The sequence below is a fragment of the Burkholderia sola genome, from assembly GCF_905400185.1.
Classification (GTDB): Bacteria; Pseudomonadota; Gammaproteobacteria; order Burkholderiales; family Burkholderiaceae; genus Burkholderia; species Burkholderia sola.
Genome location: NZ_FR989676.1, coordinates 170,555 through 285,897, shown reverse-complemented (window position 1 = coordinate 285,897; position 115,343 = coordinate 170,555). Strand labels below are relative to the sequence as shown.

Below are 115,343 nucleotides of genomic sequence, written 5' to 3'. Positions count from 1 at the left end.
GCTCGAACGACGCGGGGTCGCGCGGATCGGCGAAGCGCGTGGTGATCCCGTACTGCGGCAGCGTGTGCGCGAACAGATTGTAGGTGCCGCCGTACAGCGAACTCGCGGATACGATGTTGTCGCCGGCTTCGGCGATCGTCTGGATCGCGTAAGTGACGGCGGACTGCCCCGACGCGAGCGCGAGCGCGCCGATGCCGCCCTCGAGCGCGGCGATCCGCTGCTCGAGCACGTCCGTCGTCGGATTCATGATCCGCGTGTAGATGTTGCCCTGGACCTTCAGGTCGAACAGGTCGGCGCCGTGCTGCGTGTCGTCGAATGCGTACGCAACGGTCTGGTAGATCGGGACGGCGACCGCGCGCGTGGTCGGGTCGGGACGATAGCCGCCGTGCACGGCGATGGTTTCGAGACGCCAGTTCGAATGGGCCTGATCGGTCATGGTTGCTCCGTTTGTTGTTGTGAAGGTCGAGGGGGCCTGCCGTCCGGCGATTATAGGAGCACGTGTGCGGCTGCCCTTAGAACGAATCGTTGGTTGCTTATGGGGACGCGCCGCATAGAATGCGTTTTTCCGCAGACGATCGTCGGCACCGCGTGACGCGACGCCGGTACGCCCTCGCGGGCGCACCGCGCACTAGCTCTTGTCGGGATTCGAGTCGCTGCACTGGTCGGGATCGTCGCGCAACAGGATGCGGCGGATGCGGCCATTGTCGTAGAACGGCACGTCCGGGCAGAACTTCGTGCCGGCGCGCGTTGACGTACGTTTCCAAGCGACCTTTTCGGTACGCACGAGCGTCGGGGCGCTGCCCGGCGCACCCGGTTTCCAGATGTCGATATACACGCGCGACATCTGCGGCGAATCACCCACTTCGCAGTCCTTCAGCGCACCCAGCGTCGAGCGCAGCCCGGTATCGGCCTGCTCGATGCGTTGCGGATACTCGATATGGCCGTTGTCGTAGCCGGGCACGACGTAGCAATAGCGGCGCGTGTTCCCGTCGAGCACCGGCAGCAAGTAGCTGCTGGCGGAATCGACCTCCTTCACGTCGTTGCCCTGCCAGCGGTAGGTCGTCACGCCATGCTCGCAGCAGCTCGCGCGCCAGCCCGTCCAGATGATCCGGTGAACCGGATCGAAATCCGGCGACGTGATGTCTTGCAGTCCCTGCGGCGCATCGACGAAGCGCCGCGTCTTCGGGTTGAAGATCCACGTCTGATACGGAATGTTCGGGCCGGCCCCCATCGACTGTGCGAGCATCAGGTCGGGCCAGCCATCGAAGTTCACGTCGGCGAAATCCGGTGTGAACAGGTTGCAGGTGCCTCGCGAATCGGTCTTGAGCGTCTGCACGAGACGGTCGTGATCGTACAAGCGGATCGCGGTGACCTGCGGCGTGTCGTTGCACGAACCGCCATCGTCCGGCAGATGGTCGGCGACGAGGCGGATGTCGTAGGGGAATGGTCTGCCTACGCGCTTCTGCGCGAGCGAGACAGGGAATGTGCGCTTGCCGTCCGGGGCGGTCCATGTGCCGGTGACCGCATTGTCGAACGAAGCGGCGCGCCACGTGCCCGTCACGCGATCGGCATTCGTCTTCGCGCCGCTGTCGCGTTCCGACAGCGTCGTGCCGTGCGGATCGAGCGAACCCTTCAACGCAAGCCGATAGCGCTTGTCGGACGCGCATGGCGCGTAGCAGTACCAGCCGGATATCGTATCGGCGACGCGCGACAAAGACACTTCGACATGGCGATTGCCGATCGTGCCGGTCCAGTCGCGCGACCAGAACGGGATCTCGACCGACTCGTCGGCGTCTGCCGCGCGCGCCGGTGTCGACACGAATGCGGTGATGGCGATCAGCGCGAACGCAAGCGCGCTGCGCCAGCCGCGCGTGCCCCGCGGCGCGGCCGTGTGGCCCGACGCGGCGATGAATGGGTGATGCATGGTTCGGCCCCTCGTTTTGTTATGGGTTATCTCTGCAGGCGTGTTTCGGTGCGATACGTGCGTCAGCGGCTTCCGGCCGCATCGGCCCGTCGATACAGGCGTGGCCACTGATCGTCGAACAGGCCGTTGCATGCGCCGTGCGTCGCGATATCGCCGAGCATGAAGCGCCGGCCGTCGAAGATCCACGATGCGGTCGAGCCGCAATCGCCGGCACTGCGCAGCCTCACCTTGCTCGACAGCGTCACGCTGGCGGGATCGTAGCCGGCGTCGGTCAATTCGTTTGCGAACGACGCTGAATCGAGGCCCGCGTTCGCGTTCTCGCCGAAGTTCATCGCGGCCGGCGCGTACGGCGCAGTTCGCCGCACGCGATACCACAGATCGGTGTGGTTATACATGCTGCTGGTCTGGCACGGGATCGCGACGAGCGCCTCGTCGGACGAAATCGCGACGGCTCGCGATGCTTTCCTGCGGTCGCTCGCCGACATTTCGTCTTCGACGTCGGCCGCACATTGCTTCACGTCGGCACCGAATTTCGCGAGTACCGCATCGACGAGCGGACGCTGTTCGGCGGCCGACAGGGCCGAGGCGGCCGGCGGCGCGGGCGTGACGGCGTGTGGCAACGCGGGCGCGGCCGGCACCGACGATGCCGGCCGGGTGCCGGGGCGCAGCAGTGCCGTGACCGTACCGACGCGGCCCTGCGTGTCGTCGATCAGCAGCAGCGCGGCATTCAATCCCGACAACGGCGTGCGTGCGGTGGACGTCGTGGCCGGATCGCCGACGCTCAGCAGTTGCGCATTACGCGCCGCGGCCAGCCACGCGGCCACCGTTGCTGGATCGCTGGTCCGGATCCGGAGCGGGCGGGCGTCGTCGTCGCTCTTGTCGCCGAACGCATGCCATTGCGCCGGCATCGCATCGAACGGCCGGCCATCCACGCGTGCGGTGCGCAAGTCGATCGGCGCCGACGCGTAGAGGTCGAGCGAGGCTTGCGCGTCCGGGCCGGCATCGCGCGTCACGCGGAGGATCAGGCCGGTGCGTGCGTCGTCGATATCGTCGGCGTGGCTTTCCGCGATACAGCGGTTGCCGTTGTCGCAGACGACCGACCAGTTCTTGAAGTCGCGTTCGACCGGCGGCCGCGCGAGCGGGCGAGCCTCGGCAACGAACGGGGAAACGGCGAGGAGGGCGGCGATGGCGAGCGAAAGGCGGTGCGACATGACGGTTCGTATCGACTGTGGATGGGCGGGCGGAAGACGTCGGACTGCAAGCGCATCGTCAGCAAGCGGGGCAGGTCGAAGGCTGCGGCGCATGCAGCGGCGCGCATTGGCGAACGGCATCGAGTATACCGCCGCCATGCGCTGCGATCGTGACGACGACACGTAGTATGCGGGCACGGACGTTGCTGCCTGGCCTGCATAGATCGGACGAGTGCCGATGCAAAAACGGCGCGATCCCCGGAGGCATCGCGCCGTTCACGTTTCATCGGCCGTCGACCACGTCGCGCAGGAACGCGTCGAGCATCGCCACGTCGCCCCACGGCCGCTTGTATTCGCGGTCGTGTTCGGCATCGGCGAGCATCGTCTCGACCAGCGCGTGGATCGCCGGTCGGCGCGGCCCGTATTCGCTTTCGTTCGCGCTCATCTTCAGCGCGAGCAACGCATCGAGCTCCGCGCGCACAGCCGGCTCATGCACGGTGCCGTCGACGAGATCCGCGAAACGCATCGGCGGCATGCCGAGCCCCATGTCGATCCAGCGCACCGCGAGCAGCGGCCGCAGCACGTACAGGTACTTCTTGTAACGCACCGTGTCGCCTTGCAGATAGCCACGAAAATTCTTCTTCGCCATCGCGAGGTAGTGATGACGCCCTCGTACCGGCGAGAAGAACGCCGATGCCAGCGACCTGAGCCGCGGCGCCCAGCGCGCGTCTTCGCGATACACGACGGGCGAGTCGAGCCATTCGAGCAGCGTCGGATTCGAGCGTCGCAGCAGTTGCAGCGCCTTGCGCAATTCCCAGCCGCTGACGTCGAGCTCGTCGTCGAGCGGCCGTTCGATCACGTCGCGTTGCGGTTCGACGCTCAGGTACCAGTCGCGCCGGTGTGCGTACACGAAGCGTACGTCGTAATCGCTGTCCGGCGACGCGAATCCCCAGCCGCGGCTGCCCGATTCGCACGCGAACAGCACGCTTACATCGTGGCGGCGCTCGACTTCCGCGAGCTCCGCCATCACGCGCGCCCGCACCGCCGGGTCGACCGGATGCGCGCTGCGTACGGTCGTCATCGTCTTGTCGGTTTTCATCGTTGTCGTTTTCCTTTCGTTGTGCGCGGCCGCCGGCCATCGGCCGCATACCGCACTATCCCTTCACGCACACCACCTGGCGCAGCGTATGCATCACTTCGACGAGGCTGCGCTGGGCCGCCATCACCGCGTCGATGTCCTTGTAGGCCATCGGGATTTCATCGACGACGCCCGCGTCCTTCCGGCATTCGACGCCCTGCGTCGCCTTCGCCTGATCGTCGGCCGTGAAGCGGCGCTTCGCTTCGGTGCGGCTCATCGTCCGGCCCGCACCGTGGCTGCACGAGCAGAAGCTTTCCGGATTGCCCAGCCCGCGCACGATGAAGCTCTTCGCGCCCATCGAGCCCGGGATGATCCCGAGCTGCCCCTTCTGCGCGGACACCGCGCCCTTGCGCGTGACGAGCACGTCTTCGCCGAAGTGGCGTTCGCGCTGCACGTAGTTGTGGTGGCAGTTCACCGCGTGCTCGTCGACCGAGAACGGTGTGCCGATCACGCCGCGCGCCGCGCCGATCACCGCGTCCATCATTGCCTGCCGGTTGCGTCGCGCGTAGTCCTGCGCCCAGCCGACCGCCTCGACGTAATCGTCGAAGTGCCGGCTGCCTTCGGTGAAATACGCGAGGTTGCGATCCGGCAGGTTCGCGATGTGCTGGCGCATGTCGGCCTGCGCGAGTTCGATGAACAGGCTGCCGATCGCATTGCCGACGCCACGCGAGCCGCTGTGCAGCATGAACCACACGCGGTCCGCTTCGTCGATGCACACTTCGATGAAGTGGTTGCCGGTGCCGAGCGTGCCGAGATGCGCGTAGTGGTTCGTCTTTTCCAGCTTCGGATACTTGTCGACGATCCGCTGGAAACCCGGTTGCAGCGACTTCCACGCGTCGGTCACGGCGGCCGGCGTGCGATCGCCCCATGCGCCCGGATCGCGGCGGCCCGGCGCGCGGCCGTGCGGGACCGCGCGCTCGATCGCGCTGCGCAGCCCACCCAGCGAATCCGGCAGGTCGGACGCGGTCAGCGTCGTGCGCGCGGCCATCATCCCGCAGCCGATGTCGACGCCGACCGCGGCCGGAATGATCGCGCCCTTCGTCGGAATCACGCTGCCGATCGTCGAGCCCTTGCCGAGGTGAACGTCCGGCATCACCGCGACGTGGCCGAAGATGAACGGCATCTGCGCGGTGTTGCGCAGTTGCGTGCGCGCTTCCTCTTCGACGGCGACGCCTTGCGTCCACATCTTCACCGGCTTGCCGTTCGCCAGTTCCATCACCTGATATTCGATGTCATTCATCAGAATTTGCTCCGGGAAACCCCGCCATTGATGGCGGGAAGGAAAGGGGTGCTGTTGACAGGCGGCTTCTCCCACGGGTTAGGATCACCGGCATGATTCTTGTCTACCGCTACCGGGTGAAGTCGCTCAACGGACTGCTTAACAAGCAGAGCCGCGCGGTGAACTACGTCTGGAACTTTTGCAACGATACGCAGAAGCACGCGCTCAAATGGAGCAAGAAGTGGCCGACCGGCTTCGACCTGAATATGCTCACCACCGGCAGCAGCAAGGCGCTCGGTATCCACTCCGGTACGATCAACGCCACGTGCGAGCAATATGCGAAGTCGCGCAGTCAGCACCGTCGGCCCTACCTGCGCTATCGCGGCAGGAAATCGCTTGGCTGGGTGCCGCTGAAGGGGCGTGACCTGAAGCGCGAGGGCGACGCGTTTCGCTTTGCCGGCAACACCTTCCGCGTGTTTAACAGCCGCCCACTTCCCGAAGGCAAGATCAAGGACGGCACCAACTTCGCGCAGGATGCACGCGGCAACTGGTTTCTCAACATCGTGATCGAGATGCCCGATGTGCAGGCCCGCCCGGTCCGTTCCGGTGTGGGCATTGATCTCGGTCTGAAAGACTTCGCCACACTTTCGACCGGCGAGAAGCTGCCTAACGATCGGTTCGGTCGATGCGCGGCCGAGAAACTCGCGAAAGCGCAACGGGCGCGAAAGCACAAGCGGCATATCGCGAAGCTGCACGCCAAGGTCGCGAATGCCCGTGCCGATTTCCAGCATAAGCTCGCGCTCGATCTGGTGCGGCGTTTTGATTACATCGCGGTCGGCAACGTGTCGGCCGCAAAACTCGCCAGAACCAGGATGGCGAAGAGCGTCTACGACGCATCCTGGTCGTCCTTCCGAAACAAGCTCCGCTACAAAGCGATCGCGCACGGGGCCACGTTCGAGGAAGTGGGCGAAAGTGGTTCGACCCAGTCCTGTTCGTCGTGCGGATCGAAAGACAGCACGACGCGGCCGAAAGGTATCGCGGGACTGAGAATAAGAGAATGGGCCTGCAGTGACTGTGGTCTCGTGCATGATCGTGATATCAACGCTGCGCTGAACATTCTCCGATGCGGACGTGCATCGCCAGGTGTGGGAATCCTCCGCCTTTAGGTGGACGAGGACGTCAATTGCTTCACCTGATTCATTTCGGGGTCCGGCGCGATACACGTGCGCCGCGCCGGCTCCTGCATTACGCGCCCTTGATGCTGACGAGTCCGTTCAGCACCTGGTCGAGACCGCCGAACACCGAGATGCGGTCGATCCGTTCCGCGACGCGCTCGAGCGTTTCCAGCTCCTTGAGTCGCAGCGCGGTCGGGTTCTCTTCCATCACCTTCGCGGTGTTCAGCAGCGAACGCGTGGCCGCCGTTTCCTCGCGGCGGCGAATCACGTTCGCCTGCGCGGACTTCTCCGCTTCGACCACCTGCGCGAGGATCGTCTTCATGTCGCCCGGCAGCACGATATCCTTCACGCCGACGCTGCGCACGTCCACGCCTGAATCGTCGAGGCGGGCGCGTACTTGCGCAATCACGACGTCGTCGAGCGACTGCTTGTCCTCCAGTAGCGCGTCGAGCGAGCGCGTGCCGACCGCCGAACGCAGCGCGAACTGCAGTTCGCGATACAGGTGTTCGACCGGCTTCTGCAACTGGCCGAACGCGTGCAGCACGTCCGCATAGCACCACGTCGCCGACAGGTTCAGCCGCAGCGCGACCTTGTCGCGCGTCAGGATTTCCTGCCCGCCGACTTCGATCGCCTGCAAGCGCAGATCGACGAGTTCGACCGCGACGTCGCGGTTGAAGCGCCAGAACGCCGACGTACCCGCGTCCAGCACCCGCTCGATCTTGCCGTCGATCTTCAGTACACCGACGTGGTACGCCGGCACCTGAGCCAGCAGCACGCTCGTGAGCCCCGCCACGCCGCGCGCACGCAGCGACGGTTGCGCGATGCGCTTCACGAGCGCGGCGGGCAGCATGCTGTCCTGCGCGAGATCGATGCGCTCCAGCCGATGCGCGGTCAGGCCACGCCAGTACAGCCGGCGCGTGCCGGGCGCCAGGATCTCGACGAGCACGTCGTCTTCGTAGCGCAGGCCGGCTTCGTCGTCGGCGAGATCCATCGCGACGAAATGCTGCGCGAGCACATCCTGTGCGTCGTGACGCAGGTAATCGGCCAGCGCTTCGTCGGCGAGCGGCGCATCGAGACGCGCGGTCTGCACCGACAGGCGCTTGAACGGATCGAAGGCCTTGAACACACCCGGTTCGAGCACCTTCACGAAATCGCCTTCGCTCATCAGCAGCGCGCGTTCGTTCTTTTTTACGACATGTCGCATCCACATATTCTTGTCCTTTTCTTCAATGGCCGCCGGGTGACGCGCATCGGGCGGATCGCGGTGCGACGCAATCGGGCGGGCGGCACGCTGGCCGGCGTCGAAGCGCATGGCGACGCGTCCTGCATCGCGTCGTCGTGCGCATTCGCGCGGGCCGTGCGGCCGCCCGGCGCGATCGCGCGGAACCGCAACCGGTCGGACGCGCGGCGGGCCTTGCGGCCCGCACCGGCGGGTACTGCTTTCATACGAGACCGTCCTTGCGGACAGCGTTCGAGCGGGATTCGAACCCGCCACCGGCCGGCTTTCGCCGGCTGCTCCACCTGACTGAGCTTCCGAACAATGGGGCGCCCCGGGATTCGAACCCGGGCGAAGCATCCTGGCGCGCGCCCCTTTGCCTTCGTCTGTCCATGGCGGCATGCGCTGCCGCGACGAACGAGGTTCGGCGGCGGCGCACCAGCAGGGCTTGTTGAACCCTGGCTCGTGGGCCAGCGGGACATCCGGCGTCTTCTATTTAGCGAGGAGCGTGCCAGTGCGGGCGTGGGCTTTCGTGAAATTTCCCAGGCGATTGAAAATAAAGGGAATTTTTTATTTGGCGCGGCCTGCTGGCAACGCTCGTTGCACCGCGCCGCCATGAATATCCGATACAATCGGATCGCTTCTTATCCCATGAGATAAACATGCGCAAAACCGTCGCGATCGGTTTTCTCGGCACCGTACTCGACCAGGGCGGCCGCGCGCCGCGCCGTTACCGCAAATGGCGGCCGACGATTTCGCTGTGCGAGCAGCCCGGCCTGCCGATCGACCGGCTCGAACTGCTGCACTCGCTGGACTACACGCGTCTCGCCAACCAGGTGCGGGACGATCTCGCGCGCGTGTCGCCGCACACCGACGTGCGGCTCACGCCGGTCACGATCCACGATCCGTGGGATTTCGAGGAGGTCTATGCGACGCTGCACGATTACGCACGCGCGTATCCGTTCGACCTCGAGCACGAGGATTACCTGATCCACATCACGACCGGCACGCACGTCGCGCAGATCTGCTGGTTCCTGCTGGCGGAAGCGCGCTACCTGCCCGCGCGTCTCGTGCAGACGGGGCCGCCGCAGCGGACGGACGAAGGGCCGAGCGGGCCGGGCACGATCTCGGTGATCGATCTCGACCTGTCGCGCTACAACCGGATCGCGCAGCGCTTCACGCGCGAGCGCGACGAAACGGTGTCGTTCCTGAAGGCCGGCATCGCGACGCGCAACGCGCGTTTCAACGCGCTGATCGAGCAACTGGAGCGCGTGGCCGTGCGGTCGCGCGCGCCGATGCTGCTGGTCGGGCCGACGGGTGCCGGCAAGTCGTTTCTCGCGAAGCGCGTGTACGAACTGAAGCGCGGCCGGCACCGGCTCGCGGGGCCGTTCATCGAGGTCAACTGCGCGACGCTGCGCGGCGACGCGGCGATGTCGACGCTGTTCGGTCACGTGAAAGGCGCGTTCACGGGCGCGCAGTCGGCGCGCGCGGGGCTGCTGCGCGCAGCGGACGGTGGGCTGCTGTTTCTCGACGAAATCGGCGAACTCGGGCTCGACGAACAGGCGATGCTGCTGAAGGCGATCGAGGAAAAGCGCTTCCTGCCGGTGGGCGCGGACGTCGAGGCGAGCAGCGATTTCGAGCTGATCGCGGGCACGCATCGCGACCTGCGGCAGATGGTGGCTGCCGGTACGTTCCGCGAGGATCTCTACGCGCGGATCAATCTGTGGACCTACGAACTGCCGGGACTCGCCGAGCGCCGCGAGGACATCGAGCCGAACCTCGAATTCGAGCTCGACCGTTTCGGCCGCGAGCAGGGCGAGCAGGTGCGGTTCAACGTGGAGGCGAAGCGGCGCTATCTCGCGTTCGCGGCGTCGCCGCGCGCGACGTGGGCCGGCAACTTCCGCGAGCTGTCGGCCTCGGTCACGCGGATGGCGACGCTGGCCGATGCGGGGCGGATTACCGAGGCGCTCGCCGAGCAGGAAGTCGAGCGGCTGACGCGCACGTGGTCGTCGCCGGGTGGTGCGGGGGCGTCCGATGCATGCGTCGACGCGGTATTCGGTGCGCGGGCGGCGGAGCTCGACCTGTTCGACCGCGCGCAGCTCGAACGCGTGCTCGACGTGTGCCGCACGTCGGCGAGCCTGTCGGAAGCCGGGCGCACGCTGTTCGCGGTGTCGCGGAAGAGCAAGAAGCAGCCGAATGATGCGGACCGATTGCGCAAGTATCTCGCGCGGTTCGGGCTCGATTGGGACGGGGTGCGGCGCGCGCTCGACGGCGTGTGATGACGAGAGGGGCGCGTGATGTCTGCGCTGCGCCCGTTACGCGCGGCAGATCGCGATGATCTCCGCGCTGGTCGCCTCGTCGAACGGGGCACGGTCCCAATCGCCGCACCAGTCGGCCGACGCGAAGCCGGCCGCCGTCACGCGGGCCTGCAATTCGGATCGAGCGATGAAACGCAGCCGGCTCGTATTCGTCAGCACCGTATCGTCGCGACGGAAGCGGTAATGCGTGTCGAACGTCACGATCGCGCCGTCGATCGCCCGCACCGCGTGATGGAGATCGACGATGCCGAATGCGTGTGACTCGACGCTGCGTGCCGACTGCGCGGGTGTCCATGTTCGCCACGGTTCGATACGCGGGTTGCGGGTGTCGAACAGGAAGCGGCCGCCGTCGGCGAGCACGCGTCGCACGCCGCGCAGCGTCGCATCGATGTCGTCGTCGGTCAGCAGGCACTGGAACGCGTGCCCGGTCATCGCGACCGCATCGAACGGCGCGCCGGGCGGCAGGCCGTCGAGTGCGCACGCGAGCCAGCGTACCGCGTCGGCACCCGGCTGGCGCCGCGCGTAATCGATCATCGCCGGTGCGGGATCGATCGCGACGACGTCATGCCCGGCTGCCGCGAGCCGTCGCGCGAACGTGCCGGTGCCGCAGCCGAGATCGAGGATGCGTTGCCCGGCGGCGCCGATCGCGGCCGCGTAGAACGCGAAGTCCCGATCGCCCGCGTTGAACACGTCGTACACCGCGACGAGGCGCGGGTCGGTGTAGAGCAGGTCCGCGTCGGCGCGCGTCATGCGGCCGCGCACATCAGCGCTGCTGCACGGCCACGCGCAGCCCGAGCGCGATGAAGATCGAGCCGATGATCTTGCCCTGCCAGCGCGTGAGCCACGTGAGCCGCTTCACGATGCGGCCGAGCGGGCGGATCGAGCACGCGATCAGTGTCGTGTAGAGCGAGCTGAGCACGACGAAGATCAGCCCGAGCACCGCGAACTGCACGAACGTCGAACCGCGCTCCGGATGCACGAACTGCGGCATGAACGCGAGAAAGAACAGCGCGGTTTTCGGATTCAGCACTTCGGCGGGAATCGCCTGCAAGTACGCCCTGAGCGGCGTGACGGGCGACACCTGCGGCAGCGACGGGTCGGCCGCCTTCTCGAGCAGCGCGCGCACGCCGAGGTAGATCAGGTACGCGGCGCCGGCCAGCTTCACGACGTTGAACGCGAGTGCCGACGTCATCAGCAGCGCGGACAGCCCCACGGCCGCGAACAGCGTATGCACGAAGTCGCCGCTCGCGACGCCGAGGCCGGTCAGGATGCCGGTCTTGCGGCCGCCCTGCACGGTGCGGCTCAGCACGAGCAGCACGGCGGGACCGGGAATCAGGAACAGGCCCAGAACGACGGCCGTGAAGGTGGTCAGCGTGGTCAGGTCGAACATGGCGGCTCCGGCAGGTTGGCGCAGCGGCAGGGGATCGGCGCATTGTATTCGGTTCGGCGCGCGGCCGCAGACGGCCGTTTTCAAACGGCGCGGCCGCGCCGGCGCCTTTCTGGTATAAGCACGACAGGGCGCGCCGGCGTCCGGCCTTCTTTACAGCCCGTCGTTCCATGCGCGACCTTCCACCGATCACCGATCCCGCCGCGGACGCCGACGTCTATCACGTGCCGCGTCCGCTCGTCGTGTTCGGCGGCTCGGTCGTCGAGCCCGAATGGCGGCTCGAGCGGCACAGCCATCGTCAGGCGCAACTGCTCTACACGTTGAGCGGCGTCGTCTATTGCGAGATCGACGGCGGCGTGTGGACTGCGCCGCCGCAATGCACGGTCTGGATTCCGGGCGATGTCCCGCATGCGGCGCGCGGCTCGGCCGGCGCGACTTTCTACGCGGTACTGGTCGAACCCGACGCGGCGCTCGAGCTGCCCACGCGCTGCTGCACGCTGGCCATGTCGCCGCTGTTGCGCGAACTGCTGCTGAAGGCGGCCAGCTTCCCGAACCTGTACGACGTCGACGGGCCGCAGGGGCGGCTGGTGGCGACGCTGCTCGACGAACTCGTCGCGGCGCCGATCGAGGATCTGTACCTGCCGATGCCGGCCGACCGCCGGCTGCGCAAGCTGATCGACCATCTGCTCGACGATCCGGCCGACAAGTCGCCGCTGGCCGAACTCGCGCGGCGCGCGGGCATCAGCGAGCGCAGCCTCACGCGGCTCGCGACGAAGGAACTCGGCATGAGCCTGGGCGACTGGCGCCGTCGGCTGCACGTCGCGCTGTCGTTGCGGATGCTGACGACCGGCCGCCGCGTGCATCAGATCGCAATCGATCTCGGCTACGAGAGCGCGAGCAGTTTCGTCACGATGTTCCGCAAGGCGACCGGCAAGTCGCCGACGCAATACCTGACCGACCGGCAACGCTGAACGCCTACGCTGCGCGCTCGCACACGTTTGGCCGGATTGAAAAAGCAGTTGGCCGGGATGAGAAATGACGCATCGGGTCTCGATCCATAAGATGAGAATCGTTCTCATCTGGAGGTCGACATGCAAATCGTCACGACTGAATTCCCGTTTGTCTGGCTGCGTTACAGCGGCTCGACCCACACCGATCCCGCCCGCCTGATTGCCGAACTCGACGCGCTGCTCGCGCGCCGCGAACGCTTCGTCTTGCTGACCGACGATGCCCCGTCCGGCGACGATCGCGCGGACAACGATCACGAGATGCGCAAACAGCTCGCGAAGTGGAGCAAGGCCAACCGTGCGCTGTCGCGCGAACGGATCCCCGGGATGATCGCGATCGAGCCCAACGCGGCGCGGCGTGTGGCGCTCAATGCCTTTTCGGGCGCCTTCGAGAAGGTCTGGGGCTATCCGCTGAACGCGGCGGCGAGCCGCGACGACGCACTGGCGCTCGCGCAACGGCTGCTCGCCGAACCGGCGCCCGGCGTCGCGGCGGCGAACGCCTGACCCGACGGCCGCGCGGGTCGCGCGGCTTGCGTCGACATCGACGTCGATATTGACACGCACGCACGGTGCGCGAACGCGCGCCGCGGCATATCGCAACCACGCAGAGGTGTTGGGTGGACAATCCGATCCGCGCGATGCGCATCTTCACGCGCATCGTCGAAATGAACAGCTTCACGCGCGCGGCGCAGGCGCTCGGCATTTCGCGCGCCACCGCGACGCGCACCGTGCAGGAACTCGAAGCGGCGCTCGGCATGCCGCTGCTGGTGCGCACGACGCGCGCGTTGCGGGCGACGCCCGAAGGTGATGCGTATTACCGGCGCTGCGTCAGCATCACCGCGGACGTCGACGAGCTCGAAGCGAGCATCCGCGGCGCCGCGCTGCATCCGAGCGGGCCGTTGCGCGTCGAATTGCCGGCGTCGGTGGCGGGCGCGATCGTATTGGCCGCGCTCGGCGAATTTCATGCACGACATCCCGATCTCGAACTGATGCTCGCCATGGCCGGGCGCGCGGGCGATCGCATCGGCGACGCGATCGACTGCAGCGTCCGGCTCGGTGCGCTGCCCGATTCGTCGCTCGTTGCACGCCGGCTCGGCTCGCTCGAGCGCGTGACGTGCGCGAGCCCCGCGTATCTCGAGCGCTTCGGCGTGCCGCGCACGCCCGACGATCTGGACGCGCATCGCGCGGTAGCCGGGTCGCACGTGTTCGGCCAGCGTCCGGCCGAGCTCGAATTCGTGATGGACGACGCGGTGCGCAAGGTGCAACTCGACGGCATCGTCAGCGTGGACGACGAGCAGGCGTATCTCGCCTGCGGCGTGCACGGCCTCGGGCTGATCCAGCCGACGCGCGTCGCCGCGCAGCCGCTGATCGACGCGGGGCGGTTGCGGGAAGTGCTGCCGCGCTGGCAACCCGATGCGCTCGCGGTGTCGGCCGTCTATGTGAAGCGCCCGCATGTGTCGCCCGGCGTGCGGGCGTTCGTCGACTGGATCGCGGAGCGCTTCGTGCAGGCCGGGTATGAGCAGGCGGGACTGGCGGCGGCGGGGGCGGTGGGGTGGCGGCCGGCGCTGCCGGGTGCAGTCGCTGCCGGCGATCGCTACAGCGGGCTCGTAGCGGTGGCTTGACGGCGGTATGCGGACGGAAGGTCCTCAAGCGGTTGCGAGGTGGCAGGCGCTGGCCTTTGATCCGTATCGGAGGATGTAAATATTTTGGCGATTTGGCACGAAATTCGCCGGAATATTTACATCGTATGCTGCGGGGCCAGCAGTGCAGCGGCATGCGGAGAGGCGCAGGCGTGCGCATGCCCGCAGCACCGACAGTCGACCCGCATGGGGTGCGGAATACCCGCCTTACACCACCCTAAACCGCCGCAAATCCTCCGCCACGAAATCGACGAACGCGCGAATCCGCGTGGACATCTGGTGACGCTGCGCATACACCGCGTAGATGTCGGCGCTCGGCGTTTCGTGCTCGGGCAGCACGACGACCAGCCTGCCGTCGGCGAGATAGTCGCGCAGATCCCATTCCGCGCGCATCAGGATCCCGTGTCCGTCGAGCGCCCACTTCACCGCGATCTCGCCGTCGTTCGTCGTCAGGTTGCCGTTGATCCGCACGGCTTCCGTGTGGCGGGCCGCACCGCGTCCGCTCGTCAGGCGCCACACGCCGTAACCTTCGTCGCCCTGCCGGATGCCGATGCAGTTGTGCCGCGTCAGGTCGTGCGGCGTGCCGGGCGTCCCGTGCCGCGCGAGATACGCGGGCGCCGCGCACAGCAGCCGGCGGTTCGGCGCGAGCCGCCGCGCGACGACGCGCGTATCGGGCGGTTCGCCGAAGCGGATGCACACGTCGAACGCGTCGTCCGTGAGCGGCGGCGGCATCACCGACAACTGCAGCTGCACCGATACCTCCGGATAGCGCGCGACAAAGCGCGAGATCGCCGGGCCGACGTGGCTGCGCCCGAAACCGAGCGTCGCGTTCACGCGCAGCAGGCCTTTCGGCCGCTGCTTCGCGCTGCCGAGCAGTTCGCCGAGCTCGTCCATCTGATCGAGGATCCGGCGCGCATAGTCGAGGTACACGTCGCCTTCCGGCGTCAGCATCATCCGCCGCGTCGTGCGATTGACGAGCGTCACGCCCGCGCGCCGCTCCATCTGCGTGAGCCGCTTGCTGACGGCCGCCGCGGTCAGCCCGAGTTCGCGCGCGGCCGCGCTCAGGCTGCCGGATGCGGCCAGCGTCGAAAAGAAGCCGAGATCGGCCGGCTGGACGGTATCCGCCATGACGGGATTCGTGAATTGCAGTTAAAGATGCTTTAAGTATAGCCCCGGTTTCTGTACTTCCAGTTCGATAAAGTGCGTTCACGCTCACGATCAATGGAGGATGTCCGCGTGAAGACCTACCGTATCGCAACGATTCCCGGCGACGGCATCGGCAAGGAAGTGGTGCCTGCCGGCAAGCAGTTGCTGGAAGCGCTGGCCCGCGGCAGCGACCGCTTTGCGTTCGCGTTCGAGGATTTCGACTGGGGCGCCGATTACTACCGTCGGCACGGCGCGATGATGCCGGCCGACGGTCTCGACGCGCTGCGCGGCAAGGACGCGATCCTGTTCGGCTCCGCGGGCGACCCGGACGTACCCGACCACGTGACGTTGTGGGGCCTGCGCCTGAAGATCTGCCAGGGCTTCGACCAGTACGCGAACGTGCGCCCGACGCGCATCCTGCCGGGCATCGACGCGCCGCTGAAACGCTGCGGGCCGGACGACCTGAACTGGGTGATCGTCCGCGAGAACTCCGAAGGCGAATACGCGGGCGTTGGCGGCCGCGTGCACCAGGGCCATCCGATCGAGGCCGCGACCGACGTGTCGATCCTCACGCGCGCCGGCGTCGAACGCATCATGCGTTTCGCGTTCCGGCTCGCGCAGTCGCGGCCGCGCAAGCTGCTGACCGTGATCACGAAGAGCAACGCGCAGCGGCATGCGATGGTGATGTGGGACGAGATCGCGAAGCAGATCGCACAGGAATTCCCCGACGTGACGTGGGACAAGGAACTCGTCGACGCGGCGACCGCGCGCATGGTCAACCGCCCGGCGTCGCTCGACACGATCGTCGCGACCAACCTGCACGCGGACATCCTCAGCGATCTCGCCGCCGCGCTCGCGGGCAGCCTCGGCATCGCGCCCACCGGCAACATCGATCCCGAGCGCCGCTATCCGTCGATGTTCGAGCCGATCCACGGCTCCGCGTTCGACATCATGGGCAAGGGGCTCGCGAATCCGGTCGGCACGTTCTGGTCGGTCGTGATGCTGCTCGAACATCTCGGCGAGGCGGATGCCGCCGCGCGCGTGATGCACGCGATCGAGGCCGTGACGGCCGACCCGTCGCTGCACACGCGCGACCTCGGCGGCAGCGCGACGACCGCGCAGGTGACGGCGGCCGTCTGCGAGCGCGTCGCGAACGCGGCGGTCGCGGCCTGACGGCAGCGACGCGGTGACGGCCGCGCGTGCGCGCAGCCGAGCGCCGCCCGCTCGCTCCACTCACGCATTTTCAGCCCGCGACTCGCGCATGCGACGCGAGCCGGGCGCCGGCCGGCGCTCGAGGTCCATCGACCGACGGCGCACGGCCCGACCTCGAAGGAGGAGACACATGCAAGCGGATCTGGAAACCCGCGTCGCGCGGAAACTGATGTGGCGCATCATTCCGTTCGTGATGCTGCTTTACTTCGTCAGCTTTCTCGATCGCGTCAACGTCGGCTTCGCGGCGATGACGATGAACAAGGCGATCGGCCTGTCGCCGACCGCATTCGGGTTCGGCGGCGGCCTGTTCTTCATCGGCTACTTTCTGTTCGAAGTGCCAAGCAACCTGATTCTCCATCGCGTCGGCGCGCGCATCTGGATCGCACGCGTGATGATCACGTGGGGAATCGTGTCGGCGGTGTCCGCGTTCGCGGCCGGACCGACGAGCTTCTACGTGCTGCGCTTTCTGCTCGGCATCGCGGAAGCCGGCTTCTTCCCCGGCATCATCCTGTACCTGAGCCTGTGGTTTCCCGCGAAGCAGCGTGCGGTGGCCGCCGCGTGGTTCATGGCGGCCGCGCCGATCTCGACCGCGATCGGTTCGCCGCTGTCGGGCGCGATCATGCAGATGCCGCCGATGTTCGGGCTGGCCGACTGGCAGATGCTGTACATCGTCGAAGCGCTGCCGGCGGTCGTGCTCGGCTTCGTCGTGCTGAAGCGCCTGACCGATGCGCCGTCGCAGGCCGCGTGGCTGCGCGCCGACGAACGCGACTGGCTGATCGCGAAGCTGAAGGCGGAAGCGGACGCGCGCCACACGCATGCCGGGCATACGGCCGGTGCGTGGCAGGCGCTGCGCGACCCGCGTGTGCTGGCGCTCGCGCTGATCTACTTCGGCACGTCGGCGGGGCTCTATACGCTCGGCCTGTGGGCGCCGCTGATGGTCAAGCAGTTCGGCTTCACCGCGTTGCAGACGGGCCTGCTGACCGGCATTCCGAGCATCGCCGCCGTGGTCGCGATGATCGGGTGGGCGCGGCATTCGGATCGCACCGCCGAGCGCACGTGGCACGTCGTGATTCCGTGCGTGCTGGCCTGCGTCGGCTTCGTGTTCGCGGGGCAGGCGAGCACGGCGTTGCTGACCGTGCTGGCGCTGGTGGTCGTCAACATCGGGATCAGTGCCGCGAAGGCGCCGCTGTGGGCGATGCCGAGCGCGTTCCTGTCGGGGGCCGGCGCGGCGGCGGGGATCGCGATGATCAATTCGATCGGCAATCTCGGCGGGTTCGTCGGGCCGTTCGCGATCGGCTGGCTCAAGCATGTGACGGGCGGGTATGCGGCGGGGTTGTATGTGGTCGCGGGGACGCTCGCGGTGTCGGCGGTGGTGACGTTGATGTTGAGCCGGAAGGGGGCGCGGGAGCAGGTCGTGTCGGGGGTGCGGCAGCATCATTGAGCGTGGTGCGCGTCCGCGGGCATGCATCCGGACGTGCATACGGTGCGCTGACGACGGCGCACGACCGAAGCAGCCGCGTCAATGCGCGGGAAGTGCCGCGAGGCGAGCGATCTCCGCCGCGCACGCGTCGGCCGACGCGTTCGACGTATCGATCACGCAATCGCTGAACGCGCGCGATGCATATCCTTCCCGATACATCTGCGCGATCCGTTGCCGCTCCCAGTCCGTCAGTGCACGTGTGCCGCGATTCGATGCCGCGACCGCTTCGGGCGGTGCCAGCGTGACGACGAACAATCGTGCATCGCGTACATCGCACGCCGCGCGCAGCCGCTCGAATTCCGCCCCGCCGATTGGATAGGCGATTACGACGTGGCGTTCGCGCGCTTGCGCGATCTGCGTGACCAGTCGCTCCAGCGCAATGGCCCATTGCACGTCGAACGGCGCATCTTCAAGCGCGTCGTGATCGTCGCCGTCGATGAAGCGCGCATCGGGCAGCACGCGTGCGAGTGCGCGGCCGATCGTCGTCTTGCCGCTGTTGATCGGTCCGTTCAGATGGATGACGGTGAGCGGTGTGTTCGTCGATGTAGAGGACATGAGGAGCGGGATTGATGGGACGCCTTCATTGTGCCTCGACGTGAAATCGATTTGTAATGTCGACTCCGAAGCGATTAGAGAAATTATTCGATAAAGCACCCTAAAGAAAGGCGTCGCCCCGCCGTTACTCTTCCTCGGTATCTCAAAAAAGTATGACGAAAGCAGTACGACCACACGACCAAAAAACCGAGGGCGCACGGCCAGCGAAGCCGTGCGCGGGATCAGAATGGGATGCACCGATTCAATGGGGCGCGCAGGCAGCGGGGGCTGGCGCGCGCTGTGCCTTTGCCTTGCCGTAACGGGACTGCTGCCGCATTGCGCCGCCGCCGCGGGGATCGTCGCGGACGGCGGCACGCCCACGAGCGTGTCGATCGGGCCGAATGGCCGGCAGCTCGTCAATCTTGCGCCTGCAGTCGCCGGCGTATCGAGCAACACGTATTCGTCGTTCAACGTGACGACGGCCGGCGCGACGCTGAACAACGCCGGCATCAACGCGCGCACGATCGTCAACCAGGTGACGAGCACGAACCGCAGCCTGATCGAAGGCGAGATCGCCGTGGCGGGGCCGCGCGCGAACGTCGTGCTTGCGAACCCGAATGGCATCACCGTCAACGGCGGATCGTTCGTCAATACCGGGCACGTCGCGCTGTCGACCGGCACCGTGAACTTCAACGACCTGCAGATCGCCCCCGGCGTGATCCAGCGCAACATCGTGCTCGATACGTCGACCGGCACGATCGTCGTCGGTCCGGGCGGCCTGGCCGGCGCGTTGATCGGGCTGGATCTGATCGCGAAGAACATCGTCGTCGACGGCGCGATCGACAACGCGTTTTCGTCGGCGACGGCCGGCGTGCGCCTGCTGGCCGGACGCAGCCGTGTCGAACTGAACACGGGGCTGTCGCCGAACGACAACGCCAACGACTGGCTCTCGCGTACCGCGACGACCCAGCCGGACACCGCATCGTCCTACGCGATCGACATCACCGCCGCAGGCAGCGTGACGAGCGGGCGCGTGCAGTTGATCGTCACGGACCGCGGCCCCGGCGTGCGCAGCGCCGGCGCGATGAATGCGTCGCTCGGGGATTTCACGTTGACGTCGAACGGCAACGTCGAGATGTCCAATACGAAGATCGACGTCGCGCGAGACCTCGACGTCACCGTGCAAGGCGGCATGACGCTGACCGACACCGACCTGAAGTCGCGCGGCGGCCACGCGAACGTGTCGGCAGCCGATGCGATCGCGTTGACGGGCAGCAGCCTGATGGCGTCGGGCAGCGTCAAGCTGAATGGCGCGGGCATCGCGCTGAATCCCGACGACGCGATGAAGGGCGCCACCGTGGCATCGTCGCAAAGCGGCGTGGTGCTCAAGAGCGCGGCGGACATCGAGAACGTCGGCTCACTGGTACAAGGGCAGACCGCGATCGACGCGGATCCGGATTCTGCGGGCGCGGTAACGCTGAACGCGGCGGGCCGCATCCTGAACCAGTCGCTGCCGCAAACGGGGATCGGCATCCTGTTCGGCGTGAAGGGCGATGTGTCGCTGACCGCGGGCACCGATATCGTCAACCGGAATGCACGGATCCTGTCGAACCAGAGCGTGTCGATCGACGCGGGCGGAGATCTGCAGAACATCGTCGACCACAGCACCGGCGTGCAGAACGGTGCGGTGGTCGGCTTCTCCGAGCAGGGCGGCCGCTTCCTGTTCTTCAAGCATCGTAGCGACGGCTTCACCGTCGACTATGGCGCGCTGGCCGACGCATCGAAACTCGCGTACATCACGGCCGATGCGGGCAACGTGACCGTGCGTGCCGCGAACGTGACGAATATCGGCGGATCGATCCTGTCGAATGGCGGCGCGATCGACATCGCCGCGCGCGAAAACATCCTCACGCAGGCCGTTTTCACCGGGCAGGCAGCGTATCGGCGCTCGTGTTTCGTGTTCTGCCGCGCGAGCGCGTCGTCGAACGTGCAGGCGTTCGGCGGCGTGATCGAGGCCAACGCCGACATCCAGCTGAAAGCCGGTACGCAGATCACGAACACGGGCGGAACCGTGCTCGCGCTCGGCGCATTGACGCTCGACGCGCCGAAGACGCTCGCGCAGGGCGTGCCGGGCTACACGGTGATCAACCGCGACCACGACCTGAAAGCGTGGTTCGGCAATCGTTGGGCGGCGATCTATGCGGCCGACACCGGTGGCGTGTTTACCGGCGGAACCGGCAAGGTGCGCCTGACCGGCGAGGCCGACATCGAAGGCGGCGCGTACAGCGCGCCCGAAGGTGTGCTCGCCGCGGGCGGCGTCGTGACGATCCGGCCGCCTCATCGCGATCTCGTGACGATCGGCAACCGCAATCACATGGGTCTCGTGTCGTGGTTCGGCCTGTGATGTCGCACAAGGATCACCGCATCGCCGCCGCGCTCGCATTGACGATCGGCGCAATGTCGCCGTGCGCGCATGCACAGCTCGCGGGCGGGCCGCCGGCCGGCGCGCTTCCAGGCCTCGGCGCGCTGCCGGCCGGGCTCGCGGTGCCGCGTGCGGAACAGGATCCCGCGCAGCGTCTGCTGCAGGAGCAGCGCGACCGGCAGCGCCGCGACGAGATCGCGCAGCCGCCGGCGCAGATCGCGGTGCCCGAGCAGCCGACGATGCCGGACCTGCCGCCGGGCGCCGACGTCGACACGCTGCCGGACGTCGCGCCGACGTTCCTGATCGAGCGGGTCGAATTCACCGGCGACGCGATCCTCGGGCAGCGCGAACTGGACCGTATCGCGGCGCCGTTCATCGGCAAGCAACTCGGGCGCAACCGGATCAACCTGCTGCTGCGCCGGCTGACGGAAGCGTTCATCTCGCGCGGCTACATCACGACGCGTGCGTACCTCGGGCCGCAGAATCTCGCGTCCGGCACGCTGAAGATCAATCTCGTTCCCGGCCGCGTGGCCGCGTTGACGCTGAACGGCAAGCCGCTGAGACCGCGCGATCCCGACGAGAAGTGGTACGAAGTGCGCGGCGGCGGGTGGCTGACCGAAGCCGGCACCGCATGGGCGTTCGCGAGCACGCCGGGCGACGTGCTGCGTCTGCCCGATCTGGAGCAGGGCGTCGATCAGATCAACCGGTTGCGGCGCAATCAGGCCGAAATCCGCATTCTCCCCGGCGAAGCGCCGGGCGATTCGATCGTCGCGATCTCGAACCGCTACGGCGACCGTCTTCATTACGATTTCGGCATCGACAACTACGGCAGCTCGCAGACCGGCAAGACACGCTATCGCGCCGGTGTCGAAGCCGACAACGTGATCGGACTGCAGGAATCGCTGTCGTTCAGCTACGTCGGGACGACCGACACGAACGCGGTCGTGTTGTCGGCGGCGGTGCCGTACGGCTATCAGACTTTCAGCTACACGGCGTCGATGTCCGAGTACCAGCAGGCGATTGGCGACGTCGCGCTGCTCGCGGGGCGCACGTTCAGCCAGATGCTCGGCTGGAACGACGTGCTGATGCGTTCGCCGCGCGGGCGCATGAGCGTCGACGTGACGCTCAACAAGCTGCGCACCGAGCGCGATCTCAACGGCATTCCGTTGTCGCCGCAGAACCTGACGGTGTTGCGTGTCGCGCTGAACGGGCTGTCCCGCTTCGTCATGCGCGATCAGGGCGCAGCCGCGACCTGGGATGTCGGCGTGTCGCAGGGTTTGCCCTGGCTGGCAGCCAACCACGATGCGTCGGACATCGGTATCGACGACGCACACAGCCAGTTCACGAAGCTCGATGCCACCGGCACGCTGCAGTTCACGCTCGGCGATTTCGCCGGTTCCATCTGGGCGTATCGCGGCACGCTTCGCGCGCAGTACAGCCGCGTCGCGCTGTTCGGCAACGAGCAGATCTTTCTGGGCGGCATGGGTTCGGTCCGCGGGTTTACCGAAGGCGGGATCGCGGGCGACAGCGGCGCATTCGTGCGCAACGAGCTGGCCTGGCAGAACGTGCCGGCATGGCACGACGCGCGCATCGAACCGTACGTGTTTCTGGACGGCGGCAAGACGCACCTGAACGCGCAGGGCGGCTGGCCGTCGCTCGTCGGCACGGGTGTCGGCACGCGTGCGCAATGGCGTTTGAAAGGCGGGACGCTGTCGACCGAAGTGCTGGTCGGGCAGGCGCTCGTGCAACCGGCCGCACTCGGCAAGAAGGCCAGCGTGTTGCTGGCAACACTCAACTGGACGGACTGATGGAGAACTTCATGGATCGCCTGTCGAACGGTCGCGAGATCGCGATGCAACCCAACCTGTCGGCGCGGATTCGCAAGATCGGCGTCGCGCTCGTCGCGGCGATGCTGTGCGGCGCTGTCGTCCCGCACGCGTACGCGGTTCCCAAGGCGGCGAAGAAACCGGCCGATGCAACCGCCGCGATGCCGGCCGATGCGATCGCGAGCGTGAACGGCGTGCCGATCCTGCAAGCGCAGGTCGACGAAGCCGTGCGTGCGTCGAAGGCGCCCGATACGCCGGCGCTGCGTGCGGCGCTGAAGAACCAGCTGATCGCGCGTGAGCTGTTTCGACAGGCGGCGCTCAAGCAGCACTACGACACGAAGCCGCAGGTCGTTGCCGCCGTCGAGCAGGCGAAGGCGCTCGCGATGACGCAGGCGTACCTGCGCGATCAGGTCAAGCCGGCGCCCGTCACGGATGCGGACGTCAAGGCGCGCTACGACGCGGTTGTCGCAACGCTCGGCGAGAACGAATACAAGCCGAGCGTGATCGCGGTCAACGATGCGGACACCGCGAAGCAGATCCTCTCGCGGCTCAAGAAAGGCGAGGACTTCGGCGGGCTCGCGCGGCAGTTCAGCAAGGGGCCGGCCGCGGCGCAAGGCGGCGCGCTGAACTGGATCTCGTTCAAGACGCCGATCGAAGCAGGCCACACGCAGAACTGGCCGCAACCGCTCGCCGAAGCGCTCGTGAAGCTTCCGCAGGGCGGACTGACGCGCGAGCCCGTGCAGGTCGGCGATACGTACTGGATCGTGCGTGCCGACGACAAGCGCCCGACGCAGGTGCCGCCGTTCGACCAGGCGAAAGACACGCTGCGGCAACAACTCGAGCAGGTCGCGATAGAGAAGGCGACCGCGCAGGTCGTGGCGGATCTGATCCGCAACGCGCGGATCCAGCAGTAGGCGGCAAGCAGCAAGCCGCCAGTAGCAGCGTCGGGCAGCCGCCCGGCGAACACGCAGGCGATGCCGGGCGGGGAAACCCGGCATCGCTCGGCGCCACGGTCCGCCGGCCGATGGCGTACGGCGCGGGGCCATGAAACGAAGCGAACAACAGAAGATGAACACGTCCAAGCGTAAGACCTTGCAGCAGCTTGCCGCCGCCGGTGCGGCGCGAATCGGTGCACGTGCGCGGTCGGCGGCAAGTGCGCCGCGGTTCTTCGCGGTCGAGCAGGTCGCGGGATCGTATCGCTGGTGGCAGCGTGCGACGAGCGCGCTTCTCGCGCTGGCGATGTTCATCGGACCGATCACGGTCACCGTCGAGCAGGGCCGCGATGCAGCCGGCGTGCTCGGCGCGGGCAATCGTCGAATCGACGACGACGCATGGCAGCGGCTGCTCGATCTCGCGTCGCTGCGCGTCCGATTCTCGATGCAGCTCGCGGCTGCCGCGCCCATCGTCGATCCCACGGCGCCGATCTCGTTTCAGCCTGCCATCACGCAGTCGACCGGCGCAGGCGGCGGCGTGCCGGTCGTCAATATCACCGCGCCGAACGCGGCCGGTATTTCGCTGAACCAGTATCAGCAATTCAACATCGATCCGGTCGGGCTGATTCTGAACAACAGCCTGATGTCGGGCACGTCGCTGACGGGCGGCAACGTGCAGGCCAACCCGAACCTGAACGGCCGCACGGCGAGCGTGATCGTCAACCAGGTCACGTCGACCGGCAATGCCTACGCGAGCTTGCTGAACGGTCCGCTCGAAGTATTCGGCGCACCCGCGGCCGTCGTGATCGCGAATCCGAACGGGATCACGACACGCGGCACCGGCTTCACCAACACGATCGGCGTGACGTTGTCGACCGGCGCGCCGCAGTTCCTCAGTGGCGTGGGCGGCAGCGCGACCGACTTCGCGAACGCGAAGGCGCTCGGCTACAACGTGACCGGCGGTCACCTGCAGATCGAAGGCAATGCCGGCGTCAACGGGCCCGGCGCGGGGATCGAGGGGACCGTGGGCACGATCGACCTGATCGGCGAGACGATCGGCATCAACGCGCCGCTCTATGCCGGCACGCGCATCAACGTGATCGCCGGGCGTCAGTTCGTGACGCCGGCCGCCGTCGATACCTACGGCACCACGTACGGCACCGCGTCGAACGGCTCGGACAACTCCGCCGCGGCGATCAATGCCGCGAACGGCGGCGCGAATCGTTCGCTCGCGATCGACGCGACCGCGTTCGGCGCGATGACGGCCGGGCAGATCCAGGTGGTCAGCACCGCGGCGGGGATGGGGGTGCGATCCGACGCGCAGCTCGCCGCGAACGCAGGCGACTTGCTGCTGTCGGCGAACGGCGACGTATCGGTCGCAGGCTCGGCCGCGCAGCAGCAGGCGGCGGTTCATAGCGCCGGCAACGTGTCGATGACCGGTACGCACATCGGGGTCGGCGGTTACGCGATCGACGCGAATGGCGACGTGACGTCGACCGGCTCGATCCAGTCCGGCGGCAAGCTCGCCGTGGCGGCAGGCGGCAACGTGAACGTCGCGAATGCACAGGCGCACGGCGACATGACGGTCGCGGGCGGCACGAACGTCACGCTCGGCGACGTACAGGGCGGCGGGGCATTGTCGGTTACCGCGCGCGGCGCCGACGGCACGGGCGACGTGAACCTGAACGGCACGTCGGTCGTGACCGGCGCGACGACCGTGCAGGCGGCCCGCGACGTCAACGTGAACGGGCAGACCAATAGCGACACGCTGCGCGCGACCGCGCAACGCGATGCGACGGTCAACGCGGCGCTGCAGACCTCCGGCGCGCTGGCGTTGACGGCGACGCAGGGCAACGTCGTCACGCATGCGACGGTGAAGAGCGGTGGCGATCTTGCGCTGACGGCCGGACAGGACACCGTCGTCGCGTCGCAGGCGACCGCGCAGAACGCGGTCAGCGTGCAGGCGGGGCGCGACCTGAGCGTGAGCGGGTCGCTCGCGAGCGGAACGACGTTCGCCGCCGATATCGCGCGCGACGCGTCGCTCGGCGGCTCGCTGATGGTCGGGACCGACGCGCGCGTGGACGCGGGGCACAACGTCGATACGTCCGGTGTCGTGATCGTCCAGCGCAACGGGTTACTGAGCGCACGCAACGACATCACCGGAAGCGGTTCGATCGCATTCGGCCAGAACGGCGCGTTGAATGCCGCGCATGACGTCGCGCTGACCGGCAAGCTGCTCGCCAATGGCCTGCAGGTCGGCGCGGGCAACAGCGCGAATCTCGCGACGGTCCAGGCGGGCGGCGCATTCGGTGTGACGGCAAACGGTAACGCCGGCGGCGGCGACGTCGTATTCAACGGCAACGCGGCGGCACTCGGCGCCGCCGACGTGCGCGCGTCACGCGACGTCGTCGTGAACGGCACGCTGGCCGGTGGCGCGCAGGTCGCGCTTGCCGCGCAGCGCAACGTGATCGTCGGCGGCAGTGGCACCGTGCAGGCCGTCGGCGATCTCGCGATCACGGCGGCCAGCGGCAGCGTCGCGTCGGCCGGCACGTTGAACGGCGCGGGTGCGCTGACGGTGCAGGGCGCGCAGGATGTCTCGCTGACCGGCGCGACGACCGTAACGGGCGACGTGACCGCCACGGCCGGTCGGGATCTCGTGATCGGCGGCGCGTTGGCCGGGCAGGGTGTCGCGACGCTCACGGCCGCGCGCGACATCGTCGCCGGCGGCACCAGCGGCTTCGCGCAGGACACGACGTTGAGCGCGGGGCGCGATATCGGCGTGACCGGTGCGTTCCAGGGGCGCGCCGTCTCGATGACGGCAGCCGGTTCGATCGCGCTGAACGACGTGCAGGCCAACGCGGGGCTTCGGCTTGCGACGCGCACGGGCGACGTTTCGATCGGCGGCAACGTGAACTCGCTGACGAACGGGACGATCGACGCGGCGCGCGACGTGATCGTCAATGGCACGCTGCGCACGGCAAGCGGCCTGGTCATCGGCGGCGGCCGCAATACGTCGATCGGCGGGACGGTCCAGTCGAACGGCGACGTCGCGCTGACGAATGCGGCCGGTTCGCTGACGAGCACCGGCAATATCCAGTCGGGCGGCAATCTGTCGGTGAACGCCGCGCAGTCGGTGGATCTGGGCACGCACTCGACGTCGTCGCTCGGCGACCTCACCGTTAACGCGGGACGCGACCTGACGATGAACGGCTCCGTCGTCGCGCAGGGCAACGGCACGCTGAACGCCGGCGGCGTGATCGACGGTGCGGCCGCCGTTGCGTTCGGGCTCGCGGCGAATGTCGGTTCCGGCGGCGATACGACTCTCACCGGCTCGCTGCGCGGCGGCAACGTGCGGACGACGGCCGGCGGCTCGGCCACGCTGCACGACGTGCAGGCTGCGTCGACGCTCGCGCTCGGCGCGGCGAACGACCTGAGCGTGACCGGTGCGGTGACGGGCGGCGCGGACGTAGTGCTGGCCGCCGCGCGCGATATCGGCATCAGCGGTTCGTTGCAGTCGGCCGGCAACACGTCGCTGCGGGCGACCGGCAGTATCGGATCGACCGGTGCGATCGCGAGCAATGGTGCGTTCGACGCGCAGGCAGGCAGCGACATCAATCTTGGCGGCAACACGACCGTGTCGCACGACACGACGCTCGCGGCCGGACGCGACGTCAACGTGAGCGGGTCGTTGGCCGGGCAGGGACAAGGCATCGTCAATGCGGCGCGCGACATCGTCGGCGCAGGCACGTTGACGTTCGGTCAGCAGGCGACGCTCGAAGCCGGGCGCGATGTCGCGCAGCGAGGGCTGATCCAGGGGCAGTCGGTCAGCGTGACGGCGGCCGGCAATGCGGCCGTGAACAACGTCGAGTCGACCGGCACGATCGCGCTGCGCGCGAACGGTACGAACACCGCAACGGGTGCGGGCGATCTGCGCATCGACGGTTCGGTCGCCGCCGCGGGCGCGATCACGGCATTCGCGCAGAACGACGTTGCGATCGGCGGCAAGGTTGCGAGCGGTTCGACGGTCGGCGTGACCGCTCAGCGGGACATCGCCGTGAGCGGCGCGATCGAGTCGGTCGGCGATACGGCGCTGGCCGCGCGGCAAGGCAGCCTCAACGCGACCGGCGGCATCAACAGCGGCGGCAAGCTCGCCATCGCGACCGGCCTCGACCTGTCGCTCGGCGCGAGCACCAGCGCGATCGGCGACGCGACGCTGACGGCCGGCCGCGATGCCACGCTGAACGGCACGATGGTCGGACAGGCGAACGGCACGGTGACGGCCGCGCGCGACATCAACGGCGGCGGCAAGCAGGCGTTTGCCGCGACCGCGAACTATGCGGCGCAGCATGACGTCGCGCTGACCGGCGGCATGCAGGCGGCCGCGATCGCGGTGACGGGCGGGAACAACGCGACGTTGCACGATGCGTCGTCGTCGACCACGTTGACGCTGACGGCGAACGGCAACGCCGGCGAAGGCGATGCGGGCATCACGGGTGCGGCGTCCGCACAGGGGGCGGCGAACGTGACGGGGGCGCGGGATGTGTCGATCGGCGGCACACTCGGCAGCGGCGATGCGCTCGCATTGACCGCGCAACGTAACGTGACGGTCAACGGCGGCGTGGAGTCGAACGGCGATCTGAAGGCAACCGCCACGAACGGTAGCGTCATGCTCACGGGGGCGACCACGACCGCGGGTGCGTTCAGCAGCCTGTCCGGGCTCGATACGCAACTCGGCGGCCAGATTGCGGTGGCGAAGTCGACGAACGTGCAGGCCGGCCGCGATATCGCGTTGACGGGGACACTGGCGGGTCAACGCGACGGCACGCTGAGCGCGGGCCGCGACATCAACGGTGCGGGCTCCGCGGCATTCGCCCAGGCGGCGACGCTCGATGCCGCGCACGACGTCGCGCTGACGGGTGCGCTGCAAGCTGCGGCCGTCAACGTGACGGGCGGCAACAATGCGGGGCTCGGCACGGTTCAGGCCGTCAACGGCAATCTCGACGTCACGGCGAAGGGCGGTGCCGGCGGCGGCGATGTGACGCTCGGCGGAGCGGCCACCGCATTCGGCGCGATGCAACTGCAAGCCGCACGAGACGTTTCCGTTGCGGGCGCAATCAATACCGGCGGCACGACGACGATCAATGCGGCGCGCAGTGTCGCGCTGTCGGCGGTCAATTCGGCGGGCGATCTCGCCGTAACCGCTTCGGGCGGCAACGCAAGTGCGACGAGCCTGACGACGCAGGGCAACCTGAACGTCGGCGCCGCACAGGACATCGCTGTGACGGGGCAGAGTGTCGCGGGCGGCAATGCTTCGCTGAACGCGGGCCGCGACATGACGCTCGCAGGCGTCGGCGCACAGCAAAACGGCACGTTGACGGCGGGTGGCTCGGTGACGGCCGACGCGATCGCGTTCGCGCACCAGGCGAGCGTCACCGCGGGCGGCAATATCGCGGTGACAGGCAACGTCGCGACCAACGGCGATCTCGCGATGACCGCCGGCAACGATTTGTCGGCCGGCTCGGTGCAGGCGGGCGGCGCGATCGGATTGCGGGCGCAGGGCCACAACGGCGCCGGCGACGTGATGGTGAACGGCGCGGTGACGTCGGGCAACGCGACGACGATCGCGGCCGCGCGCGATGCGGGTATCGGTGCGGCGTCCAGCGGCGGTGCGCTGAACGTGACGGCCGGACGCAGCCTCGGTGTCGCGGGCGCGATCAATGCGACCGGCGACGCGACGCTGACTGCGACGGCGGGCAATCTCGGCGTCGGCGGCGCGGTCGTGTCGACCGGGAGTTTGCGGGCCAATGCTGGCGGCGGACTCGCGCTGCTTTCCGGCGGGCTCGTGAACGGCGATACGACGTTGACGTCGGGTGGTGCGATGACGCTCGGCGGCGCGCTGTTCGGTCTCGGGGCCGCCAGTATCAACGCGGGCGGTGCGCTCGGCGGCGGCGCGGCACTGACGTACGGCAAGGACATCGCCGTCAATGCCGGAAACAGCATCACGCTCGGCGCGATTCAGGGTGCCGGCAAGCTGACGGCGGTGTCCGGCGGCGACATGTCGCTCGGTGCGACCACCGCGGTCGGCGACGTGTCGGCGAAGTCGACAGCCGGCAGCGTGTCGTTCGGTGGCTTGTTGCAGTCGGGCGGCAATGTCGCGGTTCAGGCCGCGCACAACGTGTCGCTCACGGGCGGTGTGGGTTCGATGGGGACGGTCGACGTCAATGGCATCGGCGGCAACGTGTCGGTCGCGGGCGTGTCGGCCAACAGCGACGCGACGGTGCATGCCGGGCAAACCGTCGCGTTGACCGGCAACAGCATCGTGGCCGGGCAACTGGGTGTGTCGGGCGGCAACGTCACGCTGAGCGGTTCGGCCGTCGGGTCGAAGAACGTGACCGTTTCCGCGCAGGGAACGGTCGATGCCGGCAATGCATCGCTCGTCGCGTCGCAGAACCTGCAGGTGAACGGCTCGAACGTGACGCTCGGCAATGCAACGGTCGGCGGCGCGCTTACCGCGCAGGCGTCGAACCAGCTCACGCTGGCGGGCGGCAAGGCGGTGAACGTCGTCGGCAACGCGACGCTGGCTTCGCAGAACGGGCTGTATAACGCCGCGAACGTGCTGGCCGGATCGCTCAACGTGTCGGCGCCGAACCTGACGAATGCGGCTGGCGCGTCGCTCGCGTCGATCGGCACGACGACGATCAATGCATCGAGCTTCGCGAACGCTGGGCTGGTGAACGGGACGACGACCAACGTCACCGTCGGGGGCGCGCTGACGAACGTGGGCGGCTCGCTGATGGCGGTGAACGCGCTCAACGTCAATACCGGGACGCTGAACAACCAGAACGGGATCGTTTTTGCCGGCAATCCGCAGGCCGCGACCGGTGCCACCGGCGACGTATCGCTGACGATCAATGGCGGCAACGGCGCGTTCTACAACGCGAGCGGACAGTTGCTCGCGCAACGGAACATGGGGATCAGTGCGGTCAACATGGCGTTCGATCCGTCGCAGGGGACGATCAGCCAGGGCGGCAATCTGTCGATCACGGCCGGGTACGTGAATGTCGGCGGCACGTGGAATTACGGCGGGCAGAGCGTTTCGCTGACGGGGCTGAACGGGATCACGAACAACGGCACGATCACCGGGACGTCGCCGTTGACGCTGACGGCAGGCGGCAGCTTCGAGAATCACGGGCAGGTCACCGGGGCGGATGTGACGTTCAACGGCACGCTGAATAATGCGGCCGGGGCGGTGATGCATGCGGATAACGCGTTGACGCTGAACGGAGATACGACGAACCGCGGGACGGTCGAGGCGGGCAGTGTGCTGACCGTGAACGGCGGGAATTATGACAACCAGGGTGCGACGACGCAGTCGAAGGGGGACGCGAATTTCAATCTCGGCGGTTCGCTGCTCAATACGGGCGGCTCGATATTCGCCGGCCGGAACATTGGCATCTCCGCGGCGCAGGTGATCAACGATCAGACTGCGCCGCAGGGGGCCGTCACGACGACCACGCAGGTCAGCGACCCGGCGCTCCTGATGTCAGGGGCGGTGGGCTGGGTGACGGCCGGCTACGAAAAGACCTCTGGCCATGAGCACACGGTATCCGCAGCTTACGAGACGTCGCCCGCGACGCTGGGTGGCCTGCTGGCGCCGACTGGCTCGACCACGAACAGCGGGTTGTTGTCGGCGTCCAACCCGGTCGCGACATCCGGCACGGTGACGTTCAATCAGTACAGCGTCCTGACCGGTATCAACGACCACGGCGTTTCGCAGTATTCGAACTACTGGTTCGTCGGAACGGGGCCCGAGGCCGGCGCACTCAAATCCGCGACGTTCACATTGCCGACGGTCTATCAGACGGCGACGAACCAGCAAGCCGGAACATCGGGTGTGATTTCCGCCGGCGGCTCAATCTCGCTGACAGCCGGCACCTTGTCGAATAAAGGCGGGCAGATCGCGGCGCAAGGCAACATCGCGCTCAACGTCCAGTCGCTGAGCAACGGCGCGGTTGCGCCGACCATGACGGTCAACAGCTCCACCTATGTCGATCAGGCCCAGTACGCGAATTTTCTGGCGCAGCTGGCGGCGCTCGGAACGATCGGGGTCCAGGGCACGGGCAACCCGACCGGCGCGTTCAATTGCGACGGGGGCAACTATTGCCAGGTGGGTCCGTCTTATCTGCCGACCGCGTTCCAGATCAACAAGGGCGCGGCTGCGCCTGCCACTACCGGCACGGTGACCTTCACGACGCCGACCGGCATGATCGCGGCGGGCAGCAACCTGACGGTCGGCGGCGGCGATCTGACCAACGAGGGTCTGCTGTATGCCGGCAACAACGTCGCCATTGCGTCCGGCACGCTCACCAACCAGGGCGGCAACCAACAGAACTACGCGAGCCAGGTCGGCTGCGCATCCGGCGTGCCGAACTCCGCCTGCGGCAACGCAGGCCAACCGCGCGGCAACAATCCGACCACGACGACGTTCGGCTACAGCCAGAACGACGCGACGATCTATGCGGGCCACGATCTCGTGATCGCGGCCGGCCAGATCAACAATACGTACGGCAACCTGCTCGCGGGCCACGACATCGTCATCGGCGGTGTCGGCACGACCGCGGGATCGACCACGCCGGCACAGAGCCTGAACAACACGTCCGGCAACATCGTCGCGGGCAACGACATCAAGCTCAACGTATCGGGCGCGATCACCAACAATCTGCCGCCACCCGTGCCGGTACACGAGAACTACGGCAAGCACGAGCAATATTCGGGCTGCATGACAGCCGGCGGCTACAAGGAAAGCTACTGCGAGGGCTATGTCGACCAGCAGTCGGGCAGCTCGTCGGTGATCAGCGCGGGCAACAACCTGCAGATCAACGCGGGCAGCCTGACGAACATCGGCAGCCTGATCGCGGCCGGCAACAACGCGACGATCGCCGTCGCAGGCCCCGTCGTGAACGAGGCGCAGGTGCTGAATGCCTACTGGCACTCGCATTGGGTGCAGGAAACCGGCATGTTCAGCAGCGACAAGCGTCACGACATCTGGGCGTGCGGCACGCCGGAGCAGTGCAAGGCGCTGTACGGGAGCGCATACACGAGCACGGGCGGTACCATCGATCCGCCGACGCCGGTCGGCAACATCGCGGCGACGATCCAGGCGCCGAACCTGTCGATCTCGTCGAGCGGACAGATCCAGAACGTCGGCAACGTGATCGGCACGTATGTGTCGTTGACGGGCCAGAAGCTCATCAACGGCATCACGACCGCGAACACCTACACGCCGCGTGTCAATGCGCCGTCGCAGGTCATTTCGCTGAGCCCGGTGGACTTGCCGGGGCTGAACCTGTCGGTGCCTCGTGCCGTCGGTACCGGCAAGCTGCCGACACCGGTCGCGGGCGCTGCGTCGTACGTCGACGCGTCGCTCGGCGGTTCCGTGCTCGGCTCGCTCGGGCCGCAGGACTTGCTGAACAATCTGCCGTCGGCGCTGCAGCCGTCGTCGACGCTGTTCTATTACAACCCGCAGGAAGAGGACCTGCTGTTGCAGCAGGCGGCGCTGAAGCAGACCGGCAAGTCGAGCTTCGTCGACGGGCTGACGTACGACAACGAGAAAAACCTGTCGGTGACGGCGCAGGAAAAGATGTACCTGTACCAGAACGCGATCGATTACTCGAAGGCGCATGACCTGCAACTGGGCGCCGCGCTGACGCAGGAGCAGATCAACACGCTCGACAAGCCGATGCTGTGGTACGTCGAGCAGACGGTGCCGGACCCGACGTGTCATGCGACGGGAGCGGCGACGTGCCCGACGATTACCGCGCTGATGCCGCAGGTGTATCTGCCGCAGGACACGCAGGCGCTGTCGGCGGGCGGCAACATCTCCGGTCAGGATGTCACGCTCAAGTTCAATCAGGACGGTAACGGCAGCATTCTCAATACGGGGAGCATCACCGCGTCGGGGACGCTGAGCGTCGACACGCACACGCTGACGAACCAGGCGAATCAGGTTGATGTCGGCGAGATCTGGCAGAAGGTCGATGGTGGGTATCTGAAGACGACCGGGACGGTGGTGCAGCCCGGTGGGTTCATGAGTGCGGCGAACATGGACCTGAACGTGCAGACGCTCAACCAGATTGGTGGAGCGCTGCAGAAGTTGAATGCAGACGGCACGGTCGATCAGGCAGGTACGCAGCAGGCACTCGCAAACCTGCAGCAGCAACTCGGCGTGAACTTTACGCAGACGTCAGTCAGTGATCACCTGCATTCGGACTTCGTGCAGGAGGGCGGCGGGCTGCCGACGTTTGCCATCGCGGCCATCGCGATTGCAGCGTCGATCATGACGGCGGGCGCCGCCGCCGCCGCCGCGGGCGTCGTGATGACGCAGCTGTCGGTCGGTTCGGTAATGATCGGCGCACTTGGCGGCATGGTTGGAAGCATTACCAGTCAAGCGTTTTCGGGGGATGGGCTGAACTTCGGGCGGATCCTCCAGGCGGGAGCGCTCGGCGCATTGACGGCCGGCGTCATGGCTGGGACGGGTCTTGCTAATCTTCAGGGTTTGCAGGATCTCGGTCGAACAATCGGAACCGGTGGAGCGGTTTCGATGGGGCAACTCGGCCAGGTGTTGGAGAAGATTGTTGAGCGCGGCGTCGTGTCGGCCGCAATCAATACGGCAGTATCCGGAGGCAGCTTCGGCAGTGCGCTTACGAACAGCATGATCAGCGATCTCGGTATGGTCGGCGCAGGTGCGATCGGTGTTGCTTCCACAGACAACACGTCAATGCTCGCAGCCGGGAGTCCTGGATACGTATTGGCCCATGCCGGATTGGGATGCGCATTGTCGGCGGCGAAGGGAACGGGGTGTGCAAGCGGGGCGATTGGCGGGGCCGTGTCGGCGATGACGGCGAATAGCATCGCCACGGCCGCGACGGGCGGACAGGGCGTCACCGATCAGGGACAGCTTGCGGCGATCGTGACGGCGACCTCGTTGCTCGGAGGCGCAGCGGCGGGCTTGCTGGGACAGAACGCGTTGGCCGCGATGACGGCGGCGCAGAACGAGACGCTGAACAATACATGTGCGGATGGCCATCACTGCGGTGAAGATCGGCAAAAACTGAACGAGCACACGTACACGCATCAGATTCTGCCGCAAGGTGGCGGGCCGATTGATGAAGAACAGGCCGGTGAAACTATTGTGGCGGGGAAGGGAACGCCGCCTGCGGGAATGCCCAGCAACACGGGCGGTGTAAACTTGGCGTCGCCTGATCGTACAAACCATATATTGAACGGCGATGCCACTGGCGGTGGGCACCTCTGGCCCGGCGCTCCCGGCAAGTCGGCATTTCCGCAGAGTTGGTCACCTACGCAAATCATGAATGACGTGTCTGACATTGCGACTGACCCGGCTATTGCGGAGACGGTTCAATCTAATGGGCGGATAGTAAAGAACGGCACGCGCGATGGCATCGATATTCGCGTCGTGATTGAACCTGTAAGCAAGGGGGGCGGCATAGTAACCGCATACCCGACTAACGTTCCGAGGAACCCGAAATGACTGTGGAGCGACCGAACTTTAACGAGATTGAGAGTTTGCTACGGAGGGCACTCGATCTAGTCGCGTCGAAAATACCGGACAGGGACAGGGGTGATGTGTCCGAGTATCTGGACCACGGCGAGTACGGAGTCGCGTACGAGCTGTTGGAATTTGTGCTCGATAAGCAGCAGGTAGCACATCCGGACTTTCTGTCAGAAGCGGCGAGAAAAATGGGGATGGCTTTGCCGACGAAGCCGAGTAAATGAAAATCCACAGTGTTGAGACGAACCCGGCCACGTGCCGGGTTTGTGCTTTATGGCGTGGCGAGCGTAAAGGCGCGGCCGCTAGAAGATCCCCCTCGCTACTTCGCGGCGCACGTCCTCGTCGAAGTGCATTTGCCGAATTCCGTCGATCGCACGCCGGAGTCGCGCATCGGCAATGATGCGATGTTGGTCGTGCTGCCGGTTGGCTGGCGCGGCTGTGGAATTGCTCAATTGGTCAATTGCTCGTTATGGATCGTCATCGAAATCTCCCCTTGAAATGGCACAGACATGACGCACGTACCAAAACCCGTGCCGCTCGGGCTGCAAGCCTTGCTGGTATTGGGTTTGAGGCGGTGCACGAAAAAGTGTAACGAGCGATGCCGGAAACTGTCGACCGGCCGGAAAGCCAAGCGGGGCAAGGCTTTCCGGTGCGGTGCAAAGTGCACCACGACATGTTCGGCGCGGAAGCGGTGCCGGGTTCGGCGCGCTGGTTCGTCCGTCGTCATGCTCGCGCACAATTCGGCCCCAATGGGGCGAGTGGGGGCGCGACGAGCGCGGTGCTGTCGCCGGCAGTGATTGACGCCATTGATCCGAGCGGAGCGCCATTGAATCAAGGGCAGATCGCTGCAATCATCGCACTGGCGACACTCGCTGGTGGCGGTCTTGCCCGTCTTGCTGGACGAAATGCGATGGCCGGGACGACGGCTGCACAGAGCGAGGCGCGGAACAACGCGATGCAGCATGTTGGGCCGAAAAATGACATGCTGTTGAAAGTGAAGCATTTTCTCGATCGACAGATTGAATTAAAGCGTGGGTTTGGGGCCTGTCAGGAATTTCGTGTTTAAGGCATAACATGCTCTCAAGGAGAGTGTATGCCTCGCAAATCGAAAGCCCAGCCGGTGGATCTGCCGGCGATTCCGGTCGAACTGCTTGAGCAGTTTGGCAACGGTCCGATGACCGCCGAAGCCATCAATGCCGCGACGCTGGCGCTCAAGAAGGCGCTGATCGAGCGAGCGCTGAGCGGTGAGATGAGTCATCATCTCGGCTACCCTGCCGGTGCGGCCAAGCCGGCCAACGCCACAAATCAGCGCAACGGCCGAGGTGCCAAGACTGTCCTGACCGAAGACGGCCCGATTCGCATCGAGGTGCCTCGCGACCGCGACGGCAGCTTCGAACCCATCCTGATACCCAAGCACGAACGGCGCTTCACCGGCTTCGACGACAAGATCGTTGCCATGTATGCCCGGGGCATGACCGTGCGCGAGATTCAGGGCTTCCTGCTGGAGCAATACGGCACGGAGGTCTCGCCCGACTTCATCAGTTCCGTGACCGACGAGGTCATGGCCGAAGTGACTGCCTGGCAGGGCCGACCGCTTGAGCCGATGTATCCGGTCGTGTTCTTCGACGCCCTTCGGGTCAAGATTCGCGAAGACGCCGTCGTGCGCAACAAGGCGGTGTACCTGGCGCTGGGCGTGCTGCCCGACGGCACCCGTGACATTCTGGGCCTCTGGATCGAGAACACCGAGGGGGCCAAGTTCTGGATGAAGGTGTTCAATGACCTGAAGACGCGCGGCGTTCACGACATCGTGATCGCTGTCACCGATGGTCTCAAGGGTATGCCCGAGGCCTTGGCGGTGGTGTTTCCGGCGACCACACTGCAAACTTGTATCGTCCATCTGATCCGCAACAGCCTCGATTACGCCAGTTGGAAAGACCGCCGAGGGTTGGCCGCCGCGATCAAACCGATCTACGCCGCGCCCAGCGCGGAAGCGGCCCAGGCCGAACTCGATGCGTTTGCCGATGGTCCGTGGGGTCAGAAATTCCCAACCGTCAGTAGCGCGTGGCGCAACGCCTGGGATCGCGTGATCCCGTTCTTTGCCTTTCCGCCGGGCGTGCGCAAGATCATCTACACGACAAACGCGATTGAAAATATCAACTCGCAGTTGCGCAAGATCATCAAGACCCGCGGGCACTTCCCGACCGACGAGGCAGCCACCAAACTCATCTGGCTGGCCCTGCGCAACATCACGGCGAATTGGGGTAGTGCAGCTCATGACTGGAAGACCGCCATGAACCAATTCGCTATCCTTTACGCAGATCGATTCGTCCGGCCTTCCGTGTAATTACTCAACCCGCCTTGAACACGGAAATCCTGACACCCCCGCCGAGCGAGAGGGCTTACGGAGCGCCGGAACAAAGCCCCTAGAAAATCCCCTCGACAAAGCCCCCTAAAGAAATCCCCCCCACCGCCGTTACCTTCTTCGGTAGCTCAAAAAAAGCATTACCAGCGCCATACAACCAAACCACACGACCAGATAACGAGGGGGCGCCCGGCCGTCGAAGCCGTGCGCAGTATCAGAAGATGGGATGCACCGATTCGATGGGGCGCGCAGGCACCGGGGGCTGCGCGCGCTGCGCTTTTTGCCTTGCCGCAGCATGCCTACTGCTGCACGGGGTTCTCACCACTGCGTGCGCGTTCCCGCACGACCACACCTCCACGCTCGTACCCGCCGTGCCGACTATCCGGCAACCGACGCCCCTCTCATCGCGCTTCCCCAACACATCACACCAAGCATCCAACATCGCTCGAGGAGGCCCCCACAAAACACCAGAAAACTAACGCGATTCGAATCTAGACCACTAAAAAAAACGCATCAAAAAAATCGAGGATTGAATTGAACAAGCATTCCCTTTGTCTGCTGGCGGCAGCCGCAATCTCGGTATTCGTCGTCGCCGGTTGCGGCGGCGGCGACGGCTCGTCGAACGCAAGCAGCGGCACGCCCGCCAACACCGGCGGCGCCAATAACGCAGCCAGCGCACCGGCCGTCGCGTCCACACCGCTCGCGGCAGCCCCCGCAAGCGCCCCCGTCGCATCGTCGCAGCCGGTGACGGTCGGCGAGGCACTGCCCAGCCTGACGACCCCGCAAACCGGTTCGACGGCCGCAACGGCAACCGGCCCGGTCGGGATCTGGTCGGCGTCCGGCAACCTCGGCTACTCGACGATCGCCTTGGTCGACCCGCACAACAACCTGAGCACGCTCAACCTGCTCGGATCGTTCGTGATGTCCGACGATTTCTCGACCCTGACCGTCAACGGTTCGACGTGGTCGCTCGCACCGGGTATCAACTTCGCGGGAACGAGCGGCATCGTCACGAAGATCGATTCGGGCTCGGGCGCATACAGCCCGAAGCAGACGTTGTCCGGCACGATCACCCGCAACGGTACGGCGTCGAATTTCACGTGGACCTACAACGCCGCGAACGCACTTGCGGTCACGCAGGACAGCGTGGTGGGCACCTGGGCGACGACCAACGCGTCGTTCGCGATTGCATCGGGCGGTACGCTGACCGGCACGCTGAGCGGTTGCAACCTGAGCGGCACGCTGCTGCTTTCCACGCCCGGCTCGAGCCAGAACATGTACGACATGACGGTGACGGCCTCCGCATCGACGGGCTGCAAGCTGCCGGCCGGCGTTCCGCTGTCGGGCAGCGCCGCGATCATGTTCGTGCCGATCACGGGAACCAACGGCTTCAAGCGCTCGATCCTCTACGTGCTGCGCGCGGCTGATTACAGCTTCATCGCATACGGTCAGGTGATCAAACAATAAACGCATGGTCGCACCGCACACGGCGCGTCGGCGCGCCGCGTGCGACGGCCCGATCAATACGTTCCGTCAACAACGAAAGCCATGCATCCAATGAAGAACTCATCCAAAGCCGCCCTGTTCGGTTGCGGCCTGCTCGTGACGCTGCTGTCCGGCTGCGCCACGGTGCCGAATACCGACATGAAACCCGAAGCGCGTCAGAACCTGCATTCGATCGCGATGCTCGACGTCATCGAGCCGAAGCGTGTCGCGGTCGTCAATTTCGGCGGCGCGGCGGGCGGGTTCGGGCTGATCGGCGCGCTCGCGCAAGGCGCCGTCAACGCAAGCCATACGAGCACCTATACGGATCACGTCGCGGCCGGCAAGATCGTGTTCGCGCCGGACATTGCAGAAGGCGTGGCGGGCCGCCTCACCGGCAACGGCTATCAGGTCGTGAAGCTGGACGGCCAGAAAGTGAAGCTCGCCGATGACGGCAAGTCGGACGACTACTCGGCGATCCAGACCGACGCGGACGCGATCATGAACGTGTGGTTCACGTCGTTCGGTTATATCTCGCCGCCCAACCAGCTCGACTACGTCCCGTGGGTCGTCATCCGCGCGCGCATTCTCGACGCGAAGACGAAGCAGGACCTCTATTACAAGACGTTCGCGTGCGGCTACGACATCAAGGCGAACAGCGTCCACGTCGACAGCGATTTTGCCTACAAGTACGGCAGCTTCAGCGATCTCGAGAAGAATTTCGACAAGTCGGTGGAAGGGATCAAGTCGTGCGAGAAGTTGGTCGCGGACCTGATCGGTCGGGATCTGGCACGTACGCCTGCGCCGGCCACTGCTGCTGCTTCGACGGCATTGACGACGACCGCGGCCACCGCGACGGCCACGGCATCGAAATAACGTTGACGCGCCTGCAGGACCGTCGCGATACGCGTGGCGAATCCGGCAGTGCTTGAAGAAAAAGCGGGAAGGGAAGGACTGCATGCAGCCGGGCGGTTGTCACACCGCCCGGCCGCTCGCGAAAGCGACGGGCTTACTTGTCGCTATCGCCCTTGATCTGCGGCAGCGCCGACGCTTCACCCGGCGTCAGCAGCCCGACTTGCGAATACACGCGCAGCTTGTCGCGCGTATCGGTGATGTCGAGATTGCGCATCGTCAGTTGGCCGATACGATCGCGCGGCGAGAACGTCGACGCCACCTTCTCCATCGACAGGCGTTCCGGCTGATACGTGAGGTTCGGCGACTTCGTGCTGAGAATCGAGTAGTCGTTGCCGCGGCGCAGTTCGATCTTCACTTCGCCGGTGATCGCGCGGGCGACCCAGCGTTGCGCGGTTTCGCGCAGCATGATCGCCTGCGGGTCGAACCAGCGGCCCTGGTACAGCAGGCGGCCGAGGCGGCGGCCGTTCTCGCGGTACTGCTCGATCGTGTCTTCGTTGTGGATGCCGGTGACGAGACGCTCGTACGCGATGTACAGCAGTGCGAGGCCCGGGGCTTCGTAGATGCCGCGGCTCTTCGCCTCGATGATGCGGTTCTCGATCTGGTCGCTCATGCCCAGGCCGTGGCGGCCGCCGATGCGGTTCGCTTCCAGCAGCAGCTCGACCTGATCCTTGAACTCGACGCCATTCAGCGCGACCGGCTGGCCGGCTTCGAAGCGCACCGTCACTTCTTCGGCGGCGATCTTCACGTCGTCGCGCCAGAACGCGACGCCCATGATCGGGTTCACGATCTTGATGCCGCTTTCGAGGCTTTCCAGATCCTTCGCTTCGTGCGTCGCGCCGAGCAGGTTCGAGTCGGTCGAATACGCCTTCTCGGCCGACATCTTGTACGCGAAGCCGGCCTGGTTCATGAATTCGGACATTTCGGCGCGGCCGCCGAGCTCGTCGATGAACGTCTGGTCGAGCCACGGCTTGTAGATCTTCAGATCCGGGTTCACGAGCAGGCCGTAGCGGTAGAAGCGCTCGATGTCGTTGCCCTTGTACGTGCTGCCGTCGCCCCAGATGTTGACGCCGTCTTCCTTCATCGCGGCGACGAGCATCGTGCCCGTCACGGCGCGGCCGATCGGCGTGGTGTTGAAGTACGTGACGCCGGCGGTCGTGATGTGGAACGCGCCGCTTTGCAGCGCCGCGATGCCTTCGGCGACGAGCTGCGCGCGGCAGTCGATCAGGCGGGCGCCGGCTGCGCCGTATTCGATCGCGCGTTTCGGGATCGCGTCGTAATCGTCTTCGTCGGGCTGGCCGAGGTTCGCCGTGTATGCGTACGGGACGGCGCCCTTCAGTTTCATCCAGTGCAGCGCGGCGCTGGTGTCCAGGCCGCCGGAGAAGGCGATACCGACCTTCTGGCCGGTCGGGAGGCTTTCGAGAATCGTGCTCATAGGAATTACCGTGGATTGAAGCCGGTGGGATCGTATTTCGCGGAATATGCGAGTATCGGCTGTCCGGGAAGTTGGGGCAAGGGCTGATTTTGCTGCGGAACCGGCCTCGCGCCTGTCGCGGCGGGCCTGACGGGCGGTTAACCGGCTGGAGAACGCAAGGCTGGACGGCGTTGCATCGCTGCCGAAACGCGTGCTGAAGGGCCGGGCTGCGGCCGAATTTCAGGGCCGGATCGGCGGTCAGGCAGGGGTCGCCGTCGTCAGTGCGCACCCCTCCACACAGAAAGGCATATGAAAGACTGGCGCACGAAACCGGAACCTCAGATATTCCACGCCTGCGCGGTATCGAGCAGCCGCTCGCGCAACTGGTCGACTTCGCCGGCCAGCTTGGCCGTGATCGACACATAGCCGGACAACTGCGGCGGCGGCGCGTCGTGCGGCGGGTCGACCGGCCGGCGGCGCGGGGCGAGCCGGCTCGGCGTGCCGAACTTCAGCGCGCGGCTCGCGCCGACCAGCGTGTCGCGGATGCGCCGGTTCACGCCCTTCATCTCGACGCGCACGTATTCGCGGGCCGCCGCGTCGTCGGCGGCCGGCAGCGCGCTCGACAGAATCTCCAGATACCCGATGCACAGGCGCAGGCTGCGCTGGATCGCCTCGAGCTGCGCCATCGACGTCTCGCATTCCTTCGACACCGACGGCATCAGCGAACGCAACTGCACGAGCAGTGCGCTCAGCGCGGCCATTTCCTTCAGGTGCGCATCGTCGCTCACGTGGCGGTCGCCCGCGAGCCGCGCATGCACAGCCGCGCACGCACGCAGCGCGTCGGCGAGCTTGTAGCGCCACGAATAGGTCGCGTACAGCGGCAACGCGAACGAGAACGCCAGCGCGATCACGATGCCGACCAGCACGTTCACAGCGCGCCACAGGCCGTCGACGATCTCGTTGTCGCCGTGCCCGGCGACGATCACCATCGTGATCGCCGACAGCAGCGCGATGTAGCCGGCCTTGCCGATCGCGTGATACGCGCAGATACCGCACCCGACGGCCATCAGCAGGTAGATCGCGAACGGCGCGTGCAGGAACGAGTAGAGGAGGATCAGCCCGAGCCCCGCCAGCGCGCCGATCGACGTGCCGAGCGCGCGCTCGGCCGCCTTCTTGCGGATGTTGCCGTGATGCTGCAGCCCGCCGACGACGATCAGCACGGTGATCGTCGACCATTCGCCATGCGGCACGTTCAGCCCCGTGGACAGCGCGATCGACACGAGAATCGCGAGCGCGACGCGCGCCGCATGGATCAGCTTCGCGTGCCGGTAGCGGCGGTACGGGTCGAGCAGCGGGCGGAGCGCGTGGCGCACGAGCGGCGGCAGTCGGGTCGGGAGCGGGGCGGTCATGACGGAGCGGGAGTGGCGGGAACGCGCACGGCGGCGTGCGCGGGCCGGCGCCGCGCCGCATGCGCAGCTGACGTAACGCTAGCCGAACGCGCGCGGGCTGTCCACGGCGAGGCCGCCGGGCCGTGGCTGGGCGGCAGGCGGCCGCTTCGTGTCACGCGGCCTGCCGGATCACATCGCGTCAAGCGTCGGCCGCACTCGATTGCGCGTCCAGCACGCGGTTGCGGCCGCCGGATTTCGCGCGGTACAGCGCTTCGTCGGCGCGTCGCAGCAGCGTCGCGGCGGTCATTCGGCCGTCGGCGGCGGTTGCGGTGCCGATGCTGGCCGTGACGCGCCCGTACGGGCTCTTTACGTGTTCGATGTCGAGCCTCGCGATCGCGCGCCGGATGCCCTCGGCGACGGTCGCCGCGCCCGGCGCGTCGGTGTCGGGCAGCGTGACGACGAACTCCTCGCCGCCGTAGCGCGCGACGTGGTCGCTGTCGCGGCGCAGGCTGCGCGTCAGCGATTGCGCGACCTGGCGCAGCACGTCGTCGCCGGCCGGGTGGCCGTAGTAGTCGTTGAACGCCTTGAAGTGGTCGACGTCGACGAACAGCACGGACAACGGGCGGCCGTTGCGCGACGCGCGCTGGGCCTCTTTCGCGAGCACCGTGTCGAACGTGCCGCGGTTGTCGAGGCCCGTCAGCGAATCGGTGTGCGCGAGCCGGTACAGCTTCGATTCGGCGTCCTGCCGGCGCTTCAGCTCGCGCGACAGCGCGAGCGAGCCCCACGCGATGAACGCCGTGAACAGGCTCATCAGCACGACGGTCCAGATCGCGCGATGGCGCCACGCCGCGTAGACGTCGATCTCGGCGGGCGCGACGTCGACGATCAGCGGCAGCCCGGCGAGATGCTTGTAAACATAGATGCGCCGCACGCCGTCGATGGCGCCGACACCGGTCAGCTCGCCGGCGCGGCCGCGCTGCGCGTCGATGAACAGCGGCGAATCGTGCAGGTCGAGGCCGACCACCCGCGTGTCGTAGGGCAGGCGCGACACGAGCGTGCCGTTGTCCTCGACGATCGCCGCGCTGCCGTGCCGGCCGACCGCGAGACCGTCGAGCAGCGCGCGGAAGTAGTCGATGCTGAGCGTGCCGACGACGATCCCGCCGAACGTGCCGTCGGGCCGGTTGATCCGGCGGCTCAGCGCGATCGTCAGCGCGCCGCCGCGCAGCCGCGACGCGTACGGCCGGCTGATGTAGAGGCCGGGGGCGAGCCGGTCGCGATGTACGGCGAAATAGTCGCGGTCGGCGAAATTGCCTTGCCGCGCGGGCGACACGCTCGAATCGATCGCGATATTGCCATGCGCATCCATCACGAAAATCGAGCCGAGATAGGCGCCGGTGGCCGCGCGGTCGAACAGCAGCCGGTGGCGCTGGCGCGGCGGCAAGGTCATCAGTTCCGGATCGGCCAGGCCGTCGACGACGTTTTGCAGCGACAAATCGTAGAGTTCGATATTGCGCGCGATATCGCGTTCGATCAGCAGCATCAGGTTGCGCGCATTTTCGACCGCATGGCCATACGCGTCGCGCCGTGCCTCGATTAATAGCGACGTGGAAAGTCCCCAACTGAACATCAGCAGGACGATGCCCGCCACGAGTACGCCGCGGGGCGACAGAATGCGTGCCACGATCGACGCGGTATGGCGGCGCAGCGTGGCGGGCAGCGGGAATGACTTCATCCTCGGGGGGCACGGGCGGCGGCTACTCGCGTCGTTGGCGGTTCCGCGCGCGGATTATTTCGAATTAAGCGTCATTATCCCGCGAATTCGTGCATTTCGCCCGCACATGCAAAACATGCATGCGGCGACGGCGATTCGAAACGGTTACGCATCATTACCTCATGGCGTGCGGGCGACTTGATTTGAATCAATTGGCAGTGTCGGCCTTTTTGTCTGATTAATCGCATAATCATCAGTCGATTTTGCCTATTGCCGCGGCATTTGGCGGATCGGGACAGGATTACAGGGTCTCCGAAGAATCGAAAATCGAATGACCCGATCGGAGTCGTGGTTTTTGCGACGTGTGGCGAAAGGGCGACGGCCGGCGCGGCCAACCCGTTGATTCCGCAAAATCTCCGGCATGGCGGTGGGCGGCGCGACCTCAGCTGTCCCCCTATCGAATCAGGTAGAATCCGCGCTTCGCCGCAGGCGCCCGCCGCGCAACGCGTATCGGGGCCGCATCGAATGCATCGCAGGACGCGCACCGCGCTCCGATTCCGCATGCGCCGGCTACGGATGCCGGCCCGCTCAACGTTCGTCTCGTTTATGTCCGCCATTCCGAATTCCGACCCACCCGGTTCGTCCGCGAACCCACCCAAGCTTCATCGCGCGCTGAAGGCGCGCCACCTGACGATGATCGCCATCGGCGGCTCGATCGGCACGGGCCTGTTCGTCGCATCCGGCGCGTCGATCTCGCAGGCTGGCCCCGGCGGCGCGATGGTCGCGTACATGCTGATCGGCCTGATGGTCTACTTCCTGATGACGAGCCTCGGCGAGATGGCCGCGTTCATGCCGGTGTCGGGTTCGTTCGCGACCTACGGCGCGAAATACGTGGACGAAGGCTTCGGCTTCGCGCTCGGCTGGAACTACTGGTACAACTGGGCGGTGACGATCGCGGTGGAGCTCGTCGCCGCGCAGCTCGTGATGCACTACTGGTTTCCGGACGTGCCGGGCGTGTGGTGGAGCGCGGCGTTCCTCGCCGTGATGTTCCTGCTCAATGCGCTCACCGTGCGCGGCTTCGGCGAGGCCGAATACTGGTTCGCGCTGATCAAGGTCGTCACGGTGGTCGCGTTCATCGGCGTTGGCCTGCTGATGATCTTCGGCATTCTGAAGGGCGCGCCGGCGAACGGCTGGGGCAACCTGACGATCGGCGACGCGCCGTTCGCGGGCGGCCTGCCGGCGCTGATGGGCGTCGCGATGATCGCGGGCTTCTCGTTCCAGGGCACCGAGCTGATCGGCGTCGCGGCCGGCGAATCGGAGCACCCGCGCACGACGATTCCGCGCGCGGTGCGCCAGGTGTTCTGGCGGATCCTGCTGTTCTACGTGTTCGCGATCTTCGTGATCGGCGTGCTGATTCCGTATACCGACCCGAACCTGCTGAAGACGGACGTAACCGACATCGGCGTGAGCCCGTTCACGCTCGTGTTCCGCCACGCCGGCCTCGCGTTCGCGGCCGGCGTGATGAACGCGGTGATCCTGACGGCCGTGCTGTCGGCCGGGAACTCGGGCATGTACGCGTCCACGCGGATGCTCTACAACCTCGCCACCGAAGGCCGCGCGCCGAAGGTGTTCGCGAAGCTGTCGCCGGGCGGCGTGCCGCGCAACGCACTGTACGCGACCACCGCCGTCGGCGCGCTGTGCTTCTTCACGTCGCTGTACGGCGACAAGACCGTGTACCTGTGGCTGCTGAACACGTCGGGGATGACGGGCTTCATCGCGTGGCTCGGCATCGCGGTCAGCCACTACCGGTTCCGCAAGGGGTACGTGAAGCAGGGTTATTCGCTCGACCAGTTGCCGTACCAGTCGAAGTGGTTCCCGTTCGGCCCGCTGTTCGCGTTCGTGCTGTGCCTCGTGATCGCGCTCGGCCAGGATTACCAGGCGTTCCTCGCGAACCGGATCGACTGGGCCGGCGTGACCGCGACCTATGTCGGCATTCCGCTGTTCGTGGTCGTGTGGCTCGGCTTCCGGCTCCTGAAGAAGAGCCGGTTCGTGCGCTACGAGGACATGGAGATCGCGCCGTGGATCGCCGCGAATCGCGGCGCGCAGCGGCAGCCGGTGGCGAACCGCGAAACCGCGGGCTGACGCCGGCGCGGCAGGCAGCCGCGCGATGGCGACGAAACGGGAAGCCGCGCGCCTTCCCGTTTTTTTTGCCCGGCTTTTGCCTGCGCGGGGTCAAAGCCGGTTATATTGCCCGACCCTACCGGGCCGCGGCCCGGCCGGCGCGACAGGCGCGGCGCGGATCGGCATCCGGCGCGCGCGGCGCGCGGCGGCCGGCGAGACGCCCGGCGTTTTCATCGCTCCAGCCGGGCCGGCATGGCCCGCGGAGCGCGCAACCCAGAGGAATTCATGAGCGCATCACCCGCCGAGCGGAAGGCCGGACCCGTTTCCATCGTGCGAATCGAAGCCGCGATCAACGCGTGGCGCGAAGTGTATCCGCCGGCGCCGGACGGCGAGGACGGCTACGCGCTCGACGCCGGCAGCAACTGCCTGGCCGAGCTGTACGGCACGATGATCTGCTATCAGTTGCCCGACGTGCCGCTCGACACGCTGAGTAACGAGCAGCGCGACGCGCTGTATGCGACCGAGGTGTGATGCGGTGCGCACGATGCCGCGGCGCGGCGTCGGTGAACGAACGGGAAGCCTCGCGGCTTCCCGTTTTGCTTTGCGCGGCCCCTGACGTCGCCGCCAGCACGACGCTGCTCGAGCCGGGATCGGCGCTGGCTGAGGTATCGTGACGGGATCGGCAAGCAGGCGATCGAGGAGGCCGGTACGGATAGCCGGCAAGGGTGAGCGGTGCGGGCGCTGCCCGCGCGGTGCCGGATGAGCGTCCGTCGCCTGTCCCGGGAGGATTCGAACATGGAGTTGAGACACCTCCGCTACTTCGTCGCGGTGGCCGAAGAGCGGAATTTCACGCGGGCGGCGGAACGGCTGCACATCGCGCAGCCGCCGCTGAGCCGGCAGATCCAGCAGCTCGAGGAAGCGCTCGGCGTGCCGCTGTTCGAGCGCACCGCGCGGCCGCTGAAGCTGACCGATGCCGGACGCTTCTTCTATTCGCACGCGGTGCAGTTGCTCGCGCAGACCACCGAACTCGAATCGATGACGAAGCGGGTCGGCAAGATCGAGCGCAGCATGTCGGTCGGTTTCGTCGGCTCGACGCTGTACGGGATGCTGCCGAAGATCATCCGGCGCTTTCGCAGCGAATATCCGGCCGTCGAATTGAGCCTGCACGAGATGTCGACGATGGACCAGATCAAGGCGCTGAAGGAAGGGCGCATCGACGTCGGGTTCGGGCGCATCCGCCACGAGGATCCGAGCGTGCGGCGCGTCGTGCTGCGCGAGGAGAGGATGATCGTCGCGCTGCCGGTCGGCCACGTGCTCGACAGCGCGAAGCCCGTGCTGTCGCTGCACGATCTCGTCAACGACACGCTGATCATCTTTCCGAAGGCGCCGCGCCCGAGCTACGCGGACCAGGTGCTCGCGGCCTTCCACGATCGCGCGCTGCAACCGCGCAGGATCTACGAGACGCGTGAACTGCAGATCGCGCTCGGCCTCGTCGCGATGGGCGAGGGCGTGTCGGTCGTGCCGCACAGCGTGTACGGGCTCAAGCGCGACGACATCAGCTACAAGCCGCTCGACGATCCGAACCTCGTGTCGCCGATCATCATGAGCATGCGGATGCTGGACGAGTCGGAGGACATTCGCGCGATGCAGGCGCTGATCTACCGGCTGTACGACGAAGCGCAGATGGAGTATCTGCCGCCGCAGCCCGAATGAACGCGCGGCCGATAGGGGCTTGCTTGACGCTGCGCGCGCCGGCAGGCCACCATGTCCGGATTCGATGCGGCCGCCGACGGGCGGCCGCTTTCATGCAGACGACCGACACATGACCGATATCGTGACCGAGGAGATGACCGTCGAGACGCCGCAAGGGCGTCTCTTTGCGAAACGCTGGGGTGCGGGGCCGGTGCGGCACGCGGCCGCGCCTGGGCCGGCCGCACCTGGGCCGGCCGCACCGATCGTGCTGCTGCACGATTCGCTCGGCTGCGTCGATCTGTGGCGCGACTTCCCCGCGCAACTCGCCGGCGCGACGCAACGCGACGTGATCGCATACGACCGTCTCGGTTTCGGCCGTTCGGATCGTCATCCCGGGGTACTCGCCACGACGTTCGTGCGCGACGAGGCCGATCATGCGTTCGTCGCGGTGCTGGATCGACTCGGCGTCGATACGTTCGTCGCGTTCGGACACAGCGTCGGCGGCGGGATGGCGGTCGGCTGTGCTGGCGCGCATCCGGTGCGTTGCCGCGCGCTCGTGACGGTCGCCGCGCAGGCGTTCGTCGAGGATCGCACGCTGGCCGGCATTCGCGACGCCGGGCGGCAGTTCGACGAGCCGGGGCAGCTCGACCGGCTCGCGCGCTATCACGGCGACAAGGCCGAATGGGTGCTGCGCGCGTGGGTCGACACGTGGTTGTCGCCGGCGTTTCGCGACTGGACTCTCGACGACGACCTGCCGCGCGTGCAGTGCGCGACGCTCGCGATTCACGGCGAGGACGACGAATACGGGTCCGACGTGCATCCGAAGCGGATCGCCGCGCGCGTCGCGGGGCCGTCGTCGTTCCTGTTGCTCGCCCGCTGCGGACACATGCCGCACCGCGAGCGGACGGACGACGTGCTGGCCGCCGTCGCGACGTTGCTGCGCGACGCGGGCGCCTGAACGCGCTCGCCATCGCCAGCGGGCGTCCGCCCGCTGGCCGTCAGAACGAAAGCTGGATCCCGAGATCGATCGCCAGCAGCACGATCGACAGGCCGATGCCGAGAATCACGTTCGGCAACCGGTGCTCGAAATCGCGATGATCCTTGCGCATCGCCGCGCCGAGCAGGAAGATCGCCTCGACGACGATCTGCAGCCCGACGAACAGCAGCATCAGCAGATACTCGTAGCCCATCTGCTTGAACGCGACGAATTGCATCCCGTGATCGCGGATCCACTGGCCGACGCGCAGCAGTTCGTAGACGAACAGCAACGCGGGGAACAGGTAACTGATGAAGTAGGTCGGCGCGGTGGCGTGCCGTAGTTCGAGGTGGAAGTGCTGATGCGTGGTGGCCATCACAACCCTCCTTGCAACGCATGATTGCGGTCGCGACGGCGGCGCGTGTCGCGTGCGAACTAGGGGATTGCCCGATGCACAGTGCGCAGCCGTACCGCATCAGCATACTGCTGCGCGGGAAATTTGGCATGCGAAGTGTGCGTTCGTTGTAACAATGTGTGCGCGATGCGCGATGCGCGACGCGTTGGCTGCGTCCCGCGTGCCCGTTGCGCTGCGTTGCATGGCGCCGCGACGTTCTTCCGGGCGTTTGTGCGTGCGTCACCGCTTCGCTTCCGCGCCTTCGATAAACAGCTTCGCGACCGACTGAAACTCCCGTTTCAGCGACAGCCCCGGCACGGTCAGCCAGCGCAGCATCGCCGCGAGATACAGATGATGGAACCAGGTCGCGAGCTGATCTGCCTGCAGCGTGCGGTCCAGTTCGCCGGCCTGCTGGCCGGCTGCGATCAGTTGCTGCCACACCAGCGCGATATCGCTGCCGTTCTCTCCCGCGCGCTCCGGTTCGGCTGCACCAATGCTCAGGAAGCGGTGCCGCAGGTACGCAAGCAGATACACCGGATGTTGTTCGCACCACGCGGCCGACGCGTCGAGCACGCAGCCGATGCGCGACGCAAAGGTCTTGCGCCGCGCGACGTCCTGCTGCAGATGCGCGAGATCGCGCGCGAGTTCGCCCTCGAGCCAGTGCGCGAGCACGGCTTCCTTCGTCGGAAAGTGGTTGTACAGCGTGCGCTTCGCGACGTCGGCCTGCGCGGCGATCTGCTCCATCGTGACGGCATCGTAGCCGTGCGCGTCGAACAGGCGCGCGCCGGTCGCGGCGAGATGCGCGAGCATCTGGATGCGTTTGCGCGCGCGGCGGCCCGGATCGTCGGTCGGAATCGTCATGGCGGGGTTGACTGAAAGTGTACGGATTGCATTAGTATACGACGTGCACTTTTTTGAATCCAACCTTTTCCGCCATGCACGGGGAGCCCGCATGAAACTCGTCATCGCCACCTACGGCACCGAAGGCGACACGCGCCCGCTCGCGGCGCTCGGTCGCGCATTGATGGATGCCGGCCATGACGTCCGGTTGCTCGCCGACGCGGCGACGCTCGGGTCGGCCGCCGCGCTCGGCGTGCCGTCGGCACCGCTGTCCGGCGACATCCGTCGCGCGATCGCGCCGGAAGGCGCGTTGGCCGGTGCGGTGCGCGGGCGCGGCGGCTTCGCCGATACGTCCAAGGCGCTCGCGGCGATCGCGAATGCGAACACGGCCGCGTGGATGCGCGAAGTGGCGGACGCGTCGGCCGGCTGCGACGCGCTGCTCGTGTCGGGACTCGCGTCGTTCGTCGGGTTGTCGGTCGCCGAATATCGCCGCATCCCGGCGATTGGCGCGGGCATGATCCCGATCACGCCGACCGCCGAATTCGCGTCGCCGTTCCTGCCGCCGGGCAAGTTGCCGCGCGGGCTGAATCGCGCGACCCATCGGTTCGTGAATGCGCTGCTGTGGCAGGCGTTCAGGAAGTCGACCAATGCCGCGCGCGCCAGCGTAGGCGGATTGCCGCCGCGCAAGCGCGTGTGGACCGATCATCCGATGCTGTATGGCGTGTCGCCCGCGCTGCTGTCCGGTCCGGCCGACTGGCCGGCGAACGTGCAAGCCTGTGGCCAGTGGCGAATCGATGCGCGTGCGTGGGCGCCGCCGCCCGAACTCGCGGCGTTTCTCGACGCGGGCGAGCCGCCCGTGTACGTCGGTTTCGGCAGCATGGCCGGCTTCGATCGTGCGGCGATGGCCGCGGCGCTGACGCATGCGCTGGCCGGCCGGCGCGCGCTGCTTTATCCGGGCTGGAGCGGCATCGATGCGTCGCTGCTGCCGGCGCACGTTCGCGTGATCGGCGACACGCCGCACGACTGGCTGTTCCCGCGCGTCGCGATGGCGATCCATCACGGCGGCTCGGGCACCACGCATTCGGCCGCACGGGCCGGTATTCCGTCGGTGGTCGTGCCGTTCGCGGGCGATCAGTTCTTCTGGGCGAACCGGCTGCAACGGCTCGGCGTCGCGGATGCGCCGGTGCCGGGCCGGCGCATGGACGCTGCGGCGCTGGCGCGGGCCATCGTGTTTGCCGAACGGGATGAGACGAAGGCGCGTGCGACGGAACTCGGTACGCTCATCGCGCAAGAAGACGGCTTGAAGCGGGCGGTCAGTGCGATCGAACGATGGGCGCAACCGCGCGCGCGGTAAGCCCGCGCGTCGGCATCAGAAATGCCCGGTGAACCGATAGCGGCTGCCCGGGTGCCACAGATTGGCGACCGACGCGACCAGCCCCTGCGACCACGTGCGCCGATGCAGCAGCAGGCACGGCTCGCGATCGTCCATCGTCAGGTGGCGGCGCGTGTCGGCATCGGGCATCGCGGCCTCGATCCGGTATTCGACGCGCTGCAGCGGCGCGACGCGCGTCAGGTACTGGTTCGGCGTCGTCGCCGTGAAGTCCTGCAACGCGTATTCGGGCGCGCAGGCCGGATTGACCCAGCGTTCCTCGAGTTGCACGGGCGTGTCGTTCTCGAAGTGCAGCACGCGCGAATGGAAGATCGGGCTGCCGGTGTCGAGTTGCAGTTCGTCGGCGAGCTTCGCATCGGCGACGGCCGCGCCGACCAGCAGCACCTGCGCGCGATAGCCGTGGCCGCGCGCGGCGACTTCGTCGGAAATGCTGCGGATCGCGACGAGCGTCGATTCGTATTTCGGCGACGCGACGTACGTGCCGGAGCCACGCGTGCGCGTGAGCACCTGTTCGGCGGTCAGCTCGCGCAGCGCGCGGTTGACGGTCATCCGAGCGACGTTGAATTCGCGCGCGAGCTCGTTCTCCGACGGCACCTGGTCGCCTTCCGCCCATTCGCCGGCATGAATGCGCGCGAGGATGAAGTCCTTGATTTCCTGATAGATCGGTGTGGTCATGGGATCACGATTCAGAGTCGGCAGCGGGCCGCCGCCGAATGCCGGTCCGGCGCGCGCCCGGCGCCGAGTGTACCGGTTTCGCGAGCGCGCCGGCCCGGATTCCCCGAATGATCCCTGTTCGGCCGGCGCGCGTCCATGCGGGATTGCACAGAGCGGCCGGCCAGTCGACGGCCCGCGCGCGGTCAGAACCGATGCCGGATGCCGATCGTTGCGACTACCTGCGTGCCGGTCGACGAAGCCGCGACCCCCGTGACGTTCGCGAACCCGAGCGTCGCGTCCGACGGCACGCCGAACTGGTGCTGGTACACGGTTTCCGCATACACGTCGGTGCGCTTGCTCAGCGCGTAGTCGGCCATCAGCGTCACCTGGTGCCACTTCGGCCGGTGGCTGCCGGTGGCGTCGTCGTAGCGGCCGTCGGTGAACGTATAGGCGCCCGCGAACGAGACGGCCGGCGTCAGCGCATAGCGCGCGTTGAGTTCGTAGTTGTCGAAGCGCAGCGCATTCAGCGCGCCGGGCAGCGACGACGCGGCCGTCTCGTCGAACATCGTATGCGTCCACAACGCGCCGATCGTCAGCCGGTCGAACGCGTAGCTGCCGCCGGCGCCCATCACGCGCTGCCGGACGGCCGGGAAGTTCGGCGCGTCGTTCGTCGACAATGCGCCGTCGGTCGTCAGGCCGCCGCGGTTGAGTTGCAGGTACGCGGCGCCGAGATTGACCGGCCCGTTCGCATACGACACGCCCGCGCTGTATGCGCGGTTGTTCGCGAAGCCGCCGGCCGCGTTGCCGAACCCGTACAGGCCGCCGAACTGCCAGCCGGCGAGCGTCGGGCTCGTGTATTTCACCGCGTTGTCGATGTAGAACGAATCGTCGAGGTTGTCGTTGTCGAACGGATGCGATGCGAGGTTGTTGCCGTCGCCGTTGTTCGCCATCGCGAGCGGGCCGAGATAGTCGACCACGGCGTCGTACTGGCGGCCGAGCGTTAGCGTGCCGTACCGGTCGCTCTGCAGGCCGACGTACGCACGGCGGCCGAATATCGTATTTCGATAGGACTGCGTGCCGTTGTTCAGGTTGAAGCCGCTTTCGAGTCGAAACAGCGCATGCAGACCGCCGCCGAGATCCTCGTTGCCGCTCAGCCCGAAGACCGTGTTCGACAGCAGCCCGCTGCCTTGCTGCCACGCGCTCTTGCCCGACTGGTTGTTCGTATAGGCGATACCGGCATCCAGCATCCCGTAGAGCGTGACGCTGCTTTGCGCATGCGCGGCGGCGCCGATGAATGCGAACGACAGGGTACCGACGACTGCTTTCTTCATTGCGTGTATTTCCTGGAAAGGCCCGTTGCGACGGGAACGGCGACCCGTCACGCGTGCCCGTGCGAACACGCGTGTGCGAATCGATGAAAGGGGAGCGCGTGACGCGTGTTCACGCGCGGCGGCGGCGAACGCCGGCTAGTGCAGCAGGCGGATCGTGCCGAACTCGGCGGCCGGCAGCGCGCGCAGGATCGACAGGATCGCGGGCGACGCCTGCGACCGCGCGACTTCGAGTTCGATGCACGCGCGCCCGGTGCGGCTGTCGATCGTGGCCGTGTAGCCGTTGAGCGCGGCGCCGACGGCCTGATGCAACTGGCGCCGCACGATCGCGAGGTTGTCCGATTCGACGCGAACTGACAGCAGCACGAGTGCGTCCGTGGGAGAGCGACGCCGCGAACGATCGGGCGGCAGATGGCGTGAAGCAGCGGAATCGGTTGTGGTCGGTTTCATGGGCTCATCCCCGGTCACAGCGGGCTCCGCATCGCGGAGATCTCGTGATGGACATGGCCCCCATTCTAGAAATCGCCGTGGCGAGACGGTGTATAGACTCGCCGCGCGCGTGCAAAGGATGCGTAAACGCGCCGTGCCGCGCCGGCCAACGGCCCAAGGCATGATGAGCGCGCGCTGGCGGAGTTATCGTTGGATGAGCGGCTCAGTCGACGAAAGTCTAGACAGCTGCCGCGGCCCGCCCGTACGCCGCGAGAGCGCCATCATTCCGCTTCGTGTAATACATAAGTAATTGAAAATTAAGGAAAATGCGGCCTAGTGCTCCTAATCCGCCGACAATTAGAGATAAACACGGATTGCTGACCTAGCCCTGAAAAGGCAAAGTTGTCTGTACAACTTGGGGCGTCGCCGGAACGAGCGATTTCCCCGGTTGGAAGGGTTCACGGCGCTCAGCTTGACAGGAACCCGCACCAGTTCGCCTCTGATAGGAACGCCATGAAGAAACTCGCGCTCAGTATTGCCCTCGCCACGCCCTTCGCGTGACGCGCCCGGCTTGATGAGCAGGCCGCATCACGTCGTGCGCAGAACTCGTTTGATACGCGCTTAATGGCTATTGACAATCCAGCCACATCGTTCTGGATCCCTAATATGATCTTCCAAGGATTTGGCCCGCTGCTGTGGGCCGGCACGGTCGAGACCGTGAAGCTCGCGGTGCTGTCGCTCGCCGCGTCGCTGATACTGGGCCTCGCCGGCGCGGCCGCGAAACTGTCGGCCAACCGCGCGCTCAAGTCGGTCGGCACGTTCTACACGACGCTGATCCGCGCGGTGCCCGACCTCGTGCTGATGCTGCTGCTGTTCTACGGGATCCAGATCCTGCTGAACGACGTGACCGACGTGCTCGGCTGGGACCAGATCGACATCGACCCGTTCGTGGCCGGCGTCGTGACGCTCGGCTTCATCTACGGCGCGTACTTCACCGAGACGTTCCGCGGTGCGTTCCTCGCGGTGCCGCGCGGCCAGCTCGAAGCGGGCTTCGCGTACGGGATGAGCGGCTGGCGCGTGTTTTACCGCATCCTGTTCCCGCAGATGATGCGCTTCGCGCTGCCGGGCATCGGCAACAACTGGCAGGTGCTCGTGAAAGCCACCGCGCTCGTGTCGATCATCGGCCTCGCCGACGTTGTGAAGGCGTCGCAGGACGCGGGCAAGAGCACGCTCGATTTCTTCTTTTTCACGCTCGCGGCAGGCGCGATCTACCTCGCGATCACGACGGTGTCCAACGTCGTGCTGCACCACCTCGAGAAGCGTTATTCCGTCGGTGTCCGGAGGCTTGCACTGTGATCGAACTCGTCGGCCAGTACTGGCAAAACTATCTCTATTCCGACGGCTACCGCTTCAGCGGCCTCGCGATCACGCTGTGGCTGCTGGTCGTGTCGATCGCGCTCGGTTTCGCGCTCGCCGTGCCGCTCGCGATCGCGCGTGCGTCGTCGAACCGCTGGATCTCCGGCCCCGTGTGGCTCTATACGTACGTGTTCCGCGGCACGCCGCTCTACGTGCAACTGCTGATGTGCTACACGGGCATCTACAGCCTGCAGGTCGTGCACGACCACGTGCTGCTCGACACGTTCTTCCGCAACGCGATGAACTGCACGCTGCTCGCGTTCGTGCTGAACGAATGCGCGTATGCGACCGAGATCTTCGCGGGCGCGATCAAGGCGACGTCGGCCGGCGAGATCGAGGCCGGGATGGCGTACGGAATGTCGCGCTTCAAGCTCTATACGCGCATCATCCTGCCGTCCGCGCTGCGCCGCTCGCTGCCGAGCTACAGCAACGAAGTGATCCTGATGCTGCACGCGACGACGCTCGCGTTCACCGCGACCGTGCCCGACATCCTGAAGGTCACGCGCGACGTCAATTCGGCGACGTACATGTCGTTCCAGGCCTACGGCATCGCGGCCGTGCTGTACGCGGTCGTCGTATTCGCGCTCATCTGGGCGTTCCGCAAGCTCGAGACGCGCTGGCTCGCGTACCTCGCGCCGCGCGGCCATTAACGCATTCGCAAGATCCGCAACGAAGGACCCCGCATGTACAAGCTTACCGTTGACAACCTGCACAAGAAATTCGGCGACAACGAGGTGTTGAAGGGCGTGTCGATGAAGGCGAAGGCCGGCGACGTGATCAGCATCATCGGCTCGAGCGGCTCCGGCAAGAGCACGTTCCTGCGCTGCATCAACTTCCTCGAGCAGCCGTGCTCGGGGCAGATCACGATCGGCAGCGAGCCGATCCAGACCCTGCGCGATCGCAACGGCTCGCTGCGCGTGGCCGACCAGAAGCAACTGCAGCGCATGCGCACGAAGCTGTCGATGGTATTCCAGCACTTCAACCTGTGGGCGCACATGACGGTGCTCGAGAACGTGATCGAGGCGCCGATGGCCGTGCTCGGCGTCGGCAAGGACGAGGCGATCGCGCGGGCGCGCCAGTATCTGGAGAAGGTCGGGCTCGCGCCGCGCGTCGAGGGCATGTATCCGTCACACCTGTCGGGCGGCCAGCAGCAGCGCGTCGCGATCGCGCGCGCGCTGGCGATGGAGCCGGAAGTGATGCTGTTCGACGAGCCGACGTCAGCGCTCGACCCGGAATTGGTGGGCGAAGTGCTGAAGGTGATGCAGAAGCTCGCCGAAGAAGGCCGGACGATGGTCGTCGTCACGCACGAGATGGGCTTCGCGCGCAACGTGTCGAACCACGTGATCTTCCTGCATCAGGGGAAGATCGAGGAAGAGGGCGATCCGCAGCAGATTCTCGTGAATCCGAAGAGCGAGCGGCTCGGGCAGTTTCTGTCGGGGCGGTTGAAGTAAGGAAGCGCACGGTTTCGCGCCGTCGCAAACTGGAACGCTTAATGCTTGTCTCGCGTGATCCTTTCGATGAAGGAGCATCGCGATGAGCACGCCGACCACCACCGCTTTTTCCCACGTGAAGCCGCAGGACACCGCCTATCAAGGCGAGGGCCTGCGCGACTTCTTCCTGTACCGCGATCTCGGTATCGCCGCCGCGACGAACGGCAAGGTCGTCGCGCAACTCGTCAGGGCCAATCATGCACCGGCGGCGGGCACCGGCTGGCACCGTCACGAGGCCGAATTCCATATCGTGATCATGCTGAAGGGTTGGGCGCGCTTCATGTACGGCGAACAGGAAACGCTGGTGGCGGCCGGTGACTGCGTGCACCAGGCGCCGGGAATCGTTCATTACCTGTTCGACTACTCGCCGGACATGGAGTATCTGGAGATCGTCGGGCCGGCCGACTTCAAATCGATCGACGTCGACGGCCCGTGTGCAGTGCCGGAGCCGACGCCGTGGGGCGAGGCCGGTGCGTAGCGTGCCGGTTGGGTGTGCGCTTTCGACGAACCGCCTGCATTCAGGCGGTTTTTTATTGGTGCGCCGACATCCGCGACTTACTTCCCGCTTCCGCCTAGCCGGCCCGGTGCGTGAGTGGTCTGCTCGCGCATCGTCCGGATACTGCAGCAAACGTCGCCCCGCCTTTCCGGCGGGGCGATTCACTGTGTCGCTACCCGCGTTCAGTGCGCATGATCCGATTGCGCTTCGGTCGCCGCATCGATCCCGGCCGTGCGCGCATCGAGCAGCGCGCGCAGCGTGACGTAATGGGTGCCGCTTGTGTCACCTTCCGCATCCGTGGTGCGATCGTACGGCTCGTTGTCGTGGATCGTCGCCCGCACGATCGGATAGATCTGCGTTTCCCAGCGGCTGCCGTTGAACACGCCGTAGTGCCCCACGCCCGTCTGGACATGGTGCGTCTTCAGGTACGACGGTAATCCCGAACACAGTTCCTGCGCGGCCACCGTCTGGCCCACCGCGCAGATATCGTCCTTCTCGCCTTCGACCGTCAACAGCGCGGTGCGATGAATCGCTGCCGGTTCGACGAGCCTGTCGCCGACCGTCAGTTCGCCGCGTGCCAGCGCGTACTGCTGGAACACCTTCTCGACCGTTTCCAGATAGAACTCCGCGGTGAGATCGGCCGTTGCGAAATATTCGTCGTAGAAATGCCGCAACGTATCGGCTTTCGCGGGGTCGCCTTTCGCGCGTTCGTAGTACAAATCGGCGAACGACGCCGCATGCCGGTCCGGGTTCATCGACATGAACGCGCCCACCTGCACGAAGCCCGGATACACGCACCGCTGCGCGCCGACGAAGCCCGTCGGCACCACGCTGATCAGGTTGTGCGCGAACCACTCGATCGGCTGGCTCGTCGCGAGTTCGTTGACCTTCGTCGGATTCACGCGGCAGTCGATCGGGCCGGCCATCAGCGTGAGGCTCGCCGGCTGAGCGGGATCGCCGCCGGCCGCCATCAGCGAGACTGCCGCGAGCGACGCGACGGTCGGCTGGCAGATCGCGAGCACGTGCGCGTCCGGGCCGATGTGGCGAATGAAGTCGATCACGTGCGTGACGTATTCGTCGAAACCGAAACGTCCGGCCGTCAGCGGGATGTCGCGCGGGTTGTGCCAGTCTGTGATGTACACGTCGTGATCAGCCAGCATCGTGCGCACCGTGCCGCGCAGCAGCGTCGCGAAGTGCCCGGACATCGGCGCGACGATCAGCACGCGCGGCTGGCGCGGGACCGGCCGCGCCTTGCGGAAATGCAGTAGCGTCGCGAACGGCGTGGCCGTGGCCGCTTCCTCGACGATCGGCACCGCTTCGCCGTCGACGACGACCGACGCGATCCCGAACGGCGGCCGCCGGTGCGAGAACGCGCAGCATTCGAGCAGTTCGCACAGCGCATCGACCATGCGGCCTGTCGGCGTCGATGTCGCCGGTGGCCACAGCGACATCGTTGCGCGCGTCGCGGCCGCCCATGCACGCGCCGGACGCAGACATTCCGCAGACCATTGATAAAACGGATAGGCAAGCAGATTCATGACCTTCGCTCGTGACGCCGCATTGCAATGAACGAGGCAAGCCGTATGCCAGCATGCGGCTGGCACGCGCGTTGCAGCGGTTCGGGAGCGTGGCGATGCGCGCGGTACGTAGTGAGCAGGGCGAAGGCGATGCGTTGCCTTGCTGGTCGGGCGCGCGACACGTGCGGCGATGCCGTGCGACGTTGCGCCAGTTCGGCGTACGGACCGCACAGGCGTGGTGCGCGGTCCGAGGGCGCGTCCGTTTACGGTGCAGGGGCACGAACGACATTCTGCAGGGGAGTGATATGGAATCCAACGCACGAACGACGCTGACCATCAGCAGTCGCAATTACTCGTCGTGGTCGATGCGCGGCTGGTTGCTCGCGAAGCTGAGCGGCCTCGCGTTCGAGACGATCAGCGTGCCGATCGATGCCACGTCGCGCGCCGAGCTGCTGCTGCTGTCGCCATCGATTCTCGTGCCGTGCCTGACGCACGACGGCAACGCGGTGTGGGACACGCTCGCGATTGCCGAATACCTGAACGAGATCCGCCCGCAGGCGCGGCTGCTGCCCGACGAGCGCCACGCACGCGCGCATTGCCGGTCGATCTGCGGCGAGATGCATTCCGGCTTCAGCGCATTGCGATCCGCGCTGCCGATGAACCTGCGCGGACATTTCCCCGGCTTCCGGATCTGGTCGCGCGCGCAGCACGACATCGAGCGGATCGTGACGATCTGGCGCGAGTGTCTGGCCGAGTATGGCGGCCCCTGGCTGTTCGGCGCGGAGATCGGCATCGCCGATGCGATGTACGCGCCGGTCGTCACGCGCTTTTTGACCTACGACGTGAAGCTCGAACCGGATGTCGCCGAGTACTGCATGCGCGTGCTTGCGCATCCGTTCGTTGGCGAGTGGATCGACGCGGCGAAGGCCGAGCACGAAGACATCGACGAACTCGACATGGAGTTCTGACGCGCGCGATCGCGGCGCGCTTTCAATTTCACTACAGGCGCACGCGACGAAACGAACGATCGATGGACGTGCGCAACTCGCAAACGTTTCACCTTGATTTCGGTTCAAAACGAGCACGAATGTCCTAAAGGGCGTTGCGCCCGATGACGTAAACAAGTCACGGGGATGACTCGCGATCGCATGCTTCAGACGTGCGACGCGCAGTCCGCAATAACCAGCGCAGCAGGGGGATCGACTTGTGAATCGTCAGCAATCGTGGACGCGTACCGCCGCGCCCGGGGAAATCATTTACTCGGAGGGCTTCGCGGGCGAGCCCGTCATCTTCCTCATTACCGACGGCAAGGTCGAGCTGTCCACGCGCTGCGACGACAAGCGCGTGATCGTCGCGACGCTCGGCCGCGGCGAGTTCTTCGGCGAATCGGCGCTGCTCGCCGCCGAACCGCGAGCGCATACCGCGAAGGCGCTGTCGTTCTGTCAGCTCACGGTCGTGCCGGCCGGCATCCTCGATGAAGAAATCGAGCGCGTGTCCGCACTGCTGCGTCATATCATGCGAACGATGATCCGCCGCGTGAAACGCAAGGATGACCAACTCGCGACCTATACGCATGCCGACTTCATGCCGGGCGTGCTGTCGTATGCGCACGTGTTGTCGCTGATGGCCGGCGCCGATGCGCGCGAATCGGGCGACACATGGGCGCGCCGGCCGATGCAGGTGCATGCGGCCGAGACCTCCGTGCCGCTCGCCGAAGTGATCCGCAAATGCCGCGCGATTGCCGGCCACTCGCGGCCGCATGTGCTCGCGATGCTGCGGCGCATGGAGAAACTCAACCTCGTCACGATCGAAGCCGCGCAGGGCGACGCTGGTGGCGCGACTGATCACGCGACGTCGTCGGATGCGCGCCAGGTCGTCACGTTCGACGCCGCACGCGTGATCGACCGCGCGCAGCAGGTCGCCGATCACGATCTCGACGTGTCGATCAACAGCGAACTCGAACTCATCGAACTGGCCGATCTCGAATCGCTGATCGGCGTCGACAAGACGCTGCTGCTCAACAAGCTGTCGAACGGCGAGATCGCGGAAGAAGTGTTCGCGTTTCGCAAATCGAAGGTGCTCAACTACGTCGAACAGAAAGGCGTTGCGTACTTCTCCCGCCGCAACGGGCGCCGCGGCGGCGACGTGCGCGCGCTCGAGGATCTCGTGTGGATCGACCAGCGCACGCTGTTCGACGTGATCAGCGCGTTCGATACGTACGACCTCGCGAAACTGATCGCGAATCTCGACGATCGCGCGGTGGCCGACAAACTGTTTTCCGTGATGACCGAGGCGCGGCGCAACGAGGTGTCGTGGGTGATGCGCCGCGAACTCAAGCTCGATCCGGTCGAGATCGAGGACATCGAACAGCGCGTGCTGGAGGCTGTACGTGCTGCGAAGGCGCCGGCGGCGGGTGCGATGTCCGTCGCGTCGACATTGTCGTCTGACGCGTGATACGGAGGCGCATATGGATCTGTTGACCCTGGTCGGTGTGGTGCTGGGCGGCGCGGCGATCGTGTTTGGGTTCGCGCTGGAAGGCGGGCATTTCTCGATGCTGTTTCAGTTCGAGGCGCTCGTGATCGTGCTCGGCGGCACGCTCGGCGCGGTGATGATCCAGAACACATGGGCGCGCTTCTTCGACGCGGTGAAGCAGCTGCGGCTCGCGTTCGTGAGGGCGCGCGAGGTCGATCGCAAGAACCTGTCCGATCTGCTCGAATGGGGCGACCGGGCGAAGCTCGACGGGCTGCTCGCGTTCGAATCGATGGACGTGAGCGGGATTCATCCGTTCGCGCGCCGCGGGCTCGAACTGCTGGCGAACGGCGTGTCGACCGCGGTGCTTGAAGATGCGTTGCAGCGCGAACTCGATGCGTACGAACGCAGCCGCTTGGCAGCCGTGCGCGTGTGGCAGCAGGCCGGCGGCTATGCGCCGACCTTCGGCATTCTCGGCTCGGTGCTCGGGCTCGTGCAGGTGACGAGTCATATTCTGGAGCCGGCGCAGCTCGGACCGGGCATCGCGATGGCGTTCGTCGCGACGCTGTACGGGCTCGCGTTCGCGAACCTCGTGTTCCTGCCGCTGTACGGCAAGCTGCGCGCGCAGATCGACAGCGAGATGCGGTTTCGCAAGCTGTATCTCGACGGCTTGCTCGCGATTTCGCGCAAGGAGTCGCCGCATACGATCGAGACGCGGTTGACCGGCGACGTGCGCGGGCGGGCGGCGGAAACGCTGGCGTGATGTTCGTGTGCTTTGTGCTTACGCCTGGGCCTGTATCTGTACCGTTTGACGAACCCGGATTCCCGACAGCATGACTGCTCGAACTGATGGCGCATCCGCTGCCGATCGCGACGATCACGAACTCGAAGGCGCGCACTCCGGGCGCTGGCTGATTTCGTACGCGGATCTGATCACGACGTTGATGGTGCTGTTTCTCGCGCTGTATGTGCTGCAGCTCGCGAAATACAACGCGCTCGATGCGCGGTATCAGACGCTTGCGCGGCAGGCCGGTGGTGCTGCGACTGCCGCGGTCGATGCCGCCAAGTCCGACCCAGCGCGGCCGTGGCTGGCGTTGCTCGATTCGTTGAAGTCGAATGGACGCATTTCGTTGGTGAAGGCGCCGCATGGCGTCGAGATCGGTATCGATGCGAAGATTTTGTTCAACGTGGGCGATGCGCGCTTGCTGCCCGATTCGTCGCCAGTGCTGAACCAGATCGCGCAGGCATTGAGTGCGCATGCAACCGGCGACATCCTCGTCGAAGGCCACACCGATAGCGTGCCGATCGCGAACGCGAAATACGAATCGAACTGGGAGCTTTCGTCGGCGCGCGCGGGGAGTGTGGTGCGCTACCTGACCGAGCGCGGTGTCGCGCCGCATCGGCTGGCGGCGATCGGGCGGGCCGATACGCAGCCGCTCGTCGCGGGGGACGATGCGGCTTCAAGGGCGCGCAATCGGCGCGTCACGATCTTCGTTGCTTACTGACCAGCGCGTTGTATTTGCGTTGTTCCGCGTGCATATAGGCGGCCGCATATGCCCGCTCTTTAACAACATAACGAATCTCGAATGATCGCTATCTGAAATCAGCGATGCGATTCTGCGCCCGCCTGCCGATAACCCGATCTGGCTCAGACCGAGCGGTTATCGAGGGTTCCCCATGCATTTCTGGCGCAAGCTTTCCATTCAGAACAAGCTGATTCTCAGCATGACGAGTTGCCTGCTCGTGTTCGTCGCGATTTCGAGCGGGCTCAGCGTTCGTTTGATCGGCAACGCGGTGCGCGATCGCGTCGTCCGCGAAGAGTTGCCGACCGCCGTGAACGGCATTCGCGCCGACGTGCAGCGCCAGATGGCCGGCCCGATCGCCGCGTCGCGCATTCTCGCGCGCGACGCGTTCCTGCTGCAATGGGAAGCCGACGGCGAACCCGATGCCGGCACGCGCAACTGGATCCAGCTCGCGAAGAACGTAAAGGACGAGCAGATGGCCGCGTCCGTGCAGTGGGTGTCGGTGAAGAGCGGCAACTACTACAACGAAGCCGGCTTGCAGCGGAAGGTGACCGACAAGGATCAGTGGCTGACCAGCTTCCTGTCGTCAGGCAAGGCGTACGACGTGAACATGGATCGCGAGGTGACCGTCGGCGGCTACATGATGTTCATCAACAGCCGCGTGGAGCTGGACGGCGTGCCGATCGGCGCGGCGAGCATGAGCCTGTCCGTCGATGCGCTCGCGAAGGGGATCTCGGCTTACCGGATCGGCGAGACCGGGTTTGCGTACCTCGTGCGCCCCGACGGCGCGATCATGATGCATCGCGATACGTCGCTGATCGACGGCAAGCATTTTCTGAAGGATGAGCCGGGGCTGCCGGGCGAGGCGTCGTCGACGCTGCTTGCGGGCAAGCCGTATGCGTACCTCAGCTACGAGGGTGATGGCGGCGCGCGGTTTATCGCGACGTCGTTCATTCCGGAGCTGAATGCGTATGTGGTCGTTCAGGTGCCGGAGGCTGAACTGCTCGGGCCGGTGACGCGTGCGATTCGCAGTGCGGCGCTGGTTGCAGCGGTGGTGGGGCTTGGGGTTGCGTTGCTCGTGATCTGGCTGGTCGGGCGCGCGATTGCTGCGCCGATTCGTCGGGCGGCGACGCTGCTGTCGGAGATCGCCAGCGGTCAGGGCGATTTGACGCGCCGCATGGCGGTCGAGAGCGAGGACGAGATCGGGCAGCTGTCGGATGCGTTCAACCGGTTCGTGTCGTCGTTGTCGACGCTGGTTCATCGGATTCGTGCGGCTTCGGCTTCGATTGCGACCGGCTCGGCGCAGATTGCTTCGGGGAATGCGGATCTGAGCGAACGCACCGAAGGGCAATCGAGCAACCTGGAGCGGACGGCTTCGTCGATGGAAGAGATCACGGCCGTGGTGCGCAACAACACCGAGACGGCGACTACCGCGGCGAAGATGATCAATGGTGCGGCGGATACGGCGGCGCGCGGTGGGCAGGTGGTGGGTGAGGTCGTGACGACGATGGAGCAGATCAGCGATGCATCGCAGCGGATCTCCGAGATCATCGTGATGATCGACAGTATCTCGTTTCAGACGAATATTTTGGCGTTGAATGCCGCGGTGGAGGCGGCGCGGGCGGGGGAGCAGGGGCGTGGGTTCGCTGTTGTCGCTTCGGAAGTGCGGAATCTGGCGCAGCGTAGTGCGCAGGCTGCGAAGGAGATTAAGTCGCTGATCGAGCATAGCGCGGGGACGGTGGGTGCGGGGTCGCGGCTCGTTAGGGAGGCGGGGAAGGTGATGAGCGACGTTGTCTCGCAGGTTCAGGGCGTTAGCGCGATGATGAGCGAGATTGCGGAGGCTAGCCTGGAGCAGAGTGCCGGGATCGATCAGATCGGGGATGCAGTGCAGTCTTTGGACCAAATGACGCAGCAGAATGCGGCTTTGGTCGAGGAAAGCGCGGCTGCGGCAGAGAGTTTGAAGCAGCAGGCGGCGGAATTGACCAAGCTGGTTTCGGCTTTTAAGGTGGATGAGTAAGGGTTAGTTTGAGGTTTGGGGTTGGGTGTTTCTAAGGGCGGCTGCCGTGGGGTCACGGCAGCCCCTTTTTGTTTGTCAGTGTGGGATTTGGTGGCATTTATAGAAATTAAACGCATTTCCAGATTGAAGGGTTGGGGCGGGACGATCGTGCTTGAAGCCGCCATTGCTGCGGTGAGAGCGAAGGTGGTTGGATCGCCGACGGATTCTTATCTTAAATGACATTGTCAATAGGAAGCACTGTTCCGATACCGGGTTGTCGGATCATTGTCCGCGTTCGGCAACAACCAAGGGCGTCGAGCAGCATCCGGGTAGGAGCAGTCAGTCGACATGTGATCAGAAATCGATAACAATTGTCCATCCAAGTTGATCGGTGTGCCAAAGTAGTACTTTGCTCAAGGAGTGCACCGCAGCTTTTATGTATTCGTTACCGGAGTCAAAATTTCGGTGGTTTTTTTGCTTGTTGTTGTCCTGAAAATCATACTAAATTAAATATATGTCTAATATTTATTTGCATGGCCTGAGGATCGCCAATTATCGCGGAGTTGGTCCTGTTTCTCAGGAAATGGCACCGTTTAGAAATTTCAATTTCTTCATTGGTGCAAACAATTCCGGAAAATCGGCGGTGCTGCAGTTTATTCATCGTTACTTGCCGATTCGCTTGGCTAGTGCATATAGAAAATCTGAAAAAGCTGCTGAACTCGATAAGTTGGAGTTGCATTCTAGTGGCGGGATGCGTGCAGCGTCTGCATCTATGGCGATTGGAATTCCACGAAAAACGTTTTCTCGATCCGTGTTGATGACTTTGATGGATCGATCTCAAGTGAAAAGTGCAGAGAAGATACTCGATATGATTGTCGAATTTCTTGCCGATGCAGATCATGTTTGGCTTTCTTCGAAGCTTCCATATGGAGAGAATTTGGATATTGAGTACGAAATCGAGGAAATCCGCCCGCTGATGAGCCACGACGCGTGGCGATGGATCTGGACGGTCGTTTGTAATAGACAGGGTGGGGCGGTCAATGTCTGGATTGATGAGCTAATTAAGCGTATTGTCTCGTTGCAGGATATTAATTTGCCTGAGATATATATAATTCCGGCGATTCGGGAGGTGCAGACCTCAGGGGCATACACTCCGGGTGAATTGGTTGATTACAGTGGGAATGGTTTGATTCAAAGATTGGCTGAAATACAAAGTCCCGATCATGATCGCCTTGATGATCGAAAGTTGTTTGATAATATCAATAGATTTTTGGCAACGGTTACGGGAGTCGACGACGCAAGAATCGATATCCCGCATACGCGAGAACATATTCTCGTGCACATGGATGGGAAGGTCCTTCCACTTTCATCCCTAGGGACCGGTATTCATGAGGTTATTATGTTGGCCTCGTTTTGCACATTAAGTCAGCGCTCAATTATTTGCATGGAGGAGCCGGAGATTCACTTGCATCCTTTGTTGCAAAGAAAGTTGATAAAATATCTTCAGGAAAATACGGACAATCAGTATTTTATTGCTACGCACTCCGCGAGTTTTATTGATACTCAGGATGCGGCTATATTTCATGTTTCTAATGTGGATGGTCAAACGGCGATTAGAGAGAGTGTTCTTGATCGTGAGAGATTTTCCATATGTGTCGATCTTGGTTATAAGGCGTCTGATCTTGTTCAGGCGAATTCGGTTGTGTGGGTGGAAGGTCCTTCAGATCGCATATATATTTCTCGATGGCTGAAGGAGGTGGCGCCGGATCTGATCGAGGGGATACATTACTCAATAATGTTCTACGGGGGGCGCCTCCTTAGCCATTTGTCGGCCGCGGACGACAAGGAGGATGAAGTGGGGGATTTCATAGCATTGCGGGCATTGAATCGCAATGTGGTACTTGTGATGGATAGCGATAAAACGGCGATCGATGATGAAATAAATTCAACAAAGAAGAGGCTGATGGTCGAATTTGAGAAAAATGGCGGGATCTCGTGGATTACGGCAGGCAGGGAGATTGAAAATTATATCCCGCATAATGAGTTGCAGGCGGCGGTGAGGGCTGTGTATGGTGCATCGTATGTTAAAGCGGAGAAGGGCGGGCGATTTGATCATGCACTCTATTATCGGAGGGTGAAAATTGATGTGGATGGTGTTGGCCGGTCTAAAGCGATTCTGAAAAAAAATGTCGATAAGGTTAGGGTGGCCAGATTGGTTTGTTCAGGTAATATAACATTGGATATTCTAGATCTACGCAATCGTATTGAGTCGCTGGCTGAGTTCATTCGAAAATCGAATTATTGAGAAATGCCCTGCGGAAACGCTCTAGAGTGGTAGCCCTTGACGATACTGGAGATGAGTTGGTTCGGTAAGTGGGGTAGGTGTGCAAGTACTTCGGTGGAATAGGTGTAAAAGGAGGACGAGATCAGTTCGGCCATGAAGAGATTTTCGCTCGAAGCGTCGCGTGGACATCCCTGTGTCGCTGCATCCCATAAACGGCCTTTGCAGGCAGCTAGCGACTTGAGCGACTCAAGGTCGAGCATGCATGCTGCCAGCCTCTCCTACCAGGCGCCCAGTCGGATCAAGCTCCTCAGATGTCGTTATGATCGTGCGCCCGGGTTCACCATCCTTCTGAAGGATGGCTGGCCCGAAGTCAATTTTTTTCAAGAAAACGGGGCATTGATTGCCGTGTGCTGTCGCCGTATCGCACTATTCTTCATCTCTCTCATACCAGTGTTTTGTAATACGCCCTTTTTGCGCCTCGAAAAGCCGCTCATATGCGAGGATGGTTAAATCTCGAACACTGCCCCAAGGTTCTTTTGCGTTTTCTTTCATTTTATCAATATTGTGAAACATTGATGTATTTTTTGTTTTGTCATCGAGGCTGCCAACAAATTTGAAAAAACGCTGAACATATTTTTGTTCATATACCTCCATTAATGAGGCTTTTGCAAGGCACTCTAGAAGCTCTCCGCCATCAGAATTCATGTAATCCCGATCCTCCTTCGTGGGAGGCTCAAAATCATCAAAATCCATCAGCATGCCGCCGTAAAGTCTAATTTGATGCCATGACTGATGTTGCAGAACTGGTGCCATATAAATATACGAAAGTGGGTCCGAAAATATTGATGATGGGATCAATGTGTAGTCACACCCGAAGGAGTCCTCCTCTTGCACATTCCTCTCGATCCACTCATAAATAGCCATGTACGCGGCGTCGGGGACAATGAGAAATGCCACATCATCCGGGGTGAATTTGAGCTTTCCTTTAATTCTCCATTCATTTTCCCATCGCATGTCGTATTTTTTTGAATAAGTTTCGACGAGGTATGGTGATGAGTAGACAATTTGCCCTATCTCTTCATCGGAGTGGTCGTTTAAGTATACAACTGGGCGCAGCCCATTTTCTTCTAGAAAGTCGTGGTAAAAAACAATACCATATTCTGATCCTCGTGCGGCGAAGTGATCGCCGACCTTTGAGTGTGGAGCAAGTGCAAAGCTGACTGACTTTATATCATCTATTTGCGAGGCAGTAAGGGAGTTGGCGTGCTTGTTGACGAAATAGCTTTTGGGGTTGCCGGTAATGCATCTTTCCGTCAAAATATTTTTAAATCGCTCTTCTGCGTTCATTTGCGTAATGTGCGGAGGAACTCTTCCGGCACCATACCCTTTCTCATAGCGACAGGTCGGCGAGCTTATTATATGGTGAAATAATGTGCCATCGATTGACTTGTAGCGATTGATAATTTCTTCGATATTGGTTGGTACGTCATCTCGCAAATGACCTATTGCCATTTGTATTTGTCCACTTGGATTTATGTTCAGCATGATTTGTTTTCCTTGTTTTGGGTGTTTTCGTCAACACGCGAGGGTGCGCTGTAAAGTAAAAAATACATTCTATAAATGAGGTAAGAACGCGGCGTACGTCTCCGCAACGTATGCGCAAAAATAACGACATCAATTGCACCGATTCTTCTCGCTGCATAGAAAGGAGAGGTGTGATTCCTGTCTGCGTACTTTCTAAATGATGTTGTTCATTGTTTCTAGATGTTCCAACACAATAATTAAGCCTATTGCCGAAGCCCGACCCAACCCCGCGGCGCTCGCAGTGCTGTTAGCTTACTACATCAGACGATACGAATAGAAACGGTGCAACGAACCGGACTCAACCTCGAGGTTGTTTTTGCAAGATCAGCACACTTCGTTGCCGTTCTGACGTCTTTTAAATCGAATGGTCATAGCAAGTTGGAAACCGCCAATGGGTTTCCGCACACGTTGAACGTGCCGCTAAGGGTTGCGGATTCAACCCGTCGATGCAACGAGCGGGCGTATTATGTGAGATCTAATCTGACGTTGACTGACCGGTTAGGTCTCGGCCTATACAGAATAGGCGTTCATGTGGCCGGGAACAGTTGAGGACGTCTAGGTCGTTTCCGCAATCAGCACCGCATAGTGATCGGGGTCCGCACGCTCCATCGCTCGCATGACGCGTGCCACCATTCCCCGTGACATCGCGGGGAAGTCCGAGAACTCCAGTAGACGAAGCGTTGAAGCGCTGTGCGACCCCTCGTCCACGTACCTTGCTACCGCTCCACGCTCCACTTCGTCGTCGAACAGAATGTCCAGCTTGGTCAGATAGGGCTTGGGCGTGGGTCTCCTAAACCCCAAGTACATTTCTAGAAACCTCCTAAGCAGGTTTGGGCAGCTCAGGTAGGCATCGATGTCCTGGTTGGTGCTCACTTGAAACTTTCGGAGACAGTAGAAGATGTGGTGGTAGTCGGACCGGAACTTCGCTAAGTGCGCTGGAAGCGCTAGCAGCTGACTGTCGCCGTCACTTTCTCGGTGAACGAGGAACGCCGCGTGCTCTTTCTTGAACTTCCCTGCGCGGTCGGCCCAGTCCTGCTTGATGGTGTTGAAGAATTCCGAGCTATGCGTCGAAATGAAGAGTTGCCGGCAGGCCTTCAGGTTCGCAATGAGTAGATAGGCCACGTCATAGATATGGTTGGCGTCTAGGCTACAGATCGGATCGTCGATGAAAATGACCTGATCCTCAAGCCGCTGCCCATTCTGCCCTAGGCTGGCGAGGAAGTACGCAAGCGAGATCGCCGTGCGCTCTCCGTCGCTCATGTTGGTTGCCGGCTGCCCCTCTCGAATGAACCGAATCCGCTTGTCCTGGGCCTGCTCGACGGAGATTCTCGGACCGAGCAGCCGCTTGAGGAGGTCATTGATCTGGCTTGCTGCCACCGAGCTACGCTGTAGTTCGGCAAGTGCTGCTTCCGATTGCGCCTTGATCTTCTGGCCGACCTTCTGCACTCGGTCCAAAAGTGCGTCCGCCTGATTGAGTGCTTCGCGCGCTTCCATTGCTCCCGGGTCGAGCAGGTAGCGGGCCGCGAATTGAGCCTTGACCTTGTCAGCCGCACTCCGGCGCGTGGCTGCCAATTCGTCACATGCTCGGTTATGTTCATCCTTCGCTTGCAGGAGGTCTGCGAGGATAGCCTGCAGCGTGGGGGCCTCGTCGTCAATCGGCTCTACAGACAACACGGCCTCCATGTTCGCCAGCTTCTCGCGAAGCAGTCGTGTCCAATAGGATCGTATTTCACTCTCTCGGACATTCCACGCTTCAAGCCGGCGAAGCGCCTCTTGGGCTTTGGCCCGTACGCCGGGCACCCACTCTTTCTCATGTGGGAAGTTTGGCAATGCCCTTGGCTGTTCCAAGCGCTCGATCGTGGCCTGGATGGCTGCATGCTGGCGGCGATACTCATCGGAAAAGTGCTTGGCGTACGCTCCCAACGCCTGCGTCGCGTCGCCTCCGCAAAAGGCACAGGTGGCGGTATGCTCATGGAACCGCAGGCCGGAGCGCACCCAGTCGCTCAGAGCAGGGGTCTCGGTCAGGCGCTTGATGGCGTTCTGCTGGGGCGCCTCCTTCAACAACTGGGCAACATTATTGATCCCGATGGGCTGGGCCAGTGTCATGACCGGAAAATTGCGAAATGGCGTAAATTCACTCTGATCACGTGCCTGAGCGACTGCTGCTTGTAGTGTGGTTTCGTCGAGTAGATGTTCGGCCGGGTTTGCTAAGCCTTGCGCCAGTCCTTTGAGATTTGGGGCCCTGAAATCTCGGATACCCAGCATCGTTCCGCAGTCACGGGCCAGATCGGTTGCCGCCTTCTCCCTGGTTCCGTTGGCGTCGCTCTGCTTCTTCTGGACGGTCCGATACATCGCGGCTAATCGTTCCCGTCGTCGCGCCAACGACGCAATACGGTTGCTCAGCCGAATGTTCTCTTGGCCAACGATGAACAGCGCCGGCGCGTGTGTGTAGTCATCTCGCTGCAGGTTGTCGTCGATGAAGTCGCGATTGAAGATCCGTACCGGGATACGACTACGGTCCTGGTCTCTCGCGCTGTCCAGGACCTCGGTCCCGACACTTACACGAACGCGGGCGCTGGACGGCAGTCGCGTACCACCAGATCCACTGAACAACCCGATGACACGAGAAAGGGTGGTCTTGCCCGATGCGTTCCAGCCATAGATCAGGTTGTAGCGCTCGAAGTCTGGCGCGGTACTCGTTCGCCCGTCGTAGCCGCTCCATACCGCCGCGCTTGCAATGGATTCAATACGTCGAAACATACTTTCCCCTTCCAGTATGGCTTTTCATCAGCGTTCATCTTCCGACAATTTACTGCAGTCCGCACTGCCTTCGCTACCACTACCAATTGCCGACTAGCAACCGCTTCGGGGCGGTAACGATCAACCGTATCTGCACCGTTCGGTTTTAGCGACTCGGCGAACATCCAACCTGACGAATTCGCAACATCCATCTTGTGTTGCGCACGCCTATACCTAACGGCCAATCCCCTCAATTCCCTAATTCTGAGATGCCAGCCCGACTACACTGGTCATGAAGCCTTGCTTCTCGCCATCGGAAGTTGACCGCAGCCCTCTCCGCCCCGATGGTCGAAAGAACGCCGTCTTGCCCAACAAGACCCAGCGAAGAGGGGGAGAAAGAAGGGGAAACCCGAGGCATCAAAGAAGCGCGGGCCGCATGGGCGGCAACCCATACGACCCGCTGACCACCACCAACTCGCCACAGGAGTCGGAAATGGCTGACGCCAATACTAAGCCACGTCGTAGAAAGAACAAACCCGTCAACATGCAGAAGACGTTTGAGCTGGTCCTTCGCAACTACCCGGACCTTCCCAAACGAGGCTGGCCGTATCTGCCGTGGATGAAGGCGATCGATATCAATTTCAAGATCTTCGGCTTCAAGCCCGGCGACCGCGTGTACTTGAGAGTCAGCGACGTCGACCGATCGATCACGATCACGCCGGACTACAGCCAGTTGGCGCTGCGAGAGCAGCCGTACCACGATCCTGACCGGGGACCGTCGCCGCTCTAACACCTGCAAGGGCCGCTTGATGCGGCTCTAGCGAGTGGAACGCAGGCGTTGCATGAACACGACTGGCCGCCGGGGCGACACCGCCCCGGCCATGGCCGCGAACGCCGCGATTCACACCTCTAGCGACCTTCAACAACTGTCACGACCGCAAGGCCAGGGAGGCCGCACCGCGCCTGCCGAAATACCAGAATGGCGTCAAATCACCGCCCGCCAGCCCGCCGCTTCACAACCGCCCCCCGCTGCAACACATACTCGACCTTCGCGCCTTCATCAGCCACGACCCCGATATCCTCAAGCGGATTCCCATCCAGCACGACGAGATCGGCGATCGCCCCAACCGCAACGACCCCAAGCTCCCCGGTCATATTCACAATCTCCGCCGCCACCGTCGTCGCCGACCTGAGCGCTTCCAAATTCCCCAGCACCTCCGCCCGAATCCGAAACTCCCCGGACTGAAACGCGTGCATTTCGCCGAGCAGGTCCGACCCGAACCCCATCTTCACGCCGGCCTTCGCATAAATCTCAAGCGACTCGCGTCCTTTCTGCTGCACGGAAGCCACCTTCGCGATGGAGTCGGCCGGCATCCCAAACTCCGCCCCATGTTTAGCCAACGCGTCATAAGTCACCAGCGTCGGCACCACGAACGCCCCCCGCTCATGCATCAGCACCGCAGCCGCTTCATCCACAAGATTCCCATGCTCGATCGTCCGCACGCCGCACCTCACAGCCCGCGCAATCGCGCGCCCCGTATACGCGTGCGCCATCACATAAGTATTCGCAGCCTCGGCCTCGTCAACAATCGCCCGAATCTCGTCCTCCGAATACTGCGTGTTCGCAATCGGATCGGTCGGCGAAGCCACGCCGCCTGACGCCATGATCTTGATCTGCGTCGCGCCTTTCTGAATCTCCTCACGCACGGCGAGCCGCACGCCTTCGACGCCATCGACCACTCGCGCAATCGCCCCCGTCCTAAAACAGCAGGAGCAGGGCTCCAGCACATCACCGCGCGGCCGGAAATCCCCATGCCCACCAGTCTGCGACAGCGCCTTCCCCGACGGAAAAATCCGCGGCCCCGGAATCAACCCTGTCTCAACGGCCTGCATCAAACTCCAATCCGCGCCCCCCGCATCCCGCACACTGGTAAACCCCCGCGACAACATCGCATCGAGAATCGGCAGCGACCGAATCGCCGCGAGAATATTCGGCTGCGTCGCATTCGCGCCGAGGTTCGCACTCGACGCCAGCACATGCACATGGCAATCGATGAACCCCGGCATCACGGTCTTGCCGCGCACGTCGATCACCTGCGCATTCGGCAAATCCACCGGCCGATCGGTGACTTCGACGATCCGCTCGCCTTCGATCACGACATGATGATGTTCGAGCAACACGCCTCGTTCGAGGTCGAGCACGTTGCCGCCTTGAAGCACGGTAATGGTCATGAGAGAAAAATCCTTATCGAGTCGTTGCGGCCGCACGCTTCGCATCCTTCACGAAGCGCGTGCCGACGAAACTGACGGCCGCCGCGAGCATCACGTAGAACGCGGGCGCCATGTTGCTGCCGGTGCGGGCGATGAGCCACGTGATCAGGAACGGCGCGAACCCGCCGAAGATCGTCACCGCGAAGTTGTACGCAACGGATAGCCCGGTCGACAGCACCTTGGTCGGAAACAGCTCCGCGAACGCCGCGAGAATGGGCCCGGTGTAAGTGGCGATCAGCACGCCGAACACGGCCTGGAACACGATCAGCGACGCGAACCCGGGCGCATGGTTGATCCACGAGAACATCGGCCACGCGAGCACGAGGATCCCAAGCGCCGAGCCGGACAGGAACACGCGCCGTCCCCACGCGTCGGCGAGTCGCCCGACGATAGGCGAGCAGCACATGATCATCAGCCCGCCGACCATGCCGGCCGTGAAGCCGGTCGATTGCGGCAGATGCAGCGTGCGCACGGAATAGGTCGGCATGTAGAACAGCAGCACGTAGGTGCAGACGGTCCACAGGATGACCATCGAGAAACTCGCGAACGTCTCGCGCGGATACGTGTGCAGCACTTCCTTCAGCGGCGAGCTTTCCTTCGCCTGCGATTCGACGGCGCTGAACGCGGGCGTCTCGTCGATATGGCTGCGAATGAAGTAGCCGACCGGCCCGACGATGATCCCGAGCAGGAACGGCAGCCGCCAGCCCCAGCTATGCAGCGCCTGCGTGTCGAGCGACGTCGTGACGAACGTGCCGGTCGCCGCTCCGAGCAGCACCGCGAAGCCGATGCTCGACTGGATCCAGCTCGAGTAATACGCGCGCTTCTCCGGCGGCGCGTATTCGGTGAGGAACGCGGTGGCGCCGCCCATCTCGCCGCCGGCAGAGAAGCCCTGCAGCAGCCGTGCGACGACGATCATCAGCGGCGCGGCGATGCCGGCCTGTTCGTAGGTCGGCGCGATGCCGATCAGCGCGGTGCCGGCCGCCATCAGCAGGATCGTGAGCGACAGCGCGGCCTTGCGTCCGACCTTGTCGGCATAGACGCCGAGCACGATGCCGCCCACCGGCCGCATGAAGAAGCCCACGCCGAATGTCGCGACGGTGAGCAGCACGGACGTCAGTTCGTTGCCGGTCGGGAAGAACAGCTTCGCGATGATCACCGCGAAGAAGCTGTAGACGGTGAAGTCGAACCATTCGAGGCCGTTGCCGATCACGGTCGCGACGATGGCGCGGCGGCGCTGTTGCACTGCCGCATCGACGGAAGGCGCGGCGCGCGGGGAAAGCGTTCCTTGCATGGTCTCTTCCTTGGTCAGAAGACGGGACGGCTGCCCCGCATGAATCCCATGCTAAGGAGAGCCGCATTTTTTTCTGAAACGAAAGATTCGCATGCCTGCATGCGCTGCACGCATGCGTCGCGCTCCGGGCATTCAGGGCGCGGTCTGCTGCTCAGCCTGTTCGAACAGCCAGCGCGTGAACAGGCGGGCGGCCTGGTTCTGCGCGCGGTCGTTCGGCGAGATCACGTAATAGCCGCCGCCGTGGCTCGCGGACGCTTCCGTCACGCGCACGAGCAGCCCGGCTTCGAGGCATGCGTCGATCATGTAGCGCCAGCCGAGCGAAACACCCTGACCGAGAATCGTCATCTGCACGATCTGCGGATACGAGTTGATCGTGATGTCCTGCGGCTGCGCCTTCTGCCGGTCGACGTCGTTCATGTCGAACCATTCGGACCACGACATCCATTGGCGCTGGCCGTCTTCGAGGCGCAGCAGCGTTTCGTTCGCGAGATCGGCCGCATCGAGCGTGCGGCCGGCCAGATAGCCCGGCGCGCAGACGGGGAACACTTCTTCGTCGAACAGGCGGCGTGCGGTGTATTCGGCCGGCGCCTGCTGGCGCACGTAGTAGACGCCGACGTCGAATTCCGCGGGCGACATCGATGCCAGGCCGTCGCGCACGATCAGGCGCAGCTTGATGTTCGGATACGCAGCGCGAAAGTCCGGTAGCCGCGGCGTGAGCCACAGCAGCGCGACGCCGGACGAGCACGCGATCGTCAGTTCGAGATCGCCGTACGGTTTCATCACGTCGTGCGTGGCTTGCGCGCATTGCGTGAGCAGGTGGTGGACTTGGGCCGCGTATTGCTCGCCGGCGATCGTCAGCCGCAGCGAACGGTGTTCGCGCACGAACAGCGAGCGGCCGAGGAATTCCTCGAGCTGCTGGATCTGGCGGCTGATCGCGCTTTGGGTCAGGTGCAGTTCGGCGGCGGCTTTCGTGAAACTCGCATGCCGCACGGCGGCTTCGAACGCGATGAGGCACTGAAGAGGCGGCAGGGGCGTGATGCGCATGGCGGGCAGGGAGTCGGGGGCGCTGCCTCCATGATACGGGTGGGCCCGGCGAAAATCGCAACCCGTGAAGGGCGCTGTGGATTCGCCGTATTCACTCATGCGAAGATTGGGCGAAACAGCACCGACACGTACCCGAGAACGACGTGAAGATCTGTGTCGAATGCATGCTTAAGGCAGCCCGGGGCGGAGCGGCCCTGGTGCCCCGTTAATCCGTAGACTTATCCATGATGACAGACCGACTTTCCCATTTCCGGCGACGTGCGATCCAGGCCGTCGCCTTTGCTGCCGTTTTTTTCCTCGGGGCATGCGATAAGCATCCTGGCGCTATGGCACAGCCGCTTGATCTGTCGAGCCTGCCGAAGCACTACGATACGCTGGGTGTTGGCGCCTCGACCCTGAACTACTCCCCTTGGTACATCCATAAGTGGGGATTTGAGGGACCGGAGGGATCGGGGGTAAGCGGTGGTGGCCCCAACGTATTACCCGTTGAAGCAGACAACAAGCCGTCCGGTGGTGGCGGTGATATGTGCTGCAGCGACATCCCCTCTGTATGGCAGCCGGACCTGAGGCTGACGGTGCGCTGGTTGGTTGACAAGAAGCAGGACGGAAAGACACCGGGGTACTGGTACAAGGCGGAAAACGTTCGGATCCCGAAATACGGAAAAATTATGGGCGGTCTATGGGCGGTCTTTTTGCCGGATGACCGGGTCCGTATCATGGTTGCCGACGGTCAGAAAGGTGACTTAAACGACCCCGGCATACGCCCTCCAGACACCGATCCGTACATTGTGCACGGGGTTTTGGATCGAGAGTGGAATCGGTTATACCGGAATGGAGGGGGCGCAAAATGAGCCTCAGATGGGCGGATCCGATGCCTCAGGGCGGGCGCATAGCGGGTAGTATCACGGCGTTGAGAAAAGGGCGCACGCTGGTGTGCGACGCTCTAATGTCTTGTCCTCAGACACTTCATATCACGCTGTTCTTTGACGGCACGAACAATAACGACGAACAGACAAATCCGTTCCGGGATTCGCTTGTTCACACACATTCCAATGTTGCGCGTCTGTATAACGCGGCACTGGACCGATCAGAAGAAGGGATATTTCGCTTCTATATTGCGGGTGTGGGTACACCGTTCAAGAGTATTGGTGAGCAGACATACTCGACTTCCGGCAAGTCAATGGCATCCGGTTTTGGAAGTCGTTGCGTGTGGGGCTACACAAGAGTACTGAATGCTATATATCGGGCTATTGCTACGGACAAGACGCGAAATCTGATTCCGGATAGCGACGTCCAAAGAGTTTGCACGGAAGTGGCCGATGGTCACAAACTCCCGCTGGTTGGCTACACCGATCGATTGGGTCTCGCTCACAAGCAGGCGATCGACGAGGGGCGATATCCCCAGACGATCAAGCAGATCTGGATCAACGTAATTGGTTTCTCGCGGGGGGCGGCATGCGCACGCGTATTCGTCAACAAGCTGATGAATGAATGGGCACGGGACGGACGGATTGGATATCAGACTGGCAAATATGCGCTGAATTACAAGGTTAACTTCGTCGGTCTTTTCGATACAGTTGCCTCCGTTGGCCCTCCCGACTCGACTCGTGCGACCGTGGACTTTGGCACGTTTGATGGGCACTTCGCGTTTGCTAACGACGGTCGGCTCGATATTCCTAAGGATGTGCGATTCTGTTACCACGCGTTCTCGGTGCACGAGCAGCGTATGAGTTTTCCGCTTGATTCAATCCGTAACGGGGACAGCTACGGCGGCGGTATCCGTGACGAGGTGGCTTATCCGGGGGTCCATTCGGACGTGGGTGGCGGCTATGCGCCGTGCGAACAGGGTAAAGGAGGAGCTGCAGCGAAAGCTGGGGACGACAGCTACAAGCTTAGTCAGATCCCGCTGCACGATATGTATTTTAAGGCCGCCTCGTATGGTGTGCCACTGATGGATAGCGATGCGATAAGTAAACGTGCCGATCTGGTCGCCGACTTTGCTCTCGACCAGTCGGTGATCGATGCATTTAACGCTTGGCGAAAGACCGTCGAGAACGTTAACACTGTGGAGGGCGCGCTGAAGGTCGGATTGGGCCAGATGTTGGCGTGGCGTATGCTGCGCGCAGACATTGGTAATCCGCAGCGCTATGTTACGGGACAGTCTTTCTTCAAACGCGCGCACGAAGACAAGATGACGCCGCACAAGGTACAGCAGGTGGTTTCAAAGGCGTCGGAAAAGGATCCGACCATGAGTAAGCTCAGGTCGCAATCTCAGTTGCTCCAGGCGAACGCCCTGTCGATGGGAGCGGGATATACGTCGTACATGAGCACGCAAAAGGGACAGGTGACGGCGCTGAACGAAGCCATGGACCGGCGCAACGAGCAGCTGTGCGGTGCGATTGCTCATCCTGGTGTCGCTAACCCGAAACCTGCCCGTCCAGGGGAGGGACCGCTCGATGTTGTGACCAACGATCAGACCGACCTTCGGCAAGGCGCGGAGGAAATGCGACTGCTTCTCGGGTACCTGTATCCGGACCAGTGTGAACGGTGGAAGGTGAAGCGCACGGATCATCGCCCAATAGTGACGCGCGGTGGCGACGTGATCAAGGTGCCACCGACATTTGTCGTCGAACATGATCAGCCCGGGAGTGATTCCCCCTGCGTGACGCTCGCGTATAGCGGAATACTGCTCAACACGGTCTGGTCGACTCTTGTGCAGAATTACCGCGTAGAGGACGATGTTATGGCTGCACCATTACCTGGCGTGGAATCATTCCTGCGCCAGCACACATCTTCCGACGCCGTGAACAAGTTGCCAGTTGGGGCCATCACTCTATTTGATGACTATATACACGATAGTCGCTGTTGGTTTCGAGTGCCGTATTTTCACGAGTACGCGCCCGGCGGGTATGGTTTCCCGCGAATCGTGTTTGTAGGAGGAGATAAGCGCAAGGCATATCTCGGCCTTGCGTCAAACGCTTCGCAGCTCGACTTGGGTAATGGCAGGACCCAAGCCGGTTGGGCCTGAGGCGGATCGGAAAACAAGCCGATAAACAGGATTGCAGATGGAACTACAAGCTATACCCTCGCAAGCGCGCCTGATGGGGCTGATCGACGCGGCGGTATGTCCACCGAAAGTGGTGCCTTTGCTGCAGCGTGCTGGCGTACCGTTTCTCTCCGTTTTCGCTGGTCTGCCTGAAGAGGAACTCGGGCCGGCTTCATTATTTTTGGTCTCGGTAGATGACACGGAGGCGGATTGGTTTGTAGAACTCGATCAGCTCGATCGTCAAAGTCCATGCCTGTCCTTGATCTCTAGCCGGGTCGAGATGGATGCGCTCGTCACGCATCTGCAAGCCTTCCTGTTTGCGGATATTGGCGACAACATGACCGCGATGGTCCGGTTCTTTGATCCGCGTAACACGACGGCGGTTTTGAACACGTGGGGAGAGCAGATTCGCGCCATGTTCATGAGCCCTATCGAGCAATGGATGTACCGCGGGCGTCACAAGGAGTGGCAGCACATCGGAAACGAATCGATGGCGAGCGCGAGGATCTGCCGTTCTGTCATGGTTCAGCTTGGGCCGGAGGACGTTAATGCCCTCACGGCGCACACGGAACCCGACGAGATTCTGGCTGCACTGATCGAGTCCGGCGATGTCGACGGAGAGCATACCTACCTTGACCGCTTCGAGGATTTTATTCCTCGTTACCTCCGTGCGGTGCAGTGGGGGATCCGCGAGCCGGGGGATCGCCTTTCGTTCTGTCAGCATACCTATATGTACGGGCAGGATTTCGATCGGCATCGGTTTGTTCATGATTTGCTGATTCAGCGTCAGCAGTCTGATGAGTCGTTTAGTGTCGCTATCACTGGCGTTCCGGAAAGTGTATGGGCCGAGATTGAGCGGATGGGTCCGCACGACGCCGGGAGCGCTTCTCAGCCCGTTATGTTATAGGGAGTATGTATGGCATTGCAGATGATCGTGGTCGGTGATGCGACCTCACATGGCGGACGCGTGATCACCGGATCGGAAACACATAGCATCGATGGCAAAAAGATTGCGCGTTTGCACGATCTGGTGGACTGTCCTGAAAAATATCCGGATGGACGACCACATGGAGTTAACAAGATAATCGAGGCGCATCCGACGGTAACGATCGATGGCCAACGCGTTGCGTTGCACGGCCATCATACCGAGTGCGGGTGCACGTTAATTGGCAGTATGACTGCTCGTGTGGGCGATTGAACGATGCGTAGGATCACGTCGGTTGTGTCGAGGTGTGCGATTCACGGACATCGTTTCACTTCTTAAGGTGCCGACAATGTTCGGCGAGGGCCTTGTCGACGCGCCATTCGCGGTGCCGAATTCGCTCTTTCGTTTCGTCGAAGGCACTGCCCACCTCCTCCGCGGGAGGTGGGCTTTCTGTCAGATCAGCGATACGATCGACGGGTGTCTTGCCACCGAGCGAGCCGTGCGGGCGCTGCCAGTTGTAGTCGAACTTCCACTCCTCAATTCGTTGATCGATCGCGTCCTCCGTCGGCGAACGATACGACCAGGATTCGTTGATGTCAGTGAGCTATGATCGTTCTACTTTGCCATTGAGGTGTAGCGAGCGTGGCGGAATAGGTCGGAATTTGATGCACTCGCTCGTCAAACGGCGTTGCACCGGCTCAGCGAAGAACTCGCCGCCTCGGTCGGTTTGGATGCGCTGGATCGAGAACGGCTTTCCTCGATAACGCGATCAAGAAAGAGCAGCATATTTCGGGCAATTCTACGTGGGTAGATCGTCAGTACCCCGGAACCGCGAGCAGTCGTCAATTGGTGTGTGCTGGTACGCACCTCGAGCGATCAATACACTTCAACGACAAGGCGGTCTTGCATATCGAGCGACGCGCCCCGCGCCCCGCGACCGCCTCACTCCGTCAGCAGTTCAGCCCCGCGGCGCGACGAGATGCCGACCAACTGCTCGGCGGGCTGCGGCCGCGCGAACAGGAAACCCTGCCCCTGGTGGCAGCCGATCTCCTGCAGGAAGGCCAACTGCTTGGCCGTCTCGACGCCCTCCATCACGACATCGAGCCCCAGCGCGCGCCCCATCGCCACGATCGCGCGCACGATCGCGTCGTCCGTGCTGCCCGAGCCGCAGTCCGCGAGGAACGACCGATCGATCTTCAGCGTATCGACGGGCAGATCCTTCAGATACACCAGCGACGAATAGCCCGTGCCGAAATCGTCGATCGCCAGGCTGATTCCCCGCGTCGCCAGTTCGCGCAGCAGGATGCCGATTTCCTCGCGGGTGTTCATCGCCATGCTTTCAAGCAACTCGAGCTGCAGGTATTCGGCCGGCAACGCGGTTTCGCTGAGAATGGTCGTCAGGTCGCTGAGGAAGTGGTCGGTAAAGCACTGCCGTGCCGATACGTTCACCGACACCCGTCCGAACTCGAAGCCCTCGTCGAGCCAGCGGCGCGCCTGTCGGCAGGCTTCGTGCAGCACCCATTTGCCGATCGGGACGATCAGCGCGGATCGCTCCGCCAGCCCGATGAAGTCGCCCGGCGGCACCAAGCCGCGATGCGGATGCAGCCAGCGCAGCAGCGCTTCCACGCCGACGATCCGGCCGCTCGCCAGATCGTATTGCGGCTGGTAGAACAGGCGGAATTCGTTCTGCTCGAGCGCGCGATGCAATTCGCCGAGCGTCTCCAGTTGCTCGATCGCCGACGACGTCATCTTGCTTTCGAAGAACTGGAACACGTTCCTGCCGCGGCTCTTCGCGCCGTACATGGCCTGGTCCGCCAGCAGGATCAAGTCCTCCGCCGCGGTGCCGTCGTCCGGATAGATGCTGATGCCGATGCTGGGCGTCACGAAGATCTCGCGATCGCCGATATCGATCGCCCGTCCCACTTCGTCCAGCAGCTTGCGCGCGACGCGTCCCACGTCGCGGACGTCGTCGATCTCCTCGAGCACGAGCGCGAATTCGTCGCCGCCCATGCGCGCCACCGTGTCGTTCGCGCGCACATTGGCGACGATGCGCTCGGCGACCATCTTCAGCACCTCGTCGCCGGCGTTGTGGCCGAGCGTATCGTTGATCAGCTTGAAGCGGTCGAGATCGAGGTACATCACCGCGACCTTGCGGCCGAACCGCTTCGCATGGCTGATCGCGTGCGCGAGCCGCTCCTCGAACAACATCCGGTTCGCGAGATTGGTGAGCACGTCGTGCGTGGCGAGATAGCCCAGCCGCTCCTCCGCCTGGCGCCGCTGCGTGATGTCGGAAAAGATCGCCGCGTAGTGAGAGATCTCGCCATTGCTGTCGCGAATGCTGGTGATCGTCAGGTATTCGAGAAACAGTTCGCCGGTCTTGCGGCGATTCCAGATTTCGCCTTGCCAGTGGCCATCGGTCGTGAGCGAATGCCACAACTGCTTGTAGAAATCGGGCGTCTGGCGCCCGGAACTCAGCAAGCCCGGGTCGCGCCCGATCACTTCATCCTCGCTGTACCCGGTCAGGCGCGTGAACGCCTGGTTGACGCGCTCGATCCGCGCGCGCCGGTCGGTCACCATGATGCCTTCGAGTGCCGATTCGAACACGCGATCCGCCATGCGCAGGTTGAAGCGCGCGAGCCCCAGCGCTTCGTCGCGCTCGCGCAACGCGCTGCGCAGCTCGTTCGCGTATTCGTGCTCGATGCTCTGCAGCACGTCCGCGAAGCAGAGCAGGCCGGTCAGCCTGCCATCGTCGTCGCGGATGCCGACATGCCGCATGTTGTGTTCGGTCATGAAGCGCTGCGCCGCATACAGGCTTTGCCTGGCGGTCAGCATCTGCAGCGGCTTGCTCGCATGGGCGCCGACCGCGCCTTGGGCGCCGCCGTCCGCCAGCAGCCGGACGATGTCGCGTTCGGTCAGGATGCCGTGCTCGCCGTCGTCGTAGCCGACGAGGATCGCATCGAGCCGTTGCGCGCGCATCTGTGCGATGACGTCGTGCAGTCCGGCCTGCTCGGGCACCACGACGGGCGGATGGACGCGGATCGACTCGATCGGCTTCAGGTGCAGGAAAAATTCCGGGCCCTGGTTCACGACGACGTCGGTTTGCGTCAGCACGCCGATCGCGGCGCCATCCCGCACCACCACGAAGTGCCGCACGCCCGACTGCTTGAACTTCATCGCGGCTTCGCCGAGCGGCGTGTCGGCCTCGAGCGTCAGCACCGGATGGCTCATCACCTCGCTGACCGGCCGATCGAGCTCGCCCGGATTGTCGCCGGCCGACAGCGCATCGTGCTCGGTCCAGATCCCGACGACCTGTTCCTCCTTCATCACGACGATCGAGCTGCACCGTTCGGCGAACATGCGTCGCGCGGCCTCCCGCACCGGCGTGGCGGGTGCGCAGGACAGAATCTGGCGCGCGACGAGGCGCGCGATCGGAACATCGTAGCTGTTCGGGTACATTCTCTGACCAAGACGAAAAATCCTTGCCGGCGCGCTTCGATCCGGCAACCGTCGGGCGCGCCCGCGCCGGCCGGCAAGGCATGATCTTGCTCGCCTCGACGGGTTGCGCACGCATCGAACTCGCCCACGCGGAATCGATGCCCGGTTGTCCGGCGAAACCGCACGCCGGCGCACGCCGGCGCATCGCCCTCGCACGGGCCGCCGCCCTAAGTTAACGGCAGATTTGGTCAAGAGTTGAGTGCGATGACCCCATTCGGGCCGTACGTCGGCAAGTCGAGCGGCTGCGGGCTGGGCGAGATTGACGGCGCGGCCGTCGCGCCGCCCATTGCAAGGCTTACTGAGGGCGGTATGCGGGTAGCCCGCGCACCTGATCGTCGTACCACGTGGTGGCAGCGAGCCAGAGCGTGGTCAGGTCGTTCGGGGTGAAGATCGGCAATGTGTTGCACGCTGCGCGGATGACGTCGAAGTCCCCCGATTCCGCTGCCTCGCTGGCGTTCAGGAGCCAACCCAGCTCGCCATGCCGTTCGAGCAGTGCCCGCCGGATATCGGCGTGAATCGGCGTCGTCGTGACGACGTCCTCGATCGTGCTGCCGAACAGCACATGAACGAGTGAGAACACGCCTGCAATGAACGCGGTAGCGGCGAACCGGTCATCGTCGGGCCGCAGCCGGCCCGCGGCCAGTTCCATGAATCGCGCCCGCGCGCCGCATAGCTGCGCCAGCGGATCGGAGCGCAACGCGTCCAGGCGCTCATCGGCAAACAGGAGCAACTGGGTCCAGCGCGTAATTTGCCGCGTGCCGACCAGCATGATCGCCTCGCGCAGTGACGAAACGGGCTGGCTGAGCCCCACCGCGCTTGAATTGAGCAGCATCAGAAGGGGAATGACGAGGTTCGGAATGCGTTTGAGTTCGGCTTCGAGTTCAACGATCTCCGGTTCGCCGCCCAGAAGCACGAGCAGGCGCAGCAGCGCGTCGCGCGATGGCGTGACGCGCCGCGAGGTCAGCACCTGCGGTTTCGCGAAGTAGTAGCCTTGAAACAGTTCGAAGCCCGCTTGCATGGCGGAGGCATGGTCCTCCGGCGTTTCGATTTTCTCGGCGACCGACATCTTCCCGTGCTGCTTGACGGTGCCGATCAGTTCGGCAAGGTGCTCGCGCGGACATTCGAGAAAATCGATCTTGACGATATCGACGTAAGGGAGAAATTCGAACAGGCGGGGGGAAACCTCGGAAACATCGTCCAGCGCGAGCCGATAGCCCGCGCGCCGCAGTTCGCTACAGCGCTTGCAGAGCGCGTCGTCGAACGTCACCGTTTCGAGGATTTCGAGTATGAAGCGTTCATGTGGCAACAACCAGACGATGTCGGACATCAGCACCGTTCGATCGATGTTCACATAGCCCGTGCGATCGCCCAGTGCGGCGGTGAGGCCGATATCCCCGATGAGTCTTCCGATGACCTGCGCGGTGGCGGCAGCGTCATCCGTGATGTGGGCGCGATTGGCTGTCCCCGAGCGGAACAATAGTTCGAATGCGATCAACGCTCCGCTGCGGTCCAGAATCGGTTGCCGCCCGAGGTAGACGTATTCCGGTGCGGCGGCTTTGCCGCCCGACTCCGGTTGATCGCCGGCGGGGCGGGGCGACGGTGCGCTCGTATTCAATCTTGAACGTTCCCTTTGAGTTGAGGTCTCGCGGACGCCAGGCGGGCATCCGTCGCATCCGGGGAGTTCGTTGTGCCGATGACTGACGCCCTCGCCGGCTTCTTCAACGTTCACGAAGATGCGCGCGGCCCTTCCGGGTCGGCGCCGACCCTCGCGGTTTGCTCCACCTGTCAGTTTACTCGCGGCACGGGTGGCCGGCTAGAAGTTGTCCCATTCCCCCGCCGGGGGGCGGCTTGCTCTACCGGAGCGGGCGGCGCGGCGGGCCGATCCAGCGCTGACCGGGGGGCGGATGCGTGTCGGAGGAGCCGCAGTGGGGTGCGTGTCCGGGCGGCTGACTTCGCATTGCGTGAGCCGCCTAGTTTTTCGCCACAGCGTCCGTTTCCGTCTGCGGCCCACCCGCCGCATCATTCCGGCTCCACCCACCCCCAAGCGACCGATACAACGCCACCGCCGCCAGCGCATGCTCGCGCTTGACCTGATTCAGCGAATCCGAATCGCGCAGATACACCTCCTGCGCCGACAGCACGTCCAGAAAGTCCGTCGCGCCACCCTTGTAAAGCTGATTCGCCAACCCGAGCGCTTTATCGGAAGCCGCCAATGCACTATCGAGCCGCCGCGTCGCCTCATCGGAACTGACGAGATTCGCGCGTGCATCCTCGACTTCCCGCAGCGCTTGCAGCATCGTCTGCCGTAACCCGAGTTCCGACTCCCGCATCCGGCTTTCGCTCTGCGAGATATCGGCGGTAATCCGTCCCGCGTTGAAGATCGGGCTCGTCGCACTCAACGCCGCGCTGAACAGGTTATCGGTCAACGTCGGCAACCCGAGATACGAAGCGGCGAGAATCCCGTCCGTCAGGTTCAACGAAAACTTCGGATACCGTTCGGCCTTCGCCACGCCCACTTGCGCCGCACGCCGCTCGACTTGAGCATAAGCAGTCAGCACATCGGGCCGTCGCAGCAACGCTTGCGAAGGCAACGTTCCCGGCGCGCCGACCGGCGGCGCGGGAATCTCTCCGGCCTGCGCCAGCACGAGCCGATCGACCGATTCCGGTGTCCGCCCCGAATACACGGCGATCAGATTCAGCTGATGCGAGATCTGCGCCTGCGTCGGCGGAATCCCGGCTTCGAGCGCATCGAGCTGGTTCTGTGCGCGCGTGACGTCGAGTTCCGTCGACAGCCCGAACGCCTGTCGCTTGCGCGTGAGTTCGAGCGCATGCTGCCGGATCTTCGCGTTGTCCTGCAGGATCTTCAATTCCTGCTGCGCCCAGCGCAGATCGACATACGCGGATGCCGCATCGGCAGCGAGCGCGAGGCGCATCGCATCTTCCGCATGCTTCTGCCCGACCAACTCCGCTTGAGCGGCGAGCAGATCGAGCCGTTCGCCGCCGAACACATCGGGCGACCAGCTGAGCGCGAGCCCCGCGCCGGCCTGCCGCACATAACCGAGCGGCGGCGGCGTGTTCTGCCGTGCGTCGGCCGCATGCGCGGTCGCGTCGAGTTCGGGCAGCAACACCGCGCGCTTCTGCACGGTCAGCGCCTGCGCCTGCTTCACGCGTTCGGCGGCGGCCTGCAGATCGAGATTGCCGTCGAGCACGGTCGCGATCAGCCGGTCGAGCACGGGGTCGTGGAATTGCGCCCACCAGGCGGCGGCGTCGATGTCCGCGCGCGGCACGTCGGTGTCCCATGCGGTAGGCGCGAGCGTCTGAACGGAATCGTTCAGCGCCGGATGCTGCGCGGGCTGCACCGCACACCCGGCGGCGAATGCGCTGACGGCCAGCGCGACGAGTAGCTTCTTCATCAGAATTTGCTCCGAGAAATCCCGCCATTGATGGCGGGAAGGAAAGAATTGCTGTTGACAGGCTGCTTGTTCCACGGGTTAGGATCACCGGCATGATCCTTGTCTACCGCTACCGGGTGAAGTCGCTCAACGGACTGCTTAACAAGCAGAGCCGTGCGGTGAACTACGTCTGGAACTTCTGCAACGACACGCAGAAGCACGCGCTCAAGTGGGGCAAGAAGTGGCCTACAGGATTCGACCTGAACGTGCTGACCACCGGCAGCAGCAAGGAACTCGGTATTCACTCCGGCACGGTCAACGCGACGTGCGAGCAATATGCGAAGTCGCGCAGCCAGCGCCGTCGGCCCTACCTGCGCTATCGCGGCAGGAAATCGCTGGGCTGGGTGCCGCTGAAGGGGCGTGACCTGAAGCGCGAGGGCGACGCGTTCCGTTTCGCCGGCAACACCTTCCGCGTGTTCAATAGCCGCCCGCTTCCCGAAGGCAAGATCAAGGACGGGACCAACTTTGCGCAGGATGCACGCGGCAACTGGTTTCTCAATATCGTGATCGAGATGCCCGATGTGCAGGCCCGCCCGATTCGTTCGGGCGTCGGCATCGATCTCGGCCTGAAAGACTTCGCCACACTTTCGACCGGCGAGAAGCTGCCCAATGACCAGTTCGGCAGGCGCGCGGTGGAGAAGCTGGGGAAAGCGCAACGGGCGCGAAAGCACAAGCGACATATCGCGAAGCTGCACGCCAAGATCGCGAATGCCCGAGCCGATTTCCAGCACAAGCTCGTGCTCGAGTTGGTGTGGCGCTTCGATTACATCGCGGTCGGCAACGTGTCGGCTGTCAAACTCGCCAGAACCAGGATGGCGAAGAGCGTCTACGACGCATCCTGGTCGTCCTTCCGAAACAAGCTCCGTTACAAGGCGATCGCGCACGGAGCCACGTTCGAGGAAGTCGACGAAAGCGGTTCCACCCAGTCCTGTTCGGCGTGCGGGTCGAAAGACAGCACGACGCGGCCGAAAGGTATCGCGGGACTGCGAATAAGAGAGTGGGCCTGCAGTGACTGTGGTGCCGAGCATGATCGAGATACCAACGCTGCGTTGAACATTCTCCGATGCGGACGTGCATCGCCAGATGTGGGAATCCTCCGCGCTTAGGCGGAGGAGGACGTCAAGATGATGATCCGTGGGCCTCAGTGCGCGTCCGGCGGCGGCGCGTTCAACGTAATGGGTTTGGAAAACACGACGGCAAGCAACGCGACGACGAAGCACAGCGACAGCGCGTAATACGCATCCGCATAGGTCAGCGTCAGCGCTTCGCGATAGATCAGACGATGCAGGTTCGCGAGCCCGGCCTGCGCGGTATTCAGCGTATTGCCGGCCACCGATCCCCAGTACGCGGCCTGGCGATCGAGCAGCGACGCGACTTGCGGTTCGCCGGCGCTCACGTGCTCGTTCAGCCGCAGGTAATGAAAATTCAGCCGGTCGTTGAGCATCGTCGCGCTTACCGCGATACCGATCGCCCCGCCGAGGTTGCGCATCAGGTTGAACAGCCCGCTCGCCGATTTCAGCCGCGACTGCGGCAGCGAGCCGAGCGCCATCGTCACGATCGGCGGCACGCTGAACTGCTGGCCGATACCGCGCAGCGCCTGCGGCAGCAGCAGTTCCCGCCAGCCCCAGTCGTGCGTGATCGGCGTGTACAGGTAGCAGCCGAGGCCGAAGCAGATCAGCCCGAACACGAGCAGCGCACGCATGCTGACGTAGCGCGCGGCGAACGCATACGCGCACAGCGCGATCAACTGGAACGCACCGACCGACAGCAGCGCGATACCGATCTGCAGCGAGCTGAACGCTCGCACCTGCGCGAGAAACAGCGGCGTGAGGAACACGGTCACGAAAATCCCGATGCCGGTCACGAACGACAGCAGGCTGCCGATCCCGAAATTGCGCACGGCGAGCGCGCGCAGGTCGACGATCGGATCTTTCGCGGTCAGCGCGTGCACGATGAACAGGAAGCCGCAGATGCCGGAGATCCACGCGCAGATCACGATCGCATCGTCGCCGAACCAGTTCTTGCGCGGGCCTTCCTCGAGCACGTATTCGAGGCAGCCGAGGAAGCCCGACATCAGCACGATGCCGAGATAGTCGCCGCGTTTGATGAGGCTGAGATCGGGCGCGTCGATGTGCACGTAGCGCGGCACGAGCGCAGCCACCGCGATGCCCGGCACGAGGTTCAGGTAGAACAGCCAGTGCCACGACCATTGGTCGGTGATCCAGCCGCCGATCACGGGGCCGATCGCAGGTGCGAGCGACGCGAGCGCGCCGATGGTCGTCGACGCGATCAGCCGCTGCCTGCCGGGGAACAGCACGAACGCGGTGGTGAACACGGTCGGGATCATCGCGGCGCCGAGCGCGCCCTGCAGGCCGCGAAACAGGATCATCGAGTTGATGTCCCACGCGAGCCCGCACAGCATGCTGGTGATCGTGAAACCGATGGCGGATGCGACGAACAGCCAGCGCGTCGACATCACCTTCGACAGCCAGCCCGACATCGGGATCACGATGATCTCGGCGATCAGGTACGCGGTCTGCACCCACGACAATTCGTCCTGGCTCGCCGACAGCCCGCCGCCGATGTCGCGCAGCGACGACGCGACGATCTGGATGTCGAGCGTCGCCATGAAGAAGCCGACGCACATCAGCGCGAACGCGAACACGCGCTGCCTGGTCGGTTGCGACGCGGGGTCGCCGGAAAACGCGGTGGTCATCGTCGGCTCCCGCTCAGTGCTGGTGGTCGGTATGCACGGTCACGACCGCGGAGAGCCCGGGGCGCAGCACGTGCTCGATGCCCGGCTGCGGATCGAGATGCACGCGCACGGGCACGCGCTGGACGATCTTCGTGAAGTTGCCGGTCGCGTTCTCGGGCGGCAGCACGCTGAAGGTCGCGCCGGTCGCGGGGGCGAGGCTGTCGACGCGGCCATGCAGGCGCGTGCTCGACGCATCGAGCGCGACGTCGACGCGGTCGCCCGCGCGCATCTTGCGAAGCTGGTCTTCCTTGAAGTTCGCGTCGATCCACAGGCCGGAGGCCGGCACGACGGTCAGCAGCGGCACGCCGACGTTCGCGAGCATCCCGACGCGGCCCGTGCGGTTGCCGACGTAGCCGTCGACCGGCGAGCGGATCGTCGTGTATTCGACGTTGAGCGCCGCGACGCGCTGTGCGGCGAGCGCGGTGTTCACGCGGGCCCGCGCATCGGCGAGCTGCGCGCCGAGCACGTCGAGCTGGCGCTTCGACGCGAGCAGCGCGGCGTCGCTGCGTTCGACGGCCGCGCCGGCCTTCGAATAATCGGCGTCCGCGCGCTCGACGATCTGGTTCGATACGGCGTCCGACTTCACGAGCTCGCGGTAGCGCACGCGGTCCGATGCGGCGCGCGTCAGTTCGGCGGACGACGCGTTCTTGTCCGCCGCGTGCTGGCCGATCACCGCGAATTGCAGTTGCTGCTTCGCTTCGAGTTCGGTCACGGCGGAGCGCGCGCTGTCGACTTCGGCGCTGGCCTGCGCGAGCTTCGCGTCGTAGTCGCGCGCATCGAGCTGCACGAGCACGTCGCCGGCCTTCACGCGCTGGTTGTCGGTCACGAGAATCTTGTCGACGAAGCCGTTGACCTTCGGCGCGAGCACCGTCACGTCGCCGCCGACATACGCGTCGTCGGTGCTTTCCTGAAAGCGCAGCACGAACAGCCAGTCGAGCGCGGCGGCCGCGACCACGGCGACGACGGCGCCCACCGCGATGCGCATCCACGGCACGCGGCGTCGTTGCTTCGCGGGCCGCTCGGTTGTGGCTGCTTCGCGTGACGAGGCAGCGGCTTGGGTCGTATCCATCGATTCACCTATGTATATGCACTAATCAAAGCGATCGACGACGTCGTGCCGATCGGGAAAAGGGTTAGCGTTCCGGCAGGTTGTGCGTGATCCGGAACAATTCGTCTCTGAGGCGGGCCGCCTGCGTCGACCCGAAGCACCGCTCGAACGCTTCCTGTGCGGCGAGCCAGTGCACGTGCGCGTCGGCGACCTTCGTTTCGCCGTGTGCGGTCAGTGCAAACGTCTGACCACGACATGGCGGCTCGATCCGCCCCGTCACCAGCGCCGCGCCGACGAGCGGCTTGAGCGCGCGCAGCAGCGCGGTGCGTTCGATCACCAGCACGTTCGACAGCGTCGCCATCGTCAGGCCGGGCCGCTCGCGCAGCAGCGCGAGGATGCTGTATTGCGACGGCGTCACGCCCGCTCGCGACAGGTAACGCTCGTAGAACTGCGAGATCCGCCGGGCGGCTTGCCGGACCGCGAAGCAATCGTCATCGGTGAGCGTGGTCTTGTGCATGTGCACATGTTAGGGGGCGGGACGGCGTGAAGCGAGCGGCGGGACAGGATCAGATTGGTGTCGTGGCTGTACCAATCGGCGTCGGAACGGCGCGCTCGCGCCCGGTCACGCCGCCGCGGGAACGATCCAGCCTTCGCGGTCGCAGTACGCGGCCGTGTAGTCGATGAACGCCTTCACCTTCGCGGGCAGCAGCGCGCGGTTCGCGTACGCGAGCTTGATTTCGACGAACGCATCGACGAGATCGGCGTCTTCCAGCAGCTGCACGAGCGCGCCCGACGCGAGTTGGGCCTCGACGAGCGTTTTCGGGACGACGCCGATGCCGAAGTCGTGCATCACCATTTCGCGGTTGAAGACGGGGCTGTTCGACGAGATGTCGAAGCGGAACGGCACGGTGAGCATGTTGCCGTCGACACGGAACGACAGCGCCGGCCGGCGCAGCGACGGCGAGATCGGCACGAACGGATGATTGGCGAGGTCGGCCGGCGTCTCGGGGCGCGCATGCGCTTGCAGATATGCAGGCGTCGCGACGATCACGACCGGAATGCGCTCGACCAGCCGCACGACGGTCGATTCGCTCGTCAGCATGTACGGCACGACGATGCCGATGTCGTAGCCTTCGCCGACCAGATCGACCGGGCGCTCGGTCAGCGTGACGTCGAGGCGCACGTTCGGATGCGCGCGCTTGAAGCCGGCGATCAGCGGCACGAGCCGGTTCAGCGCGGCCGTCGTATGCGCGACGAGGCGCAGCAGGCCCTCGGGCTCGCGCGTGTGCGTCTGCGCTTCCACTTCGAGCGCGTCGAGTTCGTCGAGCACGGCCGCGCACCGCTCATAGATGCGCTCGGCCGTTTCGGTCAGCGACACCTGGCGCGTGGTCCGGTGCAGCAGCCGGCTGCCGAAACGCGCCTCCAGATCCGCGACCGCGCGCGAGACGACCGGCCGCGCGAGGCCGTGCATGTCGGCGGCGCGCGTGAAGCTGCGCATCTCCACCACCGACCGGAAGATGCGCAGCTTGTCGATGTAGTCCATGTCCGTCTCCTTGACGCGATGGCCGGCCCCGGCCATGTTACGGCGGAGTGTACATTGACTTTATGCATATGCACATATAGATTCGACGACATGAACGACATTCCGATTTCCGAGGCGTGCAACTGCCTCGCGCTGCGTCAGGCGGCGCGCTTCGTCACGCAACTGTACGAGCGCCATCTGGCCCCGGTTGGCGTCACGCCCGCCCAGTTCTCGATCATGGTGAACCTCAAACGCCGGCCCGGCCTGCTGATGAGCGAACTCGCCGATGCGCTCGTGATGGATCGCACGACCTTGCTGCGTGCGCTGAAGCCGTTGCAGCGCGACGGTTTCGTCGCGACGGCGGCATCCGAGCACGATGCGCGTGCGCATGCGCTCCATCTCACGAAGCTCGGCGAGCGCACGTTCGCGCGGGCGTTGGTCGCGTGGCAGGCCGCGCAGGACGAATTCGACACCCAGTTCGGCCGCGATCGCGCGAAGGCGTTGCGCGCAGAGCTGTTCAGCCTGACGGCGGAACGTTAGGCGAGGGGCGGGCGGGTCGGTGTGGCGGTCAACTGGTGCGGAACGCAAGCCATTGGCCGCCGCCGAAGCTTCCTGTTGTGAAAATTGGTTTTTATGATGCCCGGTTTTGTCCCAATCTGGACAGTTTTTGTTTCCAGTTGTAGAGTCCTCTGACGGAATTCACGAGCCGGCGCGGCCGCCGGCACGCGTCACGAGGAGCAACCGATGCTGCAGTTGAGCGACCGCGACGACGCAATGTTGCGCGGGGATTTCGGGCACGGCGTCGCCCGCGCGATGCGGATCGTCGCGCGCACCGCGCAAGTGATGTCCGCGCCGCACCTGATCGACATTACGTCTGCCCATATCGACGGCTGTCTGTATCACGGCCAGACGAGCCTCGACTTCGTCGACTATTTCGTCGACACGGGCGCGAAGGTCGCGGTGCCGACCACGTTGAACGTCGGCTCGCTCGACCTGATCCATCCCGAGCTGTACCACGGCGACCGCACGATCCAGCGCGATGCGCAGCGCCTGATGGACGCGCACTTGCTGCTCGGCTGCGAATCGAGCTTCACGTGCGCGCCGTATCAACTGAAGCATCGTCCCGCGCTGGGCGAGCAGATCGCGTGGGCCGAATCGAATGCGATCGTGTTCGCGAACTCTGTGCTCGGCGCGCGCACGAGCCGCTACGGCGATTTTCTCGACCTGGCCGCCGCGATCACTGGGCGCGCGCCGTATGCGGGGCTGCATGTCGACGCGAACCGCGCCGCGCGAATCGTGTTCAACGCGCCGGATTTCACCGGCCTGCCGTCGCGCGACATCTATTTCGCCGCGCTCGGTCTGGCGGTCGGCAAGATCGCGGGCGCGGTCGTGCCGGCGATCGTCGGGCTGCCGGCCGACACCACCGAGGACGAACTCAAGGCGCTCGGCGCGGCCGCCGCGTCGAGCGGGGCCGTCGCGCTGTTCCATGCGGTCGGCGTGACGCCCGAGGCGCCGACGCTCGACGCCGCGTTGCACGGGCGCGCAGCGCTTCGCACGATCGACATCACGATGGCCGATCTCGACGAGATTCGCCGCACGCTGAATCACGGCGCGGCCGGCGACGCGCTGGTCGCGGTCGCGCTCGGTACACCGCATTTCTCGCTGGCCGAATTCCGCACGCTCGACACGTTGCTCGACGCGTTCGACGGCAAGCCGGCCTGCGATTTCTACGTGAACACGAGCCGCTTCATTCTGTGGGAGCTGGAGCAAGTCGGCCTCGCGGAGAAATTCGCCGCGCGCGGCGTGCAGATCGTCGTCGATACCTGCACGTACATCACGCCGGTGATGAAGCGGTTGTCGGGGCTGGTGATGACCAACTCGGGGAAATGGGCGTCGTATGCGCCCGCGAACATCGGCGTGACGGTCGCGTACGGCAGCATGCGCGAATGCGTGCGGTCCGCGTACGAAGGCAAGGTGCGATTCGATGACTGAAGCGACGGACACATTCTTGACGGGCGACACGCTCGTGCCGGGCAGCGCGTGTGCGCGGCCTTTCGTGCTCGAGAAGCCGCTCAGCTTCTGGGGCGGCTACGACTCGGGCGCGGGCAGGATCGTCGATCGCGGGCATCCGCAGGCCGGCGCGAGCCTCGCCGGCAAGGTGATGGTGATGCCGCACGCGAAGGGATCGAGTTCGAGCAGCAGCGTGCTCGCGGAAGCGGTGCGCAACGGCACCGGGCCGGTCGGGATCGTGCTGAAGGAGCGCGACCTGATCATCTCGATCGGCGCGATCGTGGCAGCGGAGCTGTATGCGATCGCGGTGCCGGTGGTGTGCGTGAGCGATGACGTGTACGACGCGATCGTCGCCGCAACGGGTGACGTGCGGATTGACGCGGGCGAGGGGGACGGCGGCGCGCGGGTTTATATCGGGCGCTGATACGTCGCGCACGTCATTCGCGTCCCGCCCCCGCAGCCGCTTCCCGAAACGCGCTCGGCGTCTGCCCGGCCCAGCGCCGGAACGCGCGCGTGAAATTCGCCGGGTCGGTGAATTGCAGCCGCTCGGCGATCGTTTTCAGGTCGAGATCCGACGCGGCGAGCAACTGCTTCGCATCACGAAACCGCGCTTCGTCGAGCAATTGCCGATAGCTCGACCCGGCTTCCTCCAGCCGGCGCCGCAGCGTGCGCGTCGACACGAGCAGCGCATCGGCGAGCGTATCCGGCCCCGGATAATCGCCGGCGGCGCGCGCCAGTTCCGCGCGAACGCGCTCGACCAGATCGCCTTCCTCCTGCCGCACCTGCGCGTATTCGCGTTCCACCTGCACGAGCGCTTGCCGGTGCGCGACTTCATCGGCGAGCGGCAGCGGCCAGTCGAGCACGTCGGGCGCAATCCACAGCGCATTGGCCGCGCAGCCGAATGCCACCGGCGGCAACTGGTCGCGATAGCGCGCGAAATACGCGGGCTCCGGCCACGCGAATTGCAGCCTGATCGGCGGTGACGTGCGCCCGGACCATTGCGAGATGTTCTGCGCGAGCCCCGTCAGCACGAATTCGAACATCACGTGATGCTGCAGCACGGGGTTTGCCTGCACGCCGTGCAGTTCGAGCGTCGCGCCACGCTCGTCTTCCGCATAGGTCAGCCGGTACTGGCGATTGCGCATCCGGAAGTAGCGCTGCGTGACGAACAGCGCGTCGCGGATGTCCCGCGCGGTCAGCGTCGCGTAGCCGAGAAAGCCGTGCACGGTCGGTTTCAGCAGCAGCCCGAACGCGAGCCCGATGCCCGGATCGCCGCCGATTTCGATCGCGTTGAGCACGAGCCGCCCCCATTGCGACGGCGCGACGCGCGCGTCCGGTTCGGCCAGCACCGCGTCGCGCAGGCCGGTGCCGGCGCGCACGGCGGCGAGATCGACGCCGCGAGCGGCCAGCGCCTGCAGCAGCAGGCGCGTATAGGCGACCGGAATCGTTGGCCGGCGCAGCCCGAGGCGATCCTTGCGAGACGGGGAAGTCATGTCGATTTGGCCGGAAATGACAAGCATTATGGCTGTTTGCCCCCTCACGTTCAAGGCGGCGCACGCCTACGATGGCAGGCATCGCTTCTTGCCCGAATCATCATGACGACACCCTTTCCCCATCTGCTCACACCGCTCGATCTCGGTTTCACGACGCTGAAGAATCGCGTGCTGATGGGCTCGATGCACACCGGCCTCGAGGACAGCCGCAAGACGCTGCCGCGCCTCGCCGAATATTTCGCCGAGCGAGCGCGCGGCGGGGTCGGCCTGATCGTGACGGGCGGCTTCGCGCCGAACGTGGCCGGCTGGACCAAGCCGTTCGGCGGCACGCTGATGACGTCGGCCGCCGCGCGCCGACATCGCGAGATCACGGGCGCCGTGCATGCGGAGGACGGCAAGATCGCGCTGCAGATCCTGCATACGGGCCGGTACGGTTACCACCCGTTCGCGGTCGCGCCGTCGAAGATCAAGTCGCCGATTTCGCCGTTCGCGCCGCATGAGCTGAGCGCGCGCGGCGTGGAGCGACAGATCCGTGCGTTCGTGCGCTGCGCGACGCTCGCCCGCGAAGCCGGTTACGACGGCGTAGAGATCATGGGCTCCGAGGGCTACCTGATCAACCAGTTCATCTCGATGCATACCAACAAGCGCAGCGACCAGTGGGGCGGGTCGTACGAGAACCGCATCCGCTTGCCGATCGAGATCATCGAGCGCACGCGCGAAGCGGTCGGCCGCGACTTCATCCTGATCTACCGGCTGTCGATGCTCGACCTGATTCCGGACGGCAGCGACTGGAGCGAAACCGTGCAGCTCGCGAAGGCGGTCGAGCGCGCGGGCGCGACGATCATCAACACGGGGATCGGCTGGCACGAGGCGCGCGTGCCGACGATCGCGACGTCGGTGCCGCGCGGCGCGTTCGCGTGGGTGACGAAGAAGATGAAGGGCGAGGTCGGCATCCCGCTCGTGACGACCAACCGGATCAACCGGCCCGAAGTGGCCGAGCAGATTCTCGCGGACGGTTGCGCGGACATGGTGTCGATGGCGCGCCCGCTGCTCGCGGATGCCGAGTTCGTCGTCAAGGCCGCGCAGGGGCGGGCCGACGAGATCAACACCTGCATCGGCTGCAACCAGGCGTGCCTCGATCACGCGTTCAAGAACAAGATTGCGTCGTGCCTGCTGAATCCGCGCGCGTGCCACGAGACGGAGCTGAAATACACGCCCGCACCGCAGCCGAAGCGGATCGCGGTGGTCGGCGCGGGGCCGGCCGGCCTCGCGTGCTCGACCGTGCTCGCGCAGCGCGGCCATCAGGTCGACCTGTTCGACGGCGCCGCGGAAATCGGCGGCCAGTTCAACATGGCGAAGCGGATTCCGGGCAAGGAGGAGTTTCACGAAGCGTTGAGCTACTTCGGCCGGCAGGTCGAGTTGACCGGCGTGAAGCTGCACCTGAACCGTCGCGCCGACGCGAGCGACCTGATCGCGGGCGGCTACGACGAGATCGTGCTCGCAACCGGCGTCGCGCCGCGCGACCCGAAGATTCCGGGGCAGGACGGGCCGAACGTGCTCAGCTATATCGACGTGCTCGCGGGCAAACAGCCGGTCGGGCGGCGGGTCGCGGTGGTGGGTGCGGGCGGGATCGGCTTCGATGTCGCCGAGTATCTGGTGCAGGACGGTGAATCGCCGGCACTCGATCTGGACGAATGGAAGGTCGAGTGGGGCGTGACCGACCCTGCCGCGACGCGCGGCGGCGTGACGCGTGCGCAGGTGTCGGCGCCGGCGCGGGAAGTGACGCTGTTGCAGCGCAAGGCCGCGCCGCTCGGCAAGGGGCTCGGCAAGACGACCGGCTGGATTCACCGTGCGACGCTGAAGATGAAGCAGGTGAAGATGATCGGCGGCGTGAACTACGAGCGGATCGACGCGCGCGGGCTGCATGTGTCGTACGGCGAGCAGCGCACCGATCACGAACTGATCGAAGTCGATACGATCGTGCTCTGCACGGGGCAGGAGCCGCAGCGCGCGTTGCTCGCGCCGCTGCAGGCGGCCGGTCGCTCGGTGCACCTGATCGGCGGCGCGGAACTGGCCGCCGAACTCGACGCGAAGCGCGCGATCGATCAGGGGGCGCGGCTCGCGGCGCGGTTGTAACCGGCGGGCGCTGCGATGGTCGTTCGGACGGTCGTCGCGTCGCGATGATCGGCTGAAGCGACGGTTCGCGGCTTGCCGCAGGATGCGCCGATTCGCGGCGCAAAATCATAACGAGCCACAGGGCCGACCGCGCCACCACCCAACGTGGCGGCGCGAGCCCCGCAGGCCGTGCCCGCGGCGATCGGCCAGCGAGCGTCAGGCTGCCTCGGCCCGTTCTTCCTCTTCCGCTTCGAGCATCGCCTTGACGATCAGGTAGACGGCCGGCAGGTCGTCGTCGTCGCGGCGCCAGTCGACCGGGTCCTCGACGTCCGCGGCGACCAGCCGGCTGTCGCGCAGCCGGATGAACGCGTCGACGACGGTCGGATCGTTGCGGTTCAGGAACCCGGGATTCGAGAACGCCAGCTCTTCGACGTTCAGCAGCGCCTGCCAGCTCATCGTGCGGACTGCCGCCGGATGCGTGCGGCGTCGCAGGCCGAGCGCTCGCTGCGCGGGGCCGCCGACGACACGCTGCAGATCGACGACCGCACGCTGCGCTGCGCGCTCGAAGTGGACGGGATTGAAGCCGGGTTGCTCGGGATCGAATGCGGATGACTGGAACATGGTCGCCTCACTAAAGACCGTCTCGGGATGACGGAATTCGGGTCAAATGACGCAGAAACACTGTAAATATATACAGTGATTGGTGGACTTTCAAGCCCCCGATGACAGTAAATGTCAGCCGCGTCGCGACCGGCGTGTCAGACCGCCGCCGCGATCGTCTCCCGCAGCCACCGATGCGCGGGATCGCGATGCACGCGCTCGTGCCACAGCATCGACATTTCATAGCCGGGCACCTCGACCGGCGCATCCACCACGCGCAGCGCGGGCACGTCGCGCACCAGCCGCTCGGGCAGCATCGCGACGAGATCGGTGCTCGCGACGGCCGACATCACGAACAGGAAGTGCGGCACCGACAGCACGACGCGCCGTGTGGCCCCCATCTTCGCGAGTACTTCGTCCGTCACGCCGAAGAAGCCGCCGCCGTCGGGCGACACGATCACGTGCTCGAGCGTGCCGAATTGCGCGAGCGTGGGGCGCCGCTTCAGCTTCGGGTGGTCGGCGCGGCCGATCAGCACGTAACGCTCGACGAACAGCGGCAAGCGCCGCATGCTGGGCGGCGACGCTTCGGTCATGTGGAAGGCCAGGTCGATGCCATTTCGTTCGGTATCCTGCTCGATACGCGGCGGCACGAGCTCGAGGACGGCCAGCCGCGTGCCGGGTGCGGTCGAACGCAGCGTGCGCAGCGCGGGCAGCACGATCGTCGATTCGCCGTAGTCGGTCGCGGCCACGCGCCACGTGTTCGTCGCGGTCGCGGGATCGAACGGCGTGGCCGGAATCACGGCGCGCTCGACGGCCTCGAGCGCTTCGCGCAACGGCTCGCGCAGCGCTTCCGCGCGCGCGGTCGGCCGCATCCCGCGCGGCCCCGGCAGCAGCAGCGGATCGCCGAATACGTCGCGCAGTTTCTGCAACTGCACGCTGACCGACGGCTGCGACATGTTCAGCTTCTCGGCCGCGCGTGTGACGTTGTGCTCGGCGAGCAGCACGTCCAGCGTGACGAGCAGGTTCAGATCGAGCCTTCTGAGATTATTCATGGCTATAGCTGGAATATCAGGAATTCATTTCAAATATACCGTCGAAGGCGGCATCCTGCAGTCATTCAATCCACGGAGTGACGAACATGAATGTGCTGATCGTGTATGCCCATCCGGAACCGCGTTCGCTGAACGGCGCGCTGCGCGACTTCGCGGTCGCGCATCTCGAAGCGGCCGGCCATGCGGTGCAGGTGAGCGACCTGTATGCGATGAACTGGAAGGCGGTGCTGGATGAGAACGACGTGACCGATCGCGCGCCCGACGATCGCTTCGATCCGGCGCTCGATTCGAAGCGCGCGTTCGAGGCGGGCACGCAGCGCGACGACATCGCGCGCGAACAGGACAAGCTGAAGTGGGCCGATGCGGTGATCCTGCAGTTTCCGCTGTGGTGGTTCTCGATGCCGGCGATCATGAAGGGCTGGTTCGAGCGCGTGTATGCATACGGCTTTGCGTACGGTGTCGGCGAGCATTCCGATACGCACTGGGGCGACCGCTACGGCGAAGGGATGTTGGTCGGCAAGCGGGCGATGATCGTCGTCACGACGGGCGGGTGGGAGCCGCACTACAGCTCGCGCGGCATCAACGGGCCGATCGACGACTTGCTGTTCCCGATCCAGCACGGGGTGCTGTATTACCCGGGGTTCGACGTGCTGCCGCCGTTCGTGATCTACCGGACGGGCAAGATGAACGCCGCGCGCTTCGACAAAACGTGTACGGCACTCGGCCAGCGTCTCGACGATCTGTGGACCACGCCGCCGATTCCGTTCCGCCAGCAGAACGCGGGCGATTACGAGATTCCGGCGCTGACGCTGAAGGAAGAAGTCGCGCCGGGGAAAGTGGGGTTTGCGGCGCATCTGGCGCACGAGGGCTGATCGCGCTCGATCATGAGCGGGCGACGTACCGTTCGATGCGCAGGCGACCGGGTGGCTCGAAGTAAGTGCCGAAGCGCACGAGCCCCGCGTTCTTCAGGTGGCAGGTCATCTCGAAGCTGACGAGGATGCCGGGATCGCGGTTGTCGATGATCGCGACGTCGATCGAGCGAATGCGCGGCTCGTACTTCAACAGCGTCGCCTCCATTTGCTGCTTGAGCAAGTGCGCCGATGCGGGCAATGCCTTGTAGATGTTCGTGAGGTCGGGCAGGCCATAGTCCGGCAGGTGCTTGAGCGCGCCTGCCCGCGTATTGAGAATGCGGCGCACGTTCTGCTGCACGCTCAGGCATTCGAGCGTTCGGTCGTCGTACGCGCCGATCGGCACGCCGTCGATCTGACCGAGCAGCATGTCGTAGAGGGAAGGGCCGGCGGTCATCGGCGGCTCCATCGTCCGGCCGCGTCATCGGCGGCCGTCGATGCATCGACGAAATCGATCGTCAACGCACCTTCGGCAGTGACGGACAACGCGATCCGACGCGGTGCGCTGTCCGATGCCATGCGCACGAGCAGTTCGTGCGACAAGGCGGGCAGCACGCGCTGATTCAGAAATGCGTCGACACTGCGCGCGCCGGATTCTCGGGACACACAGTGTTGCGCGATCGATTCGACCACGTCGTCCGCATACGCCAGTGTCGCGGCATGCTGCCGCTGCAGGCGCTCGGCAATCTTGTCGAGCTTGAGGCGTACGATCGACGCAAGCGCCGCGGCATCGAGCGGCCGATAGACGAGCGTCTGGAAGCGCGCAAGCAACGCCGGCTGGAAATGCGCGACAAGTTGCGGATGAATGGTGTCGCGCAATGCTGGCTGCGTGATCGACGGATCCTTGTCCGTCGCATCGTAGATCTGCGTGCTGCCAAGATTGGACGTCATCACGATCACGCAGTTGCGGAAATCGATCTCGCGCCCTTCGCCGTCGCGCATCGTGCCGCGGTCGAACACCTGATAGAAGATGTCGAGTACGTCGCGATGCGCTTTCTCCACTTCGTCCAGCAACACGACGCTGTAAGGGCGCTGACGCACGGCTTCTGTGAGAACGCCGCCGCGACCGTACCCGACATAGCCGGGCGGCGACCCCTTGAGCTGCGAAACTGTATGCGCTTCCTGGTACTCGGACAGGTTGATCGTCGTCAGTGCTCCCGCGCCACCGAACAATACGTCGGCGAGCGCGAGCGCCGTCTCGGTCTTGCCCACCCCGGACGGTCCCGCCAACAGGAACACGCCAAGCGGCGCGTGTTCGCTTTTAAGGCCGGCCTTCGCGGTGCGCAGGCTTTCGGCCAATGCCGCGATCGCGTCGTCCTGTGCGACGACACGCGACGCGAGCGCCGTCTCGAGTGTGAGCAGGTTCTGCAGTTCGTCCTCGACGAGATTGCCGACCGGAACGCCCGTCCATTCGGCGACGACACGCGCGACGGATTGCGCATCGACGTCGGCCGCCATCATCGGCGGCTTTCGTTGAACGGCCGATAATGCGCCGAGTGCGCCCGAGATGGCCGCGGGATTGGCCGCTCGATCGGCTGCATCGCGCAGGGAATGCACGACGCCGACGAGATCGCGTTCGCGCGAGTACTGAGCGAGTACCTGGTCGGCGGCGGCGCATGCGGTGTCGTATTCCATGTCGATCGACGCACGCCGCTCGGCCACGCCGGCAATTCCGGCGCGGATGTCCGCGTCGAGCGCATCGCGCTCCAGTTCCAGTGCGGCGACCGAGGCGCGCGCCTGTTGCAGTTCCGCGGGCGGTACATCGAGCGCCATCCTCACACGTGCGGCGGCCGTGTCGATCAGGTCGACGGCCTTGTCCGGCAATTGCCTCGCCGGAATATAGCGACGCGACAGCCGCACGGCGGCGACGATCGCTTCGTCGCGGATATGAACGCGATGATGCTGCGCATAGCGGCTCGCAAGGCCGCGCAGCATCAGGCACGCGGCAGTATCGTCCGGTTCGTCGACCTTGATGACCTGGAAGCGCCGTTCGAGCGCGGCGTCCCGCTCGAAGTATTGCTTGTACTCGGCCCACGTGGTGGCTGCGATCGTCCGCAATTCTCCTCGCGCAAGCGCCGGTTTGAGCAGGTTCGCTGCGTCGGCGCCGCCCGCCGTGTTGCCTGCGCCGATCAGCGTATGCGCTTCGTCGACGAACAGCAGGATCGGCGTGGTGGCGGCGCGCACCTCGTCGATCACGTTCTTCAGGCGCTGTTCGAATTCGCCCTTGACGCCCGCACCGGCCTGCAGCAAACCGAGATCGAGCGTGAGGATGCGCGTATCGCGGATCGTTTCGGGCACGCTGCCTTCAGCTACGCGCAGCGCGAGCCCTTCGACGAGCGCGGTCTTGCCGACGCCCGGTTCGCCGACGAGGATCGGATTGTTCTTGCGGCGACGTGCGAGCACGTCGATCATCTGGCGGATTTCGCGGTCGCGACCGAGCACCGGGTCGATTTCGCCGCGCCGCGCCTTGTCGGTCAGATCGAGCGCGAAGCGTGCGAGCGCACTGCCGTCGCTCGCCCGCTGCGACGTGTGGGGCCGCGCGCCGTCGCCCTCGGGCGACAGGGGCGTGTCGTCGTCGAACGCGCCGCCGGGCCGGTCGGCTTCCTGCTCCGATACGATGTGGTCGCGCGCGTTCTCGCAAGAACGCCGCCCGAGCCGCGGCAGCACGCGCCGGATTTGCGCACTCGAAACCGATAGCAGCGGCCACGCGCGCTGGGTGCGCAGCACATGCGGGGCATCGACGATTGCCTGCAGCAGATGGCCGGACCGAATGACGCCGTCGGGATCGTCCGACACCGCTTGCGCCCATGCGTCCTCGATCACCGTGGCCAGTTGACGAGAAAGCGCGGGCATGCCGCGCAATGTGCGCGGCATACGATCGATCACGTCGACCAGCGCTTCCCAGACGGCATCGATGTCGAGATCGTAGTGGCGCAGCACCGCGGGAATGTCGCCGTCGTCCGCCTCGAGCAGTTTCAGCACCCAGTGCTCGACTGCGATTTCATCTGCGAGCCGGGTCTGGCACAGGCTGGCGGCGGCTTCGAGTGCGTGCGTGCAGTGAGGATTGAGACGGCGAATGAGGTGGGAGGCATCGCGGAGAGGCGGCGTCATGTCGATAGCGATCAGGAGGGGGAGGGAGCCGTCGAGGCCATGCGAATCGGCGGCGGCAGGCAAGTGGACCAGAGCCAAGCGGTGGCGGAGCCCGTCGCATGCACGCGCCGGTTCCGCCAGCCGCTCAAACCATCAGGAGCGCTCGTTCCACGTGTCCTTGTGGATGATGTTGCCGTCCTTGTACGACCACGTGATCGTCTCGTAGCGCAGTTCGACGTCTTCGAGATGGTTGTGCTTTTCGTAGTCGGGATTTTTGATGTCGAGCATCTTCGGCTTCACGGCAACGATCTTCACGTTGTCGAGCTTCGTGTTGAAGTACTCCTTCTCCTTGCCCGCATCGTCGATCCGGTACCACTTGATCTCGACCGACTTCAGCGTCTGGCCGCTCGTCACGGCCTTGTACAGATACGGCGTCGATGCGTCCGTCTCTTTCGTCAGCGTGATCGGCTTGTGCACGCGAGTGCCGGTCAGTTTGCCCGTATTGCCGTCGGTCGGGATGTGCACGCCGTGATCGAACGCGACCAGCTCGACGCTCCCCTCGCGGTCCTGAACGGTCACCGACCCCTTGATGTCTGCGCCACCGTCGTCCTTGAGCCACATGTAAGCCGGAATTGCCATTTGTTCACTCCTTCTTCTTCGTACTGCGAATTGCCGGAAACGGATTCCGGCGCTGATAAACCCGGAGCAGATGCCCGGGAACCCAACGCGTTAGCTCGAGGGTCCGGTCGATACGGCAGGCGACGGCGTATCGGGCACGAGCGTGATTTCGACCCGCCGATTCTTCGCCCGTCCGTCGAACGTCGTGTTGTCCGCGATCGGCCGCGTATCGCCGTAGCCCTGGATCGCGAATTGTGTCGACGGCATGCCCGACGCGTCGACGAGCCAGTCGCGCACCGCTGCGGCACGATCGAGCGACAGCTTGAGGTTGCGTTCGGGGCGGCCCTGATCGTCCGTGTAGCCGGCGACGAGTACCCGTTTGCCGGGGTGTGCGTTGATCAGCGCCAGCGCGCCGACCATGGCGCGCGTGGTGCCGGGCTTGAGCTGCGCCTTGCCGCTGTCGAAAAGAGCCAGGCTGTCGAGTGTGACGACCGTGGGTGGTGGCGCAGGCGGTTCGTAGGAAGCGATTGCATCGTCGAGCAACGGCAACAGGGGCGAGCCGCGGTACGTGCCGAACGACAGCCGGAGCGGAACGCCGATACGGGCATAACGGTCGAGCTGGTCGCGATCCGATGCAAGCGACCGGAGCGCGTCGCGCTTGGCGGCGTCTTGTGTCGCGGGGATGAGGGCGTAGCGCTCGAGATGCGCGCCGATTCGCGCCATCAGCGCTGCGTTGTTGACGGCGGCTGCGCAGATGGCGGCCGTGGCTGCGCAAGCGGCGATCGCGACGACGTGGGCGACGGCGGTGACGCGCGGCGATCGCTTCGCCTGCCGCGGCACTGCGTCGATCAGCGGCTGGGGCAGCGGCCAGGGCAGCGCCGAGGCAGGAAGCGCGGGCGGGGCGATGCCGGTCCGCGCGTGTGCTTCGCGTTCCCACGGCGTGTCGGGGCTCGTCGCCGGGCCATGGTCGATCCAGCCGGCACCGAACAACGGCCAGGGAGAAGCGGGCTGGCGGCCTTCGGTCAGCGTGTCGAACACGATACGGCGTGTCCACCCGATCATCGATGGAAGCGCCGCCGCGTGTGCGGCGGCCCACGGACTTGCGTCGGCATGACACGCATCCGTTTCGGCTGCATCGATTGCCGTGTCGAAGTCACGCATATTCGCGATCCGCAAGCCGGTCGACAGGCCATACCACCGGGGTGCCAACGGGCCGCTTGCCGGACTATCGCCAGCGTGTGCGTTCGACAGTCGTTGGTAGATCGCAACGTAACCGGGCAACGACAAGCCCAGCATGCGCGACGTATCCGCGGTTGCCTGCCGGATCACGCGCAGCGCCTGCGACAGCGTGTCGTCGTTCGCGTGGCTGGCGGGCGCCACCGACAACACGATGCAATCCGGCGCATTGCCGTCGCGCCACTGGCGGACCGCGACGGCGAGACGAGCCAGATCCTTCGGCCGGTCGACCCGCAGCCAGATTGCACCGTCGCCGACGTGCACGAAACGCGCGTGAGTGCTGTCGCGATCGAACAGCGCGGGCAAGCCGTCGCCGACGACGAGCGCAAGCGGCATTCCGGTGCGCAACGCGATGGGCAGGTCGGCCGTCGCTGCGCCGAGTTGCGCGATCACGTGCACGTATCGTTCGCGAGCGCGGGCTATGCTTCGCGAATACAGCCAGACGATCAGCAGGGCCAGTGCGATAACGCTCGCAATCAGCCCCCACATGACGTCGCGGTCGATGGGCACCATCCATCCGATGACGCCAAGCGCCAGCAACGTCGATATCGTCACGACCGTGCGCAACGGATAGCCGAGTCCTGCAAGGGCGGCACGCGCGGCGTCGGCATCCGCGCGCGTCGCTGACGGTGGAAGAACGGTTTCCGACGTCACGGCTGGTTGGCTTTCTGAACGAGTTGGGCGAGGTCCGCGTCGAGCATGCGATCCCAGGCGAACCACGCGCAGAGTGCGATCACGCAGGCGGCGCCCGCGATCACCCATGGCGAAAGATGCGTGAGCCGGTCGAGCAGACGCACGTTCGCGCGATCGACGACGAACCTCGGCCGCGCGGCAGGCCGCAACTGGTCGATCTGCGTCGCCAGCGCCGCGATCAGTGCCTGACGTTTCGCTTCACCGTCGTGGGCGCCCGTGGACGAGCGCGAGCGGGCGGCGTAGCAGCCGCGAAATCCCAGGCCGAGAACGGCCGCGTAGCATTCGAGCAGGTCGACGTTCGGTGCGGATTCGCGCATCCGGTATTCGATTCGTTCGTAAATGCGCGTGCCGGCGTCGTGAATGCTGAATCGGTCGACCTGTAGCGGCGTCTGTTCCCAGTTCGCCTTGTCGGCCGCTGGAAGATGGCGCAGCGCAGCTTCGTCGATCAGCCCACACAGCGCGATCGCGGCATCGTCCCGTACGTCGGCGGCCACCCCTTGCGCATCGAGCGCAGCCGCGAATTGCGCCACGAGCTGCATGCACTGCAGACGGAGGCTTTCAGGGTTGTCGACTCGCCCGCCGTTCGACAGATGGGAGACGAGTAACGCCGTATCGCGCAGCAACGCACGCATGGACGGTCGGGCCGAATGACCGGATGACGGCTCCCACGCGAGCAGCGCGGATTCGTGACGGCTGGAGACGATGGCATTCATCAGCGCAGCACCGCGTAGAGTTCGATCGATGCGTCGGGAACCGAAGCCGGCAAATAAATCTGGCACGCGCGTGCGGCCAACATCCTTGCATGCGCGGCATCGTGTGCGTCGAGTGCGAAATAGTGATTGTCCAGCCGGACCGGAATGGCGCCCGGCACTCGTTGCACCGCCTTCAGCGGGATGCCGGCGACCGCGGAACTGACGATGTGTTCGACGTCGTCCGGTGCGCCGATCTTGCAGAGGCGCGGGAACTGTTCGACGAGGTCGAATGCCGGCAGGGCCGCGTTCACCGACAGATACCAGTCAGCCGGGCCCTCGACGATGCGCTCGTCGACGAACTGACCGGCCCAGGTGGTCGATGTCGTATGTGACAGCCCGATCGGAACGACACGCGACGGGATGATCGCGTCGAGCAGGTCGCGGATCAGCGATTCGAGCGTCGCGAAGACGTCATGTGCGGCGGCGTGGTCGTACGGCGGGATGTCCGCCAGCGACACGCGCGTCGAGAACGTCGTCAACGATCCTGCCAATTGCGCGAGCACCTGGTACAGGCGATCCGTGGGTTGCGCCGGATGCGACGCGAGGAAGCGCAACTGCGGCCATGCCTGGTGAATGCAATGCAGCAGCCAGAACAGCTGGACGTCGGCGACACCGTATTCGGCCACCTGCTCGATGCGCTCGCTGCGGCGCTCGCCAAGGAGCACGCTCTTGGCGGCGAGGATATCGGCGAGCCGCCGGATGCGCTCGATATGCAGTGCATGCCCCGACAGAGCGAGGCAAGGCGGGACGTAGCGGCGATCGACCTGGAACTGCCCGCTCGTCGAGCGTGTCAGGCGCGCGATCGCGCACACCGTGTCGTCCGCATGCGACTCGAAGCCGAACAACACCCGCACCGCGTGGCGCTCGGCGGCGATTTCGGTGTCTCCGGTGCCGTTCAGGTCCGTCACCTTGACGAACTCGCGATAGGCGCGACGCGGGCGGGCCAGCGCCGTCTCGTCGAAGCGGCAGTTGTTGCCGTTCGCATCGGGCAACGCGAGCGCCGCGAGCACGTCGACCGTCTGGGTATCCGCGGGAATTTCGCCGACGAGGTCGCGCGCCGGCGGCAACGCATCGGCAACGGTCGTATCGATCGGGGAACCGTCGGGGAAGCGCAGTTGCAACCGCGTGAGCTTGAGGCGACTGGACGATAGCGCCTCCTCGTCGATGTCGACACACAGCGTTCCCCACGGCGCCACGGTCAGCGCCGAAGCGAGTTGTTGCAGCGCGAATCCGTTCCAGCGCTCCTGCTGCTGGAAATGCTGCTGCGTCAGAATGAGCCCTTCATGCCAGAGCGGTTTGTCGATCCGCATGGTGTGGTCGTCACGATCCAGGAATGATGAGGCGCCGATTCTATACATCGTTTTCCGATTTCGTATACCCGGGTTTATTGGAGAGTGTTGAAAAATGTGTCTTTTAAATTGAGATAAGCGTGATATTTATTTTGAGATTCTCTGCGTGGGACGTGTTTTGTGATTGAGAACGGTTTGCGAGGGGTTGTTTATCGGGATTGTGATTTTTGAGGGGCGTGAAGTTTTTGTAAATATATCAATGAGATGGGTTGGAATTGACGACTTTTTGGATAGCATGGATGGCCGGAGTGTGAGCGCGGCAGAGCGTATGAAGAAGCGGCGCAAAAATTAGGATGTGTCTTATTATTAAAAAAACCGAGCTGTCGCTCGTTTCCAATTTTTTGCATTGCCGGTTTACTCGTCGATAAAGGCCGTGATATTTTCTGCCGCCTGAGTCGGATATCGGGCCGCGCATATTCGACTCGGTCGTTCGTCGATGCACGTTGCGGGGTTCCGCATGGGCGATAAGGACGACGGAGCATCCTTGAGTCGTGGGTGCGTGTCGCGGAGTCTTCAAGCTTCCTGAAATAAGGAGAACGAATTGGATAGCTTTCAGCGAGAGATCCCGAAAAGCCGGGTGTCGATCACCCTCGATCTGCATACGGGAGGTGCGCAGAAGAAAGTCGAATTGCCGCTGAAGCTGCTGGTGGCCGGCGATTTCAGTGCCGGGCGCGAGCAGGCGCCGCTGGCCGAGCGCAAGAAGGTGAACATCGACAAGAACAACTTCGATGCCGTGCTGGCGGACTACGCGCCGGATCTCAGGATCGCTGCGGCCAATACGCTGGCCGGCGACGGTTCGGAACTGCCCGTCAACCTGTCGTTCCGCTCGATCAAGGATTTCGCGCCCGAGCAGGTCGCGCGCCAGATTCCCGAGCTGCAGGCGCTCCTCGCGATGCGCAATCTGCTGCGCGATCTGAAATCCAACCTGCTCGACAACGGCACGTTCCGTCGCGAGTTCGAGAAGGTGCTGAAGGACGATCGCCTGTCCGCGAAGCTGCGCGGCGAACTCGCGCAGATCGCGACCGCCGCGACGCAGCCGGAAGGGCATGCGTGAACGAGGCCGGGCAAAGCGCGCATTCAGCGCATTCCGCAACATCGTAGCGATTCGATCGCAGACAGGATCCGAGATGAAATCCACTGAAACGCAGCAAACCGGCGCGACCGAGACCGTCGTGCTGGATGCCCCGCAGGGCGATGTCGACAGCGTCTATGCATCGCTGTGCAGCAAGATCAACCTGAAGCCGATCCGTGAAGCGCGCCCGCTCGAGGCGTTCCGCGACAACGACATGCTGTCCGAGGCGTCGGCCGACGAGCGCATCGCGCGCGGGATGGGCGCGTTCCTCGAACTCGTCGCGAAGACGAGCCAGCCGGTGGACCGGCTCGACAAATCGCTGCTCGACTTCCACATCGGCCAGATCGACCGGCAAATCGGCCGTCAGCTCGACGCCGTGATGCACACGTCGGAATTTCAGGCGCTCGAAGCACGCTGGCGCGGCCTGAAGATGCTCGTGAGCCGCACCGATTTCCGCAAGAACGCACGTATCGAGGTGCTCGATGTGTCGAAGGACGCGCTGCAGCGCGACTTCGAGGACACGCCCGAACTGATCCAGAGCGGCCTGTATCGCCTCACGTACATCGAGGAATACGACACGCCGGGCGGCCAGCCGATCAGCGCGATGATCAGCGACTTCGAGTTCGCGAATTCGCCGATGGACGTCGCGTTGCTGCGCAATATCTCGAAGGTGGCGGCTGCCGCCCATATGCCGTTCATCGGCTCGGTCGGGCCGACGTTCTTCGGCAAGCAGTCGATGGAGGAAGTCGCCGCGATCCAGGACATCGGCAACTACTTCGATCGCGCCGAATACATCAAGTGGAAGAGCTTCCGCGATACCGACGATGCGCGTTACGTGGGCCTGACGATGCCGCGCGTGCTCGGCCGTTTGCCGTACGGCAAGGATACGGCGCCGGTCAGGGCGTTCAACTACGAGGAGGCCGTCAAGGGCCCCGATCACGACAAGTACCTGTGGATGAACGCATCGTTTGCATTCGCGGCGAACATGGTGCGTAGCTTCGTGAGCAACGGATGGTGCGTGCAGATCCGCGGGCCGCAGGCGGGCGGCAAGGTCGAGGATCTGCCGGTACACCTGTACGACCTCGGTACCGGCTACCAGCCGAAGATCCCGACCGAGGTGCTGATCCCGGAAACGCGCGAATTCGAGTTCGCGAATCTCGGCTTCATCCCGCTGTCGTTCTACAAGAACCACGACTTCGCGTGCTTCTTCTCCGCGAACTCGGCGCAGAAGCCCGCGCTGTACGAGACCCGGGAAGCGACCGCGAACAGCCGCATCAACGCACGGCTGCCGTACATCTTCCTGCTGTCGCGCATCGCGCACTACCTGAAGCTGATCCAGCGCGAAAACATCGGCACGACGAAGGATCGCCGTCTGCTCGAACTCGAGCTGAACAACTGGATCAAGGGGCTCGTGACCGAGATGAAGGATCCGGGCGACGAACTGCAGGCGTCGCATCCGCTGCGCGAGGCGAAGGTCACCGTCGAGGATATCGAGGACAACCCGGGCTTCTTCCGGATCAAGCTGTTCATCGTTCCGCACTTCCAGGTTGAAGGCATGGATATCGGGCTGTCGCTCGTGTCGCAGATGCCGAAGTCCAAGAACTGATCTGACGTTAGTCGCAGTGGCGCCGGGGTGGACAGGGGCACCCCGGCGTGCCGTGCAGTCGCGCAACCGAGAGATTCCATGTCGATGATTCTGCCTTCGCAGGCTTATGAATTGAAGCTCGCGCCGCATCCGGCGCCGTTCTCGATCCTGAAGTTCAGCGGGCTGGACCGCGTGAGCCAGCTCTATCGATACGAGATCGAATTCACAAGCCCGGCGGCGGGGATTCCGATGGACCAGGTGCTGGGGCGACCGGCCAAGTTCAGCGCGGATCCGGTCGATCCGGACATGGATTACCTGCGGAAGATGTTCGGGGAGAACGCGGCGCAGTTCAGTGCGAAGCCGGCGGCGTACATGGTTCATGGCGTGATTACGCAGTTCGACGAGTTGGAGACATCGGCGGACGAAACCCGCTACCGCGTCGTGCTGGAGCCGACGCTGGCGGATCTCGCTCGCGGCGTGACGAGCCGCTTGTTTCAGAAGCAGTCGGTCGACGAGATCGTGACCGACACGTTGCGACATTACGGTTACCGCGCGGGCGTGGACTTTCGGTTCCAGTTGCGCGGGCAATACAAGCGCCGCGAATACGTGACGCAGTATCACGAGACGACGTTCGCGTTCATTCAGCGCATTTGTGCGGAAGAGGGCATCTGGTTTCGCTGGGAGCAGAAGAAGGATCGTGCGGTGGTCGTGTTCGGCGACGATCTGGATGCCTATGCGCGCAAGCAGCGAACGGTGCCGTATCGACGGGAATCGGGGCTGGAGAGTGTCGGTTCGGATGCGATCAAGACGCTAGGACGCGAGATGAAGCGCGTGCCGGAGGCGGTGCGGCTGCATGACTACAACCATCGGCAGGCCGGCGTATCGCTGCTGGTCGAGGAAAACGCGGCGCGCGACGACACGACGACACATTCGGTCGATTATCGCTGGGGCGAACATTACGAGACGCCCGAAGAGGGGAAGCGCGTTGCGCGGTTGCGGCATGAAGCCTATCTGGCCGGGCAGATCACGTTCAAGGGGACCGGCAATCCGTTCTGGCTCGAGGCGGGCGAGGTGATGCGTGTCGAGCCGAAGCCGGCCGATGCGAAACATGGGGTCTTCGTTACGTCGGTCGAGTCGCACGGCGGGCGTAACGAGTCGTACTGGGTGGCGTTCGAAGGGATTCCGTCGGATCGTGTATGGCGCACGTCGATGGGCTCGATTTCGCGACCGGTGGTCGACGGGATCCTGCCGGCGCGGATTACGTCGCCAGGCAACTACAAGTATGCGTATCTGACCGAGCAGGGCTGGTACGTGATCAAGCTGCCGTTCGATCTCGATGAATGGAGCCCCGGTGGGACGAGCCGGCCGGTGCGGTTTGCGAAGCCGTACAGCGGCGACAACTACGGGCATCACTTTCCGTTGATCGACGGGGCGGAGGTGGCGATCGTCCATACGGACGGCGATCCGAACCGACCGGTGATCATCGGCGCAATGCATGACAGCGTGCATCCGGATCTGGTCAATAACCTGAACCATACGCGGAATCTGATTCGGACGGCTGCGCGCAATGAGTTGCGGATGGAGGACAAGGAGGGCGTCGAGCATATTCATCTGACGACGCCCACCCAGACGAGTGAGCTGAATCTAGGGCATATGGTCGACGATGCCCGCCACGAACGCGGCCAAGGCGCCGAGCTACGTACCGACGGGCATCTTGCCGCGCGTGGTCCGAAGGGCATGCTGTTGAGTACCGAGGCGCAGGTGGGCGCTGCCGGGCACCAACTCGACATGAAGGACGCGCACGCGCAGTTGCAGCGGGCGATCGATCGCATGGAGTCCCTTTCCGAGGCGGTACGTGCGGCGGAGGCGACCGTCGCGGAGTTGCAGCAACAGAAGTCGTTCTATGCGGAAGCGCTGGATGGTTTGAAGCGTGCCGCCATTCTGGCGAGCGCACCGTCAGGTATCGGCCTCACGTCCGGCGAGCATTTGCAGCTCAATGCGGACCGGAATCTGATCGCGACGGCCGGCGGGAATTTCGACGTCGGCGTCATGCGCAACTTCACGGTTGCGGCCGGGAAGCAGGTATCGCTTTTCGCACAAGCACAGGGCGTGCGGGTGACGGCCGCCAAACAGGACGTTGTCGTTCAGGCCCGTACGGGAGCGATGGCGCTGTCGGCGTCGAAGGACCTGAACTTCACTAGTAGTGAGGGTGCGATTCTCGCGGCCTCGCGCGGTGCGCTGACACTCGCCAGTGGTGGCGCCTACCTCAAGATCGACGGCGGCAATATCGAGCTCGGATGCCCGGGGGATATCACGCTCAAATGCGGAAATTTCCATTGGACCGGCCCAGCGTCGCTTGACACCCGTCTGCCGAATATGCCCATTGGGCCATGCAAGGAGTGCCTGCTGGATGCGCACCGTGGTGTCGAAGCGATGACGGAGGTCGCTTGATGGCCGGAACCGGACGTGCGACCCCAACCCGAGAGTCGGACGCGGGATGGGAGGCGTGGCGTGATCGATTGGTAGCGCAATTCGACACGTTCGACGTGGGCGGCGTTGCGGCGTACCTGTACATGCTCGCCGATGCGCGTGCCAATCCGGGGCTCGACAAACTGCTCGTCCAGGTGCCGCTGCTCGAATGGGAGTCGCTCTGGGGCGGCAGCGTTCTCGAGTCCTATACGGACATCGCCCCGTATCTGATCGGGATCGATCGCTTTGCATTCGATGATTCGCGCGACCTCGGCAGCCGGTTTGTCCGGCGACTTTGGAGAGAGTCGAGCGGACGGCACATGCTGACGTGGATATGGTCGCCATTTCCCATTCGGTCACTGGCCGCGCATTTTCGCTCGTTCTGCCGTTACTCGACGCCCGACAAGCGCGCGTACTTTCTGCATTTCTACGATAACCGGATTCTTGCCCGGTTACGAGGAGTCTGGAGCGCAGAACAGGCTCAGGCGTTTCTGTCGCCATGTGTCGAGATATGGCATCGCGATCGTGATTCGAACGAGATCGTCTGGCGCAACGATGCCGGTGTCGCCGATGCAGTCGTCGACGCAGAGCAGGTGATGACGATCGAGCAGCACATGACGTTGCTGCATCTCGGCCGTGCCGACAAGCTTGCGATGCAGTTGCGCACGATGTATGGCGCGATGCTCGACGATTTTACGGATCTGGCGCTCTACCGCCGTATTTCGGAACAGCTCGAACGTGCTGGCCGATACCGTATAGCCGACGATGACGATCTCTTGAACTACGTTTCAAAGGGCGTCGTTATTTCGCCGCGGTTCGATGAGCATCCGGTGATCCGGGGCAGATTGGAGCGCGCGATGAGCGGTGAGCAGACGTTTCGAGAGGCATTGAGTGATATCGACGCGGAGGTATTGCGGGAGACGGCTCGCATCGCGTCGGATTCGGACGCGGCGGGAGGAACGTCGCGTGATTAGTCGGCTTTTCATCCTATTGGTTCTGGCGCTGGCGTTAACCGGTTGCGATGCATTTTCCTCCGAGCCGACCTACCGTGGTGTCAGCATCATGGGGCTCAACTACACGCCGTTCAATCTGAGCGAGTTCACGATTCGCGACAAGTACGGCAACAGAGCGGGTGGAGGGGGGGATTTGCCGCCGGGTACGGGCGCGGGAAGCCTCAGTTGTTGCTACAAGCTGAAGGGGACGGAATTCACGGTTGAGTGGGAAGTCTACGACGCGGATGAAGCGATTAAAGATCTGTACGCGCCGATCAAGAAGATCCACAAGACGACCGAGGTGAAGTTTCCGCCGACAAAAGTCAAAGGTGGGGCGGGGGAGGACGTGCTCGCCGTGCATTTTTATCCGGACGATCACATCGAGTTTGAGATTCGGAACGACATGAGCGGGACGAGGATCGATTACACGGAGGTTGACGACTGGCTTCAAACAAAATACGGGAGGGCGGCGAATCCGGACGACGACGACATGTTCGTGGCTTATAGACGCACGG

General features: G+C 64.4%; 88 protein-coding genes, 1 tRNA gene and 1 pseudogene (2 of these 90 running past the window's edge). 47 read left to right on the top strand and 43 right to left on the bottom strand.

Annotation, left to right across the window (positions count from 1 at the left end; genetic code table 11):
- The 5 genes from KR541_RS17720 to KR541_RS17700 form a co-directional block, all read right to left on the bottom strand.
- On the bottom strand, positions 1–436 hold the beginning of the coding sequence (locus KR541_RS17720) for an O-acetylhomoserine aminocarboxypropyltransferase/cysteine synthase family protein (protein ID WP_050014496.1). It extends 860 nt beyond the left edge of the window; the window shows 436 of its 1,296 coding nt (coding positions 1–436); it begins with the start codon at positions 434–436; the stop codon falls past the left edge of the window.
- Between the two features lie 192 nt (positions 437–628).
- Positions 629–1,924, bottom strand: a complete 1,296-nt coding sequence (locus tag KR541_RS17715) for an XAC2610-related protein (protein ID WP_204384093.1) — start codon at positions 1,922–1,924, stop codon at positions 629–631.
- A 62-nt stretch (positions 1,925–1,986) separates the two neighbouring features.
- Entirely contained in the window at positions 1,987–3,135 is a 1,149-nt protein-coding gene (locus KR541_RS17710; RefSeq protein ID WP_216089687.1) for a DUF1176 domain-containing protein, read from the bottom strand.
- Between the two features lie 262 nt (positions 3,136–3,397).
- Positions 3,398–4,213 carry a nucleotidyltransferase domain-containing protein gene (locus KR541_RS17705; RefSeq protein ID WP_089489067.1) on the bottom strand — a complete coding sequence of 272 codons (816 nt, stop codon included), beginning with the start codon at positions 4,211–4,213 and terminating at the stop codon, positions 3,398–3,400.
- A gap of 55 nt (positions 4,214–4,268) precedes the next feature.
- Positions 4,269–5,492, bottom strand: coding sequence for an RtcB family protein (locus KR541_RS17700; protein WP_050014499.1), 1,224 nt, complete (start codon positions 5,490–5,492; stop codon positions 4,269–4,271).
- A gap of 92 nt (positions 5,493–5,584) precedes the next feature.
- On the opposite strand from KR541_RS17700, the gene KR541_RS17695 reads away from it, so the two are divergent.
- Positions 5,585–6,637, top strand: coding sequence for an RNA-guided endonuclease InsQ/TnpB family protein (locus tag KR541_RS17695; RefSeq protein WP_216089686.1), 1,053 nt, complete (start codon positions 5,585–5,587; stop codon positions 6,635–6,637).
- Between the two features lie 79 nt (positions 6,638–6,716).
- Here the strand turns inward: KR541_RS17695 and KR541_RS17690 are convergent, their stop codons facing one another.
- The 3 genes from KR541_RS17690 to KR541_RS17680 form a co-directional block, all read right to left on the bottom strand.
- Positions 6,717–7,856, bottom strand: a complete 1,140-nt coding sequence (locus tag KR541_RS17690; protein WP_050014519.1) for a slipin family protein — start codon at positions 7,854–7,856, stop codon at positions 6,717–6,719.
- A complete protein-coding gene (locus KR541_RS17685) occupies positions 7,835–8,092 on the bottom strand; it encodes a hypothetical protein (RefSeq protein ID WP_124595474.1) in 258 nt (85 codons plus the stop codon). Before KR541_RS17685 ends, KR541_RS17690 begins: the two co-directional genes overlap by 22 nt.
- 21 nt (positions 8,093–8,113) lie before the next feature.
- Positions 8,114–8,186 (bottom strand) — tRNA-Phe (locus tag KR541_RS17680).
- A gap of 338 nt (positions 8,187–8,524) precedes the next feature.
- Here KR541_RS17680 and rtcR point away from each other — a divergent pair.
- Positions 8,525–10,141 carry an RNA repair transcriptional activator RtcR gene (gene rtcR / locus KR541_RS17675; RefSeq protein ID WP_050014502.1) on the top strand — a complete coding sequence of 539 codons (1,617 nt, stop codon included), beginning with the start codon at positions 8,525–8,527 and terminating at the stop codon, positions 10,139–10,141.
- 36 nt (positions 10,142–10,177) lie between these two features.
- On the opposite strand, the gene KR541_RS17670 is transcribed toward rtcR, so the two are convergent.
- Positions 10,178–10,930, bottom strand: coding sequence for a class I SAM-dependent methyltransferase (locus KR541_RS17670; protein ID WP_124554496.1), 753 nt, complete (start codon positions 10,928–10,930; stop codon positions 10,178–10,180).
- A 13-nt stretch (positions 10,931–10,943) separates the two neighbouring features.
- Positions 10,944–11,570 carry a LysE family translocator gene (locus tag KR541_RS17665; protein WP_089489071.1) on the bottom strand — a complete coding sequence of 209 codons (627 nt, stop codon included), beginning with the start codon at positions 11,568–11,570 and terminating at the stop codon, positions 10,944–10,946.
- A 167-nt stretch (positions 11,571–11,737) separates the two neighbouring features.
- Here KR541_RS17665 and KR541_RS17660 point away from each other — a divergent pair, with 167 nt between their 5' ends.
- From KR541_RS17660 to KR541_RS17650, 3 genes are all read left to right on the top strand, one after another.
- A complete protein-coding gene (locus KR541_RS17660) occupies positions 11,738–12,538 on the top strand; it encodes an AraC family transcriptional regulator (RefSeq protein WP_050014505.1) in 801 nt (266 codons plus the stop codon).
- A gap of 120 nt (positions 12,539–12,658) precedes the next feature.
- On the top strand, positions 12,659–13,078 hold the full coding sequence (locus KR541_RS17655; protein ID WP_050014507.1) for a hypothetical protein: 420 nt from the start codon (positions 12,659–12,661) through the stop codon (positions 13,076–13,078).
- A gap of 113 nt (positions 13,079–13,191) precedes the next feature.
- The gene (locus tag KR541_RS17650) at positions 13,192–14,196 is read left to right on the top strand and encodes a LysR family transcriptional regulator (protein ID WP_050014509.1); all 1,005 of its coding nucleotides are present in this window, start codon (positions 13,192–13,194) and stop codon (positions 14,194–14,196) included.
- A gap of 225 nt (positions 14,197–14,421) precedes the next feature.
- Here the strand turns inward: KR541_RS17650 and KR541_RS17645 are convergent, their stop codons facing one another.
- A complete protein-coding gene (locus tag KR541_RS17645; RefSeq protein ID WP_089489072.1) occupies positions 14,422–15,342 on the bottom strand; it encodes a LysR family transcriptional regulator in 921 nt (306 codons plus the stop codon).
- Between the two features lie 108 nt (positions 15,343–15,450).
- Here KR541_RS17645 and KR541_RS17640 point away from each other — a divergent pair, with 108 nt between their 5' ends.
- Both KR541_RS17640 and KR541_RS17635 read left to right on the top strand, forming a co-directional pair.
- A complete protein-coding gene (locus tag KR541_RS17640; protein ID WP_050018246.1) occupies positions 15,451–16,533 on the top strand; it encodes a tartrate dehydrogenase in 1,083 nt (360 codons plus the stop codon).
- 169 nt (positions 16,534–16,702) lie between these two features.
- Positions 16,703–18,013, top strand: a complete 1,311-nt coding sequence (locus tag KR541_RS17635; RefSeq protein WP_050018244.1) for an MFS transporter — start codon at positions 16,703–16,705, stop codon at positions 18,011–18,013.
- A gap of 78 nt (positions 18,014–18,091) precedes the next feature.
- Here KR541_RS17635 and KR541_RS17630 read toward each other — a convergent pair whose 3' ends face one another.
- The gene (locus KR541_RS17630; RefSeq protein ID WP_216089995.1) at positions 18,092–18,607 is read right to left on the bottom strand and encodes a nucleoside/nucleotide kinase family protein; all 516 of its coding nucleotides are present in this window, start codon (positions 18,605–18,607) and stop codon (positions 18,092–18,094) included.
- A gap of 244 nt (positions 18,608–18,851) precedes the next feature.
- Between KR541_RS17630 and KR541_RS17625 the strand changes: the two genes are divergently transcribed.
- The 9 genes from KR541_RS17625 to KR541_RS17585 all read left to right on the top strand — a co-directional run bounded on the left by KR541_RS17625 (position 18,852) and on the right by KR541_RS17585 (position 40,058).
- Positions 18,852–20,990: a filamentous hemagglutinin N-terminal domain-containing protein gene (locus tag KR541_RS17625; protein ID WP_252996663.1), complete on the top strand. Its 2,139-nt coding sequence runs from the start codon at positions 18,852–18,854 to the stop codon at positions 20,988–20,990.
- Positions 20,990–22,816 (top strand): ShlB/FhaC/HecB family hemolysin secretion/activation protein, encoded by a 1,827-nt coding sequence (locus KR541_RS17620; RefSeq protein ID WP_124630814.1) that lies wholly within the window; start codon positions 20,990–20,992, stop codon positions 22,814–22,816. Before KR541_RS17625 ends, KR541_RS17620 begins: the two co-directional genes overlap by 1 nt.
- Positions 22,817–22,827: 11 nt before the next feature.
- On the top strand, positions 22,828–23,748 hold the full coding sequence (locus tag KR541_RS17615; protein ID WP_089489712.1) for a peptidyl-prolyl cis-trans isomerase: 921 nt from the start codon (positions 22,828–22,830) through the stop codon (positions 23,746–23,748).
- A gap of 154 nt (positions 23,749–23,902) precedes the next feature.
- A complete protein-coding gene (locus tag KR541_RS17610) occupies positions 23,903–35,317 on the top strand; it encodes a two-partner secretion domain-containing protein (protein WP_252996699.1) in 11,415 nt (3,804 codons plus the stop codon).
- 254 nt (positions 35,318–35,571) lie between these two features.
- On the top strand, positions 35,572–35,835 hold the full coding sequence (locus tag KR541_RS17605; RefSeq protein ID WP_124595223.1) for a hypothetical protein: 264 nt from the start codon (positions 35,572–35,574) through the stop codon (positions 35,833–35,835).
- Positions 35,836–35,936: 101 nt separating this feature from the next.
- On the top strand, positions 35,937–36,404 hold the full coding sequence (locus tag KR541_RS17600; protein WP_235356339.1) for a VENN motif pre-toxin domain-containing protein: 468 nt from the start codon (positions 35,937–35,939) through the stop codon (positions 36,402–36,404).
- A 27-nt stretch (positions 36,405–36,431) separates the two neighbouring features.
- A complete protein-coding gene (locus KR541_RS17595) occupies positions 36,432–37,682 on the top strand; it encodes an IS256 family transposase (RefSeq protein ID WP_204384099.1) in 1,251 nt (416 codons plus the stop codon).
- A 552-nt stretch (positions 37,683–38,234) separates the two neighbouring features.
- A complete protein-coding gene (locus KR541_RS17590) occupies positions 38,235–39,167 on the top strand; it encodes a hypothetical protein (RefSeq protein WP_235356324.1) in 933 nt (310 codons plus the stop codon).
- A gap of 90 nt (positions 39,168–39,257) precedes the next feature.
- The gene (locus tag KR541_RS17585; RefSeq protein WP_216089684.1) at positions 39,258–40,058 is read left to right on the top strand and encodes a hypothetical protein; all 801 of its coding nucleotides are present in this window, start codon (positions 39,258–39,260) and stop codon (positions 40,056–40,058) included.
- 133 nt (positions 40,059–40,191) lie between these two features.
- Here the strand turns inward: KR541_RS17585 and argG are convergent, their stop codons facing one another.
- From argG to KR541_RS17570, 3 genes are all read right to left on the bottom strand, one after another.
- Positions 40,192–41,529, bottom strand: a complete 1,338-nt coding sequence (argG, locus tag KR541_RS17580) for an argininosuccinate synthase (protein WP_050018060.1) — start codon at positions 41,527–41,529, stop codon at positions 40,192–40,194.
- Positions 41,530–41,846: 317 nt separating this feature from the next.
- Positions 41,847–42,917 (bottom strand): FUSC family protein, encoded by a 1,071-nt coding sequence (locus tag KR541_RS17575; protein ID WP_176015484.1) that lies wholly within the window; start codon positions 42,915–42,917, stop codon positions 41,847–41,849.
- A gap of 178 nt (positions 42,918–43,095) precedes the next feature.
- Entirely contained in the window at positions 43,096–44,628 is a 1,533-nt protein-coding gene (locus KR541_RS17570; protein ID WP_216089683.1) for a sensor domain-containing diguanylate cyclase, read from the bottom strand.
- A gap of 585 nt (positions 44,629–45,213) precedes the next feature.
- Here KR541_RS17570 and KR541_RS17565 point away from each other — a divergent pair.
- The 4 genes from KR541_RS17565 to KR541_RS17550 all read left to right on the top strand — a co-directional run bounded on the left by KR541_RS17565 (position 45,214) and on the right by KR541_RS17550 (position 49,378).
- Complete coding sequence (locus KR541_RS17565; RefSeq protein ID WP_050018063.1) at positions 45,214–46,749, top strand: amino acid permease; 1,536 nt, start codon at positions 45,214–45,216, stop codon at positions 46,747–46,749.
- Positions 46,750–47,013: 264 nt separating this feature from the next.
- Entirely contained in the window at positions 47,014–47,259 is a 246-nt protein-coding gene (locus KR541_RS17560) for a DUF3717 domain-containing protein (protein WP_047901546.1), read from the top strand.
- A gap of 264 nt (positions 47,260–47,523) precedes the next feature.
- Complete coding sequence (locus KR541_RS17555; RefSeq protein ID WP_050018064.1) at positions 47,524–48,441, top strand: LysR family transcriptional regulator; 918 nt, start codon at positions 47,524–47,526, stop codon at positions 48,439–48,441.
- A 109-nt stretch (positions 48,442–48,550) separates the two neighbouring features.
- Positions 48,551–49,378: an alpha/beta fold hydrolase gene (locus KR541_RS17550; RefSeq protein WP_216089682.1), complete on the top strand. Its 828-nt coding sequence runs from the start codon at positions 48,551–48,553 to the stop codon at positions 49,376–49,378.
- Positions 49,379–49,418: 40 nt separating this feature from the next.
- Here KR541_RS17550 and KR541_RS17545 read toward each other — a convergent pair whose 3' ends face one another.
- Positions 49,419–49,772: a hypothetical protein gene (locus tag KR541_RS17545; protein ID WP_124631237.1), complete on the bottom strand. Its 354-nt coding sequence runs from the start codon at positions 49,770–49,772 to the stop codon at positions 49,419–49,421.
- 258 nt (positions 49,773–50,030) lie between these two features.
- Positions 50,031–50,651, bottom strand: a complete 621-nt coding sequence (locus KR541_RS17540; RefSeq protein WP_124631238.1) for a TetR/AcrR family transcriptional regulator — start codon at positions 50,649–50,651, stop codon at positions 50,031–50,033.
- Between the two features lie 91 nt (positions 50,652–50,742).
- On the opposite strand from KR541_RS17540, the gene KR541_RS17535 reads away from it, so the two are divergent.
- Positions 50,743–51,984 (top strand): glycosyltransferase, encoded by a 1,242-nt coding sequence (locus KR541_RS17535; RefSeq protein WP_050018068.1) that lies wholly within the window; start codon positions 50,743–50,745, stop codon positions 51,982–51,984.
- A 15-nt stretch (positions 51,985–51,999) separates the two neighbouring features.
- Here the strand turns inward: KR541_RS17535 and hutC are convergent, their stop codons facing one another.
- The 3 genes from hutC to KR541_RS17520 all read right to left on the bottom strand — a co-directional run bounded on the left by hutC (position 52,000) and on the right by KR541_RS17520 (position 54,452).
- Entirely contained in the window at positions 52,000–52,695 is a 696-nt protein-coding gene (hutC, locus tag KR541_RS17530; RefSeq protein ID WP_050018069.1) for a histidine utilization transcriptional repressor HutC, read from the bottom strand.
- Between the two features lie 182 nt (positions 52,696–52,877).
- On the bottom strand, positions 52,878–54,005 hold the full coding sequence (locus KR541_RS17525) for a porin (RefSeq protein WP_050018070.1): 1,128 nt from the start codon (positions 54,003–54,005) through the stop codon (positions 52,878–52,880).
- A gap of 135 nt (positions 54,006–54,140) precedes the next feature.
- A complete protein-coding gene (locus KR541_RS17520) occupies positions 54,141–54,452 on the bottom strand; it encodes a hypothetical protein (RefSeq protein WP_080334418.1) in 312 nt (103 codons plus the stop codon).
- A 645-nt stretch (positions 54,453–55,097) separates the two neighbouring features.
- Between KR541_RS17520 and KR541_RS17515 the strand changes: the two genes are divergently transcribed.
- The 4 genes from KR541_RS17515 (at position 55,098) to KR541_RS17500 (ending at position 57,815) form a co-directional block, all read left to right on the top strand.
- Entirely contained in the window at positions 55,098–55,787 is a 690-nt protein-coding gene (locus KR541_RS17515) for an ABC transporter permease (RefSeq protein WP_050018072.1), read from the top strand.
- Entirely contained in the window at positions 55,784–56,497 is a 714-nt protein-coding gene (locus tag KR541_RS17510) for an ABC transporter permease (protein ID WP_089489082.1), read from the top strand. Before KR541_RS17515 ends, KR541_RS17510 begins: the two co-directional genes overlap by 4 nt.
- Positions 56,498–56,530: 33 nt before the next feature.
- A complete protein-coding gene (locus tag KR541_RS17505) occupies positions 56,531–57,298 on the top strand; it encodes an ABC transporter ATP-binding protein (protein ID WP_050018074.1) in 768 nt (255 codons plus the stop codon).
- An 82-nt stretch (positions 57,299–57,380) separates the two neighbouring features.
- A complete protein-coding gene (locus tag KR541_RS17500) occupies positions 57,381–57,815 on the top strand; it encodes a cupin domain-containing protein (protein ID WP_124631242.1) in 435 nt (144 codons plus the stop codon).
- A gap of 200 nt (positions 57,816–58,015) precedes the next feature.
- Here the strand turns inward: KR541_RS17500 and KR541_RS17495 are convergent, their stop codons facing one another.
- The gene (locus tag KR541_RS17495; protein ID WP_124631243.1) at positions 58,016–59,371 is read right to left on the bottom strand and encodes a polyhydroxyalkanoate depolymerase; all 1,356 of its coding nucleotides are present in this window, start codon (positions 59,369–59,371) and stop codon (positions 58,016–58,018) included.
- A gap of 284 nt (positions 59,372–59,655) precedes the next feature.
- Between KR541_RS17495 and KR541_RS17490 the strand changes: the two genes are divergently transcribed.
- The 6 genes from KR541_RS17490 (at position 59,656) to KR541_RS17465 (ending at position 67,643) form a co-directional block, all read left to right on the top strand.
- Positions 59,656–60,318, top strand: a complete 663-nt coding sequence (locus KR541_RS17490) for a glutathione S-transferase family protein (protein WP_204384103.1) — start codon at positions 59,656–59,658, stop codon at positions 60,316–60,318.
- Between the two features lie 238 nt (positions 60,319–60,556).
- Entirely contained in the window at positions 60,557–61,804 is a 1,248-nt protein-coding gene (locus KR541_RS17485) for a Crp/Fnr family transcriptional regulator (RefSeq protein ID WP_204384105.1), read from the top strand.
- A 13-nt stretch (positions 61,805–61,817) separates the two neighbouring features.
- Positions 61,818–62,582, top strand: a complete 765-nt coding sequence (locus KR541_RS17480) for a flagellar motor protein (RefSeq protein WP_089436092.1) — start codon at positions 61,818–61,820, stop codon at positions 62,580–62,582.
- A gap of 70 nt (positions 62,583–62,652) precedes the next feature.
- Entirely contained in the window at positions 62,653–63,324 is a 672-nt protein-coding gene (locus tag KR541_RS17475; protein ID WP_204384106.1) for an OmpA/MotB family protein, read from the top strand.
- A gap of 172 nt (positions 63,325–63,496) precedes the next feature.
- Complete coding sequence (locus KR541_RS17470) at positions 63,497–65,359, top strand: methyl-accepting chemotaxis protein (protein ID WP_204384107.1); 1,863 nt, start codon at positions 63,497–63,499, stop codon at positions 65,357–65,359.
- A 493-nt stretch (positions 65,360–65,852) separates the two neighbouring features.
- Positions 65,853–67,643: an ATP-dependent nuclease gene (locus KR541_RS17465; RefSeq protein ID WP_216089681.1), complete on the top strand. Its 1,791-nt coding sequence runs from the start codon at positions 65,853–65,855 to the stop codon at positions 67,641–67,643.
- 405 nt (positions 67,644–68,048) lie between these two features.
- On the opposite strand, the gene KR541_RS17460 is transcribed toward KR541_RS17465, so the two are convergent.
- The gene (locus tag KR541_RS17460) at positions 68,049–69,167 is read right to left on the bottom strand and encodes a hypothetical protein (RefSeq protein ID WP_204384109.1); all 1,119 of its coding nucleotides are present in this window, start codon (positions 69,165–69,167) and stop codon (positions 68,049–68,051) included.
- Positions 69,168–69,761: 594 nt separating this feature from the next.
- Positions 69,762–71,966 (bottom strand): AAA family ATPase, encoded by a 2,205-nt coding sequence (locus tag KR541_RS17455; RefSeq protein ID WP_216089680.1) that lies wholly within the window; start codon positions 71,964–71,966, stop codon positions 69,762–69,764.
- A gap of 415 nt (positions 71,967–72,381) precedes the next feature.
- On the opposite strand from KR541_RS17455, the gene KR541_RS17450 reads away from it, so the two are divergent.
- Positions 72,382–72,735, top strand: a complete 354-nt coding sequence (locus KR541_RS17450) for a hypothetical protein (RefSeq protein WP_239468957.1) — start codon at positions 72,382–72,384, stop codon at positions 72,733–72,735.
- A gap of 200 nt (positions 72,736–72,935) precedes the next feature.
- Here KR541_RS17450 and KR541_RS17445 read toward each other — a convergent pair whose 3' ends face one another.
- The 3 genes from KR541_RS17445 to KR541_RS17435 all read right to left on the bottom strand — a co-directional run bounded on the left by KR541_RS17445 (position 72,936) and on the right by KR541_RS17435 (position 76,551).
- Positions 72,936–74,177, bottom strand: coding sequence for a metal-dependent hydrolase family protein (locus tag KR541_RS17445; protein WP_089489713.1), 1,242 nt, complete (start codon positions 74,175–74,177; stop codon positions 72,936–72,938).
- A gap of 13 nt (positions 74,178–74,190) precedes the next feature.
- Positions 74,191–75,507, bottom strand: coding sequence for an MFS transporter (locus KR541_RS17440; protein ID WP_050017850.1), 1,317 nt, complete (start codon positions 75,505–75,507; stop codon positions 74,191–74,193).
- 132 nt (positions 75,508–75,639) lie between these two features.
- Positions 75,640–76,551, bottom strand: coding sequence for a LysR substrate-binding domain-containing protein (locus tag KR541_RS17435; RefSeq protein ID WP_216089679.1), 912 nt, complete (start codon positions 76,549–76,551; stop codon positions 75,640–75,642).
- Positions 76,552–76,775: 224 nt separating this feature from the next.
- Here KR541_RS17435 and KR541_RS17430 point away from each other — a divergent pair, with 224 nt between their 5' ends.
- From KR541_RS17430 to KR541_RS17415, 4 genes are read left to right on the top strand one after another with little or no spacing between them, the layout of a single operon-like run.
- Positions 76,776–77,402 carry a DUF3304 domain-containing protein gene (locus tag KR541_RS17430; protein WP_216089678.1) on the top strand — a complete coding sequence of 209 codons (627 nt, stop codon included), beginning with the start codon at positions 76,776–76,778 and terminating at the stop codon, positions 77,400–77,402.
- Positions 77,399–79,579, top strand: coding sequence for a T6SS phospholipase effector Tle1-like catalytic domain-containing protein (locus KR541_RS17425; RefSeq protein WP_216089677.1), 2,181 nt, complete (start codon positions 77,399–77,401; stop codon positions 79,577–79,579). The genes KR541_RS17430 and KR541_RS17425 overlap by 4 nt, the downstream gene beginning before the upstream one ends.
- A gap of 37 nt (positions 79,580–79,616) precedes the next feature.
- Positions 79,617–80,504, top strand: coding sequence for a DUF4123 domain-containing protein (locus tag KR541_RS17420; protein WP_089489088.1), 888 nt, complete (start codon positions 79,617–79,619; stop codon positions 80,502–80,504).
- Positions 80,505–80,513: 9 nt separating this feature from the next.
- Positions 80,514–80,795 (top strand): PAAR domain-containing protein, encoded by a 282-nt coding sequence (locus KR541_RS17415; RefSeq protein WP_077179869.1) that lies wholly within the window; start codon positions 80,514–80,516, stop codon positions 80,793–80,795.
- Positions 80,796–80,865: 70 nt separating this feature from the next.
- On the opposite strand, the pseudogene KR541_RS17410 reads toward KR541_RS17415, so the two are convergent.
- From KR541_RS17410 to KR541_RS17395, 4 genes and pseudogenes are all read right to left on the bottom strand, one after another.
- Positions 80,866–81,399, bottom strand: a pseudogene (locus KR541_RS17410) (integrase core domain-containing protein); the annotation flags it as partial.
- A 65-nt stretch (positions 81,400–81,464) separates the two neighbouring features.
- Positions 81,465–83,978: an EAL domain-containing protein gene (locus KR541_RS17405; RefSeq protein ID WP_216089676.1), complete on the bottom strand. Its 2,514-nt coding sequence runs from the start codon at positions 83,976–83,978 to the stop codon at positions 81,465–81,467.
- 334 nt (positions 83,979–84,312) lie between these two features.
- On the bottom strand, positions 84,313–85,632 hold the full coding sequence (locus KR541_RS17400) for an EAL and HDOD domain-containing protein (RefSeq protein ID WP_216089675.1): 1,320 nt from the start codon (positions 85,630–85,632) through the stop codon (positions 84,313–84,315).
- A gap of 355 nt (positions 85,633–85,987) precedes the next feature.
- Positions 85,988–87,430: an efflux transporter outer membrane subunit gene (locus KR541_RS17395; RefSeq protein WP_050017857.1), complete on the bottom strand. Its 1,443-nt coding sequence runs from the start codon at positions 87,428–87,430 to the stop codon at positions 85,988–85,990.
- Positions 87,431–87,522: 92 nt separating this feature from the next.
- On the opposite strand from KR541_RS17395, the gene KR541_RS17390 reads away from it, so the two are divergent.
- Complete coding sequence (locus tag KR541_RS17390) at positions 87,523–88,575, top strand: RNA-guided endonuclease InsQ/TnpB family protein (RefSeq protein ID WP_216089674.1); 1,053 nt, start codon at positions 87,523–87,525, stop codon at positions 88,573–88,575.
- A 35-nt stretch (positions 88,576–88,610) separates the two neighbouring features.
- Here KR541_RS17390 and KR541_RS17385 read toward each other — a convergent pair whose 3' ends face one another.
- The 4 genes from KR541_RS17385 to KR541_RS17370 all read right to left on the bottom strand — a co-directional run bounded on the left by KR541_RS17385 (position 88,611) and on the right by KR541_RS17370 (position 92,815).
- Positions 88,611–90,185 (bottom strand): DHA2 family efflux MFS transporter permease subunit, encoded by a 1,575-nt coding sequence (locus KR541_RS17385; RefSeq protein ID WP_216089673.1) that lies wholly within the window; start codon positions 90,183–90,185, stop codon positions 88,611–88,613.
- 13 nt (positions 90,186–90,198) lie between these two features.
- Positions 90,199–91,293, bottom strand: a complete 1,095-nt coding sequence (locus KR541_RS17380) for an HlyD family secretion protein (protein ID WP_216089672.1) — start codon at positions 91,291–91,293, stop codon at positions 90,199–90,201.
- A 64-nt stretch (positions 91,294–91,357) separates the two neighbouring features.
- A complete protein-coding gene (locus KR541_RS17375; protein ID WP_011548253.1) occupies positions 91,358–91,789 on the bottom strand; it encodes a MarR family winged helix-turn-helix transcriptional regulator in 432 nt (143 codons plus the stop codon).
- Between the two features lie 105 nt (positions 91,790–91,894).
- Complete coding sequence (locus tag KR541_RS17370; RefSeq protein ID WP_050017861.1) at positions 91,895–92,815, bottom strand: LysR family transcriptional regulator; 921 nt, start codon at positions 92,813–92,815, stop codon at positions 91,895–91,897.
- 90 nt (positions 92,816–92,905) lie between these two features.
- On the opposite strand from KR541_RS17370, the gene KR541_RS17365 reads away from it, so the two are divergent.
- From KR541_RS17365 to KR541_RS17355, 3 genes are all read left to right on the top strand, one after another.
- The gene (locus tag KR541_RS17365) at positions 92,906–93,334 is read left to right on the top strand and encodes a MarR family winged helix-turn-helix transcriptional regulator (protein ID WP_050017862.1); all 429 of its coding nucleotides are present in this window, start codon (positions 92,906–92,908) and stop codon (positions 93,332–93,334) included.
- Between the two features lie 204 nt (positions 93,335–93,538).
- Positions 93,539–94,786, top strand: coding sequence for an aconitase X (locus tag KR541_RS17360; RefSeq protein ID WP_176015469.1), 1,248 nt, complete (start codon positions 93,539–93,541; stop codon positions 94,784–94,786).
- A complete protein-coding gene (locus KR541_RS17355; protein ID WP_213345748.1) occupies positions 94,779–95,228 on the top strand; it encodes an aconitase X swivel domain-containing protein in 450 nt (149 codons plus the stop codon). The genes KR541_RS17360 and KR541_RS17355 overlap by 8 nt, the downstream gene beginning before the upstream one ends.
- Before the next feature lie 13 nt (positions 95,229–95,241).
- Here KR541_RS17355 and KR541_RS17350 read toward each other — a convergent pair whose 3' ends face one another.
- Positions 95,242–96,324 (bottom strand): AraC family transcriptional regulator, encoded by a 1,083-nt coding sequence (locus tag KR541_RS17350; protein ID WP_216089671.1) that lies wholly within the window; start codon positions 96,322–96,324, stop codon positions 95,242–95,244.
- 75 nt (positions 96,325–96,399) lie between these two features.
- Between KR541_RS17350 and KR541_RS17345 the strand changes: the two genes are divergently transcribed.
- Positions 96,400–98,433 (top strand): NADPH-dependent 2,4-dienoyl-CoA reductase, encoded by a 2,034-nt coding sequence (locus KR541_RS17345; protein WP_050017866.1) that lies wholly within the window; start codon positions 96,400–96,402, stop codon positions 98,431–98,433.
- A gap of 195 nt (positions 98,434–98,628) precedes the next feature.
- On the opposite strand, the gene KR541_RS17340 is transcribed toward KR541_RS17345, so the two are convergent.
- Together KR541_RS17340 and KR541_RS17335 are read right to left on the bottom strand one after the other, a co-directional pair.
- Positions 98,629–99,033: a DUF2471 family protein gene (locus KR541_RS17340; RefSeq protein ID WP_089489095.1), complete on the bottom strand. Its 405-nt coding sequence runs from the start codon at positions 99,031–99,033 to the stop codon at positions 98,629–98,631.
- A gap of 137 nt (positions 99,034–99,170) precedes the next feature.
- The gene (locus KR541_RS17335; RefSeq protein ID WP_124631261.1) at positions 99,171–100,064 is read right to left on the bottom strand and encodes a LysR family transcriptional regulator; all 894 of its coding nucleotides are present in this window, start codon (positions 100,062–100,064) and stop codon (positions 99,171–99,173) included.
- 86 nt (positions 100,065–100,150) lie between these two features.
- Here KR541_RS17335 and KR541_RS17330 point away from each other — a divergent pair, with 86 nt between their 5' ends.
- On the top strand, positions 100,151–100,936 hold the full coding sequence (locus tag KR541_RS17330) for an NAD(P)H-dependent oxidoreductase (RefSeq protein WP_124631262.1): 786 nt from the start codon (positions 100,151–100,153) through the stop codon (positions 100,934–100,936).
- A 10-nt stretch (positions 100,937–100,946) separates the two neighbouring features.
- Here the strand turns inward: KR541_RS17330 and tssE are convergent, their stop codons facing one another.
- The 6 genes from tssE to tssK form a co-directional block, all read right to left on the bottom strand.
- The gene (gene tssE / locus KR541_RS17325; protein WP_050017875.1) at positions 100,947–101,369 is read right to left on the bottom strand and encodes a type VI secretion system baseplate subunit TssE; all 423 of its coding nucleotides are present in this window, start codon (positions 101,367–101,369) and stop codon (positions 100,947–100,949) included.
- Positions 101,366–104,083 (bottom strand): type VI secretion system ATPase TssH, encoded by a 2,718-nt coding sequence (tssH, locus tag KR541_RS17320; protein ID WP_050017870.1) that lies wholly within the window; start codon positions 104,081–104,083, stop codon positions 101,366–101,368. Before tssH ends, tssE begins: the two co-directional genes overlap by 4 nt.
- A gap of 132 nt (positions 104,084–104,215) precedes the next feature.
- Positions 104,216–104,701 (bottom strand): Hcp family type VI secretion system effector, encoded by a 486-nt coding sequence (locus KR541_RS17315; protein WP_006750272.1) that lies wholly within the window; start codon positions 104,699–104,701, stop codon positions 104,216–104,218.
- Between the two features lie 90 nt (positions 104,702–104,791).
- On the bottom strand, positions 104,792–106,570 hold the full coding sequence (locus KR541_RS17310) for an OmpA family protein (RefSeq protein ID WP_050017871.1): 1,779 nt from the start codon (positions 106,568–106,570) through the stop codon (positions 104,792–104,794).
- The gene (locus KR541_RS17305) at positions 106,567–107,322 is read right to left on the bottom strand and encodes a DotU family type IV/VI secretion system protein (RefSeq protein ID WP_179233159.1); all 756 of its coding nucleotides are present in this window, start codon (positions 107,320–107,322) and stop codon (positions 106,567–106,569) included. Before KR541_RS17305 ends, KR541_RS17310 begins: the two co-directional genes overlap by 4 nt.
- Complete coding sequence (gene tssK / locus KR541_RS17300; RefSeq protein WP_216089670.1) at positions 107,322–108,671, bottom strand: type VI secretion system baseplate subunit TssK; 1,350 nt, start codon at positions 108,669–108,671, stop codon at positions 107,322–107,324. Before tssK ends, KR541_RS17305 begins: the two co-directional genes overlap by 1 nt.
- Positions 108,672–109,251: 580 nt before the next feature.
- Here tssK and tssB point away from each other — a divergent pair.
- From tssB to KR541_RS17275, 5 genes are all read left to right on the top strand, one after another.
- Positions 109,252–109,764 (top strand): type VI secretion system contractile sheath small subunit, encoded by a 513-nt coding sequence (gene tssB, locus KR541_RS17295; RefSeq protein WP_050017873.1) that lies wholly within the window; start codon positions 109,252–109,254, stop codon positions 109,762–109,764.
- A 73-nt stretch (positions 109,765–109,837) separates the two neighbouring features.
- On the top strand, positions 109,838–111,388 hold the full coding sequence (gene tssC, locus KR541_RS17290) for a type VI secretion system contractile sheath large subunit (protein ID WP_216089669.1): 1,551 nt from the start codon (positions 109,838–109,840) through the stop codon (positions 111,386–111,388).
- 78 nt (positions 111,389–111,466) lie between these two features.
- Positions 111,467–113,818 (top strand): type VI secretion system Vgr family protein, encoded by a 2,352-nt coding sequence (locus tag KR541_RS17285; RefSeq protein WP_216089668.1) that lies wholly within the window; start codon positions 111,467–111,469, stop codon positions 113,816–113,818.
- Positions 113,818–114,810, top strand: coding sequence for a DUF4123 domain-containing protein (locus tag KR541_RS17280; RefSeq protein WP_050017404.1), 993 nt, complete (start codon positions 113,818–113,820; stop codon positions 114,808–114,810). The genes KR541_RS17285 and KR541_RS17280 overlap by 1 nt, the downstream gene beginning before the upstream one ends.
- A protein-coding gene (locus KR541_RS17275) for a DUF3304 domain-containing protein (protein ID WP_425542618.1) crosses the window boundary here: on the top strand, positions 114,803–115,343 show its 5' portion. 224 nt of this gene lie beyond the right edge of the window; only the first 541 of its 765 coding nucleotides appear in the window; the start codon lies at positions 114,803–114,805; its stop codon lies beyond the right edge, outside the window. Before KR541_RS17280 ends, KR541_RS17275 begins: the two co-directional genes overlap by 8 nt.

Coding starts and splice junctions, on each gene's coding strand:
- KR541_RS17570 (WP_216089683.1), bottom strand. CDS start 44,628: ATGAAGTCATTCCCGCTGCCCGCCACGCTGCGCCGCCATACCGCGTCG.
- KR541_RS17375 (WP_011548253.1), bottom strand. CDS start 91,789: ATGCACAAGACCACGCTCACCGATGACGATTGCTTCGCGGTCCGGCAA.
- KR541_RS17545 (WP_124631237.1), bottom strand. CDS start 49,772: ATGGCCACCACGCATCAGCACTTCCACCTCGAACTACGGCACGCCACC.
- hutC (WP_050018069.1), bottom strand. CDS start 52,695: ATGACCACACCGATCTATCAGGAAATCAAGGACTTCATCCTCGCGCGC.
- tssE (WP_050017875.1), bottom strand. CDS start 101,369: ATGACCGCCGGCCCTTCCCTCTACGACATGCTGCTCGGTCAGATCGAC.
- KR541_RS17535 (WP_050018068.1), top strand. CDS start 50,743: ATGAAACTCGTCATCGCCACCTACGGCACCGAAGGCGACACGCGCCCG.
- tssH (WP_050017870.1), bottom strand. CDS start 104,083: ATGACGCCGCCTCTCCGCGATGCCTCCCACCTCATTCGCCGTCTCAAT.
- KR541_RS17670 (WP_124554496.1), bottom strand. CDS start 10,930: ATGACGCGCGCCGACGCGGACCTGCTCTACACCGACCCGCGCCTCGTC.
- KR541_RS17445 (WP_089489713.1), bottom strand. CDS start 74,177: ATGACCATTACCGTGCTTCAAGGCGGCAACGTGCTCGACCTCGAACGA.
- KR541_RS17490 (WP_204384103.1), top strand. CDS start 59,656: ATGGAATCCAACGCACGAACGACGCTGACCATCAGCAGTCGCAATTAC.
- KR541_RS17600 (WP_235356339.1), top strand. CDS start 35,937: ATGCCGGAAACTGTCGACCGGCCGGAAAGCCAAGCGGGGCAAGGCTTT.
- KR541_RS17345 (WP_050017866.1), top strand. CDS start 96,400: ATGACGACACCCTTTCCCCATCTGCTCACACCGCTCGATCTCGGTTTC.
- KR541_RS17340 (WP_089489095.1), bottom strand. CDS start 99,033: ATGTTCCAGTCATCCGCATTCGATCCCGAGCAACCCGGCTTCAATCCC.
- KR541_RS17460 (WP_204384109.1), bottom strand. CDS start 69,167: ATGCTGAACATAAATCCAAGTGGACAAATACAAATGGCAATAGGTCAT.
- KR541_RS17385 (WP_216089673.1), bottom strand. CDS start 90,185: ATGACCACCGCGTTTTCCGGCGACCCCGCGTCGCAACCGACCAGGCAG.
- KR541_RS17635 (WP_050018244.1), top strand. CDS start 16,703: ATGCAAGCGGATCTGGAAACCCGCGTCGCGCGGAAACTGATGTGGCGC.
- KR541_RS17415 (WP_077179869.1), top strand. CDS start 80,514: ATGGCATTGCAGATGATCGTGGTCGGTGATGCGACCTCACATGGCGGA.
- KR541_RS17550 (WP_216089682.1), top strand. CDS start 48,551: ATGACCGATATCGTGACCGAGGAGATGACCGTCGAGACGCCGCAAGGG.
- KR541_RS17705 (WP_089489067.1), bottom strand. CDS start 4,213: ATGAAAACCGACAAGACGATGACGACCGTACGCAGCGCGCATCCGGTC.
- KR541_RS17630 (WP_216089995.1), bottom strand. CDS start 18,607: ATGTCCTCTACATCGACGAACACACCGCTCACCGTCATCCATCTGAAC.
- KR541_RS17350 (WP_216089671.1), bottom strand. CDS start 96,324: ATGCTTGTCATTTCCGGCCAAATCGACATGACTTCCCCGTCTCGCAAG.
- KR541_RS17715 (WP_204384093.1), bottom strand. CDS start 1,924: ATGCATCACCCATTCATCGCCGCGTCGGGCCACACGGCCGCGCCGCGG.
- KR541_RS17565 (WP_050018063.1), top strand. CDS start 45,214: ATGTCCGCCATTCCGAATTCCGACCCACCCGGTTCGTCCGCGAACCCA.
- tssC (WP_216089669.1), top strand. CDS start 109,838: ATGAAATCCACTGAAACGCAGCAAACCGGCGCGACCGAGACCGTCGTG.
- KR541_RS17660 (WP_050014505.1), top strand. CDS start 11,738: ATGCGCGACCTTCCACCGATCACCGATCCCGCCGCGGACGCCGACGTC.
- KR541_RS17335 (WP_124631261.1), bottom strand. CDS start 100,064: ATGAATAATCTCAGAAGGCTCGATCTGAACCTGCTCGTCACGCTGGAC.
- KR541_RS17540 (WP_124631238.1), bottom strand. CDS start 50,651: ATGACGATTCCGACCGACGATCCGGGCCGCCGCGCGCGCAAACGCATC.
- KR541_RS17685 (WP_124595474.1), bottom strand. CDS start 8,092: ATGAAAGCAGTACCCGCCGGTGCGGGCCGCAAGGCCCGCCGCGCGTCC.
- KR541_RS17560 (WP_047901546.1), top strand. CDS start 47,014: ATGAGCGCATCACCCGCCGAGCGGAAGGCCGGACCCGTTTCCATCGTG.
- KR541_RS17595 (WP_204384099.1), top strand. CDS start 36,432: ATGCCTCGCAAATCGAAAGCCCAGCCGGTGGATCTGCCGGCGATTCCG.
- KR541_RS17665 (WP_089489071.1), bottom strand. CDS start 11,570: ATGTTCGACCTGACCACGCTGACCACCTTCACGGCCGTCGTTCTGGGC.
- KR541_RS17360 (WP_176015469.1), top strand. CDS start 93,539: ATGCTGCAGTTGAGCGACCGCGACGACGCAATGTTGCGCGGGGATTTC.
- KR541_RS17370 (WP_050017861.1), bottom strand. CDS start 92,815: ATGGACTACATCGACAAGCTGCGCATCTTCCGGTCGGTGGTGGAGATG.
- argG (WP_050018060.1), bottom strand. CDS start 41,529: ATGAGCACGATTCTCGAAAGCCTCCCGACCGGCCAGAAGGTCGGTATC.
- KR541_RS17405 (WP_216089676.1), bottom strand. CDS start 83,978: ATGTACCCGAACAGCTACGATGTTCCGATCGCGCGCCTCGTCGCGCGC.
- KR541_RS17710 (WP_216089687.1), bottom strand. CDS start 3,135: ATGTCGCACCGCCTTTCGCTCGCCATCGCCGCCCTCCTCGCCGTTTCC.
- KR541_RS17280 (WP_050017404.1), top strand. CDS start 113,818: ATGGCCGGAACCGGACGTGCGACCCCAACCCGAGAGTCGGACGCGGGA.
- KR541_RS17620 (WP_124630814.1), top strand. CDS start 20,990: ATGTCGCACAAGGATCACCGCATCGCCGCCGCGCTCGCATTGACGATC.
- KR541_RS17515 (WP_050018072.1), top strand. CDS start 55,098: ATGATCTTCCAAGGATTTGGCCCGCTGCTGTGGGCCGGCACGGTCGAG.
- KR541_RS17470 (WP_204384107.1), top strand. CDS start 63,497: ATGCATTTCTGGCGCAAGCTTTCCATTCAGAACAAGCTGATTCTCAGC.
- tssK (WP_216089670.1), bottom strand. CDS start 108,671: ATGCGGATCGACAAACCGCTCTGGCATGAAGGGCTCATTCTGACGCAG.
- KR541_RS17505 (WP_050018074.1), top strand. CDS start 56,531: ATGTACAAGCTTACCGTTGACAACCTGCACAAGAAATTCGGCGACAAC.
- KR541_RS17315 (WP_006750272.1), bottom strand. CDS start 104,701: ATGGCAATTCCGGCTTACATGTGGCTCAAGGACGACGGTGGCGCAGAC.
- KR541_RS17525 (WP_050018070.1), bottom strand. CDS start 54,005: ATGAAGAAAGCAGTCGTCGGTACCCTGTCGTTCGCATTCATCGGCGCC.
- KR541_RS17285 (WP_216089668.1), top strand. CDS start 111,467: ATGTCGATGATTCTGCCTTCGCAGGCTTATGAATTGAAGCTCGCGCCG.
- KR541_RS17500 (WP_124631242.1), top strand. CDS start 57,381: ATGAGCACGCCGACCACCACCGCTTTTTCCCACGTGAAGCCGCAGGAC.
- KR541_RS17610 (WP_252996699.1), top strand. CDS start 23,903: ATGAACACGTCCAAGCGTAAGACCTTGCAGCAGCTTGCCGCCGCCGGT.
- KR541_RS17555 (WP_050018064.1), top strand. CDS start 47,524: ATGGAGTTGAGACACCTCCGCTACTTCGTCGCGGTGGCCGAAGAGCGG.
- KR541_RS17700 (WP_050014499.1), bottom strand. CDS start 5,492: ATGAATGACATCGAATATCAGGTGATGGAACTGGCGAACGGCAAGCCG.
- rtcR (WP_050014502.1), top strand. CDS start 8,525: ATGCGCAAAACCGTCGCGATCGGTTTTCTCGGCACCGTACTCGACCAG.
- KR541_RS17420 (WP_089489088.1), top strand. CDS start 79,617: ATGGAACTACAAGCTATACCCTCGCAAGCGCGCCTGATGGGGCTGATC.
- KR541_RS17455 (WP_216089680.1), bottom strand. CDS start 71,966: ATGTTTCGACGTATTGAATCCATTGCAAGCGCGGCGGTATGGAGCGGC.
- KR541_RS17365 (WP_050017862.1), top strand. CDS start 92,906: ATGAACGACATTCCGATTTCCGAGGCGTGCAACTGCCTCGCGCTGCGT.
- KR541_RS17585 (WP_216089684.1), top strand. CDS start 39,258: ATGAAGAACTCATCCAAAGCCGCCCTGTTCGGTTGCGGCCTGCTCGTG.
- KR541_RS17575 (WP_176015484.1), bottom strand. CDS start 42,917: ATGACCGCCCCGCTCCCGACCCGACTGCCGCCGCTCGTGCGCCACGCG.
- KR541_RS17425 (WP_216089677.1), top strand. CDS start 77,399: ATGAGCCTCAGATGGGCGGATCCGATGCCTCAGGGCGGGCGCATAGCG.
- KR541_RS17520 (WP_080334418.1), bottom strand. CDS start 54,452: ATGAAACCGACCACAACCGATTCCGCTGCTTCACGCCATCTGCCGCCC.
- KR541_RS17305 (WP_179233159.1), bottom strand. CDS start 107,322: ATGAATGCCATCGTCTCCAGCCGTCACGAATCCGCGCTGCTCGCGTGG.
- KR541_RS17355 (WP_213345748.1), top strand. CDS start 94,779: ATGACTGAAGCGACGGACACATTCTTGACGGGCGACACGCTCGTGCCG.
- KR541_RS17615 (WP_089489712.1), top strand. CDS start 22,828: ATGGATCGCCTGTCGAACGGTCGCGAGATCGCGATGCAACCCAACCTG.
- KR541_RS17655 (WP_050014507.1), top strand. CDS start 12,659: ATGCAAATCGTCACGACTGAATTCCCGTTTGTCTGGCTGCGTTACAGC.
- KR541_RS17690 (WP_050014519.1), bottom strand. CDS start 7,856: ATGTGGATGCGACATGTCGTAAAAAAGAACGAACGCGCGCTGCTGATG.
- KR541_RS17475 (WP_204384106.1), top strand. CDS start 62,653: ATGACTGCTCGAACTGATGGCGCATCCGCTGCCGATCGCGACGATCAC.
- KR541_RS17390 (WP_216089674.1), top strand. CDS start 87,523: ATGATCCTTGTCTACCGCTACCGGGTGAAGTCGCTCAACGGACTGCTT.
- KR541_RS17435 (WP_216089679.1), bottom strand. CDS start 76,551: ATGCGCATCACGCCCCTGCCGCCTCTTCAGTGCCTCATCGCGTTCGAA.
- KR541_RS17465 (WP_216089681.1), top strand. CDS start 65,853: ATGTCTAATATTTATTTGCATGGCCTGAGGATCGCCAATTATCGCGGA.
- KR541_RS17625 (WP_252996663.1), top strand. CDS start 18,852: ATGGGGCGCGCAGGCAGCGGGGGCTGGCGCGCGCTGTGCCTTTGCCTT.
- KR541_RS17330 (WP_124631262.1), top strand. CDS start 100,151: ATGAATGTGCTGATCGTGTATGCCCATCCGGAACCGCGTTCGCTGAAC.
- KR541_RS17380 (WP_216089672.1), bottom strand. CDS start 91,293: ATGGATACGACCCAAGCCGCTGCCTCGTCACGCGAAGCAGCCACAACC.
- KR541_RS17440 (WP_050017850.1), bottom strand. CDS start 75,507: ATGCAAGGAACGCTTTCCCCGCGCGCCGCGCCTTCCGTCGATGCGGCA.
- KR541_RS17430 (WP_216089678.1), top strand. CDS start 76,776: ATGATGACAGACCGACTTTCCCATTTCCGGCGACGTGCGATCCAGGCC.
- KR541_RS17695 (WP_216089686.1), top strand. CDS start 5,585: ATGATTCTTGTCTACCGCTACCGGGTGAAGTCGCTCAACGGACTGCTT.
- KR541_RS17480 (WP_089436092.1), top strand. CDS start 61,818: ATGGATCTGTTGACCCTGGTCGGTGTGGTGCTGGGCGGCGCGGCGATC.
- KR541_RS17395 (WP_050017857.1), bottom strand. CDS start 87,430: ATGAAGAAGCTACTCGTCGCGCTGGCCGTCAGCGCATTCGCCGCCGGG.
- KR541_RS17645 (WP_089489072.1), bottom strand. CDS start 15,342: ATGGCGGATACCGTCCAGCCGGCCGATCTCGGCTTCTTTTCGACGCTG.
- KR541_RS17450 (WP_239468957.1), top strand. CDS start 72,382: ATGGGCGGCAACCCATACGACCCGCTGACCACCACCAACTCGCCACAG.
- KR541_RS17495 (WP_124631243.1), bottom strand. CDS start 59,371: ATGAATCTGCTTGCCTATCCGTTTTATCAATGGTCTGCGGAATGTCTG.